The sequence below is a fragment of the Cellulomonas sp. NPDC055163 genome, assembly GCF_053607065.1.
Window position 1 is genome coordinate 56,297 of sequence record NZ_JBSGSU010000002.1, and the last position, 115,343, is coordinate 171,639.

The following is a 115,343-nucleotide window of genomic DNA, read 5'->3' on the forward strand; positions in this document are numbered from 1 at the left end:
TCGGTATAGCTCGCGAACCACTCGCTCCACTTCGGCTCGCACGGCACGTCGTGGTCGAAGAAGTTGATGTGCGCGCGCCACGTGCCGTCGGCGCAGTTCACGACCGGCTTCAGCACGACGGCGAGGCCGCGCTCGTGCGCCGCGCGGATCGCCGCGCGCACCTCCTCGTCGCTCACGGTCGGCTCGTCGCGGAAGCGGATCTCGGTGGACTGCGGGGTGTCCTGCAGCGTGAAGAACGTGATCGCCGTCCACGTCACGCCGAGCCGCTCGACCATCAGGGACATCGAGCGCTCCGCCTCGGGCCCGGTCCACTCCCCGCGCCGGGAGCCCCAGCCCCACGTCATCCCCGCGATCCAGCCGTCGAGCTGCGTCATCCGTGCACTCCCCGTCGAGTCGTCGCCGCCGCGCCGACGTCGCGGACCCCCGCTCCCTCGCGCGCGAGGACCACGGTACGTCGAATCGATTCGCCGGGCCCCGGCACGGGTGCATCACGCGCGCCGCCGTCGACTCCTCCTCTCCGGGGACCTTCGAAGAGGCCCGGCGTGGCGCCGCGGTCGTGTCGGAGGTCGGGGAGACGCTGGGAGCTCACGAGGAGGGGTGGGAGATGGCCGGAGCCGACGACGACCTCGGGGCCGGCGACCTCGGTGCCGACGAGGTCGCGGACGAGGTCCGCGCCGCATATGCGGGCGCCACGTGGTTCGAGCTCGCCCGTGCGACGTCCGAGGCGCACCACGCGGCCGAGCGCCACGGTGCCCGCGAGCCGGGAGCGGACGCGCGTCGCGCCCGCTACGCCGCGCTGCGCGCGCTGCTCGACGAGGCGACGGACAACGTGAGCACGCACTGCCTGCACGCGAGGCTCTGAGCAGCGCACTGCTTGCACGGGAGGCGAGCCGCGCACGTCCTGCACGCAAGGTGAGCCCCACGCGTCCTGCACGCGATGCTCCGAGCCGGGCGCGTCCTGCACGCGCGCGGCACGGAGCCCAGCGCACGTCCCGCAGAACGCCAGGGCCCCCTGGGCCCGCACGGGCGCTCCCCCGGTGCGAGGGCGGCGCGCGCCCGCGCCGCCCTCAGCGCACGGCGCCCACCGGCGCCGCGACCGCCCGCTCGTGCGGGTGCGCGGCATCCCGGCCCTGGAACGCGAGGACCGCCGGGTTCAGGACGCGGCCGTCGCGCACCTCGATCGCACGCCGCAGGGTCTCGTCGCCCGCCCAGGCGTCCGGCCCGCCCATGACCCCCGCGAGGAACGGCAGCACCGCCTCGCTGATCTCCCACGACGCCGAGCTCCACAGGTAGGACGGGCTGTGGTCGACGGCGTAGTAGGTCACGTGGTCGCCGACCTCGACGACCGGGTCGCGGAACGAGGTCGGCCGGGCCCACTCGAAGCCCATCCCCGCGTCGCACGAGACGTCGACCACGAGGCTGCCCCGCCGGAACGCCGCGAGGTCCTCGGTGCGCAGGTACACCACGGGGCGCTGCGGGTCCTGCAGCGTGCAGTTGACGACGACGTCGTGCCCGGTGAGGAACTCGGCGACGGCCACACGCGTCCCTCCGGCGTCCACGTGGCCGTCCGGCTCGAGGTGCACCATCCGTGTCTCGTGGATCGGCGCCCCGACGGCGGCGACGCCCCGGTGGGTGACGACCTCGACGTCGTGCACCCCGTGCGCGAGGAGGGCGGTCACGGCGCCGCGGGCCGTGGCCCCGAAGCCCAGGACAGCCGCGGAGAGCCGCCGCCCGTAGTCGCCGGTCAGCCCGACGAGCTGGAGCGCGTGCAGGACGGAGCAGTAGCCGGCGATCTCGTTGTTCTTGTGGAAGACGTGCAGGCCGAACCCGCCGTCGTCGGCCCAGTGGTTCATCGCCTCGAACGCGAGGAGCGTCAGCCCGTGGTCGATCGCGACCTGCGTGAGGGCGACGTCCTGGACGCAGTGCGGCCAGCCCCAGAGGACCTGGCCGGCGTGCATCGCCTCGAGGTCCTCGACCTGCGGCTTGGGCAGGAGCACGACGTCGGACCCGGAGATCACCTGCGCGCGGGGCGCGAGCCCGCCGACGAGCCCGGCGAGCTCCGCGTCGGGCACCCCGAGCCGCTCCCCGTAGCCCTCCTCGAGGGTGATCCTCGCCCGCAGCCCGGGGTCGATGCGCTCGAGGTGCGCGGGGTGGACCGCGAGCCGCCGCTCGTCCTCCTTGCGCGACGTCGAGACGATGCCCAGGCTCAGCAGACCCATCACGTGCCCCCTCGCAGGGATGACGACGACCCCGTTCCGCGAGCGTACGCCCGGGCCGCGCGAGTGAGGCGCTCGTCACACCCGGAGGGACGCCGACCGGGCGGCCGTGCCGGATTCACGCGGGGATCTCCCGTTCTTCGCGTGACCTACGTCATCCCTTCGGGTGATCGTGCAACCTGGACACGCGTTCACCCGTGACCTTGCCGTGACATATCGCGGACGCCGTGCCTAACATCGACGCGCCCCACCCTCCTGGGGCGGCCTGAGGTGGATCGCCGAGTCCTGCCACCACCCGCGGTCAGTTCGAGTCTCGCTGGCAGGAGCGGGGGACCCACTTGTGGGCATCCGTGCGGTGTCCTTGGGGTGAAGCCGGTCGAACGCGACCGGCCGGGCGTTCTCCAGCCCGAACCCGACAGCTCACCTCGTAGGCGTATGGAGAGGTTCTGCATGCCCTCGAGCACGTCTCACGGACGCCGCCGGTCACCCGGCCGGCCGACGACCCCCCTCAACGACCTCGCCACGGCCACCAGCGCCGGCATCGCCACGGCGGGTCGCCGCTCGGCGGTCGTCGCAGCCGGCTCCGGTCTCATGATCGGCATCGTGGCGGTCCCCGCCTCGGCCGAGGGCAGCAGCGCCAGCGGCGCCTCCCTCGCCGCGGTCGACAGCACCGTCCTCACGGCCTCGGCCCGCGCGATCCTCGAGACCTCCCCGGTCGTCGCTGCCGCGCCTGACGCGGTGTGGGGCTTCGACGCCCCGACGCTGACCGCCGTCACGCCGCCGCCCCCGCCGGAGCCCGAGCCCGTCGTCGAGACGCGCGCCGCGACGACGTCCCGGAGCCAGGCCCGCGCCGCGGCCGCCCCGACCGCCGCCGTGGCCGAGGAGGAGGCCCCCGCGGTCTCCGTCCCCGCCTCGGCCGTGGGCAACGCGATCGTCGAGGTCGCGTCGCGCTACGTCGGTGTGCCGTACGTCTCGGGCGGCACGACGCCCGACGGCTTCGACTGCTCCGGCTTCACCTCGTACGTGTTCGCGCAGGTCGGGATCGACCTGCCCCGCACGTCGGCCGAGCAGAAGGGCGCCGGCACCGTCGTCTCGCGTGCGGACGCCCAGGCCGGCGACCTGATCTGGTCCCCGGGCCACATCTCGATCTACGCGGGCGACGGCATGCAGATCGACGCCCCGCGCCCGGGCAAGACGATCCAGTTCCGCTCGATCTGGCAGTCCAGCCCGGTCTTCATCCGGGTCGGCTGAGCCCAGGCACCGCACTGCTCCGCACTGCACGAGAGCGCCCGCCCCTCCGGGGGTCGGGCGCTCTCGTCGTTCCCGGCGCGGCGCCTCAGCGCACGCGGTACGTCTCGACGAGCCGGTCCATGAGCGCGTCGAGGCGCGGGTCGACGACCTTGCGGGCCGGGTCGGCGTCGAACCAGTCGACGATCTCGCGGGCACCCCGCTCGAACGGCACGGTCGCGCGGTAGCCGGGCACGACGCTGCGCACCTTCGTGTTGTCGAAGACCATCGAGTGCGCCTTGTCGCCGAGGAGGCCGGCGCCCCACTCGGGGTCGTGGGACGCGATGACGTCGGAGGGCACGTGCACGATGCGGGCCTCGACCCCGGCCGCCGCGGCGAGCGCGTGCGTGATCTGGTCCCACGTGAGCACGTCGTCCGACGTCAGGTGGAACGCCTCCCCGAGCGTGCGCGGGTGGCCGAGCAGCGGCACGAACCCCTGGGCGAAGTCGGTGTGGTGCGTGAGGGTCCACAACGACGTCCCGTCCCCGTGCACCACGACCTCCTTGCCCTGGCGCATGCGCTCGAGGGCCGTCCAGCCGCCGTCGAGGGGGACGAGCGTGCGGTCGTACGTGTGCGAGGGCCGCACGATCGTCGCGGGGAAGCCGTCCTCGCGGTACGCGCGCACGAGCAGGTCCTCGCACGCGATCTTGTCGCGCGAGTACTGCCAGTCCGGGTTGCGCAGCGGGGTCGACTCGGTCACGGGCAGCCGGGCGGGCGGCGTCTGGTACGCCGACGCGGAGCTGATGAACACGTACTGCCCGGTGCGCCCGGTGAACAGCTCGACGTCCGCGCGCACGTGCTCCGGGGTGAAGGCGACCCAGTCGACGACGGCGTCGAACTCCCGGTCGCCGAGCGCCTCGCGGACCGACGCCGGGTCGCGGACGTCGGCGCGGAGGGTCCGGACGCCGTCGGGCAGCGGACGCGTCGCGCTCTCGCCGCGGTTGAGCACCGTGAGGTCGAGGCCCCGCTCGACGGCGAGACGGGTGGAGGCGGAGCTGATGACGCCGCTGCCGCCGAGGAAGAGGACCGAGAGAGGGCTCATCCCCGCACGCTAGCCCGTGCTCCCGGGAGAGTGACGGAGATCACGGCGGCATAACGATGTGCGCCGTTCCACCACCAAGTACCTAGTACCGACTGTTCGCCGTATCCGCGGCGCTGCTAGACAGTGGTCGCTCCGCTCCGGTGGGGCGGACCGGCAACGACGCCGGCCGCCCCGCCGGACGGCTGCGCTCCCCGTCCGCTCGCGGCCCACCCCGCGACCCACGCACAGCACGCAGCGCACCATCCCCACGCGCGGCCGCTCCCGCTCCACGAGCACGCGGTCGCACGGTCCCGCACGCCCTCGTGCGCCCCCGGGCGCACGCACCACACCGAGGTGGTCATGACACGTCCCCTGCTCGCCGGGCCCGTCCTCGCGGTCCTCGCCGCCGTCCTCGTGCTGCTCACCGGGGTGCTGGGCCCCGAGACGCAGGCCGTCGCGCTGCTCGGCACCGCGCTGGGCGGTGCCCTCGGGCTCGTGCCCGACCGCTCCCACGCACAGCGGGCCGGCGCCTTCGCCGCGGGCCTCGCGGCAGCGTGGGCCGGGTATCTGCTGCGCGCCGCCGTGCTGCCCGACGCCCCGAGCGGGCGCGCCGTGGCGGTGCTGCTCGTGGTGCTCACGTGCACGCTGCTCGCGGCCGGGACGCGCGGGGCGCTGCCGCTCTGGGCCACGCTGCTCGGCGCCGCCGCCCTCGCCGGCGCGTACGAGGCGGCGTACACCGCCGACCCGTCGGGCGTCCTCGCGACCTCGCCCGGAGCCGCGACCACCGTGCTCCTCGCCGCCGGGACGGGATTCGTGGCGACCGCGCTGCTCGACGCCCTGGGCGCCGGCCGGGAGCGCGTCGCGTCCGCACCGCCGGAGCCCGAGGCACCGGACGGGCCCGACGACGACGCGCCCGCAGCCCCGCACTGGTCCGCCCCGCGCCCCCTCCAGCACACCCAGGAGTCCTGACGTGCGTCCTTCCCTCCCCCGCCCGGCCCTCGCCTCCCGCGCCACGACCCGGCGCGCCGCGACAGCTGCCGTCGCCGTCCCGCTCGCGCTGCTCGTCGCCGCGCCCTCGCTCGCCGCCGCTCGCGTGCCCACCGCGACCGACGGCGACGTCCAGGTCACCAACACCGAGACCGTGCAGGCCCGACTCGACGCCTCCGGCATGGTCCGCGAGGCGCGCGTCTACGAGCAGCTCACCTTCACCGGGACCGGCACGGCGAGCGTGGAGAACCCGGTGTCCGAGCGCGGCCTGCGCAACCTCGACGGGTTCGGCGGGTTCAGCGTGGAGGACGGCGCGCTGCGCACGTCCGTGGACGTCGACGGCGCGCAGCGGCTGCGCACCGTGAGCGACTTCGCGGGCGACCTCCCTCTCGGCGTCGACGTGACCTACCGGTTGGACGGCGAGGTCGTGACCCCGCGCGAGGTGCTCGGGCGCTCGGGCCTGCTCGAGGTCCGGTACACCGTGACGAACCTGACGGCGCGCGACGACGAGGTCGAGTTCGCCGACGGAGCGGGCGGCACGGGGTCGGGCACCGCGGAGACGGTCGTGCCGATGGTCGGGCAGCTCGTCACGACGCTGCCCTCGTCGTTCACCGCCGTCGCGTCGGAGCAGGCGAACATCTCCGGCGACGGCCGGGGCGGCACCCGCCTCACCTACCAGATGACCCTGTTCCCCCCGATCGGGTCGTCGAGCCTCGAGCTCGGCTACTCGGCCCGCATCTCGCTCGGCGTCGTCCCGCCGGCGACGATCACGGCGCTCCCGGTCTCGCCCCTGACGAGCGCGTCGTTCAAGGGCGGATCGGCGAGCTACGCGAGCGGCGCGCAGAGCGGCGTCGACCTGACGGCGGGCGCGCTCGAGATCGACGCGAACCTGCTGCGCCTGCACGACGGCGCCGCCGAGCTGCTCGCCGGGCTCGTGCAGCTGCGCGACGGGGCCGCCGAGCTGTCCGCCGGCCTGGTCGACGAGGCCGCGCCGGGCGCCGACACGCTCGCGGCCGGCCTCGACACGGCGCACGACGGCGCGGCCGAGCTCGCGGACGGCGCCCGCCGGCTCGACACCGGGGCGGAGCAGCTCGCCGACGGCGGCGCACGGCTCGACGCCGGGCTCGCGTCGGCGGGGGCCGCGGTCCCGCAGCTGCTCGGCGGGCTCACGCAGCTCGACGCAGGGCTCGTGAAGGTCGATGCCGGGCTCGCGCAGCTGTCGGGGTCGATCGGGCTGCTCCCCGAGAGCATGAAGCCGCTGCACGAGGGGGTCGCGAGCATCCGCGCGGCGGTCGGCGCCCCGGGAGCGACCGGCACGCTGGTCGACGGGGTCGACCAGGTGCGGGTCGGTCTCGGCGGCGCGGTGACCGGCCTGGGCAGCGTCCGCGCGGGAGCGGTCGGGGTGTCCGGCCTCGTCGGCACGGGCGCGGACCTGACGGCGACGGCCACGACCCTGCGGAGCACCGCGGCGGCGGTGCGGTCCGCGCACCCCGCAGAGGCGGACCGGCTCGTGGTCGAGGCGAGCGCGCTCGAGGACCGCGCCGTGAGCCTGGCGCGAGCAGCGGGCACCACCACCGCCGTGATCGCGGGCGTCGACGACCTGACGGCGCGCCTGCAGGCGGCGATCCCCGGCGTCGTCCGCGTCGAGTGCGGCCTCAGCGGCTCGTCGCTGCCCGGCACGTGCCCCGCGGGCGCCGCGAGCGTGACCGCCGGGCTCGCTCAGCTCGACGGCGGCATCGACCTGGTCGCCGCCGGGGTCGTCGGCAAGGTCCAGGGCGCGGTCGGCTCCCCGGCCGACGGCGCGACGACGCTGCGCGGCGGTGTCGGCGCGGCCCGCGCCGGCGTGGGGCAGCTCACGACCGGCGGGCGCACGCTCGCCGGCGGTCTCGGAGAGCTCGCGACGGGCGCCTCGACGCTGCACGGTGGCGCGACGACCCTCGCGCAGGGCACGGACCGCCTGTCCGGCGGCGCGGCAGCGCTCGCCGGAGGCACCGAGCGCCTCGCGTCCGGGGCCGACGAGCTCGCCGCGGGGATCGGTCGCGCCGCGGACGGCTCGGCCGAGCTCGCGGACGGGCTCGTCACCGCGGCGAACGGCGCACCCGCACTGGTCGACGGTGCGCAGCGCCTCTCGACCGACGGCACGTCTCTGCTCGTGGAGCGAGGCAAGGACACCGCGAGCGACTACGGCGTGAAGTACGCCGTCATCGAGGCGGGCGCCGAGCGGGCCGCGACCGAGGGCATGGCGTTCGGCGCGCCCGAGGGCGCCGCGGGCGCGACGGCGTACTCGCTCGAGATCGCGGGCGTCGACGGCGCGGGCGCGCGGAGCCTCGGCCGGGGCATCGCCGCGGTCGCGCTGTTCGCGATCGGGGCGGTCGTCGCCGGCCTGCTCGGGAGGCGCACCACCGGAGCCGCCTGAGCGGCCTGAGCCGCCCGGGTGCGCCCGGGCCCGAGACGCGCCCGGCACCGGGATCCCCCCTCCTCGTGCCGGGCGCTCGGCTGTTCGGACGTCGCTGCGCCGGGATCGGCGGGCCGGCTGCTGTGGCGCGGCGGTCCGGGCGCGGGGCACGCACCGGCGCCCGGGCGCGAGAGCGCCGGAGCGCCGGAGCGCCGGAGCAGCCTTCCCAGCCGGGCCGACGGCCCCTCGCACTCCTCACTCGCTGACAACGTTGTCTGCCGACGCTCGCGGCCAGTACGCTCGGACCATGACATCGATGTCAGACCCGCCCGACGAGACACTGCACCGGCGGACCCGCGCGACGATGCGCGACGTCGCCGCGCTCGCCGGGGTCGGCATCAAGACCGTCTCGCGGTGGGCCAACGGCGAGACCGGCGTCTCCGCCGCGACCGCGACACGCGTCGCCCGGGCCGCCACCGCGCTGCGGTTCCAGCCGGACCTCGTCGCGGGCAACCTGCGGCGGACCGGCGGGCGGTCGATGAGCCTGGGGCTGATCCTCGCGAGCGTCGACAACCCGTTCTGCGCCGCGATCCACCGCGCGGTCGAGGACGTCGCCGGCAGCCGCGGCGTCGCGGTGTTCTCGGCCAGCACCGACGAGGACCCCCGCCGGGAGCGCGCACTCGTCGCGGCCTTCACGTCGCGCCGCGTCGACGGCCTGATCCTCACCGCGACGGCGAGCGACCACCGCCACCTGCACGCCGCGATCGAGACGGGCACACCGGTCGTGCTCGTCGACCGGGCGCCGGGCGGGCTCGGCGCTGACGTCGTGGTCGTCGACAACGTCGAGGGCGCAGCAACCGCGACCGGGCACCTCGTCCGGCACGGGCACCGGCGCATCGCGCACCTCGGCGACCTCTCGGTCATCGTCACCGCACGCGAGCGGCACGACGGGCACCTGCGCGCCCTGCACGCCGCGGGCATCCCGCTCGACGACCGGCTCGTCGTCCCCGGGCTGCGCGGCGTCGAGGCGGCGCACGCCGCGACGCGTGCGCTGCTGACGTCCCCCGAGCCCCCGACCGCGCTGTTCACGAGCCAGAACCTCGTCACCATCGGCGCCATCCGGGCCCTGCGCGAGCTCGCCGCCCAGCACACCGTCGCCCTCGTCGGCTTCGACGACTTCGCCCTCGCCGACCTCGTCGACCCCGGCATCACCGTCGTCGCCCAGAACCCCGCCGACATCGGCCGCGCCGCCGCCGAACGCGTCTTCGCCCGACTCACCGACCCCGACCTCCCCCCCGAACGCATCGTCCTGCCCACCCGCCTCGTCGAACGCGGCTCCGGCGAGATCCCCCCACCCGAGGGCACGGGCACCGCCTGAACTCCCGTCGCGCGCGCCGACCCGTGGGCCTCGACGGAGGACGCGGGGCGCGGGATCGGTCAGCCCCACGACGCCTGCCTGCCGCGCCGCCCGCATGCGACGACTCCTGCGTGCGACGCCGCCCGCGGCACGGAGCACCGGTGACACCCGCCCGGGCGCCGCCGCCGGACCCCAGCGGCCCGGCGACGGCGCGGCGCGACGCGTCAGTCCAGCGGCTGCACCGTCAGGCTGCGGACCCGCGCCTGCCCTCCCTCGGCGAACAGGGCGACCCCGTCGCTCGTGAGCGCCGGGTAGACGAGGTCGGTGAGCGCGACCTCGCCGCCACCGCCGAGCACCTCGACCGACGACCGGTCGACGAGCACCCGGATCCGCACGCGCCCCTCGGGGGCGGGCAGCGGCGCGGCGTGCACGCCGGCGAAGGCCTCGTGGAAGCCGACGTCGCCCGACGCGGTGCGGTCGACGAACAGCCGCTCGCGGTGCACGTCGTACCCGATCACGGTCCGCTCGCCGGTCCCGGTCCGGACGTGCAGGCCGACGCGGTCGGCGCTGCCCACCTCGAGCTCCGCGTCGATCGCGAGGACGGTCCCACGCGCCTGCCGCGGGAGCGCCGTGACGCCCTCGCGGACCACCCTGTCGCGCAGCCGGTACGGCGCGACGCCCGAGGACGCGACCACGTCGGCGAGCTCACGGACGGGGGCCTGACTGAGCCGGAGCTCGCCACCGACGTCGCGCAGCGTGAGCTCGCGCGGGAACGTCATGGACCCGCGCCAGGTCCCGGTGGGCGTCGCGGAGGCGTACTCCCAGTTGTTCATCCACGCGACGGCGAGGCGGCGCCCGTCGGGCACGTTCTCGAAGGTCAGCGCCGCGTAGAAGTCCGTGCCGTGGTCGAGCCAGCGGTAGCGCTCGAGCATGCTGCGCGCCGGCACGTCCGAGAGCGTGACCTGGTCGGCGAGCACGTGGCCCCACCCGCCGCTCACGCTGTCGACGACGTGGAGCCGCGCCTGCCGCCCGGCGAGCTCGCGCACGTCCCACGCGACCCAGTCGAGCGCCTCGCTGTCCTGACCGGTCGCGCTGCGCACGACCTCGCCGTCCACGACGAGGTTCACGGTCGCCTCGGCCGCACGCGGACGCACGGGCGCGGCGGACGCGACGAAGGTGTCGGCCAGGATGTGGCCCCAGCCGCCGGTGGCCGCGTCGCGCACCTCGATGCGTGCCGTGCGTCCCTGGAGGTCGGCGAGGTCCCAGCTGACCCAGTCGAGGGTCCCGCTCTCGGAGCCGGAGGCGGTGCGCACCACGGCGCCGTCGACGAGCAGCCGCACCGCCGTCTCGGGCTGGGCGCCCCCGCCGACGAGGAAGCCGAGGTAGCGCTCGGTCACCGTGAGCTCGGGCGACGTCAGGGTGCCGGTGCCGGTGTCGGGCGGCACCGTGCAGTCGTCGGGCGTGGCGCTGCGGTACGAGCTCGCGAGCCCGCCGCCGAGGAACCCCGTCACGCCCGTCTGGCACGGCGCGTCGCCGGGTGTCGGGCCGGCGCCGAACGCGTCACCGGTCACCGTCCAGTCCCCGAAGCCGCCGCCCTCGAAGTCGGCCAGCACCGTCCCCTCGGGCGCGGAGCCGTCGCCGGTGCCGGGCCGGCGCGGGTGGTCGCCGCCGCCGACGAGCACGTTCACGTAGTCCTGGGTGAGCGTGAACGGCGGCGAGGTGAGCGTGCCCTGGGCGCGGTCGTGGTCGTGGTCGACGAAGCTGTTGACGAGCCCACCGCCGCGGAACCCGGTCACGGCCTGCTGGCCGGGCAGCGTCCCGGTCGCGGGCGCCGTGCCGAACGCCGCCCCCGTCGTGGACCAGCCCTCCCCGTACGCGCCGCCGTCGAAGCCGGCGAGCACGTCGCCGGGCGGGTCCTCGTCGCCGGTGACGACGGACTCGGACGTGAACCGCGTGCCGTCGAAGTCGCCGAGGAAGTACTGCGCGCCCGAGCCGCCCGCGATGGCCCCCGGGTTGAGGTTCACGACGAGGACCCAGCGCGACTCCCCCGGCCGACCCTCGACGGGGAGCTCGAACAGGTCGGGCATCTCCCAGACGCCGCCGACGGCGTTGGCCGGTCCGAAGTCGCTCAGGTGGCTCCACGAGAGCAGGTCGTCGGACCGGTAGAAGGCGATCGTCCGGTCGACCGCCATCGCGACGGCCATGACCCAGTACCCGCCCTCCTCGAACCAGAGGACGCGGGGGTCGCGGAACTCGCGCGACCCGAGGTCGAGCACGGGGTTGCCGGGGTGCCGGCTCCACGTCTCCCCGCGGTCGGTGCTGTACGCGACGGACTGTGCCTGGATGCCGGTCACGGGGTCCCAGCTCGTGTAGACGGCGACCACCGCGGGCTGCTCGGGCGTCCCGTAGCCGCTGGTGCCCCGCTCGTCGACCACGACCGAGCCCGAGAAGATGTGCTCGCGCTCGGTCCACGGGATCGCGACGGGTCGCTCCTCCCAGTGCACGAGGTCGGTGCTCACCGCGTGCCCCCAGGACATGTGGCCCCACTGGGTGCCCTCGGGGTTGTGCTGGAAGAACAGGTGGTACTCCCCGTCGTACCAGACGGGTCCGTTGGGGTCGTTGACCCAGTTCTCCTGCGGCGCGAAGTGCAGCTGCGGGCGGTAGGGGTCGACCGTCGCGGAGTACGGCGAGGCACCTGCTCGCCCGGGGAGCGGCGAGTCGGGCGCGGGCGAGGCGACGGCAGCGGCGGCGAGCGGTACGGACGACGTCAGGGCGAGCACCCCGCAGAGCAGGGCGTGCGTGCGTCTTCCCATGAGATCTCCTCGTCGAGACAGGGGGCGCGGCTCCGCGCGACGTGGTGGTCGTCCGGGCGCTGCGCAGTCTGACAACGTTGTCAGACCGTGGTCGATTCTCGATCGGCAGGACAACGTTGTCAACGCGACGCGGTGGCGGGCGCAGACGAGCCCCGCCCCCACGGGTGGGGACGGGGCTCGTCGACCTGGTGCGCGTTACTTCAGCAGTGCGAGGCGCGCCGGGTCGTCCGCGAAGACCTCCTGCGCGTTCTCCTTCGTCACGACGACCGGGTCGAGCTGGTACACGGCGACATCGGTCTTGCCGTTGTCGACCATCTCGTCGGCGTCGGGCAGGTCGTCGCCGGCCTGGAGGGCCTGGACGAGCTCGACCGTCTTGCCGACCAGGTCGGTCGTCGGCTTGGCGACCGTCGACCACTGCTCGTCGTTCCAGATCGAGACGATCGACTCGTTCTCGGCGTCGAGCCCCGTCACCACGGGAACCTTCTGGCCGGCCTGCTGCGCCGACGTGAGGATGGCGCGCGCGATGCCGTCGTTGGGCGAGAGCACGCCGTCGACCTCGGAACCGCTGTAGAAGCCGGAGAGCAGCGAGTCCATGCGGGCCTGGGCCTTCGCGTTGTCCCAGTCGGGCGTCGCAGCCTGCGTGAAGTCCGTCTGCCCGGAGGTGACGACGAGCGTGCCGTCGTCGATCTTCGGCTGCAGCACCGACATCGCGCCCTCGAAGAAGTTCGGGGCGTTCGGGTCGGCCGGGCCGCCGCCGAACAGCTCGATCGCGTACGGGGGCTCCCCGGCGCGGGCGGCGAGCCCGTCGAGCAGCGACTGGCCCTGCAGCTCGCCGGTGCGGATGCTGCCGAACTGGACGACGCCGTCGACGGCCTCGGTGTTCTCGATCAGGCGGTCGTAGCCGATCACCGCGATGCCGGCGTCGGCGGCGCGCTCGAGCACGCTGCCGAGCTGGGTGCCGTCCACGGGGCCGACGACGATGACCTCGGCGCCGCGCTCGATCATCGCCTCGATCTGCTGCTGCTGCTGGGTGACCTTGTTGTCGGCGGCCTGGACGAGCGGCTCGAAGCCGGCCTCGGCGAGCTGGTCGGTGAACATCGTCTCGGCCTCCTTCCAGTTCTGGGTGCCGAGCCACGGCAGCGAGACGCCGACGACGGCGTCCTCGGCGAAGCCCGCGCCCTCCTCGCCGCCCGCGGCCGTGCCCTCGCGGCCGCCGCCGCACGCGCTGAGGACGAGCGCGGAGGCCGTGGCCAGCGCCAGCACGTTCAGGGATGTCTTCTTCATCGGAGAGCTCCTTCTACGAGACGCCCCTCGTCGGGGTGCCGGGGGTGCCGGCGGGCATGACGGCCCGCAGGCCGGGGTGGGTGAGGCCTGGGTGTCGTGCGGGGTGGTGCCGTGCGCGTGGTGCCGTGCGGGGTGGTGCCGGTCAGGCCGACCCGCGTGGGCGGGTCCGGACGGGAGCGACCGGCTCGGCGTCCACCTCGGCCGCCACCGGCTCGACCGCACCGAGGTCCGGCATGACCGGACCGACGTCGGCGGGCCCGGCCGGGCCGCTCGGCGACTCCGGGATCGCCGGCGCGGGCGCGTTCTTGCGCCCGAACAGCAGGCCGGTGATGGAGGGCCGGCCCTGCTCCTTGTTGTAGACGTCGAACGCGACGGCGGCGAGGAGCACGAGACCCTTGATGACCTGCGTGCGGTCGGCCCCGACGCCCATGAGCATGAGGCCGCTGTTGAGGACCGCCATCACGAGGCCCCCGACGATCGACGCGAGCACCGTGCCGATGCCGCCCGAGACAGCGGCGCCGCCGATGAAGACCGCCGCGATCGCGTCGAGCTCCCACGCGGTGCCGTCGGAGGGGCCGGCGGACGTCGCACGACCGACGAACATGATCCCGGCGAGCGCCGCGAGGAAGGACATGTTGGTCATCACGAGGAAGTAGGTGCGCCTCGTGTTCACCCCGGAGAGGGCCGCCGCCGCGCGGTTGCCGCCGACCGCGTAGATGTGGCGGCCGAACGTCGTGCGCTGCGTGATGGTGTGGTAGATGATCACGAGCGCCACGAGGATGAGCCCGGGGACCGGGAACGACGTGCCGGGACGCCCGCTGCCGAACAGCCACGTCACGTAGGCGATGACGGCCGAGACGAGCACGATCCGGATGACCACGGGCCACAGCGGGACCGGGCCCTCCTCGTCCGAGGCGACGAGCCGGCGGTGCTTGCGCAGCTCGCCCCACGCGAAGGCGCCAATGCCGACGAGGCCGAGCAGCAGGGTCGAGTTGTTCATCTGCGTGACCGCCGGGCCCCACTCGGGCAGGTACCCCGAGCCGAGCACGCGCAGCTCGTCGGGCACGGGGACGCTGATGGACTGGCTCATCCAGATCAGGGCGCCGCGGAAGATCATCATGCCCGCGAGGGTCGTGATGAACCCGGGGATGCCGATCTTCGCGAGCCAGAACCCGTGCCACATGCCGATCAGCACGCCGACCGCGAGGCCGAGCAGGGTCGCGACCCACCACGACAGCCCCCAGTCCCGGGACGTCAGCGCGACCACCATGCCCACGAGCCCCGCGACCGACCCGACCGACAGGTCGATCTGGCCGATCACGATGACCATGACCATCCCGATCGCGAGGATCAGGACGTAGGCGTTCCCCGCGAGGAGGTTCTGGAAGTTGGACGGGGTGAGCATGCGCCCGCCCGACGCGATGTCGAACCCGACGAGCAGCGCGACGAGCGCGAACACCATCGTGAACTGGCGGTAGTCGCCGCCGAGGACCAGCTTGAGCTTCGTCATCGAGGTTTCTCTCTCTGGGCCGTCAGCGCGCGGGCGCCGAGGACGTGGTGGTCATCATCCGCATGAGCTGCTCCTGGTCGGCCTCGCGCGCGTCGACCACGCCCGTGACCCGGCCCTCGCAGATGGTGTAGATCCGGTCGCTGAGCCCGAGGAGCTCGGGCAGCTCGGAGGAGATCAGGACGACGGCCTTGCCCTCGTCGGCGAGCTGCTGGACCAGCCGGTAGATCTCGTACTTGGCGCCGACGTCGATGCCGCGCGTGGGCTCGTCGAGGATGAGGACGTCGGGGTCGGGGAACATCCACTTGGCCAGCACGACCTTCTGCTGGTTGCCCCCGGACAGGGTCGTGACGCCGGCGTCGACCGTCGCGGTCTTGATCCGCAGCGACTTCCGGTAGCGCTCGGCGACGGCGCGCTCCTTGTCGAAGTCGAGCAGCCCGCGCCGGACGATGGCCCGCAGGTTCGCGGAGATGGTCGTGCGCTTGATCGTGTCGAGCAGGTTGAGCCCGAGGTTCTTGCGGTCCTCGGGCACGTAGGCCAGGCCCTGCCGGATCGCCGAGGCGACGGTCGGCGTCTGCACCTCCCGGCCGCGCAGCAGGAGCTGCCCGGACAGGTACGTGCCGTAGCTGCGGCCGAAGATCGAGCGCGCGAGCTCGGTGCGGCCGGCGCCCATGAGCCCGGCGAACCCGACGATCTCCCCGGCCCGGACGTGGAACGCCGAGTCCTTGCAGATGAGCCGCCCAGGGACGACGGGGTGCTCGACGTTCCAGCCGCGGACCTCGAGCACGGTCTCCCCGATGGTCGGGGTGTGCTCGGGGTAGCGGTTCTCGATCGAGCGCCCGACCATCGCGCGGATGATGCGGTCCTCGTCGACGTGACCCGCCTCGACCTCGTAGGTCTCGACGGTCCGCCCGTCGCGGATCACGGTGACGGCGTCGGCGACCGCTGCGATCTCGTTGAGCTTGTGGGAGATCATGATCGACGTGATGCCGCGCGCCTTGAGGCCGCGCATGAGCCCGAGCAGGTTCTCCGAGTCGTCCTCGTTGAGCGCCGACGTGGGCTCGTCGAGGATCAGCAGCCGGACGTCCTTGGACAGCGCCTTGGCGATCTCGACGAGCTGCTGCTGGCCGACGCCCAGGTTCTTGATCGCGGTCCTGGGGTCGACCTGGAGGCCGACCCGTGCGAGCAGGTCGAGCGTGCGCCGGCGGGCGGCGTCCCAGTCGATGAGCCCGCGGCTGACGATCTCGTTGCCGAGGAAGATGTTCTCGACGATCGACAGCTCGGGGATGAGCGCGAGCTCCTGGTGGATGATGACGATGCCCGCGTGCTCGGAGGACTTGATGCCCGTGAAGGCGACCTCCTCGCCCTGGAAGACGACCTCGCCGCCGTAGGTCCCGTGCGGGTACACCCCGGACAGGATCTTCATGAGGGTCGACTTGCCGGCGCCGTTCTCCCCGCAGATCGCGTGGATGTCGCCGGCGCGGACCTGCATGGTCACGTCGTCGAGCGCCCGGACACCGGGGAACTCCTTGGTGATGTGCCGCATCTCGAGGATGACGCGTGCGTCGTCGTCCATCGTGGCCTCCCGGGCGCCGTGCGGTCGGGCGGCGGGGTGGTCCCACCCTGCCTCTGGTGTGGTCGGCGCCGCGGCGCTGACAACGTTGTCTAGGCCTTTGTACCCGCCGCTTCTCGTGCGGGTCAAGGCGCTCTGCCCCTTGGGGTGGTCACGACTTGACAACGTTGTCTCCGCCGACGTGCACGGCGACGGCGCGCCGCGGGCGACGGACCGGGCGTCCGTCCAGGTCAGCCCGGGGTCGCCCGACCGGCCGCACCGCCCCGGGCCGCCCGGAGGCGAAGCGCTAAGGTCACGTGCCATGACACGGACGTCCGGGAGCGCGAGCGGTCCGGTCGCGCACCGCCCGCGCGCCACGATGAAGGACGTCGCCGCGCTCGCCGGCGTGGGCATCAAGACCGTCTCACGGGTCGTCAACGGCGAGCCCGGCGTCTCCGCCGCGATGGCCGAGCGCGTCGCCCGCGCCGCCGAGGCCCTGAGCTTCCAGCCCGACCTCATCGCGGGCAACCTGCGGCGCTCGGGCCGGCGGTCCATGAGCCTCGGGCTCCTGCTCGCGAGCGTCGACAACCCGTTCTGCGCCGCGATCCACCGGGCCGTCGAGGACGTCGCCGAGGAGCGCCACGTCGCCGTCTTCTCCGCGAGCACCGACGAGGACCCGCGCCGCGAGCGTGCGCTCGTCGCCGCCTTCACCTCCCGCCGCGTCGACGGGCTCATCATCACCGCGACCGCGGGCGACCAGACGTACCTGCGCGCCGAGCTCGAGACCGGGACGCCCGTCGTCATGGTCGACCGGCCGCCCGTCGGCATCGACGTCGACAGCGTCGTGGTCGACAACGTCGCGGGTGCCGAGCTCGCCACCGCCCACCTCCTCGCGCAGGGGCACCACCGGATCGCGTTCCTCGGCGACCTCGGCCAGATCGCCACGGCGCGCCAGCGGCACGAGGGCTACCGCCGGGCGCTGCACGCCGCGGGCGTCCCGGCCGACGCGCGGCTCGAGGTCGGCGACCTGCACGACGCGGACGCCGCGCTCACCGCGACGCGTGCGCTGCTGACGTCCCCCGAGCCCCCGACCGCGCTGTTCACGAGCCAGAACCTCGTCACCATCGGCGCCATCCGCGCCCTGCGCGAGCTCGCCGCCCAGCACACCGTCGCCCTCGTCGGCTTCGACGACTTCGCCCTCGCCGACCTCGTCGACCCCGGCATCACCGTCGTCGCCCAGAGCCCCGCCGACATCGGCCGCGCCGCCGCCGAACGCGTCTTCGCCCGACTCACCGACCCCGACCTCCCCCCCGAACGCATCGTCCTGCCCACCCGCCTCGTCGAACGCGGCTCCGGCGAGATCCCCCCACCCCAGGGCACGGGCACCGCCCGCCGCCCCACCCGCACGCTCGAGACGGCCGACACGGGGAGCTGAGCATGAGCGCGACCGAGGTCCTGCACGCGGGAGACGCGGAGCTGCACGTCGCCCTGCTCGGCGCGACGCCGTTGCGGTGGCTCGTCCCGCACCACGGCGCGCCGTGGGACCTGCTCGACGGCTACCGCGACGACGCGGAGCTCGCGGCGCAGAACGGGGTCCGGAACGGGATCATGGCGCCGTTCTGCAACCGGGTCGCGGACGCGCGCTACACGTTCGACGGCGTCGAGCACGACCTCGCGCCGGGCGCCACGGACCGCGTCGTCTACCACGGGCTCGTCCGGACCCTGCCGTTCACGGTCGTCGAGCGCACCGACGTCGCGCAGGCCGGTGACGAGTCGCACGCCTCGCTGCGGCTGCGCTGCACGGCGCTCGCCGACTCCCCCGCCGTCGGCTACCCGTTCCCGGTGGTCGTCGAGGTGACGTACACGCTCGGTCCGCGCACGCTCACCGTCGAGATCACCGGGCACAACGTGGGGGACGTCGCGGCGCCGTACGCGAGCGGCTGGCACCCGTACTTCCGGCTGCCCGGCACGGCGGGGGTCGACGGCCTCGACCTGGACCTCCCGGCGTCGGTCGCGGTGCGGACCGACGCCGCGCTCCTCCCGCTGCCCGGCCCGGACGCGTTCGCGCAGGTCGGCGCGCCGTCGTGGCACCCGCTGGGCGACGCCGTGCTCGACGCGGCGTTCGACGGGCTCGACCCCGCGCTCCCCGCCGCCGTGCACGACCCCGCGACGGGTGCACGCCTCCTCGTCCGGCAGGACCGCGGGCTCGTGCACGTGTTCACGGGCGACACGCTCGCGCGCGACCGGCGCGCGTCGCTCGCGGTCGAGCCGGTCGAGGTCATGACCGACGCGTTCAACCGGCCCGACCAGGCCGCGGCGGTCCGCCTCGAGCCGGGCGAGCGGCGGTCCTTCGGGTTCACCGTCGAGCTGGTGCCGGGCCCCCGCTAGGAGCTCGCGACCGGGCCTGGTGACCGCGCGCGGCACACCGGGTCGCCGGTCCAGGACAGGCGTGCAGGTCAGCCGCGGGGCGCGCGCCCGACGTCCGCGAGGCGCCCGGACGCTGGTTCATGAGAACTCGATGAGAGTCCCTCCGCACCCTTGTCGAGCCTTCGGGTCCGGTGTTAGGTGGGTCACATCCGGTCGCTCGCGACCGCCTGACAGGGGGACGAGGACACCGCGCCTCCACCGCGCCGAGACGTCCGGCGCCGACCATCCGCATCATGCCTGCCGACACCGTCGTCGGCCGGCGCGATCGTCACGGCACGCACACCCGCGCGGGCAGCAGCCCGTGCCCCTGCGCGCGCCGCCACGGTCCTTTCCCACGGGAGACCACATGAACCGCACGATCCGGCGCGCCCTCTACGGGGCGCTCGCGGGTGCACTCGTCCTGACCGCGCAGCTACCCGCAGGCGCGCTCGACAGGCCACGGCCCTCCGGCGGCGCCACCATCGATGCCGTCTACGACCCGGCAGCGCCCTACACCGCGAACTGGACGCGGGCACAGGCGCTCAAGATCGCGTCGAACCCGTCGAACACCACCCCGCGCATACCCCAGGAGTTCCCGATCATCACCGACCAGGTGTGGATCTGGGACACCTGGCCGCTGAGCGACCTCGACATGAACCCCGTCTCCTACGGCGGCTGGAACGTCATCTTCGCGCTGACCGCGCCGCGGGACATCTTCTTCGGTGACCGGCACTGGCAGGCGAAGATCGGGTACTTCTACTCCGACGACGCGCAGACCTGGACCTACGGCGGCGACCTGTTCCCCGCCGGCTCGTCCCGTGGCTCGCGCGAGTGGGCGGGCTCGACGGTCGTCGACGACGACGGCACGGTCGACGCGTTCTACACCGCGTCCGGCATCGACAACCCCACGGAGATCGACCCGACCGACGCGCTGCAGCGCCTCGCGCACGCGCAGGGCCGCATCCACGCGGACGACGAGGGCGTGTGGTTCACCGGCTTCGAGGACCACGAGATCATCGCCGAGGCCGACGGCTACCTGTACCAGACCATGGAGCAGTCGCAGGCCGTGCCCGACGCGATCATCTACGCGTTCCGCGACCCGTTCGTGTTCCGCGACCCCACCGACCACCAGCTCTACATCCTGTTCGAGGGCAACAACCCCGGGCCTGCGGGCAGCCACACGTGCGACCGCAAGGAGATCGGACGAGTGCCCGCCGGGCACGTGGTCCCACCCAGGTCGAACCTGTACACGGGCAACATCGGGCTCATGCGGTCGACCGGTGACGGTGACAGCTGGGCGTCGAGCTGGGAGCTCCTGCCGCCGCTGCTGTCGGCCGAGTGCACCAACCAGCAGACCGAGCGCCCGCACCTCGTCGTGAACGACGGCGACTACTACCTGTGGACGATCAGCCACCAGTTCACGTTCGCCCCGGGGCTGACCGGCCCCGACGGCCTCTACGGCTTCGTCGGCCCCGGCCTGCGCAGCAACTACCGCCCGCTCAACGAGAGCGGCCTCGTGCTCGGCAACCCGGCCGACGCACCGCTGCAGAACTACTCGCACTTCGTGATGCCGAACTTCCTCGTCGAGAGCTTCATCGACACGATCCCGCGCGACGGCGGCGGCCCCGACATCTACGGCGGCACGCTCGCCCCGACGCTCCAGCTCGACGTCGAGGGCACGCACACCGAGCTCACGGGGGTCCTCCCCTACGGCTACATCCCGGCACTGCGCGACGCGGGCGGGCTCTGGTGACCCGTCCCTCCTGACCGCAGCACCCGCACACGGAACCCCCCGGTCGACGACCGGGGGGTTCCGTCCCGGTGCGAGGGCGACGCGCGGCTGCGGCGCGTCCCTCCGCGGGACGGTCCGCGCGCCCGCGTGCCGACCGCGCGCTGCTGGGACACGATGAAGCGCATGGCTCACGGACCCGCGCCGACCGTCCCGACCGACGTGCAGCACCCCCGCCCCCAGCTGACCCGACCCGGCTGGGAGGACCTCAGCGGGCCGTGGGGGTTCGCGTTCGACGACCGCACGGTCGGCATGCACGACGGCTGGCACGAGGGCGACCCCGTGCACTTCGACCGGCAGATCCAGGTCCCGTTCCCGTTCGAGTCGCCCGCGAGCGGCATCGGCGACACGGGGTTCCACCCGGTCGTCTGGTACCGGCGCACGCTCACCGCGCAGGCACGGGAGGGCCACCGGCTGCTCCTGCACTTCGGCGCCGTGGACTACCGCGCGCACGTGTGGGTCAACGGCCAGTCCGTCGCCTACCACGAGGGTGGCAACACGCCCTTCACCGCGGACATCACCTCCGCGCTGGTGCCCGAGGGCGAGCAGGTCGTCGTGGTCCGGGCCGAGGACCTGCCGGGCGACCTGCGCCAGCCGCGCGGCAAGCAGGACTGGCAGCCCGAGTCGCACGCCATCTGGTACGACCGCACGTCCGGGATCTGGCAGACCGTGTGGCTCGAGCAGGTCCCGGCGGCCCGGATCCGCGCGCTGCGCTGGAAGCCCGACGCGGACGGGCGCGGCGTCGACATGGACGTGCGCGTGCGGACCGACGGACGCGAGGGTGCGCGGCTGCGCGTCGTGCTGCGGCAGGGCGACCGCGTGCTCGCGGACGACGTCTACTCGGTGGACCGCGGCCAGGTCCAGCGCCGCATCACGCTCGCGGAGCACGACATGAGTCTCGGGAGCTCGGACCTGCTCTGGTCGCCCGAGCACCCCAACCTCATCGACGCGACGCTCGTGCTGCTGGACGGCGACGAGGTGCTCGACGTCGTGGGCAGCTACACCGCGGTCCGCAGCATCTCCGCGTCGCGCGACCGCCTGCTGCTCAACGGGCGCCCGTACTACCTGCGGCTCGTCCTCGCGCAGGGGTTCTGGCCCGAGTCGCACCTCGCCGCCCCGGACGACGACGCCCTGCGGCGCGAGGTGCAGCTCGTCAAGGACCTCGGCTTCAACGGCGTCCGGCTGCACCAGAAGGTCGAGGACCCGCGGTTCCTGGCCTGGTGCGACCGCCTGGGCCTGCTCGTGTGGGCCGAGATGCCCGCGGCGTACGAGTTCTCGGTCACGACCATCCAGCGGCTCACGCGCGAGTGGCTCGAGGTGCTCGACCGCGACGCGAGCCACCCGTGCATCATCGCCTGGGTCCCCGTGAACGAGAGCTGGGGCGTGCCCGCGCTCGAGCGCTCGGCCGAGCAGCAGAACCTCGTGCGGGCGCTCTACCACCTGACGAAGTCGCTCGACGGCGACCGCCTCGTGATCGGCAACGACGGCTGGGAGCAACCCGTGACCGACATCGTCACGGTGCACGACTACGCCTCGCGCGGGCAGGTCCTGCGCGACCGGTACGCCGACTGGGACCGGCTCGAGCACACCCTGGCGCGCACCCAGCCGGCGTACCGCGTCGTGCTGCTCGCGGGCGCGTCGCGCGAGGACCGGCCCGTGCTCATCAGCGAGTTCGGCGGCATCTCCTTCGACCCCGACCAGCGCGCCGGGTGGAGCGGGTACGGCTCGGTGCGCAGCAGCGACCAGCTGCTCGCCGGGTACCAGGACCTCGTGCACGCACTGCTCGACAGCGCCGCCGTCGTCGGCTTCTGCTGGACGCAGCTCACCGACACCCAGCAGGAGCGCAACGGGCTCCTGACCGCGGAGCGCGTCCCGAAGGCACCCGTCGAGCAGATCCGGCGCATCACGACCCGTGTCTCGGCTGCCGTCCCGGGGGACGCGGTCGACGAGTTCTCCTACGGCGACTACCCCCCGGGCGGCCCGCGCGAGCCTGCGCCAGACTTCCGGATCGCGGGCGCCGCGACGGAACCGGACCCGCACTGACCACCGCCGCAGGCCCCTGACCTGGACACTTGCCCGTCTCCCCGAGGACACTCGACGCGCCGAACCCGCACTTCCGGCTTAGGTTGTCTGGCAGAACGGTTGGGTACACAGCCCGATGCACGGGACGCGAGGACGCGTCCCCGACCTCGGAGGCACTGTGCGCCCGGACCACCCGCATCCTCTCCACCCCCTCCCCGACGTGGGCCGCACGTTCGTCGGAGGCTTCGAGAGCACCTACCACCCGGCCTCGGGGGTCGACGCGCTCGAGGTGACCGGGCACGTCGCCCGGTACGACGAGGACCTCGACCAGCTCCTCGCGGCCGGCGTGCGGCACCTGCGGTACCCGCTCCGGTGGCACCGCATCGAGGCCGAGCCCGGGGTGCACGACTGGGCCGAGACCGACCGCGTGCTCGGGACGCTGCGCGAGCGCGGCGCCGTCCCCGTCGTCGACCTCGTGCACCACACGTCCTACCCGGACTGGCTGACCGACGGGTTCCGGGACCCGCGGTTCGGACCCGCGCTCGTGCGCTACGCGAGCGCCGTCGCCGAGCGCTACCCGTGGCTACGCGCGTACACGCTGTTCAACGAGCCTTTCGCGACGCTGTTCCTGTCCGGGCACCAGGCGCTCTGGCCGCCGTACGACCACGGCGTCCCGGGCTTCCGGCGCCTGCTGCTGTCGGTGCTGCCGGCGCTGTCCGAGGCGGCGGCGGTCTGGCGCACCCTGCTCCCCGAGGCGCACCACGTCTGGGTGGACACCGCCGAGCACCACGTCGGGACCGGCCCGGGCAGCGCGTACGCCGGGCTGGCGAACGACCGGCGGCACGTGGTGCTCGACCTCGCCCTCGGCCACGACCTCGACCTCGGCCGCCCCTTCCTGCGCCAGCTCGTGGCGGACGGCGGGGACGCGCTCCTCACCCTGCGCCCGCTGCGCGTGGACGTGCTCGGGCTCGACTACTACGGCCACTCGGAGTGGTTCTACGACGAGCACGGCGGTCACGCGCCGTCGCCGCACCCGGTGGGCCTCGCCGAGGTCGTCCAGCAGTACGCGGACCGCTACGGCCTGCCGCTCATGCTGACGGAGACCAACGTGCGCGGCCTCCCGTCGGACCGCACGACGTGGATGCGGTACACGCTCGAGCAGTACGAGCTCGCGCTGTCCCGCGGCGTCCCGCTGCACGGGTACTGCTGGTTCCCGCAGGTCGACTCCGCCGACTGGGACTCGCTGCTCGCCCGGGCCGCCGGCCGCGTCGACCCCGTCGGCGTCGTGTCGCTCGCACCGGACGGCACCCGGCGGCGCACGGAGTTCACCGACGCCTGGGAGCGCGCCGCCGCCGGCACCCCGGTCGCGGACCTCCCCGCGGTGCGCTTCCAGCCGCCGTGCGACGACCAGCTCCAGGGTCTCCTGCCCGCGCTGGCGCACTGGCCGTGGCGTGAGCCCACCCCTGAGCAGACCGTGCCGGCGCTGAGCGCCGACCTCCCCCCGAGCCGCACCGGCTCCCCCGACCTCTCCGACCCGTCCGACCACGACCTCGACACCCGGGAGCACACCATGACCACGTTGCCGTCGTCCGCGGTACCCGCCACCACCGGCCCGACGCAGCCCGACCTCGTGGTGCTCTCCCACCTCCGGTGGCCGTGGGTCTGGCAGCGGCCGCAGCACATCGTGTCGCGGCTCGCGCGGCAGCGGGCCGAGGGCGGGGCCCGCACGTACGTCGTGGAGGAGCCCGTCGTCGCGGACGTCGACACCCCGCGCCTCGCGACGGAGGAGGTCGACGGCATCACCCGCCTCTGGCTGGTCCTGCCCGTGGCGCAGAGCCCTGCCGCCCGGTCCGAGGCCCACCCCGTGGACCGCGGGTTCGAGGACCCCGCGGCGGACTGCTACGGCGAGCTCCTCGCCGAGGCGCTCGGGGACCGGCCGCTGCCGCCCGACGTGTGGGTCTACACCCCGATGGCGATCGAGCTCGCTCAGCGCCTCGAGCCCGGACGGCTCGTGTACGACGTCATGGACGACCTCGCGTCGTTCAAGGACGCGCCCGAGGGCCTCGTCCTGCGCCAGCGCCGGCTGCTGGCGGAGGCCGACGTCGTCTTCACCGGCGGGCCGTCGCTCGACCGGTCCGTCCGCAGGCAGCGCACGACCGGCGTGCACCTGTTCCGCAGCGGCGTCGAGACGGAGCACTACGCGCAGAGCCGGCTGCTGCGCACCGAGCACGAGCGCCCCGTCGCGGGGTACGTCGGGGTCGTCGACGAGCGGCTGGACCTCGACCTCCTCGACGAGCTCGCGCAGCACCTGCCGGACTGGACGATCCGGGTCGTCGGTCCCGTCGCGAAGATCGACCCGGCCGACCTGCCGCGGCGACCGAACATCGAGTACCCCGGCATGGCCCGGTACGACGAGCTGCCCGCGGTCATGGCCGGCTTCGACGTCGCGCTCATGCCGTTCGCGCTCAACGAGGCGACCCGCTCGATCAGCCCCACCAAGACGCTCGAGTACCTCGCGGCCGGGCTGCCCGTCGTGTCGACCGCGGTGCCCGACGTGGTCGCCGACTACGCCGACGTGGTCTGCCTCGCGGACGACGGCCAGCAGCTCGCCGCGGCGTGCCGGCAGGTGCTGCTCGACGACCCCCGCGCGCGCGACCGCCGTGCGAGGCCGCTGCAGGCCCGGCAGGAGTGGGACCACATCGCGACGTCCATGGCGGGCCTGCTCGACGCGGCCCGGTCCACGGGCTCCGGCGCCCAGGCGGAGGAGACGGCATGACCGCGTGGCAGGCCCAGGTGCGGCGCACCCCGCTCGCCCGTGACCTCGAGGAGGCCCACCGGTACGCGGTCGGCGCCGCGTCGGCCGGCCTGCAGGACGCCGGCCTGGGACCGGTCCGCCTGACCGGCACCGCCGTCCCGGTGCTCGCCGACGCGGCCGTCACCTCCGCGACGCCGTTCGTCCGCGCCCCGCTCCTCGCCCGCCTGTCCCGGGTCCGGCAGCTGCACAGCCCGCACGCCGCGACCGACCCGGACCTCTGCCCGGCGTGCCGGGTCCCGGCACCGTGCCCGACGACGAAGGAGCTGGACCAGTGACGACCACCCACCCGACCGGCACCGCAGGCCTCACCGACCGGCTCGCGACCGCCGACCTCGTCGTCGTCGGCTCCGGGTTCTACGGCCTCACCGTCGCCGAGCGCGCCGCGAACGAGCTCGGCAAGCGGGTCGTCGTGCTCGAGCGACGCACCCACCTCGGCGGCAACGCGTGGTCCGAGACCGAGCCCGAGACCGGCATCGAGGTGCACCGCTACGGCGCGCACCTGTTCCACACGTCGAACCAGCGGGTGTGGGACTACGTCCGCCGGTTCACGGACTTCACCGCGTACCAGCACCGCGTGTTCACGGTGAGCAAGGGCCAGACGTTCCCGATGCCGATCAACCTCGGGACGATCTGCCAGTTCGTCGGGCAGCACCTCTCGCCCGCGGAGGCCCGGGCGCTCGTGCGCGAGCACGCCGCCGAGGTCGACCCCGCGCACGTCGGCAACCTCGAGGACAAGGCGATCTCGCTGATCGGGCGCCCGCTGTACGAGGCGTTCGTGCGCGGCTACACCGAGAAGCAGTGGCAGACCGACCCGCGCGAGCTGCCCGCCGAGATCATCAGCCGGCTGCCCGTCCGGTACACGTTCGACAACCGCTACTTCGACGACACGTACGAGGGCCTGCCCGTCGACGGGTACGCGGCGTGGCTCGAGCGCCTCGCCGACCACCCGCTCGTCGAGGTGGTCCTCGAGGTCGACCACCTCGACGTCCGCGGGCTCGTCCCCGCCGGCGTGCCGGTCGTCTACACCGGGCCGCTCGACGCGTACTTCGGGAACGCCGAGGGCCGGCTCGGGTGGCGCACGCTCGACTTCCAGCAGGCGGTGCTGCCCATCGGCGACTTCCAGGGGACGCCCGTCATGAACTACGCGGACTCCGACGTGCCGTGGACCCGGATCCACGAGTTCCGGCACTTCCACCCCGAGCGCGACTACCCGAAGGACAGGACCGTGGTCGTCCACGAGTACTCCCGGACCGCGGAGCCGGGCGACGAGCCGTACTACCCGATCAGCACGGCACGCGACCGTGAGGTGCTCGCGCGCTACCGCGAGCGCGCGGCGGCCGAGCGCGACGTGTTCTTCGGGGGGCGGCTGGGCACGTACCAGTACCTCGACATGCACATGGCGATCGCGTCGGCGATGTCCCTGTTCGACAACCGGCTCGCGGCGCGGCTCACGACGGGCTGAGGGGCGGAGGACCCGGTGCGCCGTGCTGCGCGACGCACCGGGTCCGCTCGCGCCGCGACCCGCCGGGGCGGTGCGCGCCACACCGGGGCGGTGCGCGCCACACCGCGTCAGGAGAGCGGCGGCGTGACCGCGAGCCGGGCGGCGAGCGCCATGGCGTCGAACGGCGCGCGGACCTTCACGTCGTTGTCGAAGTACACGTAGACGTCGCGCGGGCGGTCCGGCGCCGGCGGAGTCAGGCGCGGGCCGTCCGGGGGCGGCGTGCCCGCGGACCAGGCCCGGACCTTGGCCGCCCACGCGTCGAGGGCGGCGTCGTCGTACCCCGACACGTACAGCTCGCTGTCGCCGTGCAGCCGCACGTACACGTCGTCGCTCGTGAGGTCCTCGAGGTGCGGCCACGTCCCTGCGGTGTCCGCGACGACGAGGCCGATGTCGTGCGCACGCAGCAGCTCGGGGAACGCCGGGTCGAGGTACGTCGCGTGCCGCACCTCGAGGACGTGCCGCAACGGCCGGTCCTCGTCGACGGTGGTCAGCGCCCTCCCCTCGGGCACCTTGTCGTCGTGACCTGCCGCGAGCACGGCCGCCGCAGCCGTGGAGCGCGGCAGCAGGTCGAAGAACCGGGCGAGCCGGTCGGCGTCGAACCCGAGGTTCGGCGGCAGCTGCCACAGGACGGGCCCGGTCCGGTCGCCGAGCGCGAGCACCCCGGACGCGAAGAAGTTGGCGACGGCGGTCTCGACGCCCGCGAGCTTCTTCAGGTGCGTCACGAAGCGCGGGCCCTTGACCGAGAAGACGAAGCCGTCGGGCGTGTCCGCACGCCAGGCCCGGTAGCTGTCGGGGCGCTGCAGCGAGTAGAACGAGCCGTTGATCTCGATGGAGCCGAGACGCCGGGAGGCCCACTCGAGCTCGCGGCGCTGCGGCAGCCCCGGCGGGTAGAACTCGCCGCGCCACGGCGCGTACCGCCAGCCGGAGATACCGATCCGCACTCGCCCCGACCCGGTCATGCCTGCGACTCTAGGAGCGCCCGGCCGGATCCACCCGGCGTGCGTGCCGCGACCGGCGGGCGCGTGGTGGTGCGCCGTCACCCGCAGCTGCGGGGCAGATCTCTCGCCCGGGTCGCCCGGACGGCGTACGCTCTGCCCACTGCCCCCCGACGACGCTGCAGCACGCTCTGCGCGTCCTCCGCGCGAGGTGCACCCGGCGCCGTCCCACCGTCGACCACCTGGGAACCGCCATCACCACCTTGCCTGCGGACCTCGCCGCCTACGTTGCCCCTCCGACCACGAGCACGTCGCTCGCCCCGGCCCCCGGACCGGGAGCGCACCTGCTCCGACGCGACGACGTCCTGCTCGTCAAGGGCAGGTACACGCTCGAGAACCGCACGCTCACCCCGCACGAGGCGACGGTCGCGGACCTGCTGTTCGTGCGCGAGGTCCTCTCGGCCGCGGGCGTCGACCACCTCCTCGTGCGCGGCAACGGTGCGCGCCCCGTCGTCGCGGTCGACTGGGCGGACCGGTCCGCGCTGCGCGACGCGCTCACCCGGGCGTGCGCCGACGAGCCGTTCTACGTGCGGGCCGCCGACGCGACGAAGCCGAAGGCGCGCCTCGTGGCGACCGGTGGGCTGCACGCGACACCGAAGGCCCGGGTGCTGCGGCTGTTCCGGCCGCGCATCGAACCCGTCGGCGGGCTGCGGTACGGCGCGGACCAGGCCGTGCAGGTCGAGCTGTGGCAGCACGGTCCCGACGAGGTCGTGCTGCCCGTCGAGAACTCGCTCACGCGCCGGACCGTGCACGTCGACGAGGTCACGCGCGGCACGGTCGAGCGCTACGGACGCACGTGGTCGACCATCGAGCACATGTTCACCGACCACGCGTCGGACCTGCCGTTCGAGATCGACATGGTGTTCTCGTGGGTCGACGGGACGTCGACGGCGTTCCAGAAGGCTCGCGCGGCCCGCATGAAGAGCTACGTGGTCGGCGAGGGCGACGACGCCCCGGCGCGCTACCGGCACGTCGACGAGCTGCGCTACGCGCTGCGCTCGGTGCACATGTTCGCGCCGTGGGTCCGGCGGATCTTCGTCGCGACGGACTCCCCGAAGCCGGCGTGGCTCGCGGACCACCCGGGTGTGACGTTCGTGCGCAGCGAGGAGTTCTTCGTGGACCCCTCGGTGCTCCCGACCCACAACTCGCACGCGGTCGAGGCCCAGCTGCACCACATCCCGGGGCTCGCCGAGCACTTCCTGTACTCGAACGACGACATGTTCTTCGGCCGGCCGATCACCCCGGACGTGTTCTTCTCCCCCGGCGGCGTCACGAAGTTCGTCGAGGCGACGACGCGCATCGGCCTGGGCGGCAACGACGCCCGCCGCAGCGGCTTCGAGAACGCGGCGCGCGTCAACCGCACGCTGCTGCTCGAGCGGTTCGGGCGGCTCACGACCCGGCACCTCGAGCACTCCGCGGCACCGCTGCGGCGCAGCGTGCTCGACGAGATGGAGCGGGAGTTCGCCGACCAGTTCGCCGCGACCGCCGCGAGCCGGTTCCGCTCCGCGACGGACATCTCCGTGACCAACTCGCTCTACCACTACTACGCGCTGATGAGCGGGCGCGCGGTGCAGACCACGGCCCGCACGAAGTACGTCGACACGACGTCACGTGCGGGTCTCGAGGCGATGCAGTCGCTGCTCGCGCGGCGCTCGACGGACATGTTCTGCCTCAACGACGGGAGCTTCCCGGAGATCGACGAGGACGTCCGGGCTCGCGCGGTCCGCGACTTCCTCGACCGGTACTTCCCGGTCGTCGCGCCGTGGGAGCACCCCGACGCCTGACGCCGGTCCTGAGACGCCCGCCGGCCCGGTGCCGGCGCCTCAGGACCTCCGGCGGGTGACCGATCGGGATGGACAGCGGCGCGCCTCACCCCGGGTGCCGCCCGTTCGACCATCGTTCATGCTGGAACGGTCGGATGGAGCTGACCGTCCGACCGTCGTCCCCGGTGAGAAGAAGCGTCATGATCTCGAAGCAGGCGGGCCGCCCCCAGGCCCGGCACGTCATCGCCCACTTCAGCGACACCCACTTCGTCTCGCCGCGCGACCCGCTGCTGTACGGCGTCGCGGACTCGCGTGCGCACCTCGCGGACCTCCTCGCGGGCCTCGAGCACTCCGGCGCGGCGCCCGAGGCGCTCCTGTTCACCGGCGACCTCGCGGACGTCGGTGACGCCGAGGCGTACCGCAGCCTGCGCGAGGTCGTCGAGCCCGCCGCCCGCCGGATGGGCGCCCGTGTCGTGTGGGCCATGGGCAACCACGACGACCGGGCGACGCTGCGCCGGGAGCTGACCGACGAGGCCCCGTCCGACGCGCCGTACGACCACGTGCTGCACCTCGGCGGCCTGCGCGTCGTCGTGCTCGACTCCTCCGTGCCCGGCTTCCACCACGGCGAGGTCACGCCCGTGCAGCTGGCGTGGCTCCGGGACGTGCTCGCCGAGCCGGCACCCGAGGGCACGCTGCTCCTCATGCACCACCCGCCGGTCCCGTGCCTGCAGGACCTCGCGGTCGCGGTCGAGCTGCGCGACCAGGAGCCCTTCGCCGACGTGCTGCGCGGGACCGACGTCCGCGGCATCCTCGCCGGCCACCTGCACTACTCGACCTCGGCGACGTTCGCGGGGATCCCGGTCTCGGTCGCGTCGGCCACCTGCTACACCCAGGACCTGCGGACGCCCGACCGCGGGACGCGCGGCCGGGACGGCGCCCAGGCGTACAACCTGGTGCACGTCTACGACGAGACGGTCATGCACTCGGTCGTGCCGATCGGCGAGCACGTCACGGTCGGCCGGTCCACGGTCACCGGCGCGGCGCCCGCTGTGGTGCCGACGCAGCGCGAGCTCGTCCGCGCGCGCTGACCCGCGACGGGGCCGGTGGGCGACGCGGCCCGCGGACTCTGGGAGGATGGGGCGTCCACGTGTACCCGGGTGGCCGCGCGCTGCGCTCCCCCGCCCGCTCTCGCCCCCGGAGGCTCCCCTGTCCCGCGCACCCCGGCTCGTCGCGTTCGACCTGGACGACACCCTGGCCCCCTCGAAGTCCCCGCTCGACCCGCGCATGGCCGGGCTGCTCCTCGAGCTGCTCGACGTCGTCGAGGTCTGCATCATCTCGGGCGGCCAGTTCGGCCAGTTCCAGATGCAGGTCGTCGACCGGCTGACCGGCGCCGACCCCGCGGCGCTCGCACGCCTGCACCTCATGCCCACCTGCGGCACGCAGTACTACCGCCACACGGGCGCGGCGTGGGACCAGGTGTACGCCCAGAACCTCAGCGAGGACGAGAAGCAGCGTGCGCTCGCCGCTGTCGAGGGCCAGGCCAAGGAGCTCGGGCTCTGGGAGTCCGAGACGTGGGGCCCGATCCTCGAGGACCGCGGCAGCCAGATCACCTTCTCGGCGCTCGGCCAGGCCGCGCCCGTCGCCGCGAAGTCGGCGTGGGACCCCACCGGCGCCAAGAAGTCCTCGCTGCGCGAGGCCGTCGCGGCGCTGCTGCCCGACCTCGAGGTCCGCTCGGGTGGCTCCACGTCGGTCGACATCACACGCAAGGGCATCGACAAGGCGTACGGCATGACACGGCTGGCCGACCTGACGTCGATCGACCTGCAGGAGATGCTGTTCGTGGGTGACCGCCTCGACGAGGACGGCAACGACTACCCGGTCAAGGCGCTCGGCGTCCCCTGCCACGCCGTCGAGGGGTGGGAGGACACCGCCGAGTACCTCGACGTGCTCCTGCCCGAGCTGCGCGCCGCCGTCGCGACGAGCCCGCAGGACTGACGGGCGCGTCGCGCCGAGCCGCGGACCGGAGCGGGTGCGAGCACGGAGGTCGGGGACCGGGCTGCACGTCGGCCCGCTCCCCGACCTCGCTGCGTCAGCGGCCCGGGCGCGGCGGGGGCGGCGGGTGTCCTCCGGGCGGCGGGGGCGGCGGGCGACCGGTGCGCGGCCGGGGCGGCAGCGAGTCGAGGCCGGGTGCCGCGTCGGGCCAGAGGAGCTCGACCGTGCACGGCGCGTGGTCGACGACGAACCGGGCGTGCGGGCCCAGGGTGTGCGGGCCGAGCCTGCTGCGGTCGCCGTCGCGCGCGAGGACGAGCACGTCGGCCTCCGCCGCGGCCTCGGTGACCACCCGCTCCACGGGCCCGGTCAGGACCCGCGCCTCGCACGGCCGGGGCAGGGCCGCGACGGCCTGCACGAGGAGCGCGTGCGCGTGGGTCAGCGTGAGCGGCTCGACCTCGGACCGGTCGTGGCGGCGACCCCGGCCCAGCAGCGCGCCGCGCACGGCCGCCGGCACGCTCTCGGTCGGGTCCGCCGCGACGACCAGGACCACCTCGTCGGACCGGGGGCGCCGCGCGACGGCCTCGACGACCGCCGGCCACGTCGCCGGGGCGACCCACGCGAGCACCCGCACGTCACCCTCCTCCCACGAGGTCCGCGAGCCACAGCGCCGTGGTGCTCGCGACCAGCGTGACCGGCACGGTCAGGAGGCCCAGCCTCGTGAAGTCCGCGAGCTCGGCGTCATGGTCATGATCCGCCAGGACGCGGCGCCACAACAGGGTCGCGAGCGAGCCCACGTAGGTGAGGTTCGGCCCCACGTTGACGCCGATCAGGACCGCGAGGACCGCGACCGGACCCGCGTCGAGCGTCAGCGGGAGCATCACGAGGACAGCGGGCAGGTTGTTCACCGCGTTCGCGAGCACCGCGCTCAGCACCGCGATCACGAGCAGGCTGAGGAGCCCCGTGCCGCCCGGGACGAGCCCGCCCAGGGCCCGGCCCAGCCCGTGGTCCACGGCCCCCTCGACGACGATCCCGAGCGCGGGCACGAACACCAGGAACGCCGGGTTGGCCGCCCGGACCCAGCCCGCCACCTCGCCCCGCGCCTCCCGTGGGCGGGACGCGACGCGGCGCACCGCCAGCACCGCGACCCCCGCGAGCGCGACCCAGAACGGCTCCACGCCGAGCGGCGACGACAGCGCGAACCCCAGCAGCGTGAGGCCCACGACGACGAGCGCGGCGACGGGGACCCGCACGGGCCGTTCCTGCCCGAGCGGCGTCGCGCCCACGGACAGGTCGGCGGCGAAGTACCGGCGTGCGACGACGTGGTCGATCCCGACCGCGACGAGCCAGGGCGCCCACATGAGCCCGGCGAACTCGAGGAAGCCGAGGCCGGTGGCCTCCACGGCGAGCAGGTTCGTGAGGTTGGACACCGGGAGCAGCAACGACGCCGAGTTCGCGAGGTGCGCCGTCGCGAAGACGTGCGGTCGCGGGCGCACCCCGACGCGCGCCGCCGTCGCGAAGACCACCGGCGTGAGCAGGACGACGGTCGCGTCGAGGCTCAGCACCGCGGTGACCAGCGACGCCACCACGACGACGGCCCCGAGCAGGCGCACCGGCTGGCCCCGCGACGCCCGGGCCATGAGCGCGCCGGCCGCGTCGAACAGGCCCTCGGCGCGGCACAGGTCCGCGAGCACGAGGATCCCGGCGAGGAAGGCGACGGTGGGTCCGAGCTCGACGACCCGGGACCACGCGTCGTGCGGTGCGACAACGCCCAGCGCGACGAGCAGCGCCGCACCCGGTACGGCCGCGACCGCCTCGGGGTACCCACGGGGACGGACGACCGCGAACACGAGCACGGCCGCGAGGACGACGAGGGCCAGCCCCGTGGCTGCGGCGGCCGGCACGCCGTCACTGTAGGCCGCACGCCGCACGTCGGCACCCGGGCGAGCAGCGCGCGTCGGCACCGGGCGAGCAGCGCGCGTCGGCACCCGGGCGAGCGCCGCAGCGGCCCGCCGGGTGGCGGCGGGACGCCCTCCGCCGCGGGGGCTCGCCGCCCGGGCGTGTCGGCGCGGGCCGTGTCGGTGGGCACGTCTACCGTCGGAGCATGGCCAGCAACCGGACCCACGCGTGCACCTACTACGACGACGGCGAGCTCGTCTGCGGCTGCGGGCAGCGTGCCGTGTACGTCCTCGACGAGGAGACGCTGGAGCTCGTGCTCACCACGATGGACGACGACCTGACCCCGGGTCGGGACGAGCGCAGCCGCGGGGCGCGCACCGAGGAGCTCGCGGTCTCCGCCTGACGCCCTCCTCGCGCCGCACCGAGGGACCGCCGCGCTGCGGCCGGTGGCCCTGACGAGGCGTACGTCACCTTCCCGGAGGGGTCCACCTGCGCCGGAGCGCGCGCGGGCTCGCACGGGGAGTGCGACGATGGCGCAGGTCCGACCCGTAGGCGAACAGACGAACGCGAGGTGAGCTGTGAGCGGCAACGCGACCTCACGGCACCGCAACGCCGCTCTCCTCGCCCTCGCCTCGACGACGCCCGACCGCGTGACGACCTCCGCGGACATCGACCGGCGCCTGGCCCCTGCGCTCAAGCGGCTCCGGCTTCCCCGGGGCCTGCTCCAGCGTGTCGCGGGCGTGCACGAGCGACGCAACTGGGCCGACGGGCAGACGTTCGACGGCGCCGCGGTGGCCGCCGCCGAGAAGGCGCTCGCGGAGTCGGGGATCGACCGGCGCGAGGTCGGCCTCCTGGTCAACACCTCCGTCACCCGCAAGCACCTCGAGCCGTCCGTCGCGGTCCGCATCCACCACGGGCTCGGGCTGCCCTCCTCGGCCGTGAACTTCGACATCGCGAACGCGTGCCTCGGCTTCGTCAACGGGATGAACCTCGCGGCGCAGCTCATCGACGCCGGTCAGATCAAGTACGCCGTCGTCGTCGCGGGCGAGGACGCCGACGAGATCCAGGACAACACGATCCAGCGGCTGGTCGGCGACGACATCACGCGCGCGGACTTCATGCAGGAGTTCGCGAGCCTCACGCTCGGCTCCGGTGCGGCGGCCGCCGTCGTCGGGCCCGCGGACGCCCACCCCGAGGGGCACCGGATCCTCGGCGGGGTCACGCGCGCCGCCACGCAGTTCCACGACGTGTGCGTCGGCAGCGTCGAGGGCATGTACACGGACACGCGGGCGCTGCTCGAGGGCGGCATGGAGCTCGTCCTCGCGGCGTGGACCGAGGCCCGGCACGAGTGGGACTGGGCTGCGATGGACCGCTACATCCTCCACCAGGTCTCCGACGTGCACACCAAGGCGATCGTCAAGGCCGCCGGGCTGGACCGCTCGCGCATCCCGACGACGTACGGCCGGTTCGGCAACGTCGGCCCGGCGTCGATCCCGATCACGCTCGCGCACGAGGCGTCCTCGCTCGAGCCCGGTGACCGCCTGCTGCTCATGGGGGTCGGCTCGGGGCTGAACACGGCGATGATGGAGATCGCCTGGTGAGGTCCCCGGGTGTGCCGGGGCGGACCGCTCCGGCGTCCCTCCCCCCGCGCGGGCTTGCCGGCCTCGACGCCGGGTTCTCCCGCCTCGTGGACGCGGTGCAGACGCCGCCGTCGGCCGACGTCCCGGTGCGCACGTGGCACGTCCTCGACAACGGGCCCCGGCTCGACGAGCGTGGCATCGCACCGGTCGGCACGGTCCTCGCCGTGCACGGGAACCCCACCTGGTCCTACCTCTGGCGGCGGCTCGTCGCGGCGGCGACCGAGGCCGCGGAGGCGGGGCGGCCCGCGTGGCGCGTCGTCGCCGTCGACCAGCTCGACATGGGCTTCTCCGAGCGGACCGGCGAGCACCGCCCGCTCGCGCGCCGGGTCCGCGACCTGGGCGACCTCACCGACGCGCTCCGCCTCGCCGGCCCGGTGGTGACGCTCGGGCACGACTGGGGCGGCGTCGTCTCGCTCGGCTGGGCAGTCGACCACCCGGACCTGCTGGCGGGGGTCGCGGTCCTCAACACCGCGGTCCACCAACCCTCGGGGACGCCGGTCCCGGCCCCGCTGCGGCTCGCGCTGCGGCGCGGGGTGCTCGCGTCGTCGACCCGGCGCACGACCGCGTTCCTCGACACGACGCTCGCGCTCGCGCACCCGCCGCTCGACGCCGCCGTCCGCGCCGGCTACCGGTCGCCGTACCGGCGCGCGGACCGCCGGGGCGGGATCGAGGGCTTCGTCGCGGACATCCCCGTCGACGCGACGCACGAGAGCGCCGCGGAGCTCGACCGCGTCGCGGCGGGCGTCAGCGCGCTCGACGTGCCCGCGCTCGTGCTGTGGGGCGCGAGGGACCCCGTGTTCCGCGACCGCTACCTCGACGACCTGCAGGAACGGCTGCCGCACGCCGACGTGCACCGCTTCGAGCGCGCGGGCCACCTCGTCGCCGAGGACGTCGACCATGCGAGCGCCGTGCTCGACTGGCTCGACGACCGCGTCGGGGCGAACGCCCCAGCCGGGCCGCACCGGACGGGTGCGGCGTCGGGAGGCCTCGCGGACACTCACGGTCGGCACGCCGCCGCAGGTCGCACCGAGGGCACACACCCGAGCCGCCTCCCGCACGCCGGACCCGACCACGTCGAGGAAGCCCCTCCGGACCGGCCCGCGCACGTCGCCTCCGAGCACGTCGCCTCCGCCGGGACCGAGGACGCACGTCCCGGCAGCCCCTCGCACGCCGCCGCCGCGCGCGGTCCGGCAACCAGGGACTGGGGCGACGCGAACCCGCTCTGGCACCACCTCGAGGCTCTGGCCGGCAGCCCGGACACCGCCCTCGTCGAGCTCGCTCCCGCCGCCGGGCCGGCGCCCCGCGTGGTGACCTGGCGGCTCCTCGCGCGACGGGTCCGGGAGATCGCTGCGGGTCTCGACGCCCTGGGGGTGCGGCGCGGCGACCGGGTCTCGCTCGTCGTCCCGCCCGGCGCGGACCTGACGGCCGTCCTGTACGCGTGCCTGCGCATCGGCGCGGTGGTCGTCGTCGCGGACGCGGGGCTCGGGGTGCGCGGACTGACCCGCGCCGTGCGGGGCGCGCGTCCGGACGTCGTCGTCGGCGCCGTCCCCGGGCTGTCCGCGGCGCGGGCACTCGGCTGGCCGGGCCGCCGGATCTCCGTCGCACCGCTGCCACCGGCTCTCGCGCGTGCGCTCGGCGTCCGGCACTCGCTCGTGGACGTCGCCGAGCTCGGTGCCTCGCACGCGCTCCCGCCCGCGCCCGGTCCCGACGACACGGCGGCCGTGCTCTTCACCTCCGGGTCGACCGGACCCGCGAAGGGCGTCGTGTACACCCACGCCCAGCTCGCGGCGGCGTGCACGGCGCTCGCCACCCAGTACGACCTCGGGCCCGGCACGGGGCTCGTCGCCGGCTTCGCGCCGTTCGCGCTGCTCGCCCCGGGCCTCGGCGCCCGCACCGCGATCCCCGCGATGGACGTGACGTCGCCGCGCACCCTCACGGCGTCGGCGGTCGCCGACGCGGCCGCCGCGGTCGACGCGACGGTGCTGTTCCTGTCCCCCGCGGCCCTCGCCAACGTCGTCGCGACGGCCGGCGGGCTCACCGCGGAGCAGCGCACCGGCCTGGGGTCGGTGCGCACGTTCCTGTCCGCGGGCGCCCCGGTGCCGGTCGACCTGCTCGCGCAGGCCGGCGCCCTCCTGCCGCACGCCACCCCGCACACCCCGTACGGGATGACCGAGTGCCTGGTCGTCACCGACATCACGCTCGACGAGATCCGTGCGGCGAGCGGCGGGGCCGAGCGCTCCGGCTCGGCCCCCGGCGACGGCGACGCGATCCGCTTCGGCGCCCGGGTCGGCGCGAGCGCCCCTAGCCGGTCCGGCGCCCGGGTCGGCGCGAGCGCCCCTAGCCGGTCCGGCGCCCGGGTCGGCGCGAGCGACCCCGACCCGTCGGGCGGCCCGGGTGGCTCGAACCGACCGGCCGGCTCGGACGACACCCCGGACTCGGGCGCCCGCCACGCGTCCGGCGCACCCGGCCCCGGAGGCGTGTGCGTCGGCCGTCCCGCGGCGGGGGCGCTCGTGCGCATCGCGCCCCTCGACGCGAACGGTGCCGCGTCCGGCACACCGTCGACCGAGCCGGACGTCACCGGGGAGGTCGTCGTCTCCGCACCGCACCTCAAGCAGCGCTACGACCGGCTGCACCTCACGGACCGGGCGAGCCTGCTCGGCGCGGACACCGCGCCGGGGCCGGACGACGCGGCCGGGCGTTGGCACCGCACCGGGGACGTCGGGCACCTGGACCGCGCGGGCCGGCTGTGGATCGAGGGCCGGCTCGCGCACGTCGTGGTGACCGCCGACGGCGTCGTGACGCCGGTCGGTGTCGAGCAGCGCGTCGACGCGGTGCCGGGGGTCGCCCGGTCCGCGCTCGTCGGGGTCGGGCCGCACGGCGCCCAGGTGCTCGTCGCGGTGCTCGAGCTCGACGGCTCGGCGCGGCGCCGGCCCGTTCTCGCCGAGCCCGGCCTCGCCGCGCAGGTGCGCGCCGCCGCGGGCCGGCCCCTCGCCGCCGTCCTCGTGGTCCCGCGCCTGCCGACCGACGTCCGGCACAACTCGAAGACGGACCGGACCCGGCTCGCCTCGTGGGCCGGGGACGTGCTCGCGGGCCGGCGGGCCGGGCGCCCGTGAGGGTGCTCGTGACGGGTGCGAGCGGCCTGCTCGGGCGGGCGGTCGCGGCCCACCTCCAGGGCGCCGGGCACGACGTGCGCACGTTCCAGCGCCGGCCGAGCCGCGTCCCGGGAGCGGCGGACGTGCTGGGCTCGGTCACGGTCCGGGCGGACGTCGCACGCGCGGTCGCCGGGGTCGACGCGGTCGTGCACCTCGCGGCGAAGGTCTCGCTCGCGGGCGACCCGGCGCAGTTCCACGAGGTCAACGTCGGCGGGACGCGGCACGTCCTCGCGGCGCTCGCCCACCACGGCGTCGAGCGCCTCGTGCACGTCTCGTCCCCGTCGGTCGCGCACACCGGCGCCTCGATCGTCGGTGACGACGCGCTGCCCGCGGACCCGGCCCGCGCCCGCGGCGACTACGCCCGGACCAAGGCCGAGGCCGAGCTCCTGGCGCTCGCCGCCGACCGGCCGGGCCTGCGCGTCGTCGCCGTCCGCCCGCACCTCGTGTGGGGTCCCGGCGACACCCAGCTCGTCGCGCGCCTCGCCGAGCGCGCCCGCGCCGGGCGGCTCCCCGTGCTCGACCGCGGGACCGTGCTGGTCGACACCACGTACGTCGACAACGCGGCGTCCGCGACGGTCGCCGCGCTCGCGCGACTCGACGACCCCGACGGCGCCGTGCGCGGCCGGGCGTACGTGGTGACCAACGGTGAGCCGCGGCCGATCGCGGAGATCCTGGGCGGCATCTGCACCGCGATGGGCGCTCCGGCTCCGCGCCGGCACGTGCCGTCCGCGCTCGCGCGCGCCGCCGGGTCCGTCGTGGAGGCCGTGTGGCGTGTGCGGCCCGGCGCGGACGAGCCGCCGATGACCCGGTTCCTCGCCGAGCAGCTCTCGACCGCGCACTGGTTCGACCAGCGCCGGACGCGCGCCGACCTCGCGTGGACGCCCGCGGTGTCGCTCGACGAAGGCCTGCGCCGGCTGCGGGCGGCGCACGAGGCGGGCCCGGCCGGGGCTCCCCCGGGCTAGCAGCGCGGCCGCCGGCCCGGCCCCGGCCGTCCGCCACAGCCCCGGCTGACCCGCCCCCGCGGTCCGCCACGCCTGAGCATGCAGGCCGGGCGTCACCGCCCTGCGCGCGCCCCGATCGTCGCCGCGAGCGCCGTCAGGTCGCCGCACGTCGCGTCGGCGCCGGCGGCCAGGAGCACGTCGTCCGGCTGGCTCGTGCGGACCCCGAGCACGAGCCCGACGCCGGCGTCGCGGGCCGACGCGATCCCGGCCGGCGAGTCCTCGAGCGCGACGAGCGCGGCGGGCGCGAGCCCGAGGGCCTGCGCGCCGCGGCGGAACGGCTCCGGGGCCGGCTTGCCGTGCGTGCAGTCCTCCGCGGACACGAGCCGCAGCGCCCCGGGCGCCACGCCGAGCAGGTCGAGCGCGGGCAGCGCCCACGAGAGCCGCGCGGACGTCACGACGCACACGGGGACCTCGGTGCGCACGCACGCCGCGAGCAGCTCGGCGGCGCCGGCGACGACCTCGGGCCGGCCGGCCGCCAGCGCGAGCACGTCGAGCACCCCCTCGGTGAGCGCCTCAGGGTCCTCACCCGCCCACGGGCCGTCCAGCACCGGGAACACCTCGACCGCGCGCCGCCCGGCGAACTGGTGCACGACGTCGTCGGGCACGTCCCAGCCGCGCGCGGCGAAGTAGTCGCGGTACGCCTGGCGGTGCAGCGGCTCGCTGTCGACGAGCGTCCCGTCGAGGTCGACGAGCAGCCCGGCGGCGTCGGCGAGGCGCGCGGCCGCGCGGGGGCTCAGCTCCACTCGAACAGCGCGTCGCCCGGGCTGACCTGGGCACCGATCGCGACGAGCGGCGTCAGGCTCCCCGGCGCGCCCTCGAGCGCGACGACCGGGCAGATCGGCGAGCGCCCACCGGCCTCGACCGCGCCCGGATCCCAGCTGACGACCACGTCCCCGGCCTCGACGGCGTCACCCTCGGCCGCGTGCAGCTCGAAACCCTGACCCTGCAGCTGGACGGTGTCGAGCCCGAGGTGCACGAGCGCGGCGCGCCCGTCGTCGCCGACGACCACGAAGGCGTGCGCGTGCAGCTTCGCGATCGTGCCGCTGACCGGGGCGATCGCGTTGACGACGCCGTCGCGGGGCGGGTCGATCGCGAGCCCGGGGCCGACGATCTCGCCGCCGAACACCGGGTCGGGCACGTCGGCCATCGCGTGCACGACGCCCGCGACCGGGGCCAGCACCGTGAGGCCCATCAGCGGAGGTCCTCGATGTCGGAGGCGATCGTGTCGGCCTCGGGGCCCACGACGACCTGGACCGCGGTGCCCGAGCGCATGACGCCGAACGCGCCGGTGGCCTTGAGGACCGCCTCGTCGACGAGCGAGGGGTCGACGACCTCGACGCGCAGGCGCGTGATGCACGCCTCGAGGTCGACGACGTTCGCGTCGCCGCCGAGGCCCGCGAGGATCTGCTCTGCCTTGCTCATGAGTTCTCCCTTGATGTCGGGCGGGGGCTCCTCGGCCCCCACGCCTGTCGAGCGGACCTGCGGTTCACAGGAGCTCCTCGAGGTCCGCCGCGATCGTGTCGACGTGCGGGCCGACCACGACCTGCACGACCCGCCCGGCGATCATCACGCCGTGCGCGCCGGCGACGCGCAGGGCCTTGACGTCGACGAGCGCGGTGTCGCGCACCTCGGACCGCAGCCGTGTGGTGCAGGGCTCGATGTCGACGATGTTGGCGACCCCTCCGAGCGCCGCCAGAATGCTCTGGGCCTGAGCCGTCACCCGTTCCACCCTTCGTTCATGTCGCGACCCCGCTCATCGCCGGGTCGGCCGTCGTCCCGTCGCCGTGCCCCTGCTCCTGCCCAGGCGGCTGTGCCTGCGCCTCGGGGGCGGTCCCGGACCTCGGTGTCAGTGCGCGCCTCGGTGCGCGCAGCGGGACCCACAGGACGTAGCGGTCGGCCCGGTAGACCGACCGCGAGTACACGCACGCGGTCTCGCCGGCGAACGTGCGCCGGGAGAGCCGCAGGACCGCGCGCCCGACGGGGACGCGCAGCAGCTCGGCGTCGGCGGCGTGCACCTCGGTCGCGGCGACGACGTCCTCGCCCCAGTCGGGCTCGAGCCCGCGGCGCCGGAGCTCGCCGTAGACGCTCTGGGGGACGTCGCCGTCGAACAGCCCGGGCACGAGCCGGCAGGGCAGCCAGGACTGCTCGATCGCCATGGGCTCGCCGTCGGCGAACCGCACCCGGTGCAGGTAGAACGTCATCTCGCCGGGGAGGATGTCGAGCGCGTCGGCGATGTCGGGGGTGGCCTCGACGACCTCGGCGGACAGCACCTCGGAGGACGGGGTCATGCCGCGGCGCGCCATCTCCTCGCCGAACGACGCGAGGCGCACCTCGAGGTCGACCTTGCCGGGGGCGACGAACGTGCCGCGGCCCTGCTCGCGGGCCAGCAGCCCCTCGACGACGAGGGCGTCGACGGCCTGGCGCACGGTCATCCGCGAGACGCCGAACCGCTCGCACAGCGCGCGCTCGGACGGGATGGTGTCCCCCACGGCGAGCTCGTGCGTGACGAGCGAGCGCAGGTAGTCCCTGACCCGGACGTGCTTGAGAACCGAGCGACCCACCCTCATCCCCTCGTCGGGCCGCGGCGGGATCGCCGGACTCTTGACACCTTCTGCGGCATTCCATCATGGTTGCCGCAACTGGTCCAGACATCTAGTGCAGCGCGTTCGGCCAACGAAGTCCCGTCGCCCCACCCCCGCCCCACCCTCCACCCGATCGGTCCTGCGCCCCACTCGCACGGCCGCCCACCACGAGGAGTGACCCCCGTCATGACCACCACCACCGCACCCGCCACACGCGAGAAGCGGAGCATCCCCGGGCTGCCGCAGCTCCAGCGCGTCGGCCGCTCGCTCATGCTCCCGATCGCGTCCCTCCCCGCGGCCGCGCTCCTCCTGCGCCTCGGCCAGCCCGACATGCTCGGCGCCGACGGCCTCGCCGCCTCGTGGGGCGACTGGATGCTGCCCGTCGCCGCCGTGCTCGCCGCCGCGGGCAACGCGCTCTTCGCGAACCTGCCGCTCCTCTTCGCGCTCGGCGTCGCCGTCGGGTACGCGCGCAAGTCCGACGGCTCGACCGGGCTCGCCGCGCTCGTCGGCTACCTCGTCTTCAAGGGCGTGTCCGACGCGCTGTCGCCGTACGTCCTCGGCGAGCCCGAGGGCGACGCCGCACAGGAGCTCATCAACTACGGCGTGCTCGGCGGCATCGTCATGGGTCTCGTCGCGGCGCTGCTGTACCAGAAGTACTCGCGGATCAAGCTGCCGCCCTACCTCGCGTTCTTCGGCGGCCGGCGCTTCGTGCCCATCGTCACCGCGGGCATGGCGATCGTCGTCGCCGTGATCGGTGCGCTGGTCTACCCGTGGTTCGACGCGGTTCTCACCGCCGTCGGCGACTGGGTCACCGGCTCGACGATCCTCGGCGCGTTCGTCTACGGCACCGCGAACCGCCTGCTCGTCCCCATCGGCCTGCACCACCTGCTGAACTCGCTGCCCTGGTTCCAGTTCGGGGAGTACACCGACGCGAACGGCGACGTGTGGAGCGGCGACATCAACCGCTTCCTGCACGGCGACCCGACCGCGGGGACGTTCATGACCGGCTTCTTCCCGATCATGATGTTCGCGCTGCCCGCCGCCGCCCTCGCGTTCGTGCACACCGCGAAGCCCAGCAAGCGCAAGGTCATCGCCGGGATCATGGGCTCGGCCGCGCTCGTCTCGTTCGTCACGGGCGTCACCGAGCCCCTCGAGTTCTCGTTCCTGTTCCTCGCGTACCCGCTCTACGTCATCCACGCCGTGCTCACGGGCACGTCCCTCGCGCTGACGAACTGGCTGGACATCCACCAGGGCTTCGGGTTCTCCGCCGGGGTCATCGACTACCTGCTCAACTTCAACATCGCGCAGAAGCCGCTCCTGATCATCCCGATCGGGCTCGCGTACGGCGTCCTGTACTACGTGCTCTTCCGCTTCGTCATCACGCGGTGGAACCTGCGCACCCCGGGCCGCGAGGACGACGAGGCGACGGCCGACCCGAACAACGTGCTGGTCGACCAGCCCGCCGACGCGGCGCCTGCCGACGCCGTGCCCGCCGACGCCGTGCCCGCCACCGTCGGGGCACGCACCGCCGCGCAGCCCGGTGAGGGTTCCCGGAGGGGACAGATCCTGGCAAGGCGGGACCAGGGAACTGGGGTTGGTTCGCTGGCGGGACGGGAAACCAACCCACCGGGGCCTGTTAGACGACACCCCCGCCGACCGGCCCCGGGCCTCAGCCACGGAACCCGCACCCGCCCGTCGACACGTCGCCCGACAGGTCGACCGAGAGCACGAGGACCCCATGACCGACGTCCAGGACCAGCACCTCGTCACCGGCATCGGCGTGAGCCCCGGCCGCGTCGCCGGCCGCGTCACGCGCATGCCCGACGGCGTGCCCGAGCCGCCGGTCGCGCACCTGCCCGAGGGCGCGGACGCCGACGAGGCCGCCGCCCGGGTCTCCCGCGTCTCGGCCGACGTCCAGCACGCGCTCGAGGCCGCCGCCGAGCACGCGACCGGCGAGGGCCGCGAGGTCCTCGAGGCGACCGCCCTCATGGCCGCCGACCAGACGCTCGTGACGACCGCGGCAGAGCTCGTGCGCACGCAGCGCCTCGACCCCGCGCGCGCCGTGTGGGACGCCGCCGCGACCGTCATCGACCAGCTCCGCGCGATCGGCGGGTACCTCGGCGAGCGCGCCCGCGACGTCGCCGACGTGCGCGACCGGCTCGTGTGCGCGCTCGCGGGCCGCCCCGCGCCGGGCGTCCCGCACCTCGGGCACCCCATCGTGCTGCTCGCCGAGGACCTCTCCCCCGCCGACACCGCGACGCTCGACCCCGACGAGGTCCTCGCGATCGTCACGCGCGAGGGCGGACCCACGTCGCACACCGCGATCCTCGCGCGCTCGCTCGGCATCCCCGCGGTGGTGGGCGCCGCGGACGCGGCGTCGGTGCCCGAGGGCGCGCTCGTGCTCGTCGACGGCGCGGCCGGCACGGTGCTCGTGCACCCGACGGACGACGAGGTCGAGCGCGCCGCCGCCGCCGCCCGGCGGGTCCGGACGTTCGACGGCCACGGGCGAACCCGCGACGGGCACGACGTGCCGCTGCTCGCGAACATCGGGCACCCCGGCGGGGCCGCGGCCGCCGCGGCGGCGGGTGCCGAGGGCGTCGGGCTGTTCCGCACCGAGTTCTGCTTCCTCGACCGCCCCGACGCGCCCGGCGTCGAGGAGCAGGTCGCGCAGTACCGGGCCGTGCTCTCGGCGTTCCCGGGCAAGAAGGTCGTCGTGCGCACGCTCGACGCCGGTGCCGACAAGCCGCTGCCGTTCCTGACCGCCCCCGGCGAGCCGAACCCGGCGCTCGGCGTCCGCGGCCTGCGCACCGCGACGCGCGACCCCCAGGTGCTCGACGACCAGCTGGCCGCGATCGCGCTGGCCGCCACGGCGGAGAGCGCCGAGGTGTGGGTCATGGCCCCCATGGTCTCGACCGTCGCCGAGACCGCGGAGTTCGTGGAGCGCTGCGCCGCGCACGGGCTGACCACCGCGGGCGTCATGGTCGAGGTGCCCAGCGCGGCGCTCACCGCCGGGCCGATCCTCGCGCGCGCGGACTTCGCGAGCATCGGCACCAACGACCTCACGCAGTACACGATGGCCGCGGACCGGCTGCTCGGCGAGCTCGCACCGCTGTCGACGGCGTGGCAGCCCGCGGTGCTCGAGCTCGTCGCCGCGACGTGCCGGGGCGGCGCGCGCCACGACCGGCCTGTCGGCGTGTGCGGCGAGGCGGCCGCCGACCCGGCGCTCGCCGTCGTCCTCGTCGGGCTCGGCGTCACGACCCTCTCGATGACGGCGCGCGCGCTGGCCGACGTGGCCGCGGTGCTGGCGAGCGTCACGCACGCGGAGTGCGTCGATCTCGGGCAGCTCGCGCTCGGCGCGGACTCCGCCGAGGACGCGCGCGCGGCGGTGCGCGCGCGCCTCGGGGTGCTGGAGGAGCTGGGGCTGTGAGGCGCCGGCTGCTCGGGTGGTCAGCCGGCGCTGACCAGGTACGTCTCGAGGGCGTCGAGCGAGGCCTCGGCGGCGGCGCCGTCGGACTCGAGCACGACCTCCTCGCCGGCGTGCACGCCGAGCGTCATGATGCTGAGGATGCTCGACGCGGGCACCGGCTCACCGTCGGGGCGGCGCAGCGTCACCGGTGACGGCTGCTCGCCCGCGAGCTTGACGAAGAGCGCCGCGGGGCGCGCGTGCAGCCCCTCGGGGATCGCGACGGTGACGCGACGTGCGGGCATGCTGGCCTCCGGGCTCGGCGACAGTGGTCTAGACCACAGTAGCCCGTCCGGCCGTCCCCGGCCACCGACCTTCGGCCCAGGGCCCGGCTCGGGGTGACCGCGCGTCGGGCCGGGGCGATACTCGACGGGATGACCCCTCGATCCGGCACAGCCCTCGCTGCGGCGCTCCTCGCGGTGGTCCTCACGGGCTGCGGCACGGGCGGCACACCGACCACCGACCCCGGGCCGACGCAGACCGTGCGCGCCCCGGTCGCGGCCGAGCGCACCCACCCGCCGGCACCCACGGCGTCGACCCCCGCCTGGACGCCGCCGCAGCTCGACCTCACGAGCCTCCCGGTCGCGGACCCGTGGGCCGTCCTGCCGCGCGCCGTCCCGGACCCCGAGCCGAGCGCCGTGCCGAGCGGGCTGCTCGTCGCCCCGAGCACGCCCGCTGGCGCCCCGCTCTACGACGCCCCGCGCGGCGAGCCGTTCGCGCTCCTGCCCGTCGCGGCGTACCAGGGCAGCACGTCCTACCCCGTCGTCGCGCAGGACGGCGACTGGTACCAGGTCATGCTCGTGGTCCGGCGGGGGCTGCCCAGCGAGGTCGGGCCCGCGGGCGTCAACGAGGCGACCGGGTGGGTGTGGGCGGGTGACGTGACGACGAGCGCGACCGACCTGCGCATCACCGCGACGCTGAGCACCGGCGAGCTCACGCTGTGGCGCGGCGAGGAGGTGCTCGCGCGCACGGTCGCGGGCATCGGCACGCCCGCGACCCCGACGCCGGTGACGCGCACCTTCGTGATGTCCATCTACCCGGACGCCAACGCGACGTACTCGAGGCTCTTCGTGACCTTCGGCGCGCACTCCCCGACGCTCGACCAGTTCAGCGGCGGGCCCGCGCCGATCGCCATCCACGCCTACCCCAGCCACAGCGGCGCGATCTCGAACGGGTGCCTGCGCATCCCCGCGGACATGCTCGACGCGTTCGCGGGCGTCCCGCTCGGGACCCCGGTGCTCATCACGGCGTGACGTGGCCGTGTCTCACGCGGCCGCGTGCGGGGCCCAGCACGCGGGTCCGCAGCGCACAGGTCCACGGCACGCGGCGGCTCGGCGCGCGGTTGCTCGGCACGCGGTGGCTCGGCGCGCGGTGGTCCAGCACGCCGCGGCTCGGCACGCGGTGGCTCAGCGGGCGCGGCGCAGCAGGAGCCGGTTGACCCCGTAGAGCGCGACGCCGATGCCGAGCAGCACCGCCGCCCGCACGTACACGTCGCCCTCGCGCCCGGTGAGCGGGCTCGCGAGCACGAGGCTCACGACGGCGCCGAGCACGGGCGCCCAGGTCGGTGTGCGGAACCCGCGCTGCCCGCCGCCGCGCGCACCGCCTCCCGAGCGCGTCGTCCCCGGCGCGTCCGTCCCCGCGACCCCGTCCGCCCTCGCGTCGCCCGTCGTCTCTCCCGGGTCCCGCCGCAGCACGAGCACGGCGACGTTCACGACCGCGAACACCAGCAGGAGCAGCAGCACCGTCGTGTCCGCGAGCCCCGCGAGGTCACCGGTGCTCACGAGGGTCAGGGCGATCGCGATCGTGAACGCGATGGCGACCGACGGCGTCCGCCGCCGGCTCACCCGCCCGAGCACCGGCGGCACGATGCCCTCACGCGCCATCCCGTAGACGAGGCGCGAGGCCATGATCATGTTGATCAGCGCCGTGTTGCCCACCGCGAAGAGCGCGATGACCGCGAAGAGCGTCGGCGGGAACGCCAGTCCCGCGACCTTGACCACCTCGAGCAGCGGGCCGGTCGAGTCCTGGAGCGTCGCGGTGTCGACGAGCAGCGTCGAGGTGAACGCGACCGCGAGGTACACGACACCGGTGATCGCGAGCCCGCCGAACAGCGCGCGGCCGAAGTCGCGCCGCGGCTCCTGGCACTCCTCCGCCAGGTTCACCGAGTCCTCGAAGCCGAGCAGCGCGTAGAACGCGAGCGCGGTCCCGCCGAGCACCGCCGTCCAGGCGCTCGCGTCGCCGGGGTCGAGGTCGAGGGCGCGCGACGGCTCCCCGTCGCCGGTCACGACGGCCCACACGCCGATCGCGAGCACGACGAGCAGCCCCGACGCCTCGATCAGCGTGAGCACCACGTTGACCCGCATCGACTCGGAGATGCCGATGAAGTTCACGACGGCGACGAGCGCGAGGAACGCGTACGCGGCGACGAGCGTCGGCACGCTCACGAGCTCGGCGAGGTAGTCGCCCCCGAAGGCCCGCGCCGCGGCGGCGGCCGACGTGACGCCCGACATCATCACCGTGAACGCGACCATGAACGTGACGAACGGGTTGTCGAACGCCTTGTGCGCGTACAGCGCCGCACCGGCCGCACGGGGGAACTTGCCGACGAGCTCGACGTAGGACGCGGCGGTCAGCGCCGCGAGCCCGAACGCGACGAGGAACGGCACCCAGATCGCACCGCCGACCTCGCCCGCGACCTTGCCGGTCAGCGAGTAGATGCCCGCGCCGAGGATGTCGCCGACCACGAACAGCAGCAGGACCTTGCGCCCGACCGTGCGGGCCAGCGGGGCGTCCTCGCCGGCGGCGCGCCCGGAGGCGGGAGGGGCTGAGGGTGCTGACGACATGCGCGACCTCCCGGGTGCCTGACGTGCGACGATGTCCGTCCCGGGCAGTCTCGTCCTGTGCCGGGCCGCGCGCGCGCCGAGCGCGGATGCTCGGCTCGCGCACCTTGCGGCGGTGTCGCGACGCGCGCGGAGCGCACCGTGCCGGCGCCGGCGGGGGCGCGCCGTCCGCGGCGTATCTGCTGCGCCGGCCCGGGCTCCTCACCCCCATGACGCAGATGACGGGGTCCGGCGTCGGCGCGCGGCTGCGCGCCCACGTGCGGGGGCAGGTCTGGCAGCGCGAGGACGACGGGTACGACGCCGCGCGCGCGGTGTGGAACGGCGCGGTCGACCGCCGCCCCGCGGTCGTCGTGCGGTGCGCCGACGCGGAGGACGTCCGCACGGCGCTGCTCGTGGCGCGCGAGCACGGCACACCCCTGTCGGTGCGCGGCGGCGGGCACGACTGGGCCGGGCGCGCGGTCGGCGACGGCGGGGTCGTGCTCGACCTGTCGGCAATGCGCGGGGTCCGGGTCGACCCGGACGCACGCGTCGCCCACGCGCAGGGCGGCGCGCTCGTCGCGGACGTCGTCGACCCCGCGGCGGCCTGGGGGCTCGGCACCGCGACCGCCGTCGTGCGCGGCGTCGGCATGGCCGGCATGACGATGGCGGGCGGGTACGGCGGCCTCGTCGGGCGGTTCGGGCTCGCGCTCGACAACCTGCTCTCGGCGGACGTCGTCCTCCCCGACGGCACGCACGTCACCGCGGCGCCCGACGGCGACCCGGAGCTGCTGTGGGCGCTGCGCGGCGGGGGCGGCAACTTCGGGGTCGTGACCGCGGCGCGGTACCGGCTGCACCCGCTCGGCCCGGTGCTCGGCGGCATGCTGCTGTTCCCCCTGCACGAGGCCGTCGACGTGCTGCGCGGCTACCGCGACGCCATCGCCTCGGCCCCCGACGAGCTCACCGTCATGGCCGGCCTCCTGACCGGGCCCCCCGGGCAGGCCGCGGTGTTCGTCGCCCCGACGTGGAGCGGCGACCTCGCGGCGGGCGAGGCGGCCGTCGCGCCGCTGACCCGGCTCGGGACGCCCGTGGGCGGGGGCGTCGGCCCGACGCCCTACCCGGAGCTCATCCGGATGTTCGAGGCGGGCTCGCCGCCCGGGCGCTCCTACGCGCTCGGCACCCGCTGGCTCCCGGAGCTCACCGACGACGCCGTCCGCACGCTCGCGGACGCCGCCGCGAGCTGCCCCTCGCCGTCCTCGCTGCTCGCCCTGCACCACTTCCACGGCGCCGCCGCGCGGGTCGCCCCGGACGCGACCGCGTTCGCGCTGCGCCGCGACCACCTGCTCGCCGAGGTCATCGCCGGGTGGGTGCCGCCCGGCGCCGACGCGGAGGGCGCCGCGGCGGAGCAGCACGGGTGGGTCGACGAGGTCTCCACGGCGCTCGCCCCGGGTGCCCTGCCCGGCGGCTACCCGAACATCCTGGGACCCGACGACGCCGCCCGGACACGTCTCGGCTTCGGCGCGAACGCCGACCGGCTGCTCGCCGCGAAGCACCGCTACGACCCGGACGGCACGCTCTCGGCGATCGGCGCGCTCGTCCCCTGATCGGCGCCGCCCGGCGTGTCGTCCCGGCCCGCCGGACGCCGCCACCGCGTGGGCCCTCGTCGCGAGCGCGGGCCCGGCGCCGACGGCACACTGGTCGCGTCCGGCCCGCGGACGGGCGCCGGCCCGTCGCGTCCGGCGCGACGAGCGAGGAGCACGCGACGTGGACGGAGCCGACGAGGACGCCTGGTCGGCGGTCGCCGAGGGCTGGGCGGAGCTGTGGGGCCCGTTCGCCGACCCGGTGCGGCGCACGCTGCTCACGGCAGCCGGGGTCGGCCCCGGGACACGGGTCCTGGACGTCGGGTGCGGGAGCGGCGAGCTCCTCGCGCAGGCGCGCCGTCTCGGCGCGCACGCCTCGGGCGCCGACCCCGCGCCCGGGATGGTCGCCCTCGCACGGGCGCTCGCCCCCGACGCCGACGTCCGGGTCGCCGCGGCGGAGGCGCTCCCGTGGGACGACGCCCGCTTCGACGTCGTGACCGCGGTCAACTCGCTGCAGCTCGCGGCGAGCACCGCGGACGCCCTCGCGGAGGCCGTGCGGGTCACCGTGCCCGGCGGCCGGGTCGCGCTCGCGTCCTGGGCGGAGGGCGCGCTCAACGACCTCGACGTCGTCGAGCGCGCCGTCGCCACGGCGGCCGGCGAGGACGTCCCGCCGGACGGCCCGCTGCGCGAGGCCGGCGGGTTCGAGGCGCTGCTCGCCGGGAGCGGCCTGACGGTCGTCGCGGCCGGGCTCGTCGAGGTCCCGTGGGAGGTGCCGGACGACACGACGCTCGTGCGCGGGGTGCTGCTCGGCGAGGACGCCGAGGGCACCGAGTCCGGGCACCGGACCGTCGTGGACGCCGCGCGCCCGTTCCGCACCGCGCAGGGCGGCTACCGGCTCGTCAACGCCTTCCGGTACGCGGTCGCGGTGGCGCCGGCCTGAGCCTGCGGGCGCGGTCCCAGCCCGGAGCGGCGGCGCGGCGCCCGGCCCGGCTCACCCGCGCGCGATGAGCTCGGGCGGGGAGGAGCTGCGCGCGACGACGAGCAGGTCGCCCTGCACGAGGCCGAACGAGCCGTCCGGGCTCGTCGCGTCGAGCGTCCGCGCACCGAGCCGGTCGCGGCGGACCACGAGCACCGAGAACCGCACGGTGCCCTCGCTGTCGACCTGGGCCGGCCCCGGGTCGACCGTGATGCCCTGCGACCAGACGAGCTGCACGTCCGTGCCGGGCGGGAAGTTCTCGCCGTACGCGAGGACGACGGTCCCCGGCTTGCTCACCGCGGGAAGCAGCCGCAGCGTCGGGCGCTGCAGCGCGAGGTCGGCGGCGTCGGTGTCGTTCACCGGGACGGGGTCGGGGGTCGAGGACGTCACGCTCGCGCGAACCTGACCGGTCTGCGTCGACGGCGTCTCGGGCTGGTCGAGCGTCTCGGGGACCTCGGGCGCGGGGACCGGGAACGTGAGCGTCGCGGTGAGCACGCGGGTGTCTCCCGGGCCCAGCGTGCCGAGAGCGCACGTCGTGCCGGGCGGCGGGCACGCGGGGTCGGGGGTCACGGTCGCGAACGGCGGGTACGCGAGAGTCACGACCGTGCCGGACGCCGGAGCCCCCGGCGGGTCGCCGTTGCGCACGACGACCGTCGCGACCACCGGTCGCCCGCCCAGCCACGTCTCCGCCACGTCGAGCGTCACGTCCACCGCGAGGTCGGCGGTCGACGGGACGACGTCCTCGAACGGCTGGTACGCCGGCTGGGTCTCGGGCCCGGGTGCCTGCGCGACCGTGCGCAGCACGGCACCATCGAGCCCGAGCGCGTAGACGCCGCGCTGGTCGGCGTGCCCGGCGGGCTGCCCGGTGACCGCGAGCTCGGCACCGTCGGGCGACCACGCCGGGTCCTCCGTCACCGAGAGCCGCCCGCGGGACGGGGTTGCGGTCCCGTCGGGGAGGATGCCGGTGAGCTGCACGACCGCGGTCACGACCTCGGGCACGTCGGGTCCGTCGCCGCCCGCGTCGGCGAGCGTCACGAGGTGGACCGCGCCGAGGTGCTCGACCGCGAGCCGCGACCCGTCGGGCGACCACGCCGGGGCCTCGCCGAGCAGCGGGACGGTGCACGGCTCCGGGAGCGGGTTCGAGCAGGGTGCCTCCTGGGTGAGCGCCACGTCGCCCGAGCCGTCCGCCGCGTCCATCACGTGCACGCGCGGGGAGGACGGGAACGGGGTGGTCACCCGGCTCGCGAGCGCGGCGACCGCGCGGGTCCCGTCGCCGGGCACGGGCGCGCGCACCACGGCGGCCGCGGCCGGGACGACCCGGTGGACCGTCGCCGTCCGCGCGGCGGCGAGCCTGACCACCGGGCCGTCGTCGGGGTCGGCCGTCACCGTCAGGTCGTCGCTGTCGCTCGCCCGCTGCCCGTCGCTCGTCACGAGGTTCATGACCAGCGTGAGTGTCTCGTTCACCTCGACCTCGTCGCTGTCCATGCCGAGACGGAACACGGGGAGCACGACCGTCCCGGGGAACCCTCCGGGCGGCACCACGCAGGTCACGACCGCACGCCCACCGTCGAACGAGCACGCCGTGATGCCGGCCTCCGGCACGAACACCACGGTCGGCGGCAGCGCCATGCTCACCTCGACGCTGGTCGGGGCCGTGAGCACCGTGGCCTGCGCGAGGACCCGGGAGGTCTCGCCGCTCTCGATCGTCGACGTCTCGATGTCGATCGCCAGGGCCGGCGGGCCGGCCACCGTCACCTCCGCGGCGGCGGAGTCGTTCGACGGGTCGGGGTCCTCGCCCAGCCCGCGCACCGAGGCGGTGACCGGGTAGGTGTCCGGCTGCGTGCCCCTCAGGTAGAACGTCAGGGCCCGGCCGTCCACCGGCCCCGTGAGCCGGCACACCGCACCGCCGGGCTCGGGCGCGCACTCGGGCGGCGGGGTCCCGACGGCCGCGTCCACGAGTCCGCCAAAGTCGACGTGCACCTCCACGGGCGTCGTCGCGCCGGTCGCCGTGAGCGTGACCGTGACCGTCGCGACGCCGCCGGCCGGCACGAGGCTCGTGGCGGGCGTGATCCGCACCCCGAGGTCGGTCCGCGGGGTGACCTGCGCGTACGCGAGGCGCGTGCCGTCCGGCGACCAGGCCGGGTCCACGTCCGCGACGGGGTCGCCCTCGGGGTGGGCACCGACCTGCACGGTGTCGCCCGTCGCGAGGGTCACGACCCAGATCCGGGCAGCCAGGTAGCCAGCGCCGGGCAGGGGGCGGTGACGCACGAACGCGATGCGTGTCCCGTCCGGCGACCACGCCGGGTCGAGGTCGACATCCCCGGGCAGCCGGTCGTAGTCGAGCGGGGCCGCCCCGGTGCCGTCGGTCGCGGCCCGCACGAGGTGGTAGCCCTCGACCGGTGCCGACGGCGCCCACGGGTCGAGGTCCCCGGCGGCGTGCACGAGCTCGGTGCCGTCGGGCGAGTAGGTGGGCCCGACGTCGTCGAGCGGGACGTCGACGCCGTCGCGGCTGACACTCGTGCGGCCCACGGTGCGGCGGTCGGAGCCGTCGGCCCCCACGACGTCCTCGACGTCCGCGTCATGGCTCCGGCGCGTGTACACGACGTCGGACGCGACGTCGTCCCCCTCCTCGACCAGCGGGAAGCCCGGCACGAACGCGCCGTGGGACTCCGCGACGCCCCGCTCGGCGGCGACCGGCGTCGTCGGCCCGTCCTGGGCGCGCACGGGCCCGGTGCCCGTCTCGGGGCCACCGAGGACCGCGACGCGCACGACGTGCACGTCGCCGGCCGGGTCGTCGCGCGTGGTCGTGAGGAGGAGCTCGCGCGTGCCGACCGACCAGGCGGCCTCGCTGCTCTGCTGCTGCGGGACCGCCTCGCCCTCCGGCCCCGCCCAGAGCGGGACCACGGGCAGGTCGGACTGCCCCGCGAACAGGTCCGGCACGGTCACCGTCGCGAGCGAGCCGTCGGTGCGGTACCGCGTCGTGGTGAACACGACGTGCGCCTCGCCGCGGGTGTCGGTGCCGGGCATGACCGCGGGCTGGGTGTCGGCGCTCGGGCCGGTCGTGAGCTGGACGAGCCCGGCCTCGCCGCCGGCCGCCAGGTCCACCTGGACCGCGTAGAGGTCGCCGAGCGTCGGCGCCGCGGCGGCTTCCGGCGGCGTCGCCGGGTCGGGCCGGTCGCTGCTGAAGACCAGGACCTCGCTGCCCAGGGCCCAGGCCGGCCACGTGTCGTCGGCCGCGTCCGTGGTGACCCGCACGGCGGCGAGCGGTGCGTCGTCGGTGCAGCTCGCGGGTGCCTCGCCGAGGGGCACGACCCAGATGTCCCAGCCGCCCGCGCGGTCCGACGCGAACGCGACCGCGTCGCCCGACGGGGACAGCACGGGGTGGCTCTCACGGGCGTCGTTGGCGCAGGTGACGCGCAGCGGCGGCTCGGAGTCGGGCGGGTCGACCCACACCTCCCCGTCGGCGTCGCCGCCGGAGGTGCTGACGAACGCGAAGGTCTGCTCCGCTGCGGAGCCCTCGCCGGTGTGCACCGCGCGGGCGTCGACCGCGGGCGGCGGGATCGTCCCCGGGCCGATCTGGTACGTGGCGGGCGGCTCGTCGCCGCCGCCCTCACCGTCGTCGTCGACGAACCGGAAGACGCGAGCGGTGCGGAGCTCGTCGCGGTCCGCCGTGAACCCCAGGCGCGCGTCGGCACGGGCCGGCAGCACGGTCGCGACGCCGGCCGCCCGCACCGAGGACGCGGGCACGGCCGACAGGCCCACGGCCGCGGGCAGCGCGCACGCGAGGGCCAGGACCAGCACCGGGGAGGAGTGCCGCACGTCGGACCGCCCGTCTCGTCGACCGGGACGCCGCACCCGGGCACCGGGCAGCGGCGTCGTCGTCCTCCACCCTGCCGAGCGGTGCGCCCGCGACCGCACCGGCGCGGGGCAGACGATGGGGTGAGGCGACCGGCCCCAAAGGGCAGAGCGCCGGGTGGCGCCGCCCGGACCGGGTGCGGGGTCGAGGCGGCCTGGGTCCGCGCGCCGCCTCGACCCCGTGGCACGACGAGGCGCACGACCCGGCGCGCACGACCGGGCGCACGACCCGGCGCACACTGGGGTGATGGTGGTGCGCCGCAGGGTCGTCGTCCGCGGGGAGGTCCAGGGCGTCGGTTTCCGCTGGGCGTGCGCCCGCGAGGCGCAGGCCCTGGGGGTGCACGGCTGGGTGCGCAACCGGCCCGACGGCGCGGTCGAGGCGGTCGCGGAGGGCGACCCCGCGGCGGTCGAGCAGCTCGTGGCCTGGGCGCGACGTGGTCCGTCGCACGCGCACGTGGCCGCCGCCGAGGTCACGTCCGAGGAGCCCGAGGGGCTGCCGGGCTTCCGGATCGTCGCCTGACGTGCCACGGCCGCCCGGCCGTCACGTGTCCGCGCCGTCCTCACGCTGCTCGGGCAGGGCCGGCAGCTCGCCCCGCGGGACCCCGCCCGGCCGGCCGTCGAGCCCCGGTCCGCGACCGTCGTGCTCGTCCCACGTGCGCGCGAGCCCGCTGCGGTGGTCGCCCGCGGCGTGGCCGAGCGCGAAGCCGCCGGCACCGGCGACACCCGCCGCGAGCAGCGCCGCGAGCGCGAGCGCGAGGAGCGGACGGGCCGAGACCCGCTCCCGGAGCCGGGAGGTCACATGCCCGAGACGCCCCGGCGGCGGGGTGGCGTCCGTCGGGACGGCGTGCACGACGGCCGGCGCGGGCTGGTGCACGGAAGTCGGCGCGGCGGCCGTCGGTGCGGCGAGCGTCGGTGCGGCGGCCGTCGGTGCGGCGACCGTCGGTGTGGCGGCCGTCGGTGCGGCGACCGTCGGTGCGGCGGCTGCGGGCGAGGTCGCCGTCGGCCCGTCGACCGTCGGCGCGACGGCCGCTGGCGCGGCGACCGTCGGTGTGGCCGCCGTCGGCGCAGCGGCTGCGGGCGCGGTGGCCGTCGGCCGGGGCGGTGCCGTGTCGGCCGGGTCGGGCGTGGTTCCGGGACGGGGCTCCGGCGCGGCGTTCGTGGTCATGGGGGCCTCCTGGCTCGGTCGTGCGGGCGCACCGTGCGCCGAGGTCCAGGCAACGACGGGCACCTGGGCGGGTGGCAGACGCCGCCTGTGCGCCCGCCGTGAGACGGGTGTGCGCGCTGCCCGTGGGCACGCGTCCTGGCGTGCCGCGCACGCGTGCACGTCACCCCAGGAGCCGGACCGTCCCTGCCGTCCCGTCGACCTCCACGGGGTCGCCGTCGCGCACCGCCGCGAGGACACCGGGAACCGCGAGCACCGCGGGGATGCCGTGCTCGCGGGCGACGACGGCGGCGTGCGAGAGGACCCCGCCCGTCTGCGTGACGACCGCCGCCACCACGCCGAACAGCCGCGTCCACGCCGGGTCGGTGAAGCGGCACACGAGCACGTCCCCCGCCCGGACGGCGTCGAAGCCCTCGGGTCCGGTGACCACGCGCACCGGCCCTCGTCGCACGCCGCGGCTCCCGGGCACCCCGCGGAGCACCAGCGCCTCGGGCGGCGCGGCGGCGGAGGGCTCGGCGGCGGAGGGTTCCGGCGACCCGCGCCCCGGGAGACCCGCGGTCACCGGCCGCGCCTGCAGCACGTGCACGACGCCGCCGGCGACCGCCCACTCGACGTCCTGCGGGCCGCCGAGCAGCGTCGCGAGGTCACGGCCGAGGTCCGCGAGCCCGCGCACCGCGGCGTCGTCGAGGCAGCGCGCGGCCGCGAGCGCACCGGCGACCGCCGCGGTGCGGACGACCGTCCCGGCCCGGTCGACGCGCGTCGTCTTGGCGCCCACCCGCGTCTCGACCGCCCCCGAGGCGTGCACCACGTGCCGGTCGGGCGTCACGAGACCGCCGACGACCGACTCGCCGAGCCCCCAGGACGCCTCGACGACGACGGGGTCGCCTGGCGCGTCACCGGTGAACAGCACCCCCGCGACGTAAGCGTCGACGTGCCGCTGGACGAGCACCGCGGTCGCCGGGGTGGCGGTGTCGTCGTCGAGCCGCCGGTAGGCGACCGCCTCGGGTGACCAGAGCGACGCCCAGCACGCGCGCACGGCGTCGACGACCGCACCGGCGCCGCGGACCCCGAGCCGCGTGAGGTGCTGCCCCGCGGCGGTGCGTGTCGTGCCGTCCTCGCCGGTGGCGGACGAGCGGACGGCGACCGGACCGCCGCCGAGCCGCACGAGCACCCGCTCGACCTCGCGGAGGAGCGCCGGCGGGAGGTCGGCCTGCGCGAGGGCGCGCTGCGCCGCCTCCGGCCCGCCCCGGCGCACGAGTCCTGCGACGTCGAGCCGCTGCGCCGCCGCACGGTACGCGGCGAGCGGCACGACCGCGCCCGGCGGCACGGGGAGGCCGGCGCGCACGAGCCGCCCGAGGGTCCCGGCCTTGCCGCCCGCGACGGCGGTGGTCGCTTCCTCGAGTGTCAGCAGCACGAGACCCTCGTCCTCTCCCGCCCGAGTCCCGGACGACGTGCGTCATCAACGAATTGTTGACAACATCTCGTTGATGATGCACGGTCGGCCCATGGAGCACAACGACCCGGCGCCGACCGAGGCAGCGGCGGGCACCGCGCAGGCCGACCAGACGCAGGCCGGCGACGAGCACCGCGCACGCACCCTGCTGCTCGACCTGGGCGCGGCCGGCCTCGACGCGCGCCCCTGGGAGCCCGGCGGCACGCCGCCCTCCGCGGTCGACCTCGTCCGTTTCTTCCTCTGGCGGTCCGGCCGCGACCACCCGGGCGGCACGCGCTCGGACGGCACGCGTACGGACGGCACGCGCTCGGGCGGCACGCGCCCGGACAGCCCGGAGGCGGCCCGCGCCGCCCTCACCCTCCTGCCCGCCGCGCGCGCCGAGCTCGACGGGGTCGAGACCGCGCTGCTGTTCACCGCGCGCGGCGCGGGCCTGACCTGGGCGCAGATGGCGGACGCGCTGGGCATGAACTCGCCGCAGGCGTGCCAGCAGCGCCTCGACCGCCTGCTGACCCGACGTGCGCGCGACGACCGCGGGCGGCCCGCGTGACGCGCACGTCGCCGGACGCGCTGCTCACGCTGCATGCCGTCCGCCTGCGCGGCTTCACGGGCGCCGAGGCTGCCGCACGCCGCTTCGCGCTCGACCCGGACGCCGTCGAGGAGCTGCTGCTGGACCACCAGGCGCTCGGTCTCGTCGCGTGGTCGGAGTTCGCCGGGCTCGGCGGCTGGTCGCTGACCGACCGCGGGCGCGCGCACGGCGAGCAGCTCCTCACCGCGGAGCTCGCCGCCGTCCCGGGCGGGCGCGAGGCCGTGGCCGCGACCCACACGGCGTTCCTGCCCCTCAACGACCGGCTGCAGAGCGCGTGCACGAGCTGGCAGCTGCGCCCCCGGCCCGGGGACCCGCTCGCGGAGAACGACCACACCGACCCCGCGTGGGACGGCCTGGTCGTCGCGGAGCTCGACGCGCTCGCCCGGGCGCTCGTCGCGCTCGTGGCCCGGCTGACAGGGGTGCTGGACCGCTTCGGCGGGTACGACCGGCGGTTCTCCACAGCGCTCGACCGCGTCCTCGCGGGCGACGGGAGCTGGGTCAACCGGACCGGCGAGGACTCGTGCCATACGGTGTGGTTCGAGCTGCACGAGGACCTGATCGCGACGCTCGGGCTGTCGCGCGGCGCCTGAGCCGCACCGGCTGCCGTCGCACCACCCCGACGGCCCGGGTCACGTGAGCGTCGGCAGCACCTGGTCGCGGGCGAGCACCGTCCGGAACGGGTCCCCGCGCTCCGCGACCCGGTCGAGCACCGTGCGCAGCGTGAACGCGTCGGGCCGCAGCCAGTCCTCGTCGAGCTCCTCCCACGTGATCGGCGCCGACACCGGTCCCCCGGGCGCCGCGCGCGGGCTGTACGGCGCCACGAGCGTCTTGTTGACCGCGTTCTGCGTGTAGTCGAGCCGCGCGAGCCCCCCGCGCTCGTGCACGCCCCAGCGCCAGCTCACGAGCTCGGGCACGACAGCGCCGACCGTGCGCGAGACACGCTCGACCCACGCGCGCGTGTCGTCGAACCCCGGGCCGGGAGCGATCGGGACCCAGATCTGGATGCCGCGCCGGCCGGTGAGCTTCGGCTGGGCGCGCACGCCGAGGTGCTCGAACGCGTCGCGGTGCAGGCGCGCGAGCAGCACGACGTCCTCCCACGCGGTCGACGTGCCCGGGTCGAGGTCGACGAGCGCGTAGCTCGGGCGCTGCGGCTCGGCGGTCGGCGAGGTCCACGCGTGCCACTCGAGGGCCCCGAAGTTCGCGGCCCACACGAGCGCGGCGGGCTCGTCGACCACGAGGTACGTGCGCGTGTCCCCCGGCTCGACGTCGGGCCGGTCCCACCGCGGCAGCCAGTCGGGCGCGTGCCCCGGGAGCTCCTTGTGCCAGAACCCGGAGCCGCCCGCACCCTGCGGGAACCGGTGCATGTTGAGCGCGCGGCCCCGCAGGTACGGCAGCGCCACGGGGGCGATCCGCGCGGCGTAGCGGACGAGCTCGCGCTTGGTCACGGGCTCCTCGCCGGGCCGGGCGGGGAACAGCACCTTGTCGAGGTTCGTGACCTTGAGCCTGCGCCCGTGCACCTCCCACGTCCCGCCGGGGCCGAGGTCGTCGAGCGCGGCGAGCTCGTCGTCGGTCGGGGCGGCGACGTCCGGGGGCACCGCGACCGACGCCTGCGCCGCCGGGAGGTCGGAGCGCCAGAGCCGGTCGGGGTCGGCCTTGACCTCGTCGTTCGTCCGCCCGCTCAGCACCGAGTGCGGGTGGTCCTCGGCGTCCCAGCCCTCGACGGCGTGCTCGTCGCGCTTGTGCAGCAGGAGCCACTGCTCCTTGCCGTGCGCGCCGGGCCCGCCGCTGCGCACGAGGACGAACCGGCCGCGCAGCTTCGACCCGTGCAGCTCGACGTGCAGCTCGCCCGCCGCGACCTCGGCGCCGGGGTCGTCGCTCTTGTACGGCTCCCACGTCCCCCGGTCCCACACGATGACGTCGCCGCCGCCGTACTCGCCGGACGGGATGACACCCTCGAAGTCCTCGTACTCGAGCGGGTGGTCCTCGACGTGCACCGCCATGCGCCGCACCTGGGGGTCGAGCGTCGGCCCGCGCGGCACCGCCCAGCTCACGAGCACCCCGTCGATCTCGAAGCGCACGTCGTAGTGCAGGCGGCGGGCGCGGTGGCGCTGCACGACGAAGCGCCGCTGCCCCTCGACGGCGCCGGGCGCGGGCGTGCCCGACGGCTCGGGGGTCCGCGCGAAGTCGCGCATCGCCCGGTACGTCTCGAGCTCGCCGGTCTGCCGCTCCCGCGCTGCCACCACCCGGCCCCCTGACCTCGGCCCGCGGACCGTGCCCACGGGCGGCGCGCGGTGCTGCGCCGTGCTCACGCTAGGACGCCGGAGAGCGGGCCGCACGTGTGCGCCGCGCGACCGGCCGGCGCCCGCCGCTCACTCCCGCGTGAGCGGCGGGTGCAGGGCGGTCGCGTCGCCGCGGCGGTACACCGTGGCGGGCCGGCCGCGTCCCTCGGTCCGGGTGCGCCCGGTGTCGACGAGGAACCCCGGGGCGCCCGTGACCTTGCGGTGGAAGTTGCGGGGGTCGAGGTGCTGGCCCCACACGGTCTCGTAGACCTGGCGGAGCTGCGCGACGGTGAACTCGGGCGGGCAGAAGGCGGTCGCGAGCGGGCTGTACTCGAGCTTCGCGCGGGCCCGTTCGAGCCCGTCGGCCAGCACGCGCGCGTGGTCGAAGGCGAGGGCGTCGCCGAGCGCCGCGTCGACCGGGACCCAGTCGGCGGCGGCCGCGTCGGTCCCGGCGCGGGGTTCGGGGAGGTCGGGGGCGAGCGCGAGGTACGCGACGGACACGACGCGCATCCGCGGGTCGCGCTCGGGCTCCCCGTACGAGCCGAGCTGTTCGAGGTGCCCGGGGACGTCCCGGAGCCCGGTCTCCTCGGCGAGCTCGCGCTCCGCGGCGGCGTCGAGCCCCTCGTCCGGGCGCACGAACCCGCCGGGGAGCGCGCGCTGCCCGCGGAACGGCTCCGCGCCACGCTCGACGAGCAGGACCTGCAGCGTCGCGCCCCGGAGCGTGAGCACGACGAGGTCCACGGTCACCGCGAACCGCGGGTAGGCGGAGGGCGTGTAGGTGCGGGGTCCCATGCGGGCCACTCTATATCGTCAAGTTGACGATTAACCACGTACTGTTTTATCGTCATCGCGACGACAAACAGAGGAGAACCTCGTGGCCACGATCAGCCGCTACCCCTTCGTCCGGCACCTCCGGACTGCCCCCACCTCGCACGTCGTGCAGCTGCGCGGCGGCGCCGTCCGCCGGTCCGGCACCGGGCTGTCGTTCTGGTTCCGCCCCCTCACCGCGGTCCTGTCGGAGATCCCCGTCGACGACCGCGAGCTGCCTCTCGTCGCCCGCGCCCGTACCGCCGACCTCCAGGAGGTCACCGCCCAGGTCACCGTCAGCTACCGCTTCGAGGACCCCGAGCTCGTCGCCCGGCGGCTCGACTTCGGCATCGACCCGGGCACCGGCGCGTGGACCGCGAGCCCGCTCGACCAGGTCGCGCACCTGCTCGGCGAGCTCGCCTCGGGGCACGTCATGGACGCGCTCGCCGGCAGCACGCTGCGCGAGGCGATCTCCTCGGGCACCGGGCCGCTGCGTGCGCGGGTCACCGCCGCACTGCTCGCCGACGACCGGGTGGCCGCGACCGGGCTGCGCGTGCTCGGCGCCCGCATCGGCTCGGTCCGGGCCGACGCCGACCTCGAGCGCGCGCTGCAGACGCCGGCCCGCGAGCAGGCGCAGTCGGAGGCCGAGCGGTCGACGTTCGAGCGGCGCGCGCTGGCCGTCGAGCGCGAGCGCGCGATCGCGGAGAACGAGATGACCAACCGCATCGAGCTCGCGGGCCGCGAGCAGCAGCTCGTCGCGCAGGAGGGCACGAACGCCCGCGCCCGCGCGGACGAGGCCGCCGCCGCCGCGCTCATCGAGGCCCGGGCCCACGCGGACCGTCAGCGCGTGCTCGCCGCCGCGGCGGCCGAGGCGGCGCGGCTGCAGGGCGAGGCCGAGGGGGCCGCCGAGGGCGCCCGCATGGCCGCCTACGCCGACGTGCCGCGCGAGGTCCTGCTCGCCGTGGCGCTGCGTGAGCTCGCCGGGAACCTGCCCGCGATCGGCCAGCTCACGCTGACCCCGGACGCGCTCACCGGGGCGCTCACCGCGCTGACCGCCGGGCGGGGTGAGTGACGTGACGCTCGCCCCCCGCGCCGTCGTCGTGCACCGGCGCAGCGCGCTCGACGAGCTCGTCGACCGTCACGGCACCCGCGGCCAGGCCGAGTTCTTCCTGCGCACGCGCGGCCGCGACCTCGCCGAGGTGCAGGCCGGTCACGACGCCCTCGTCGACGCGCTCGCCCGGACCCGGGCCGCCATCCCGGCGCACTGGCGCCGCGGGGACGTCGACCGCGACGACCTGCACCGCTTCGCCTTCGAGCCGCAGGACGTGTGCGTCGTCGTCGGGCAGGACGGCCTCGTCGCGAACACCGCCAGGTACGTCGGCTCCCAGCCGGTCGTGGGCGTCGACCCCGAGCCCGGGCGCAACGCCGGCGTCCTCGTGCGGCACCGCCCGGCGTCGGTCGCGCGGGTGCTCGACGCGGTCGTGCGCGGCACGGCGCGCGTCGAGCCCCGGGCCCTCGTGCGCGCGTCGCTCGACGACGGCCCGTCCCTCGAGGCGCTCAACGACGTCTACATCGGGGACGTGGGCCACCAGTCCGCCCGGTACGCGCTGCACGTGCCGGGCGGGGCGAGCGAGGCGCAGTCGTCCTCGGGCGTCGTGGTGACGACCGGGACGGGCGCCACCGGGTGGGCCGCGTCGCTCGCCCGGGGCCGGGCCGACGCTCCCCCGCTCCCCGGACCCGCGGCGTCCACGCTGGCCTGGTTCGTGCGCGAGGCGTGGCCCTCGCCGAGCACCGGGACGGCCCTCACCGCGGGGACGCTGGCCACGGGCGCCGAGCTCGCCGTCGTCGTGGGATCGGAGTCGCTCGTGGTGTTCGGTGACGGCCTCGAGGCGGACCGGCTGACCGCGACGTGGGGCCAGACGGTGCGCGTGGGGCTCGCCACGCGCCGGCTCCAGCTCGTGGTGTGACGGGCCGCCCCGCGGTGCACCACCGCAGCGTCAGCCCTGGCGGGACCAGTCCGGGAGCTGCTGGACCGACCACTGGTTGCCGTCCGGGTCGGCGAACCCCGTGAACCGACCCCACGGCAAGTCCTCGACCGGCGGCGCCTCGACCCCCCGCGCGAGCAGGTGCTCGCGCGCGGCGTCCGCGTCGTCGACGACGACCTGCAGGCCACGCAGAGACCCGGGCTCGGCGTCCGAGAGCCCCAGCCCGAACGCGATGGAGCACGCCGAGCCCGGTGGGGTCAGCTGCACGAACCGCAGGTCCTCGCGGACCACGTTGTCCTGGTCGGCGACGAAGCCGACCTTGTCCACGTAGAACTCCTTGGCCCGGTCCACGTCGCTGACCGGGACGATCACGAGCTCGAGCCTGAAGTCCACCGGGGCCTCCACCGACCGGGCCGCCGACCCGACGCCGGCGACGGTTCCCCATCGTCCCGCCGACCACCGGCACGACGACAGGCCCCGACACCGCCGGCGCGCTGCCCCTTCGGCCCTTTCCTCGGCACCGGCGCCCCGCGGAACGCGGGGATTCCCCTCGTCCCGGACGGGAACCCGACGGGCTGCCCCCCGCCCCGCGCCCGAGCGGTTGCGGCACCAGGGCCGGCACGCGAGCATCGCGCGATGACGAGCCCCGAGCGTGAGCACGACCTGGTCCTGCACGGTGCCACGGGCTTCGTCGGGCGGCTCGTGGCCGCGCACCTCGCGGAGCACGCGCCCCCGACAGCCCGCATCGCGCTCGCCGGGCGGTCGCGCGCCCGCCTGGCCGAGGTCCGCGCCGGCCTCCCCGCCCGGGCGCGCGACTGGCCGCTGCTCGTCGCCGACGCGCACGACGACGCGTCGCTCGCCGCCCTCGCCGCAGCCACCCGCGCGGTCGTCACCACGGTCGGCCCGTACGCCCGGCACGGGCTGCCGCTCGTCGGGGCGTGCGCCCGGGCGGGCACCCACTACGCCGACCTCACCGGCGAGGTGCTGTTCGTGCGGGAGGCAGCGGACCGGTTCGACGCGGTCGCCCACCGGACGGGCGCGCGCCTCGTGCACGCGTGCGGCTACGACTCGGTGCCGTCGGACCTGAGCGTCCTGCTGCTGCACCGCCGCTGCGCCGCCGACGACGCCGGGGCGCTGAGCGACGTCCGCCTCGTGGCGACCGCGCGGGGCGGCCTCAGCGGCGGGACCGTCGAGTCGATGCGCGGCGTGGTCGCGGAGGCGCTGCGCTCGCCAGACGCCCGGCGCGTCCTCGCCGACCCGTTCTCGCTCAGCCCCGACCGGGCCGCCGAGACGTCCGTGGCGCAGCCGTCGGACGCGCCCGCGCCGCACCGCGGTCCCGGTGCGCGGTGGACCGCGCCGTTCCTCATGGCGTCGTTCAACAGCCGCGTCGTGCGGCGCAGCAACGCGCTGCAGGGCTGGGCGTACGGGCGCTCGCTGCGCTACGGCGAGGTCATGGGGGTGGGCCGCGGGGTGCGCGGGGCCGTGGCCGCGGCGGGCGTGACCGCGGCGCGCGGGGTGCTCCCGGCGGCGATGGCGTTCCCACCGACGCGGGCGCTGCTCGACCGCGCCCTCCCGGCGCCCGGGTCGGGACCGTCCGAGGAGACGCGGGCCCGGGGCTGGTTCCGGATGCGGACGGACGCGATCACGACGTCGGGCCGGCGCTACCGGGCCGTCGCGGCGGCACAGGGCGACCCCGGCTACGCCGCGACGGCGGTCATGATCGGCGAGGCGGGTCTCGCGCTCGCGCTCGACGCCGACCGGCTCCCCGACCGCGCGGGCTCGCTGACCCCGGCGACCGCCCTCGGTGACGTGCTCGTCGAGCGCCTGCGCGCCGCGGGCCACACCTACGACGTCGTGGAGCTCCGTCCGGTGTCCGCGACCCGGCGCGCGTGAGCGGCGCGCCCGTCCGGTGAACGAGGTCCACCGGTACGACGTCGAGGTCGTGCACCTGCTCGTCTCGCCGCGGCACGCCTACGCGGGCCGCCCGCGCGACGGCGCCGCCGACGTCCCGTCGACCGACGCCGCGCTCGTCGAGGTGGTCGCGGGCAAGGGGATCGTCGGGGACCGCTTCTTCGGACACGCCGCGCACGCCGACGCGGCGGTGACCCTCCTCGCGGTCGAGGCGCTCGAGGCGATGGCCGCCGAGCTCGGCGCCCCACCGTTCGACCCCCTGCGCGCACGCCGCAACGTCGTCCTGCGGGGTGCCGAGCTGGGCCCGCTGCTCGGCGAGGAGCTCGTCCTGGAGCAGCCGGGCGGAGCGGTCCGCCTCCGCGCCGCGTCGGTCGCCGCACCCTGCTCGTGGATGGACCACGTGCTCGCGCCCGGCGCGCTCACGGCGATGCGCGGCCGGGGCGGGCTGCGCTGCCGGCCGCTGACGACGGGGACCCTGCGGCGCGGCCCGGCGACGCTCGTGAGCCCCGTGCCGCTCGACCCCGGCCGGGCGGGTGCACCAGGGCCGGCGCGCCGCCCGCGCCGGACGGCCTGACCGTCGCGGCCCTGTGCCACCCACCCGCCGCCCACCTGGCCTCGACGTGCACGCCGCGCGCACGAGATCTCCGCACGGACCCGGCACGACGCATACCTAGCACCGCTAGGGTCGATACCCTGCAGATCTAGGTATGGAGGCGATGTGCGCATCGACAAGGACCTCGTGGCCGCCTCGGCCACACCGCTCGTCCTCGGGATCCTCTCGGACGGCGAGCAGTACGGCTACGCGATCCTCAAGCGCGTCGGCGAGCTCTCGGGCGGGCGCATGCAGTGGACCGACGGCATGCTCTACCCGCTCCTGCACCGGCTCGAGCGCGTCGGCTACGTGTCGTCCTCGTGGAGCACGTCCGAGGCAGGGCGCCGGCGCAAGCACTACGCGCTGACCGAGGCGGGCCGCGCGGCGCTCGCCGAGCGTCAGGAGCAGTGGACGGTCGTGGCCGACGCGCTGCGGCAGGTCTGGCAGCAGGCCCAGCGACCCGCCGGGCTCGTGGAGGGGTGGGCGTGATGGCGCAGGACGCCGAGCTCGAGGCGCAGATCGACCGGTGGCGCGGGTACGTGCAGCGACGCCGGGCGATCTCCACCGCGGACGTCGAGGAGCTCGAGGACCACCTGCGCGGCCAGGTCGCCGACCTGCAGGCGACCGGGCTCGACGACGAGGAGTCGTTCCTCATCGCCATCAAGCGCCTCGGCAACCTCGACGCCGTCTCGCGCGAGTACGCCCGCGAGCACTCCGAGCGGCTGTGGAAGCAGCTCGCGCTCGTGCCCGACGCCGACGACGGGACCGGCGCACCGTCCCGGCGCGAGCTCGCCGTCGTGCTGGCCCTCGCCGTCGGGGCGGGCCTCGCCGTCAAGGCCGGGGCGACGTGGATCGCCGACGAGAACGCGCTCGCCCGGAACGTCGCCGTGCTCGTCGTGCCGCTCCTCGCCGCGTACTTCGCGTGGAAGCGACGGCTCACCGTCCCCGTGGCGGCGACGCTCGTCGCTTCGTTCGCCGCGGTCGCCGTCGTCGTCAACGTCTACCCGTTCGAGCGCGGCGGCTCGACCGAGGTGCTCACCGTCGTGCACACCCCGGTCGTCCTGTGGCTGCTGCTCGGGCTCGCCTACGTCGGCGGCCGGTGGCGCTCCGACCGCGGCCGGATGGACTTCGCGCGGTTCACCGGCGAGCTCGCGATCTACCTCACGCTGCTCGCGCTCGGCGGCGGCGTGCTGGTCGGCCTGACGTTCGCGGTCCTCTCGGCCGTCGGCGTCGACGTCGAACCGGTCATGGAGGACTGGATCCTGCCGTTCGCGGTCCCGGGCGCCCTCGTCGTCGCCGCGTGGCTCGTCGAGGCGAAGAAGAACGTCGTCGAGAACATCGCCCCGGTCCTCACGCGGGTCTTCACGCCGCTGACGATCGTCATGCTGCTCGCGGTGCTCGTCGTGCTGCTGTCCTCGGGCGGCCTCGCGGACGTCGACCGCGACCTGCTCATCCTCATGGACGCGATCCTCGTGCTCGTGCTGTGCCTGCTGCTGTACTCGCTCTCGGCGCGCGACCCGCTGGCCCCGCCCGGGCTGTTCGACGGGCTCCAGCTCGTGCTCGTCGTCGCGGCGCTCGCGGTCGACGCCGTGATGCTCACGGCGATGCTGACCCGCATCGCCGAGCTCGGGTCGAGCCCCAACCGGGTCGCCGCGCTGGGCCTCAACGTCCTGCTGCTGGTCCACCTCACCGGCTCCGCGTGGCTCACCGCGCGCTTCCTGCGCCGCCGGGTCGGGCTCACGACGCTCGAGCGCTGGCAGACGCGGTACCTGCCGGTCTACGGCGCGTGGGCGGCCGTGGTCGTCGTGGCGTTCCCGCCGGTGTTCGGGTTCGCCTGACCGCCGGCGGCGCCTGGGCCGCTCCCGACGCGACGGAGGCGCGAGGACCCAGGTCCCCGCGCCTCCGTCGCCGTGCCTGCCGGCCCGCTCAGTCCTGCGGCGGCGCCGCCGAGATGTCCGCGAGCGCGGAGTCGGAGTCGAGCGCGACCGCGAGGTCGCCGATCGTCACGATGCCGACGGCCTGGTCCCCCTCGACCACCGGGACGCGGCGCAGGGCGCGCTCGCGCATGAGGTGGACGACCTCGGCGACGTCGTCGTCCGGACCGACGGTGACGAGCTCCTCGGTCGCGAGCTGACCCACCGGCGCATCCAGGCCGATCCCGGCGGCCAGGCCGCGCACGACGAGGTCACGGTCCGTGACGATGCCGACGACAGCGCCGTTCTCCGCCACGATGAGCGCCCCGACGTCCTGCGTGGCCATCGTCTGCGCGACGGCGTGCAGCGTGTCGGTCACCTCGACGACGGTCGGGTGCGGGGTCATGAGGCTCGAGACGGTGCGTGCCATGGGTACCTCCCGGTGCGCGGTGCGGTTCGAGCGTGCGCTCGACGTCGCACCCACTGTTCAGCACGCCGCTGGGACCCGCATCCGCAGACCTCAGCGCCCGATGCGCCGGTGACGGCACCGCCGGAGCGGGCGGGCGGGCGGCGCGGTCGGCCGGCCCTCGACCCGAGCCCCGGGTGCCTACGCCGGGACCGCGCTGCGCCCGGTGGACCGCGCGGGGGACGTCGACCGGCGGACCACGAGCTCGGGCTCGAACAGGAGCTCGTCCCGCGCGACGTCGGCCCCCGCGATCATGCTCGCGAGGAGCTCGACGGCCGCGCGGCCCATGGGCTCGATCGGCTGCCGGACGGTCGTGAGCGCCGGGTCCGTGGAGTTCATCAGGTTCGAGTCGTCGTAGCCCACGACGGAGACGTCGCCCGGCACGTCGAGGCCGGCGCGCCGCACCGCGCGGATCGCGCCGAGGGCCAGCGGGTCGCTCGCGCACACGACCGCCGTCGCGCCGGCGGCCAGCAGCCTCGTCGTCGCGGCCTGACCGCTCTCGAGCGAGTACTGGCTGTGCACCACGAGCTCCGGGTCGAACGACGACGAGCTGCGGGCCGCGAACGCCTGCGCCGCCGCGAGCTTGCGCTCGGAGGGGACGTGGTCCGGCGGTCCGAGCAGCAGCCCGACGCGCTCGTGCCCGAGCGAGTGGACGTGCCCGAGCGCCTGGTTCATCGCGACGAGGTCGTCGCTGGACACCCGGGGGAAGTCGAGCTCCTCGATCGACGCGTTCATGAGCACGACGGGCAGGCCGAGCGACGAGAGCCGGTGCAGGTGGGAGTGGTCGGCCCGCCGCTCGGCGTGGAAGCCACCGGCGAAGATCACGCCCGAGACGTGCTGCCCGAGGAGGAGGTCGATGTACTCGGCCTCCGTCACCCCTCCGGCGGTCCGGGTGCAGAGCACCGGGGTGAAGCCCTGCTGCGCGAGCGCCCCGCCGATGACCTCGGCCAGGGCCGGGAAGATCGGGTTGCCGAGCTCCGGAAGCACGAGCCCGACGAGCCTGCCGCGCTCCCCGCGGAGCTTCGTCGGCCGTTCGTAGCCGAGGACGTCGAGGGCGGTGAGCACCGCGTCGCGGGTCGCACGCGAGACGCCGGGCTTCCCGTTGAGCACCCGGCTCACGGTGGCCTCGCTGACCCCGACCTTCGTGGCGACCTCGGCCAGGCGTCTCGACATGCGCCGAGCATACGCAGCGACGCAAGCGGCTTGCTCTCGTTCGCCGCGTCACCGACACGCGCTCGGGGCGGGCCAGGAGCACCAGCCGGGCCTGCGACACGACACCGGCACTGACGTCGCAAGCCCCTGTGCCACCATCATCACGTTTGAATAACCCCGATGTTCAGATCTTGCGTCGATCTTGTCAGTTCCTTTAGCGTCTGCGGGACCAGCGCAGCCTCGTCGGTCATCACCGGGGCCTCGCGCCCACCGGTCGCAACGAGGCGAAGGGGCACCCTGTGGCAGAGCACGGCACGTCCGGGCCCGCGGCGCCCGACCCGCTGTGGTGGCGCCGGGCGGTGATCTACCAGGTGTACCCGCGCAGCTTCGCCGACGGCGACGGCGACGGGACCGGCGACCTCGCGGGCGTCCGAGCACGGCTCCCCTACCTCCGGGACCTCGGCGTCGACGCGATCTGGTGCACGCCCTGGTACCGCTCGCCGCTGGCGGACGGAGGGTACGACGTCGCCGACTACCGGGCGATCGACCCGCGCTTCGGGACCCTGACCGAGGCGGAGCAGCTGGTTGCCGAGGCGCTCACGCTCGGCATCCGCACGATCATCGACGTCGTCCCGAACCACGTGTCCCACGAGCACCCCTGGTTCACCGCCGCGCTCGCCGCCGGGCCGGGCTCGCCCGAGCGCCGCCGGTTCTGGTTCCGCCCGGGTCGCGGGCCGGGCGGCGACCAGGAGCCGACCGGCTGGGTCTCGAACTTCGGTGGCGCCACGTGGACGCGGACCACCGACCCGGACGGCACCCCGGGCGAGTGGTACCTCCACCTCTTCTCCCCCGAGCAGCCGGACCTCGACTGGGACCACCCCGACGTCCGCGCCGAGCACGAGGACGTGCTGCGCTTCTGGTTCGACCGCGGCGTCGCCGGCATCCGGATCGACTCCGCCGCGCTGCTCGTCAAGGACCCGGCCCTGCCGGAGGTGCCGGCCGCGCCGGGTCCCGGCGGGCACCCGTACACGGACCGCGACGAGCTCCACGACATCTACCGCTCGTGGCGTGGCGTCGCCGACGGCTACGACCCACCGCGCGTCCTGGTCGGCGAGGTCTGGCTCCCGGAGCGCGAGCGGTTCGCGCGCTACCTGCGGCCCGACGAGATGCACACCGCCTTCAACTTCGACTTCATGACCCGGCCGTGGGACGCGGCGCAGCTGCGCGAGTCGGTCGAGGAGACCCTCGCCGCGCACCGCCTCGTCGGGGCCCCCGCGACCTGGGTCCTGTCCAACCACGACGTGACCCGGCCGGTGACCCGGTACGGGCGGGCGGACACCTCCTTCGCGTTCGCGACCAAGAGGTTCGGCACCCCGACGGACCTCGCGGTGGGGCGGCGCCGGGCCCGCGCCGCCGCGCTGGTGACGGCCGCGCTGCCGGGCACGCTCTACGTGTACCAGGGTGACGAGCTCGGGCTGCCCGAGGTCGAGGACCTGCCGCGCGAGCTCCTCGAGGACCCCATGCACGCCCGGTCCGGCGGCGTGGACCCCGGACGGGACGGCTGCCGGGTGCCGCTGCCGTGGAGCGGTGACGCGCCGCCGTTCGGTTTCTCGGCCGGGGGCACGTCGTGGTTGCCGCAACCCCCCGACTGGGCTGCGCTCACGGTCGAGCGGCAGGCCGCGGACCCGGCCTCGATGCTCTCGCTCTACAGGGCGGCGCTCGCCCTGCGGCGCGAGGAGCCGGCGTTCGCCGACGGCGACCTGCGCTGGCTCGACGACACGCAGCTCGGTCCGCACGTGCTCGCCTTCGCCCGCGGCGACGACGTCGCCTGCGTCGCGAACCTCGGGCAGCACCCCGTCCCGCTCCCGGAGGGCAGCACCGTGCTGCTCGCCAGCGAGCCCGGCGTCGCGCGCGAGGGGCTGCTGCCGCGCGACTCGGCGGCATGGCTGCGCCTCCCCCCGCCCTGAACGCTCGCCCCGACCCGCAGTCCGGCCCACCCCAGAAGGAGTCGACGATGAAGTTCTCCGGTCCCACCACGACGAGGGCGCTCACGGGCGTCCTGACCCTCGGGCTGCTGGCCGCCTGCGCCCCGGGCGGTGACGACGCCGAGCCGGCTGACGGCACGCTGACGCTCTCCGTCGTCAGCCTGGCGCCCGGCTCCGAGGCCGAGGCCTTCGCGGCGTTCGACGAGCGGGTCGCGGCCTTCGAGGCGGCGAACCCCGACATCGACGTCGAGGCCGAGGAGTACGAGTGGGAGGCCGCCACCTTCGCCTCGCAGCTCGCCGGCGGGACGCTGCCCGACGTCTTCGAGATCCCGCTCACGGACGCCAAGACGCTCGTCGCGAACGGGCAGCTCGCGAACCTCCAGGACGAGTTCGCGACGCTGCCGTACGCGGACGAGTTCAACGAGGAGCTCCTCGAGGCAGGGAAGGGCGAGAACGGCGACGTGTACGCCATCCCGGCCAAGTCGATCTACGGCGTGGCCCTGCACTACAACCGTGCGCTGTTCGCGCAGGCCGGCCTCGACCCGGACAGCCCACCGACCACGTGGGACGAGGTGCGCGAGCAGGCGAAGGAGATCAAGGACGCCACCGGCGTGCCCGGCTACGCCACGATCTCGGCGAGCAACGCCGCCGGGTGGCAGCTCGCGGCCGCCACGTACGCCCGCGGCGGACGGCTCCAGGAGGTCGACGGCGACACCGTGACGGCCACGCTCGACAACGACGCCACCCGCGAGCACCTGGAGTTCCTCCAGGCGATGCGCTGGGAGGACGACTCGGTCCTCTCCGACACCACGCTGAGCTGGGAGACGACCAACCAGGCGTTCGCCGCCGGGCAGATCGCGATGTACACGTCCGGCTCGGACATCTACAACACCCTCGTCGAGAACTACGCCACGACCGGCGAGGACTACGGGCTCACCGCGATCCCGCTCGAGGGCGCCGACGCGGGCGTCCTCGCCGGCGGGACCATGGCGGCCGTCGGGGCCGAGGTCGACGAGGAGACCCAGGCCGCCGCAGTCAGGTGGATCGACTTCTTCTACCTCTCCAACCTCCTCGACGAGGAGCAGGCGGTCGAGAACGCCCGGGTCCGCGCGGAGAACGACCAGACGGTCGGCACGCCGGTGCTGCCGATCTTCAGCCGCGAGCAGTACGAGACGGCGAACGCGTGGGTCGCCGAGTACGTGAACGTCCCGCTCGACCAGATGACCGGCTACACCTCCGTGATGTTCGACCAGCCCGTCGTCGGCGAGCCGTCCGTCCAGGGCCAGGGCACGTACGCGGCGCTCGAGGTGCCCATCCAGTCCGTGCTCACCGACCCCGACGCCGACGTCGACGCCCTGCTGGACGCCGCGAACCGCGAGGTCCAGGCCCTGATCGACGAGGGCTGACCCCGCCCCGGTGCCTGCCGGAGACCCCGTGGGCCCGGCAGGCACCGCCACGACCAGGAGAGGGACCACCATGACGACCCCGGAACTCGCCGACCGCCGGCGAGCCCGTGCCACACCGAGCACCTGGCTCCGCAGCGGCGGCCTCAGCACGCTCGTCTTCGCCCTGCCCGTGCTGCTGGTGTTCGGGGTGTTCTCCTGGTTGCCGATCGGCCGGGCCGTGGTGATGAGCTTCCAGGAGACGAACCTCCTCGTGTCCACCTGGGTGGGACTGGACAACTTCCGTGCCGTCCTCGCCGACCCGGCCCTGCCCCTCGCGGTACGGAACACCGCGTGGTTCGCGCTGCTGGCGCTCGTCCTCGGCTACCCGGTGCCGATCGTCGCCGCCGTCCTGATGAGCAGCGTCCGCCGTGCCAAGGGGGTGTACTCCGCCCTGGCCTACCTGCCCGTCGTCGTCCCCCCGGTGGTCGCCGTGCTGCTGTGGCGGTTCTTCTACGACGCGCGGCCGGAGGGGGTGTTCAACGAGCTGCTGTCGACGGTGGGGCTCGGCCCGTACCCGTGGTTGCAGAGCAGCACGTGGGCGATGCCGTCGCTCGTCCTCGAGGCCACGTGGGCGGCCGCGGGCGGCACCGTCATCATCTACCTCGCGGCCCTCGCGAGCGTGCCCGCCGAGCTGTACGACGCCGCCGAGGTCGACGGCGCGTCGATCTGGCGCAAGGTCGTGCACGTCACGCTGCCGCACCTGCGGGGTGTCCTCTTCCTCACCCTGATCCTCCAGGTCATCGGGACCGCGCAGGTCTTCCTCGAGCCGTTCCTGTTCACCGGCGGCGGACCGGCGAACTCGACGCTGACCATCCTGCTGCTCATCTACAGGAAGGCCTTCGGCCAGAACCTCGGGGCCGACTACGGCGAGGCGACCGCTCTCAGCCTGCTCCTGGCGCTCGTCCTCGCTGTGATGTCCCTGCTCTACTTCCGCCTCACCCGCAGCTGGAGCACGACATGACCACGACCACGCCGACCGCCGTGCCCGGACCCACCGCCGGCGGCTCGCTCCCGCCGGTCCCGGCACGGCGCCGGTCCGACGCGCCGGTGGCACCGCGCCGCCTCTTCCGCGCTCGACGCCCGCAGGGCCCGGCCGACGACGACGCGCGGGACTACGTCTCGACGGCGGACTGGCGCCGGCCGCTCGTCCGGCGAGGGCTGACGACCGGCCACGTCACGCTGCTCGTGCTGCTCGTCGTCTGGGGGGTCGGGCCGGTCCTGCTGCTCGCGAAGTTCGCGGTCACCCCGACCCAGGACATCCTGCGCACGCCGCTCGCCGTCTTCCCCCACGGCCTCGCGCTGCAGAACCTCGACGAGGCGTGGAGCGGGATCGGCGTCAGCCGCTACTTCCTCAACACCGTCGTCGTCGCCGCCGGCTCGTGGGCGTGCCAGGTGATCGTGGCGACGACGGGCGGGTACGTCCTGTCGGTGCTCCGGCCCCGGTACGCGGGCGTGCTGCACGGGGCGGTGCTGGCGACGCTGTTCGTGCCGGCGGTCGTCCTGCTCGTCCCGCTCTACCTGACGGTCCTGCACCCGCCGGTCGGCGGCTCGCTGGTCAACACCTTCTGGGCGGTCTGGCTGCCGGCCGGGGCCAGCGCCTTCAACGTCGTGCTCGTGCAGCGCTTCTTCGACTCGCTGCCGCGCGAGGTCTTCGAGGCTGCACGGGTCGACGGCGCCGGCGCGTTCCGCCTCTTCTGGTCGGTCGTGCTCCCGATGAGCCGGCCCATCCTGGGCGTCGTCTCCGTCTTCGCCGTCATCGCGTCGTGGAAGGACTTCCTGTGGCCGTTCCTCGTCCTGCGTGACCCGGACCTGCAACCGCTCTCGGTGCGGCTGCCCTCGCTGTTCGGCACCACCGACCTCGGCGCGATGATGGCCGCGCTCGCGATCTCGACGATCATCCCGATCGCCGTGTTCCTGGTGTTCCAGCGCCTGTTCCTGCGCGGCGCCGGGCTCGGCGGCGCCGTCAAGGGCTGACGGGACACCCTCGCCCGGGGCGGCGCGCTCGCGGTCGTCGTCGCGCACCCCGGGCGACCCGGCGAGCGCGGCAGCGCGTGCTCCCGCGCTTCGTCGGCCTCCCCCGCGGCTCACCTCGCCCCGACGGGACGAGGTGACGGCGGCGCGGCGGGGAGTGGGATGACTGCACCCCGTCGGCACGGGTCGGCACACGAGGTCGACGCGCTACGCCGTGGGGGCGGCGACGCGCGGGCGCGGCTCACGTGCGCGGACCCGGCTCGGGCTCGGGCTCCGGAGGTGCGTCGCGGTGGAACGGGATCGCGCGGGCCCGTCCGGGCTCGCGGGGGTCGTCGACGATCTCCCGGCCGTCGAGCCACGCGGAGATCACGCTCGCCAGCTCCCCGGGGTGACTGAAGTTGATCGAGTGCGCCGCGCCCTCGATGAGCACGAGGTCGACGTGCTCGGGCGAGATCATCCGGACCTCCCGCACGCGCTGCGGGCCGGGCATGAGGGGGTCACGGTCGCCGAGCACCGCGAGCGTGGGGACCGGCGCGGTGAGCAGGCGCTCGAGCGCGGGGAACCGCGTGAGCTGGCTGAACAGGCTGAAGGCGTTGACCGGGCCGAAGCGCACGTAGTCGGGGACGGCCACGCGCGCCATGCGCGGGCTCTCGCGGACCGCGTCGACGGCGAGCTGGCCGATCGCCCGGCCCAGCGGCTGGTTCTGCCGCCCACCGGCGGGCGAGACCAGGACGAGGCGGTGCACGCGCTCCGGCGCCTCGTGGGCGATCTCGAGCGCGATGACGCTCCCCATGGAGTTGCCGATCAGCACGGCCCGGTCGAGCTCGAGCGCGTCGAGGATCCCGGTCATGGCGTGCGCGAGGCCGGGGATCGGCAGGGCGCGCGCCGGGCGGTCGCTCCGACCGTACCCGGGCAGGTCCGGCACGATCGTCGTGCCTCGGGAGGCGAGCAGGCGGGCCGTCGGCATCAGGTAGGTCCCGGAGATGCCGAAGCCGTGGATGTGCACGATCGGCACCCCGGGCACCTCGGGTCCGCGCCGGTAGAAGACGCGCCCGCCGCCGACCGTGACCCAGCCCTCGCTCCAGCCGTCGTCCACGCGCGCCCCGGCGCCCGACCCGGTGCGCGCGTGCCCGAGCGAGGGCCGGTGAGGTCGACGTCGGGGCGCGTCCCCGGAGCCGCGCCCGGTCTGCGCCGTCACGAGCGGACCTCCCCGGCGGCGTCCGGACCCGGCTCGGCGCTCCCGGCAGCGCCCCGGGAACCCGGGTCGCCGGCGCGGAGGTCGGTCCACGCCCGTCGCACAGGCGTGCAGGCGGTCCCGGTGCGCGCTCCGGCTGGTCTCGTCACGCCCGCGCGGCCGGTCATCCCCCCACTCTCGCCGGGAGGGACGGACCGCACCTCACACCCTGGGGGTGACGTGCGCCGGCCCCCGGGGACGACGCTACGCGGACCGGCACCCCCCGTGCGCCGGTCCGGACGCGGCCGCCGGCCGACCGACAACATGTGGCAACTCGTTGCCGACCCCGGCCCCGACGACTGTGATGACCGGGCCGCACATCCATCGACGGGGAGCATCCGATGACCACAGCAATCACCGAGCAGCAGGAGGCGGCGCGCCGTCCGCTGACGTGGAAGGCGCTGGTCGGCTACAGCCTCGGCGACTTCGGCTGCAACCTCGCCTTCTCGCTCGGTTCCACGTTCCTGCTCTACTACTACACCGACGTGGCCGGCCTGACGGCTGCCACCGTCGGGACGATGTTCTTCGTCGTGCGGCTGTGGGACGCCTTCGCCGACGTCATCGCCGGTCGCGCGGTCGACCGGACGATGACGCGCTTCGGCAAGTTCCGCCCGTTCATCCTGTTCTTCGCCGTGCCGCTGCTGTTCATGAGCTTCTTGACGTTCCGCGTGCCGACCGGCCTGGACGACGTCGGGACGCTGCTCTACGTCTACCTCACCTACGCCGTCCTCGGTCTGCTGTACTCGCTGGTGAACATCCCGTACGGCTCGCTCGCCTCCGCGATGACCCAGTCGGTCCACCAGCGAGCCAAGCTGGTGGCGGCACGCACCCTCGGCGCGGCGGCCGGTGGCGTCCTGATCAGCTACATCATCGCGCCGCAGATCGCGGCACTGCGCGCGCAGAAGGACGTCCTGTCCCCCGAGGTCTACCTCGAGCGAGCCCAGGCGATCTTCACCAACATCACCCTGCTCTTCCTGGTGCTGGGCACGATCGCCTTCGGCCTGACGTTCCTGTGGTGCCACGAGACGGTGGTCCGCCGCTCGCCCAGCGTGACCGTCAAGGAGACCTTCGGCACGCTGCGCCAGAACCGCCCGCTCGCCATCCTGTGCGGCGCCAGCTTCTTCTACCTGATGGGCTACTACACCGTCACGGGCGCCACGCTCTACTACGCGACCTACATTCTCGGAGACGCCGCACTCGCTTTCCAGGTGGCGCTGCTCAGCACCGGTGTGCAGATCCTCATCACGCCGTTCTGCCCGAAGCTGATCCGTCGGTTCGGCAAGAAGACCCTGTTCCAGTACGCAGGCATCCTGACCGTCATCGGCGGTGTGGGCCTGTTTCTCACGCCGAACGGCACGATCTGGTTGGCACTGGTCTGCCTCGGCATCAAGGGTGTGGGGTTCTCCCTGATCAACACCATGATGTTCGCCCTGGAGCCCGACACCGTCGAGTACGGCGAGTGGAAGACCGGGGTGCGGTCGGAGGGCGCGACCTACGCGATCTTCTCGTTCACCCGCAAGGTCACCCAGTCCATCGGCGGCGCTGCGACGGCGTGGGCGCTCGCGCTGGGCGGGTACGTCTCCGCGACGGCCGAGGTCGCCACCCCGGACCAGCCGGAGTCGGCGCTCCTGGCGATCAAGGTGGTCTTCGGTCTGGTCCCGGCGATCGCGGCGGTGCTCGCCATGATCGTCTTCATCACCTACCCGCTCACCGACCAGCGGTTCCGCGAGGTCCGCGACGAGTCCGAGGCACGCAAGGCCGCGCTGGACCACGCCGTGCTCGGCGACCGCGGCACGGTGTGACCACGTCACCCGAGGGAGACACCGCCATGTGGACGCTGTCCGGCTTCGCCGACGGCTACGCCCGCTCGCCGGGAGAACGACAGCACGTGGGCCGACCTCGTCAACGCCTACGAGAAGATCGACCCCCACGCGGTCCTTCCGATCCACCGGCGGCTCGTCGAGCACGACCTCGTCGACGCCGACGCACAGCGCTACCGACGAGCCGCACTGCGGCTGGCAAGGATGCGCAGGCTCGCTGCCGGGACCGACGCGTCGGTAGAGATCGACGACCTGGTCGCCGAGCTGCGCGAGACCCACCGCCGCCGACCGCGCCTGCAGCAGGAACTCGACCGCGCAGGGCTGCGCTGAGGCCCGACAGCCGCACAGCCGTCCGCAGGCGCCGGTATGGCCCGCTCAGGCGCAGCTGATTGCGCGAACGACGAAGGCCCGGACCATCAGGTCCGGGCCTTCGTCTTCTTGTAGCGGGGGCAGGATTTGAACCTGCGACCTCTGGGTTATGAGCCCAGCGAGCTACCGAGCTGCTCCACCCCGCGTCGGTGTCTCTACAGTACGTCACCGGCGCGGAGGGACCAAATCGGTCCTGGTCACGTGCCCGAGTACGCCGCCTCGAGCGCCGCGACGTCGATCTTGGTCATGCTCATGAGCGCGGCGGTCGCGCGCTGGACGCCCGCAGCGTCGGGCCGCTGCATGACGTCGTCGAGCTGGCGCGGTACGACCTGCCACGAGACGCCGAAGCGGTCCCGCAGCCACCCGCACTGGCTGGTCTGCCCGCCGTCCGCGGCGAGCTCGTCCCAGTAGCGGTCGACCTCGGCCTGGTCCTCGCAGGTGAGGTAGAACGAGAACGCCTCGTCGAGCGTGAAGGCGGAGCCGGCGTTGAGGAACGTCGCCGGCATCCCGTCGATCACGAGCTCGACGATGAACGTGGCGCCCTCGGGGACGTCGGGGATCCCGGCCGGGGCCGTCACGACGCTCGTGATCGTCGTGTTCGGGATCGTCTTCGCGTAGAACTCCGCGGCCTCCTCGGCGCGGTCGTGGAACCACAGGTGCGGTCGAACGGCGCCCATCAGGGGTACCTCCTCGTCGGTGAACGGTCTCCCCTGGGCAGACCCTCGCCCGGTCGCGGACTCATCGGTCGTGGTGGGCGCGACGCGGACCGGCAGCACGGCGGAGGGCCCGGACCGCAAACCGGTCCGGACCCTCCGTCATCACCGCGTCACCGCGTCACCGCGTCACTCGATCTCGGCCTCCGCCGCGATCGCCGCCGCGATGGCCGCGTCGAGCGCGTCCTGCGCCTCGCCGTACGCCGCGAAGTCGCCGGCCGCCAGGGCCGCCTCGCCGGCTTCGATGGCCGCGCGCGCCTCGTTCAGCGCCGTGTCGAGCCGGGTGCGCGCGTCACCCGCCGGCGCCTCGCCCGTGTCACCACCCGCGTCGCTGCCGGCCCCGCCGTCCGCGCCCGGGTCGGCACCCGGGTCGCCGCCCGCGCCGACCACCTCGGTGTCGAACACCTGGCCGAGGGCCTCCTCGAGCGTGTTGGCGAAGCCGATCTCGTCGCCGAACGCCACGAGCACCTTCTGCAGCAGCGGGAACCGCGTGCCGGCGGCCGACTGGACGTACACCGGCTGGACGTAGAGCAGCCCGCCGCCGACGGGGAGCGTCAGGAGGTTGCCGCGCACCACCGTCGAGTTCTGCTGCGACAGGATGTTCAGCTCTCTCGACACGTCGGGGTCGGAGTCGAAGTTGTTGTTCACCTGACCCGGCCCGGGGACGGTCGAGTCGCGGGGCAGCTCGAGGAGGCGCAGCTTGCCGTAGCCCTCCGCGGGCTCGCCCTCCTGGTTGCCCGCTTCCGCGTCGACCGCGAGGAACCCGCTCAGGACGTTGCGCTGGTTCGTCGTCCCGCCCGAGGCCGGGATGAACGTCGACATGAGCGAGAACGTCGCCTCGTCCTGGTCGGGCATCTTGAGCGTCAGGTAGTACGGCGGCTGCGGCACCTGCGTGTCGCCGAGCGTCGGGTCGTTCGGGTTGGCCCAGAAGTCACCACCCGAGAAGAACTCCTCGGCCTCGGTCACGTGGTAGCGCGTGAGCAGGTTCCGCTGGACCTTGAACAGGTCCTCCGGGTACCGCAGGTGGCTCATGAGCCCGCCGCTGATCTCGGAGATCGGCTCGAGGCTCGACGGGAACACCTTCTGCCACGCCTGGAGCACCGGGTCCTCGGTGTCCCACGCGTAGAGCTTGACGCTGCCGTCGTACGCGTCGACCGTGGCCTTGACCGAGTTCCGGATGTAGTTGACGGTCTGCGGGAGCAGCGCGTCGATGCTCTCGGAGCGCTGCGTGACCGAGTCGATCGTCGCGTCGTCGAGCGCACGCGACGCCGCGTACGGGTAGCCGTCGCTCGTCGTGTACCCGTCGATGACCCACACCACGCGCCCGTCGACGACCGCGGGGTACTGCCGGCCGTCGATCGTCAGGTACGGCGCGACCTTCTCGACGCGCGTACGCGGGTCACGGTCGTAGAGGATCTGCGACTCGGACGTCACGCGCTCCGAGAACAGGATCTCCTGCGAGCCGAACTTCAGCGCGTAGAGCAGCTTCGTGACCGGGTCGCCGATCTCGGGACCGGCCGAGACCTCGTCGGTCGGGAACGACGTGTTGACCTGCCCGCCGGACTCGTCGTCCGGGTAGTCGAGCTCCCACTCACGGGAGCCCTCCGGGGCCCCGACGACGGAGTACAGCGGCGAACGCGGGCTGAAGTAGATGCGCTCCTCGTACTCGCCGAGCTGGCCGGACGACGGGATGCCGCCCTCCCAGAACGCCGGCCGACCGCCCGCCGCCGTCGTGTTGCCGTACGCCGCCACGACGCCGAAGCCGTGCGTGTACACCGTGTGGTCGTTGGTCCAGTTCCGCTGACCCTCGCTGAGCCCGTCGAGCTCGAGCTCCCGCACCGCGATCACCGTGTCGCGGCTCTCGCCGTCGATCTCGTACCGGTCCACCGAGAGGGTGTCCGCGAAGCTGTAGTAGCCCTTGTTCTGCTGGAGCTGGCGGAACGACGGGCTGACGATCTGCGGGTCGAGCAGGCGGATCGACGTGGTGGTGTCGGTGTCCGCGGGCAGCGCCGCCGCCTCGGCCGTGACCTTCGCCTCGTACGGCTGCACGTCGACGTCCTCGAGGTCGAACGCCTTGAGGGTCGCGTCGATGTTGCGCTGGATGTACGGCGCCTCGGCGTCCTGCTGGTTCGGGGTCACCTGGAAGCGCTGGACGACAGCCGGGTAGATGCCGCCGACCGCGACCGCGGCGACGACCATGAGCCCGAGGCCGATCGCGGGGAGCCGCCAGTTGCCGCGCACCGCCGTGATGACGAACAGGATCGCGACGAAGACCGCGACGCCCGCGAGGATCGCCTTGGACGGGATGACCGCGTTGATGTCGGTGTAGCTCGCGCCCTCGAACCGGCTGCCCTCGCGGGTCAGCACCGAGTAGCGGTCGAGCCAGTAGTTCGCGCCGATGAGCAGCATGAGCGCCGCGCCGAGGACCGAGAGGTGGATCCGTGCGGAGGGCGTCGTGCGGGGCGCGCCCGCGGGGCCGCCGATGCGGATGCCGCCGTACAGGTACTGGGTCGCGACACCGCCGATGGCCGCGAGCACGACGACCGCCATGAGGAACGACACGACGAACCGCAGGCCGGGCAGCGTGAACACGTAGAACCCGACGTCGATCCCGTACTCGGGGTCCACCTCACCGAACGCGACCGAGTTCATCCACAGCTGGACGGTGCTCCACTGCTGCGACGCCGCACCGCCCGCGAACAGGCCGAGGACCGCCGGACCGGCGACCATGACGAGGCGGCGCAGCGGCTCGATGGCCTCCCGGTACTGGTCGAGGCTCGCCTGCTCCTGCGTGGACGGCGCGTAGATCGGCCGCGAGCGGTACCCGAAGCTCAGGCTCGCGGCGACACCGCCCGCCATGAGCAGGAAGCCGAGCACGAAGAGCACGGCACGCGTGCCCCACTCGGTGCGCAGCACCTCGACGTAGCCGAGCTGGTCGAACCAGAGCACCTCGGTCCACACCTGCGCGAGGATCAGGACGAGCACGACGATCACGCCGAGCACGACGAGGGTCGGCCCGAGCGGGCCGCGGCGTCGACCCGGTGGCCGTGGGCTGGGTCGGCGGGCGTTGGGGTTCGTGAAGGTCACGGGGTCAGGGTCCTCGTCATCGGCGACAGCTGGGGCACAGTCCGTGAACGTCCCGCCGCCGCCCGGGGTTCCCGTGGGAGCAGGTACGGATGGGACGATGTCGGACGTGGACGAGCCCATCCTGCCCCTGTCACCCCCGTCGGCGCGCGCGAGCCTGGCCGAGGCCGTCCGCGAGATCGAGCGGCACGTCGCGACGGGCGGCTGGGACGGTCCGGTGCGGGTCTTCGCGCTGGTGCGCACGGGCGCCGCGCTCGCGGCCGAGCCCGGCCTCGCCGCACAGCTGCCGCCCGAGGTGGTCGCCCTCGCGCGGCACGACGAGCACCACCTCACGTCGGTCGAGCAGGAGGACCTGCCCGCCGCGGCGGACCTCGAGCAGCTCCTCGCCGGGATCGAGTGGCCCGCGGGGGTCGACGGCGCAGCGGTCACCGTCGAGCGCGTCGTGCTGCCGCCGGCCGCCGAGGAGGGCGTCCCCGCCGACCCCGACGACGCGCTGGCCTACCTCATGGCGCACCCCGACCGGCAGGACGTGCGGATCGCGGTCGGCGCGCTGCGTGACGGGACGAGCTGGTGCGCGGTGCGCACCCGCAACAACGACAGCGACGACTCCGTCGGTCAGGGACCGGACCTCGTGCCCGGGCTCGTCGAGGCCGTGGTCGCGACGCTGCACTGAGCGCCGACGCTGCACCGGCCGCGTCGCAGCCCGATCGTGGCGCAGCCGGGTACGGGTGCGGCGCGGACCGGGAGCGGCGCCGTCAGGAGCAGGTCGGCAGGTCGTCCGTCTCGCCGGCACCGATCGCCACGACGGCCTCCCGGGCGTCGTGCAGCGTCGCCACGGACACGACCCGCAGCCCGTCGGGCACGTGCCCGACGACCTCGTCGCAGTTGCCCGCGGGGGCCAGGAACCAGCTCGCGCCGTCCCGCACCGCGCCGCCGAGCTTCTGCTGGATGCCGCCGATCGGCCCGACCTCGCCCGACGCGTCCATCGTCCCGGTCCCCGCGATGACGGCACCCTGCGCCTCGTCCTCCGGGGTCAGCCGGTCGATGATCCCGAGCGCGAACATCGTGCCGGCGCTCGGCCCGCCGATGTCCTCGATCTGGATCGTCACCTCGACGGGCTCGCCGAGCTCGGAGTCGATCACGGGCAGCTCGAACTGCGGGTCGACCAGCACGCCGAGCCGGCTGCCGCCGCCCTCACGCTCACCGGTCACGATCTCGAGCTCGAGGTCCTCGCCGGAGCGCTCGACGCCGAGCCGCACGGTCGTGCCGGGGTCGATCTCCCGGAGCAGGTCCGTGAGCTGCGTGAACGAGGTCAGCTCGGTCCCGTCGAGCGAGGCCAGCACGTCGCCCTCCTCGACGACGCCGTCCGACCCGCTGCCCTCCTCGGCACCGGCCACGACCATCGTCGCGGGGACCTCGTGCCCGAGCTCCTCGAGCGCCGCGACCGTCGCGTTCTCCTGCGAGGAGACCATCGCCGCCTGGTTCTGCTCGTCGAGGCTGTCCTGCGAGACGTCCGGGGGGAAGACCTCCTCGACCGGGCGCACGGCGGTGAGCGGCGCCCACCAGCCGCGCAGCACGTCCAGGACGTTCGACGGGTACCCGGGGCCGCCCGTCGTGGAGACGGTCGTGAGCAGCAGCTCACCCGTCGCGGGGAACGTCTCGGCGCCCTCGATCGAGATGAGGGGCGTGCCGGACTGCTCGCCGAGGGTGTCCCGCGTCGGGCCGGGCGAGCTCACCGCGTAGGGCGCCGGCAGCACGACCAGCCCGCCGAGCAGCACCGCGGTCGCGAGCATCGCGACGGACAGGGTGACGTTCCGCGGCGAGGCGGGTGCCGGCGCGACCTCCACGGGAGTGTCGGACGTGACCGGTCCGCCGGGCACACCGTCGCCCGAGGGCCCGTCCGGCGCCGCCGGCCCGCCGTGCACCCCGCCGGCGCCGGGCGTCAGGCCGTCGCCGGCCCCGTCGTCGCGGGGCACGGCTCCGTCGCCCGCGGCGCGGTGGCTCGGGACCCCGGAGGTCCGGGCGGAGGTGGTGGGGTTCTCGTCGGGCACCCCCCGATCATCCCCTACGGCGACCGCGCGCCTGCTTCAGGACGGCGGCGGTGCCGATGAGCGCGACGGCCGCACCCGCCGCACCGAGGGCCGCCGCGTCGCGCGCCCCGAACCGCCGCCCGGCGAGCGCGATGCGCCCCTGCACGGCGACGAGCAGCACGTCGAGGCACTCCGCGGTGGACCGGCGGGCCTCCCAGCCGGCCGCCCGCAGCCCGTCGCTCGCGACCGACCACGGGTACACCGCGTACGCGAGCTCGGCGCCCGGCGCGGGCAGCACGCCGACGCGGTGCAGGCGCTCCGCGGTGCCGAACGCGGTGGCGGCGGCGAGCTCGACGCGGCGCATCCCGGCGGCGGCCTCGACCTCCCGCGCCGTCAGCTCGTCGGCGGCTCCCACGGTCAGCGGCCCCGTGAGCCGCTCGTCGACCGCGGTCGCGACCGCCGACGCGAGGTCGTCGACGTGCACGAGCTGCCAGCGCCGCTCGACGCCCCGCACCGTGAGCAGGCGCGGGGCCTCGAAGTGCCGGGTCAGGAGCGTGTCCAGCCCCGGCCCGACGAGCCCGGCCGGGCGCAGCACCGTCACGAGCGGCGACCGGCGCCGGGACGCGCGCGCGAGCACCGCCTCGACCGCGAGCAGGTCCCCGACGACCCCGTCGCGCAGGCCGTCGTCCGGCGCCTCGCCCGTCCGCCGCAGCGAGCGCCCCGGCCCGCTGCCGTGACCGAGGATCGGGTCGCCGTCGTGGATCGTCGGGCGGTCCGGCGCGGCCCCGTGCACCATCGCCGACGTGACCGCGACGAGGTGCCGGACGCCCGCCTCGCGCGCCGCCGAGACCGTCCGTGCCGCGTGCGCCACCGCCTCGGTCCGGCGCTGCTCGACGGGCACGGCCCAGTCCGCCTGGAGGTCACCCCCGTGCGCGACGAGCACGACCACCTCGGCGCCCGCGAGCGCGACGTGCGGCTCGGACTCGGGCACCGCGTCGAGCCGGTGCACCGCGCGCGGGCCGTTCGTGGACAGCCAGGCGGCGAGCGCCGACGCGACCGGCCCGACGCCGACGACGACGAGCCCGCCCGGAACCGCGTCGCCGCCCCGCGCACGACTGCGCCCTGAGCGAACCTCGCGCTGCACCATCTCGTGGCCTCTGCTCTGTGGTTACCGTGGGACACCGCCTGCCCCCCGCCGGCACATCGTCCCAGGAGCACGCCGATGAGCACCGACCGCCCCGCCGGATCGTCCCCCGACGGCGAGGACACCCCTGCGCCGTGGGACGAGATCCTGCGCCAGATGTTCGGACCGGACGCCGAGGAGGCGCTCGCCCAGCTCCGCGCGCAGGGCATGGACCCGGCGGCGATGGCGGCGGCCTCAGGGCTGCCCGACGACCCGCGCCTGCTCGGTCAGGTGCTCGACCAGGTGCGCCGCCTGCTCGCGTCCTCCGGCGAGGGCCCGGTCAACTGGGACATCGCGCACGACGTGGCCCGCCAGGCCGCGGTCACCGAGGGCGACCCGTCACTGACCGCGCTCCAGGCCAAGCAGGTCAGCGAGGCCCTGTCCGTCGCCGAGCTGTGGCTCGACGCCGCGACCGACCTGCCCCCCGCGGGCGGCCCCGTCCGCGCATGGAGCCGTTCCGAGTGGGTCGAGCAGACCCTGCCGACGTGGCGCACCCTGACGGAGCCCGTCGCGTCGTCGCTCACGACGGCGCTCGCGGGCGCCCTCGCCGAGCAGCTGCCCGAGGACCTCGCGGCCGAGGGACTGCCGCCCGGGATGCTCGTGCCCGGCACGCCGAGCGACCCCGCCCAGCTCGTGCGCAGCCTCGGCGCCGCGGTGTTCGGCATGCAGGTCGGCCAGGCCGCCGGGACCCTCTCGCGCGAGGTCTTCGGCATCACCGACATCGGCCTGCCGCTCGTCCGTGAGCCCTCGACCGCGCTCGTGCCGTCGAACGTCGAGGCCTTCGCTGCGGGGCTCGACGCCCCGCTCGAGGAGGTCCGCCTCTACCTCGCGCTCCGCGAGGCCGCGCACGCCCGCCTGTTCACGCACGTCGCCTGGCTGCGCGCGCACCTGCTCGGCGCCGTCGAGGCGTACGCGCGCGGCATCACGGTCGACCTCGACCAGCTCGAGGAGGCCGTCGCGTCGATCGACCCGACCGACATGTCGGCGCTGCAGTCCGCGCTCTCGGGCGGCGTCTTCAACCCGCACACCACCGACGAGCAGAAGGCCGTCCTCGGCCGGCTCGAGACCGCGCTCGCGCTCGTCGAGGGCTGGGTCGACGAGGTCACGTCCGTCGCTGCCCTCCCCCACCTGCCGCACGCGGTCGCGCTCCGCGAGATGATCCGCCGCCGCCGCGCCGCGGGCGGGCCCGCCGAGCAGACGTTCGCCACGCTCGTCGGCCTCGAGCTCCGGCCCCGCCGGTCGCGCGACGCCGCAGCGCTGTGGGCGCGCATCACGGCCGACGGTGGCCCCGAGGCGCGCGACGCCGTGTGGGACCACCCCGACCTCCTGCCGACCGACCAGGACCTCGACGACCCGGACGGGTACGCCGCACGCCGCCAGACCGCGAGCGACGAGGCCGCCGACGTCGACCGGGCGCTCGCCGAGATCCTCGGCGAGGAGCCGGAGAAGCCGCAGGGCTGACCCGCCACGGGGAGGCTGCGCCGACTCCCCACGGAACGGCACGGCCGGGCGTTGGCAGGCAGCCGCAGGGCGGGCGTCCGCAGGGCGGGGCGTCCGCGAGGCAACGACCCGCGCCGGACGCTGGCCCGGCGCGCCCGTCACCCGTCGGCGGGGTCGGCCCCGATCTCGTCGACCACGTCGAGCCCGTCGTCCTCGCTGCCGGCGTCGTCGCCCGGCTCGTCGTCCACGTCCCCACCGAGCGTCGGAGGCTGGCCCGTGCGCGCGCGCTCGTGCCCGTACGCGACGCCCTCGAGGAAGCCGCGCGCCCGGTCCGTGCGGGGGTAGGCCTCGAGCTCGGCCCAGAAGTCGGCCCCGTGGCCGGCGTGCAGCAGGTGCGCGAGCTCGTGCAGCAGCACGTAGTCGAGGACCCACCCGGGCATGCCCTGCAACCGGTCGGAGATCCGGATCGTCCCGTCGAGCGGGGTGCACGAGCCCCACCGCCGGCCCTGGTTGCTGGACCACGTGACGCTCGCGGGGCGCGCCCGCCCGGCGAGGTAGCGCGCCGAGAGCCCCGAGGCGCGCTCGGCGAGCTGGACGTCCGACGGGCGCCGCCGACGCTCCTGCCGCTCGAGCCGGGCCACCATGCGCTGGACCCACTCGCGCTCCTGCGCACGGGTGAACCGCGCGGGGATCGCGATGATCGTGCGGTCGCCGTCGCGGTAGGCGGTCACCGTGCGCGTGCGGTTGCGCGAGCGGCGCACCTCGACGGCTCCCACGGGTGCGAGCTCGGTCGGCACGTCCACGGTGCGCGGGGTGGCCGGGCGTGCGTGCGAGGACGGCGTCCGGCTCGCACGCGACACCGGCTCGGCGGAGGTGCGCGGCGCCCGCCCCGCGGGCATGACGGAGGTGCCCTCGGCCGAGTGCCCGCGGCGCCGCTCCACGCCGTGCACGCTATCGGCTCGGGCCCCTGCGAGAGGCCCACCTCGCCGGAGCGGCGCCGAGCACTGCGCTCCGCCCGGCGACCAAGGCCCGTCAATCCGGCAGCCCGGTAGCCCGTGGGCCCGGCGACCCGGCAGTCCGGCAGCCCTCCAGCCCGGCAGTCCGGCAGGACACAGCCCTCGTCGGGCCGGGCGCGCCCGCACGACCGCCGCCTGCCGGGTGCCGGGTGCCGCCTGCCGGGTGCCGGGTGCCGGGTGCCGGGTGCCGGCGGACCCTCCCCCGCGTCCCCCGAACCGGCGAACGGGTTCCCTTCGGGGCGTCCGTTCCGGCGAGTCGAGCCCGTCGGAGCCCCCCGCCGCGCCGCCGCGATTACTGTGGGGCTCGCTCAGGTCGGGGCGGCTCCCCTCATCTCGACCGGGCCGCCGGGCCGACGGACGCGCCCGATGTCCGCAGACGCGAGGAGACCTGTCATGGCCGAGACCTACAAGGGCGAGTTCTACTGCGTGAAGTGCAAGGAGAAGCGCGAGGCCGAGGGCGACGTCGTCGTCTCCGAGTCCGGCCGCAAGATGGCCAAGGGCGTCTGCCCCGTGTGCGGCACCAAGCTCAACCGCATCCTCGGCAAGGCCTGAGCACCCCCAAGGCACCGCACGCCTCGAGGCGCCGTCCGCCGGACGGCGCCTCGCGCGCGTCCGGGCCCTGTGGACAGCGGTGGAGCGGCCCCGGCCGGTGCCAGGCTGTGCCCCGGGTCGCCGGCGTGGGGTCGGCGCACGGCACGGCCGAGAGGGGTCGCTCATGCGGTTGCGCCCACACCTGCGCGTCCTGCGGCGAGGCCCGGACGAGGTGCAGGTCGGGACCGACCCCCGGTGGGCGGTGCGCCTGACCGGCCTCGCGACCGGTGAGGCCGAGCTGCTGCAGGAGCTCGAGACGCTGCCCGAGCTCGACCGCTGGCTCGCGTGGGCCGTCGACCACGGCCTCGAGCGCGCCCGCGCGGAGCACCTCGTGGGCCTCCTCGTCGACGCGCACGTCACGACCGCCGCGAACCGCCGCAGCCCGACCGTCCGGGCCGGCGCGGGTGCCGAGGTCGCCGCCTGGACCCTCTTGCGGCCCGACGGCGACGGTGGTGCACAGGTCGACGCGCGCCGGTCCGCGGTGGTCGGCGTGTGCGGGCTCGGGCGCCTCGGCCTCGCCGTCGCGACGACGCTCGCTGTCGCGGGGGTCGGAACGGTCCTGCTCGACGACGACGGCGTCGTCCGCTCGTCCGACATCGGTCCGGGCGGGTACCGCATGGGGGACGTCGGCTCCGCGCGGCTCGGGACCGCGACGCGGGTGCTGCGCGACGTCGCACCCGAGGTCCGCTGCGACGTGGCGCCGGGGACCGCGCCGGACCTCGTGGTGCTGGTCGAGCACGGGGCTGCGAGCCCGGAGACGGCTCTGCGGCTCGTGACCGCGGGACTGCCGCACTTGTCGGTCGTCGTGCGGGAGGGCGACGCGCTCGTCGGCCCGCTCGTGGTGCCGGTCGGTGCGGGAGAACCCCGCACCGGTGGCCCCGTCGGGGGCGCCGGTACGTCCGCACGCCCGGGGCCACCGCTCGGCCGGGGGTCTGCGTGCCTGCGCTGCCTGGACCTGCACCGCGGCGACGTCGACCCGGCCTGGCCGCTCGTGGTGGCACAGCTCGTGTGCCGACCGCCGACGTCGAGCGGTCCTGCGGGGGAACCCGTCGCGCTCGCGGGCGTGGGCGCCGCCCTGGCTGCCGGCGAGGCGCTCACCTACCTCGACGCGGGTGTGCCACGCACCCGGGGCGCCACCTACGAGATCGCGATGCCCGATCTCCTGCCGCGCCTGCGGGCCTGGGCGGTGCACCCCGACTGCGGGTGCACCGCCCTGCCCCGGACGCCCGTCCCGGCACTCGCCCGCACGGGGCACTGACCGTCACGAGCCTCGCGGGCCGTCATGCCGCCGGAGCGGCGGACTTCCGGGGCCGTCCCCGGCCCCGCTTCGTGGCGACGACCACGCCGCCGACGAAGACCTCTCCACCCCAGACCCCCCACGGCTCGGCACGCTCGACCGCGCCCGCGAGGCACCCCTCGACGAGAGGGCACTCGCGGCACAGGGCCTTGGCGAGCTCGACCTGGGCGGTCTGCTCCGCGAACCAGAGCTCGGGGTCGTTCGAGCGGCACGGGATGAGGCCCGCGACCATCTGGTCGAACTGCTGGTTGTTCTCGTCCGTCGTGATGACCGGGCTCGGGGGCCACGGGCCGGATCCGCCCTGGTTCACCGTGTCGAGCAGCGTCGTGAGCCGCACGATGTCCTCCTGATGTCCTTGCTGGTGAGCGTCTGCTGGTGTCCGGATCACCGGTGCCTGCGCCGCTCCCCCGACATCGGGAGAAAAGACGAAGGCCGCGGATCCGAGTGGACTCCGCGGCCTGGAAGACGGTCGTCAGACCATCAGGTTCCTGGTGCGAAGTCGGGGTGGTTCAGCTGGCGACGGCGGTACGTGCGCTTGTGATCGCCGCCGATTCCCTGAGAGCCGGCCATGGGCACAGCTGTCCCCTCGAGCCATGCGGAGATGGGCGCGAGGGTGCGCGGGACGAAAGTGATCGCGAACGTCGACTGCCGCTTCACGACGGTTGTGCTCTCCATCAGATCTCCCACCACCTCTCATCACCGGCCGGGCCTCTTCGGCGCAGCCCTCCTACAAGGACGTGTCTCACCCTAGGGGCGGCCGTCAGACGCACACAACCGAATATACGACCCGACTTCGAGAAGTTTTTCCGGCCCCTCCGCAACGGTCGGGAGAACCGGGGCACGGCCGCACGAACCGGTGTCCGGGAAGCCCCGCCCACGCTCGACCGGACCGCCGGGTGCACCGTCCCGCCGCGCCCGTTCTCCCGTCGACCGGCGCCGGGTAGCGTGCCGCGCATGGCGCTCGACCCCGCGCTCCTCGACTGGCTGCTCGACTCCGACCCGGCACTGCGCTGGCAGGTCGAGCGGGACCTGGCCGGCGCACCGCCCGCGGTGTGGGAGGCGACCCGTGCACGCGTCGCGACCGAGGGCTTCGGGGCTCGCCTCCTCGCACTGCAGGACCCCGACGGGCAGTGGGCCGGCGGCGCCTACTTCCCCGCACCGGACCCGGACGCGCAGGCCCCCGACGAGGAGGGGCAACCGTGGGTCGCGACGACGTGGTCGCTCATGGCGCTGCGGGAGTGGGGGGTCGACGCTGCGGCGCTCGACGGCACGGCGGAGCTGCTCGCCCGCCACTGCCGGTGGGAGTACGACGACCTGCCGTACTGGGGCGGCGAGGTCGACTGCTGCATCAACGGCTACACCCTCGCGAACGGCGCGTGGCTGGGCGTCGACGTCTCCGGCCTCGCGGCGTGGTTCGCCGAGCACCGCCTGCCCGACGGGGGCTGGAACTGCGCATGGGTCGACGGCTCGACGCGGTCCTCGTTCCACTCGACGCTCAACGCAGTGCGCGGGCTGCTCGCGTGGGAGGTCGCGACCGGCGGGACCGACGAGCTGCGTGCCGCGCGCCGTGCGGGCGAGGAGTACCTGCTCGAGCGGCGGCTCCTCTACACCGCGTCGACCGGTGCGCTCGTGGGGCCGTGGGGCCGTGGGCGACGCGGTTCGTGTACCCGTTCCGGTGGGCGTACAGCGCGTTACGGGCGCTCGACCACCTGCGTGCGGCCGCGCTGCACGACGGGACACCGCCGGACCCCCGGCTCGCCGACGCGGTCGACGTCGTGCGCGGAGCCCGGCAGGCCGACGGGACGTGGCTCCAGGAGGCGGATCATCCCGGGCGCGTGTGGTTCGAGGTCGACGTGCCGCCCGGCGAGCCCTCGCGGTGGCTCACGTTCTACGGCGAGCGCGTGCTCGCGTGGTGGGACGAGCACGCCCCGCGCGACGGGTCCGGCCGGACCGGCTGACCGCCGCTCTCCGCACGCGACGCCACGCGGCCCCGGTCGCCGTCGCACGACGCGCCTGGCCGCGCGGGTGCGGGCGCTGGTGCCGGCGTGGGCGGGTGCTCGCGCGGGTGCGGGTGCGGGTGGGAGTGCCGGCGCGGGCGGGTGCTCGCGCGGGTGCGGGGCTGAGTGCCGGTGCGGACCGGGTGCTCACACGGGTGTGCGTGCCGGCGCGGACGGTGTGAGTGGCGGCGCCGGTGCCGGTGCCGGTGCCGGTGCGGGTCTACGCGCTCGTCGCGCGGGACGAGCCCGACGCGACGATCGACAGGAGCGTCGCACCGTAGCGGTCGATCTTCGCGGGGCCGATCCCGTTGATCCGGGCGAGCTCGGCGATCGACGCCGGGCGCAGCTCCGCGATGGACTCGAGCGTCGTGTCGACGAGGACGGTGTACGCGGGGCGGGACGTCTCGAGGGCCACCGACGCGCGCCACTCGCGCAGGCGTGCGTAGATCTCGCCGTCGACGTCCCCGGAGAGTGCCCGACGCGGACCGGGCTCGGGTGCGCGGTACCGCTCGGGCGTCCGGCCGCCCCCGCGCCGCTCCTCCTGCGGCCACAGGCCGTCGAGGAACCGGGTCCGGCGCCGTGACGCCCGGCCGCCGGGGTTGCGCGCCCGCGCGTACGACAGCGCGAGGTGCTCGCGCGCACGCGTGATGCCGACGTAGAGCAGCCGGCGCTCCTCGGCGATCGACGCGTCCGTCTCCGCGAGGGAGATCGGCATGAGGCCCTCGCTGAGTCCCGCGAGGAAGACCGCATCCCACTCGAGCCCCTTGGCCGCGTGCAGCGACGCGAGCGTGACGCCCTCGACGGTCGGGGCGTGCTGGGCGGCGGCGCGCTCGTCGAGCTCGGCGACGAGGTCCGCGAGGCTCGCGTGGCCGCCGGTCTCCTGGGCCGCCGACTCGAGGGTGTCCGCGAGCGCGACGAGCGCCTGCATCGACTCCCAGCGCTCGCGTGCGGCGCCGCGCGTCGCGGGGGGCTCCGGCGCCCAGCCCGCGGAGAGCAGCACGTCGCGCACCACGTCGGGCATCGCCGCGTCGGCGTCGACCGCGCGCCCCGCGCCGCGCAGCAGCACGAGCGCGTCGCGGACCTCACGGCGGGCGAAGAACCGCTCGCCGCCGCGCACGAGGTAGCCGATGTCCGCGGCCGCGAACGCCTGCTCGAACGCCTCCGACTGCGCGTTCGTCCGGTACAGCACCGCGATCTCGCTCGGGCGCGTCCCCGCGGCGACGAGGCGTGCGGCGCGCTCGGCGATGCCCGCCGCCTCCGCCTCGTCGTCGTCGTACGCGGTGTAGGTGACCGGCGGACCGGACGGGCGCTGCGCGACGAGCTCGAGCGGTGCCGCCGGGCCACGGCGACGGGCCGCCGAGCCGGGCGCGTGCTTGGGCGCGAGCAGGCGGTTCGCGAGGCTGACGACCTGGGGCGTCGAGCGGTAGTCGCGCACGAGCCGGACCACCTGCGCCTTGGGGTGCGCCGTGGTGAACGTCAGCAGGTGGTGCGGGGTCGCCCCCGTGAACGAGTAGATCGTCTGGCTCGGGTCGCCGACGACGCACAGCTCCTGGCGACCCCCGAGCCACTGGTCGAGGAGGAACTGCTGCAGCGGCGAGACGTCCTGGTACTCGTCGACCACGAAGTGCCGGTACTGCATGCGCACCTGCTCGGCGACGTCGTCGCGGCCCGCGAGCATGTCCGCGAGCATGAGCAGCACGTCCTCGAAGTCGATGACCCCGCGCTCGGTCTTCGCGTCCTCGTAGGCGGCGATGAGGCGGGCGACGGCCTGCCGGTCGTACCCGGCGGGTGCCGGGCGGTCGATCGCCGCGGTGGCGCGCACGTAGTCGTCGGCCGTGACGAGCGAGACCTTCGCCCACTCGACCTCCGAGGACAGGTCACGGATCGCCACCCGGTCCACCGACAGGCCCAGGCGGTGCGCCGCGTCCGCGACCGCCGGGGCCTTGTGCTCGAGGATCCGCGGGGGCGCTCCCCCGACGACCTTGGGCCAGAAGTAGCCGAGCTGGCGCAGCGCCGCCGCGTGGAAGGTACGGGCCTGGACGCCCGCGACACCGAGCTCGCGCAGCCGCGTGCGCATCTCGCCCGCCGCACGCGCGGTGAACGTGACCGCGAGGACGGTCGTCGGCCGGTACACGCCGGTCCGCACGCCGTACGCGATGCGGTGCGTGATCGCGCGCGTCTTGCCCGTGCCGGCGCCTGCGAGCACGCACACCGGTCCGGTGAGGGCGAGCGCGACCGCACGCTGGTCGGGGTCGAGGGCATCGAGGAGGGCGTCGGCGGACATCGTGGTCGATTGTCTCAGCCCGCGCCGACAGGGCCGTCGCCAGTGCGTCGCGGGATGCGACCCGCGCGGCGCGCGGCGCGCCGCATACAGCACGCGACGTGCGGCGTGCCACCGCGCTCCCGGTGGGCCCGCCAGGCACGGCCCGCGAGCGCCCCGGCCGGCTGCGGGGCGCGGGCTTGCGAGGGGCGCACGCGCCAGGAAGAGTTCCGGCGTCGCCGGCGTTGGACCCGGCGACGACGCACGCCGACCTCGCCGAGGCCCACGGGTCACGGCGACACCCGCAGGAAAGAAGGACGCATGAGCACCCAGACGCTGCCCGACGCCGGTTCGATCACGATGTACTCGACGACGTGGTGCGGTTACTGCCGCCGGCTGAAGACGCAGCTGGACTCCGCGGGCATCGGCTACACCGAGGTCAACATCGAGGAGCACCCCGATGCGGCGGCGTTCGTCGAGCAGGTCAACGGCGGCAACCAGACCGTCCCGACCGTCGTGTTCCCCGACGGCTCCGCGGCGACGAACCCGTCCCTCGCGGACGTCAAGGCCCGCCTGGACTCCTGACCGGCGCGGGCATCCGCGGCCCGCGCGGTCCCTCGTGCGACCGCGTCAGATCGCGTTCGGCAGCTCCGAGCCGTACCACTCCTCGATCAGCATCCGCGCGATCGACGTGCTGCTCGGCAGCAGCACCGACCCGGAGCGCACCGCGGCCCGCAGCTCGGTGCGCTCGAACCAGCGCGCGTCCGTGACCTCCTCGCCGTCGACCGTGATGTCCTCGCTCAGCGCGCGCGCCCGGAAGCCGAGCATGAGCGACGCCGGGAACGGCCAGGGCTGGCTGCCGCGGTAGTCGACCGCACCGACCGTGACGCCGACCTCCTCGAGCACCTCGCGGCGGATCGCCGACTCGACCGACTCCCCGGGCTCCACGAAGCCGGCGAGCGTCGAGAAGCGGTTCTCGGGCCAGTGCGCCGAGTGCCCGAGGAGCAGGCGGTCCCGCCCGTCGACGACGGCCATGATCACCGCGGGGTCCGTGCGCGGGTAGTGGTCGGAGCCGTCGGCGGTGCACCGACGCACCCAGCCGGCGCTGTGCGAGACCGTCACCTCGCCGCAGCGCGGGCACCGCGGGTGGCGCACGTGCCACGCCTCGAGCGCGACCGCGGCCGTCGCGAGGCCCGCGTCGCGCGCGGACAGCTCCCCTCCGACCTCGCGCAGCGGCGACCAGCGGTCGCCCGGGACGAGGACGGCGGACGCCACGTCGGGCACGAGCCGCGCCAGGTAGGCGGTCCCCCGGCCCCCGCCCGGCGCGTCGTCGTACCCGAGGAAGGCCCACCCCTCGGGCAGCCTCCCGCCCGGCGACAGCAGCGCGGCCTCGCCCGGGTCGAGCAGCGCGAGCTGCTGCGCGCCCTGCCCGCCGTCGCGGGTCACCACCGTGCCCGCGTGGACGAGGAGCACCCGCGTCGCGGGGTCGGTCAGCAGGGACGGGACCAGGTCCGGCCGCACACGGGCGTCGGCGGCACGGTCGGTCCGCGTGCGGGACAGCGGCGGCTCGGCGATCACGCCCGCCACCGTACGCGGGGAAACCCGACATCGCAGACACGCGCGGACGCACCGACGACCGGGCGGGCGACGCGCTTAGGCTGAGCGGGTGTCACGTTCACCTCTCGCGCTCGCTGCCCTGGCGACCGTCGCCGTGCCCGGGCTCGACGCGTACGACGTCCGCCGCCCCGAGGTCTCGGGCGGCGACTTCGACATCGCGGTCGTGATCGACGCCGTGCGCCGGCGGTGGGTCGTCCGGTCCCCCACCAGTGCGCGTTCCGGTGCGCTGCTCGAGGCCGAGGTCGAGCTCGTCGAGGCGCTCGCCGGCCAGGTCGACGCGGGACGGCTCCCGTTCGACGTCCCGCGCACCGCGGGGTTCGCGCACCTGCCCGAGGGCGGCCGGGCCGTCGTCTACCCGCAGGTGCCGGGTCGACCGCTGCGGCTGGAGTCGCTGCGCCCGGGTCCGGGCCTCGCGGCGTCGCTGGGCCGCGCGCTGGGCGCGCTGCACGAGCTGCCGACGGCACTCGTCGAGAACGCCGGGCTGCCCGTCTACGACGCGACGACGTACCGCGACCGGCGCCAGGCCGAGGTCGACGAGGCAGCCCGGACCGGCAAGGTCCCGACGACGCTGCTGCGGCGCTGGGAGGAGCGTCTCGAGGACGTCGCGCTGTGGCGGTTCCAGCCGACCGTCGTGCACGGCGGGCTCACGACCGAGCACGTGCTCGTCGACGACCGCACCGTGACCGGGATCCTCGACTGGGGCGACGCGATGGTTGCGGACCCCGCCGACGACCTGTCGTGGCTGCTCGTGGCCGCACCGCAGGACGCCGTCGACTCGATCATGGAGGCGTACCAGCTGCGCCGGACCGAGCTCACCGACAGCCACCTCACCGAGCGCGCCCTGCTCGCCGGCGAGCTCGCGCTCGCCCGCTGGCTGCTCTACGGCGTGCGGACCGGGAGCGCGGACGTGGTCGACGACGCGGTGCAGATGCTGCACGAGCTCGACGAGAGCACGCGCGAGGCCGACGCGGTCGCGGGTCGCTCGATCGGCTGACCCGCTCTGCACGTCTGACCCGCTCCGATCGGCTGAATCGCTGGCGGGACCGCCGGCGCCACTGCGGCGCGCGGACGCGCGGGGCTCACCCGGTCGAGCGCGGCGACTGCGCTGCCGCGGCGTGCAGCAGCGCCGTGATCTCGGCCTCGTCGAGCAGCCGCGCGGGCCGCACGGTGCGCCCCCCGCCGACGTAGCAGAACGCCGCGCTGACGTGCTCGAGCGGCGTGCCCTTCCAGCGCGACCACGCGAGCCGGTACACCGCGAGCTGCAGCTCTCGGGCCTGCACCGCAGCGGGGTCGGTCGGTGGGGCTCCCGTCTTCCAGTCGACGACGACGACCGCGCCGGGCACGTCCGGGCGGTCGGGGTCGGCGAAGACGGCGTCGATGCGTGAGCGCAGGACGTACCCCGCGACCGGGGTCTCGATGTCGACCTCGACGGCGAGCGGCACGCGGTGCGCCCACGGGGTCGCGAGGAACGCCTCGCGCAGCGCGACGAGGTCGGCGTCGACACGCACGGAGTCGTCGTCAGCGCCGGGGAGGTCGTCGACGTCGACGAGCGAGGCGGACCCGAACCAACCCTCGACCCACGCGTGGAACGCCGTGCCGCGCCGGGCCTGGGGCGACGGCTCGAGCGGCACGGGTCGGCGCAGCGCACGGGCGAACTCCTGCGGGTCGGACGCGAGCCGGACGACCGCGGACGCCGACAGGTGCGGCGGAAGCTCGACGTCGTTCGACGGGGACGCGGCGAGCGCGCGCTCCGCGAGCAGGAGGTCGGCGGTGCGGTCCCACGGGGTGGGCACGGCGGCGCCGGGCGGCGGGCGGTCGCCCTCGCGGGGTGCGTCGGCCGTGCGGGGAGGGCTCGACGTGCCGGCGACGTCGGCACGCGCGCGGCTCGACGACGCGGCGACGTCGGCACGCGCGCGGCTCGACGACCCGGCGACGTCGGCTGGGGCGGTGCGCGCAGCGCCGGCGTGGACCGGACCGCCCGACGGCGCGCCGGTGGTCGCGTCACCGGAGGAGGCCGCAGCGATCGCCTCACGCACGGCCTGCGCCGACGCCTCGACCGCGGCACGACGCGTACCCGACGACCGCCCGCCGGGACCGGTGAACGGGTCGGCCGGCCAGACCGGTGCGACGTCGTCCCCGCCGCGCGGGCTCGTCGCACCGTCCTCCGGCTCCGCAGCCCACGCCTCGGGGTCGACGAGGCCCGCCTCCGCCAGCTCGGTGAGGAACAGCGACGGCGGGCGGGGCTGCGACGCGTCGCCCCACCACGCGCCCGTGAGCAGCAGCGCCGACCGCGCCCGCGTGAGCGCGACGTACGCGAGGCGGCGCTCCTCGGCGACCGCGTGCTGCCCGGCGTCCTCCACGAACCGCCGCCGCCGCTCCTCGAGGTCCTTGGGGTCGGCGGCACCGGCGTAGGCGAGCTGCGGCAGGTCGTGCCGGTCGCCGCGCAGCGGGTACGGCAGCGTGCCGAGCCCGCTCAGCCAGGCCTTGTCCGTCGGACCGTCCTTGCCGGTCGTGCGGATCGCGGGGAGCCCGCCGTCGACCATCCCGGCGACCGCGACGACGTCCCACTCGAGTCCCTTCGCGGCGTGGATCGTGACGATCTGCACGGCGTCCGGGTCCGGCTCCGCGACGGGCATGTCGAGGCCGCGCTCGCGTGTGTCGGCCGCGGCGAGCCAGGCGAGGAACGCCCCCAGCGTGGGACTGTCCGCGCCGTCGGAGAACTGCACGGCCACGTCGCGGAACGCGTCGAGGTGCGCCCGCGCACGGCCGGCCGAGACGCCCGCGCGTGCCGCGACCTCGATGTCGAGCCCGAGCAGGCGCTCCGCCTCCCCGACGAGCTCGGGCAGCGAGAGGTAGGTGTGCGAGCGCAGCACGCGCAGGAGCTGCGCCAGGTCGGTCAGGCGCCCACGAGCGGTGTCGCTCAGCGTGCGCCCGGTGCGGCTGCGCCAGCCGGGGGGCGGCAGCTCGTCGATCGCGTCCACGATGCTGCGCTCGTCGACGACGTCCGCCGCGACGGGGTTCGGCGCCGGGGAGGCAGGGTCGTGCGCCGGGCCGACGGAGCCTGACCCCGCGTCCCTCGAGCCCGACGGGACGCCCCCGGAGCCCGACGACGCGCCCGCGAGGCCCGACGGCGCGGCGCCCGCGGAGCCCGACGACGCAGCGCCCCCGCCGGCCAGGCCGGTCCCGTCCCGCTCGTCCGCCCGCCGCTCCGCCCCCCGGCGCGCGTGCCCGAGCCCCGCAGCGAGCTCGGCGGACCAGGCGGCCAGGGCGTGCAGGTCCGCTGCCCCGAGCCGCGTGCGCGCGCCCGTGAGGAGACGCATCAGCGCGTCACCGCGGGACGGGTCGTGCGCGGCCTGGAGCATCGCCACGAGGTCGACGACCTCCGGCGTCGCGAGCAGACCGCCGAGACCCACCACCTCGACGGGGAGCCCCGCGTCGCGCAGCGCCCGACGCAGCACGGTGAACTGGGCGCGCTTGCGGCACAGCACCGCGGCGGTGACCCGTGCGACCCCAGGCCCCGCGGGCCGCCAGCGCTCCGCGACGAACCGGGCGACGGCAGCCGCCTCCTCCTCGAGCGTCGCGGCGACGTGGGCCTGCACGAGCCCGGTCCCGGCGCCCGGGCGGGCGGCGAGCTCGGGGACCGCGACGCGCGTGCTCGCCCGGCGCAGCGGCAGCGCCACGTGGTTCGCCGCCTCGAGGATCGCCTCGTCGTTGCGCCACGACGTCGAGAGCAGGTGCACGTCCGCCGGGCGCCGCGTCGCGCCGTCCTCATCGAGCTCGACGACCGGGAACGTCGACGGGAAGCGCTCGAGGCCGCCCGCGCTGGCACCCCGCCAGCCGTAGATCGACTGGTGCGGGTCACCGACGGCGGTCACGGGGTGGCCGTCGCCGAAGAGCGCCCCGAGCAGTGCGAGCTGCGCGTAGGACGTGTCCTGGTACTCGTCGAGCAGCACGACCCGGTAGCGGGCGCGCTCGCCGGACCCCACCTCGGGGACCTCGCGCGCGAGCCGGGCCGCGAGCGCGACCTGGTCGCCGAAGTCGAGCGCGTCGGCGGCGCGCTTGCGCGCGCGGTAGTCGGCGACGAGCTCGAGCAGGCGCGTGCGCTCGCCGAGCAGCCCGAGCAGCTTCGTGATCGGCGCGTACGGCGCGCGCGGCGGGTTGCCCGGGGGCGTCGCCTCGATCGCCTCGATGATGCCCTCCATGCCCGCGCGCGCCTCGTCGGGCGTGAGCAGGTGCTCGTCGAGCGCGCCCGAGAGCTCGAGCAGGGCCTCGACGACCGTCGAGACGGCGGCCTCGGTGTCGAGGTCCCCCGTCCACGACTCGACGACCTGGCTCGCGAGCTGCCACTGCGCGGCCTCGCCCAGGAGCCGGGACGTCGGCTCGACCCCGAGGCGCATCGCGTGGTCCGTCACGAGCGACGCCGCGTAGGCGTTGTACGTCGCGATCGTCGGGCGCGCGAGGTCGAGCAGGCCGGGGTCCAGGCCGGCCGCGGCGAGCGGGAGGCCGGGCAGCACGAGTCCCTGCGCGGTCGCCGCGCGGGCGACGTGCCGCAGCCGCTGGCGCACGCGGTCGCCGAGCTCGCCCGCGGCCTTGCGGGTAAACGTCAGACCGAGGACCTGCTCGGGGGCGACGAGCCCGTTCGCGAGCAGCCACACGACCCGCGCCGCCATCGTCTCGGTCTTGCCGGACCCGGCGCCGGCGACGACGAGCGAGGGGCGCAGCGGCGACTCGATGACCTCGACCTGCTCGGGTGTCGGCGAGGGGCGCTCGAGCAGCTCGGCGATCCGGGCGGCCGAGAGCACGGGCCGCCGGGCGGCGGGCGCCGCGGCGTCCGGTGTCACTCGACCACCTGGGCGCCCTCGTCGCGGCCGGGGCAGCTGCGCCGCACCGGGCAGCGCGAGCACATGTCGTTCTCGGTCGCCGCGAACGTCGCCGCCGACATGTGGCCCGCGACCTCCTCGACGCGGCGCCGTGCCCAGCTCGTGCCGTCGCCGTCCTCCTCGAGCGGTGCCTGGCTGCGCAGCGCGGCGGCGCTCTTGTTCACGTCCGAGACGAAGACGAGCTGTGCGCCGGCGCTGCGGGCATTGGGCGGGAGGCCCTCGACGGCGCCCGCGTCGACCGCGAGCTGGTAGGCGCCGAGCTGCGGGTTCTCGAGCGCCTGCGCGGCGGTCGGGGCCGTGCGCCCGGTCTTGAGGTCGCTCACCGTCACACGCTCGGTGCCGGCGTCGTCCGCGTCGCCGGCCGGCCGCGCCCGCTCGATCCGGTCGATCGACCCGCGCACCACCGCACGGTCGAGCTCCAGCGTGAAGGGTGCCTCGACGAGCAGAGGCTCACCGGCGCTGCGCACGTACTGCGCGAGGCGGCGCACCATCGACTCGGCGCGGCGCCGCTGCACGGTCGTCGGCCACCCGTCGGGCAGGCCGAGCTCGGGCCAGCGCCGGTCGAGCTCCGCGAGCAGCTCGTCGTGGGTGCCGGTCGGGTACGTCTGGGCGATCGCGTGCACGAGCGTGCCGAGCGACTGCCCCGAGCTCTCGGCCGCCGTGCCGCCCGCCGCCTCGAGCGCCCAGCGCAGCGCGCACGTCGCGGCGGTCTCGATCTTGGACGGCGAGACGGTGACCTTCTCGCCCTCGGGCCACAGCGGCTCCTCGCTCGACGGCTCCGCGAGGCCGTGCCACTCGTCGGGATCGGCGCCCTCGACCCCCGCTCGGGCGAGCCGGGCCAGCATCGCCGCGGCCGCCGGATCGGGCCGCCCACGCAGCACGCTCGACTCGAGCCGCGAGCGCACCTGGGCGACGAGGCCGCGCAGGTCGAGCGGTGACGGCGTCGTGACCTTGCGCGGGTCGACGTCGTCGTCGCAGGGCTCGACCAGCTCCAGGAACGGCGAGGGCTGGGAGTCGGTGTCCGCGACGGCGGTGACGAGCAGCCGCTCGCGCGCCCGGGACACGGCCACGTGGAACGACCGGAGCTCGTCGGACAGCACCGCCGCCCGGGCCCCCGCACCGAGCTGGCCGGCGTCGGGCTCGCGCCCCGCGAGCAGCTCGACGAGGGTCTGCGCGCCGAGCAGCGAGTCGCGCAGCCGCAGGTCGGGCCAGACGCCCTCCTGGACCCCCGCGACCACGACGACGTCCCACTCGCGCCCGGCGGCACCGGCGGGCGTGAGCACGGCGACCGCGTCCCGGTCGGCCCGGGCCGCGATCGTGTCGGCCGGCAGGTCCTGACCCAGCACCCAGTCGACGAACGCGCCCGCGGGCGCCTGGGGCATCCGGTCGACGAACGTCTCCGCAGCACGGAACAGCGCGAGGACCGCATCGAGGTCGCGGTCGGCCCGTGCGCCGGCCGCCCCGCCCGTGAGCGACGCGCGCCGCCACGGCTCGGCGAGACCGGCGGCGTCCCACAGGGCCCACAGCACCGTCTGCGGGTCGGCGGTCGGGGCGAGCGCCGCCGTGCGGCCCGTCGCCAGGACGCGCACGAGCCGCTCGACCTGCCGGCGGGCACCGGGCGGCAGCCCCGCGGTGCGGCCGGGCTCGGCGAGCGCCTCGACGAGCAGGACGTCGCTGCCCCGCCCTCCCCCGCCGGCGAGCTCCTCGGCGCGCAGCGCGCGGCGCACGCGGCGCAGCCCCACGGTGTCCAGGCCGCCGAGCGGCGAGCACAGCAGCCGCGCCGCGGTCTCCGCGTCGAGCTCCGCGGCCCCGACCGTCCCCGCGGGCAGCACGCAGCGCACCGCGTCGAGGAGCGGGCGGACCGCGGGCTCCTCGCGCAGCGGGACGTCGCTGCCCAGCACGGCCACCGGGACGCTCGCGCTCGCGAGCGCCCGGCGCAGCGCCGTGACCTGGGCGCCCGAGCGGGCCACGACCGCCATCCGCTCCCACGGCGTGCCGTGCTCGAGGTGCGCGAACCGCAGCGCGTGGGCCACGTACGCCGCCTCCTGCGCGGCGCTCGGCAGGATCGCGACGCGCACGTTCCCCGCCCCGCCGTCGCGCGCCGCGGCCCGGCGGTGCACGACGGCGCCCTGGGCGCCGACCCGGGCCGCGACCCCGGACGCCACCTCGCGCAGGCGCGTGCCGTGCCGCCAGACCGTCCCGAGCACGAGGCGCCGCGCGCCGAGCTCACCGGGGCCGTCGCCCTCGACCGTCGCGCGTGCGACGAGCGCGGGGCTCGCGCCGCGGAACGTCTGCACCGCGCTGTCGGGGTCGGCGAACAGCGCGAGGCGCGCGCCGCCGTCCGCGAGCACGCGCAGCAGGCGGGCGGTCGCCGCGGTGCTCTCGTGGTGGTCGTCGACGACGACGAGCCGCCAGCCCGGGCGCGGTGCCGCGGCGACCTCGTCGTCCCACGCGAGCAGCGCCTCGGCCGCCTCCTCGACGACGACCGCCGGGTCGTAGCGCGAGCCGAGGTCCGGGGTGGCGGTCCGCAGCAGGGTGACGTCGAGGTACTCCTGGTAGACGGCTGCGGCCGCGACCCACGCAGGGCGGGCATGGCGCTCGCCGAGCTCGGCGAGGTCGACCGGTGCCAGCCCGCGCTCGGCGGCCCGCATGAGCAGGTCCCGCAGCTCGTCGCGGAACGCACGCAGGCCGAGCGCCTCGGGCGGGACGGACGCCGGCCAGTCGAGCGGGACGCCGTCACCCGCGGCGTGCCCGGCGAGCAGCTCGCTCAGCAGCATGTCCTGCTCGGGGCCGGAGATCAGGGTCGGCGGCGGCTCGCCGAGCAGCGAGGCGCGCGCCCGGAGCACCGCGAACGCCGCCGACGCGGCCGTGCGGACCATCGCCTGCCCGGACGTCCGCTGGAGCCGGGCCGAGAGCCGGTCGCGGAGCTCCCCGGCGGCGCGCCGGCTCGCCGCCACGACCAGCACGTCCTCGGGGGCGAGGTCGCCGTCCGCGAGCGCCGCGACGACCGACTCGACCACGACGCTCGTCCTGCCGCTCCCGGGTGCGCCGAGCACGAGCAGCGCCCGGTCCGTGCCCGCGGCGACGCGCTCGACGACCTCGCGCTGCTGCGGGTCGAGCGCGAGCCCGCCCCCGGGAGCGAGGAACCCGGCCGCACCGGGGACGCCCGCACCTCCGCGTGTGAGCACCGCGCCGTGCTGCTCGACGATCGCCGGGCGCACGAGCCGCAGGGGCGTGGCGCGCGACGGTCCGGGGTTCACGGGCAGATCACACCACACGCCACCGACAGTCCCGTGGTGCCCACGCGAGGCGCCCGCGCACCCTCAGGAGCCGGGGAACGGCCAGGGGTTGGGGGTGCACGGCGCCATCGGGCCCGTCTGCTGCTGCATGAGCGGCGCGACCTGCCCGGCCCCGCCGCAGTACTCGTGCCGGTGGCCCAGGATGTGCCCCACCTCGTGGTTCACGAGGTAGTGCCGGTAGGCGACCTTGTCCCCGTCCCACGAGGTCGAGCCGTCCACCCAGCGCAGGTAGTTGAGCACCGCGTGACCCTGGATGCCGCACGACACCTTGCCCACCGTCTCGAGCGGCGCGCACATGCGGTCGACGAGCGCCGGGGACGCCAGCACGACGCGCAGCTCGGCGTCGCCGTCGGTGCGCGCGAACACCATCGACCCGTCGGCGCCCCAGCCGCGCGGGTCGTTGAGCGTCGCCATGACCGTGTACGCGAACAGCCCGGCGTCGACTTCGAGCCCCTCCTCGACCTCGACGCGGACGGTCCGGACCGCGGGTGCCGTGCCGGCGGCGGGCGACGGCGCCGCCTGCGACCCGGGCACGACCACGAGGTCGCCCGACGCGGACCGCGGCACGTCGAGCGAGCGCAGCCCGGCGGCGAGGTCGGACGTGCTCGGTCCGCCCCCGCGCTCGAGGCTCGTGGACCCGCCGCCGAGCTGCGGCACGAGCACGGGGTCGGACACCTCGGTCACGTCGGTCGCGACGGGCTCCTCCTCGGGCAGCGAGTCGAGCTCCCCGACGGGCTCCGGCGTCGGCGTCGGCCAGACCTCGTCGCGGGTCGCGCGCTCGTCCCCGCGCTCGCCGGTCACCGAGCCCCACGCCTGCACGACGGCACCCCGCGCCGCCGAGCCGGGCAGCGCACCGACCGCCGTCGCTCCACCCGCGCAGAAGGCCGCGACCGCGACCGCGAGCGCCGTGAGCCGCACCCGGGTGCGCCGCCGGCGCCGCCCGAACGAGGACGCGCCGGGCCCCGCGCTGGACCGTCCGGGGGACGGGAGGGGGGCCGACATCCGAATATCGTCGCATCCCGGACACATGCCGTGGCTACCATCGCCGGGTGAGCGAGGTGGGGGCGGGACGCGCGAGGAGCCCGCGCATGGCGAAGCAGGCGCGGCGCGCGCAGGTGCTCCGCGTCGCCCAGGAGCTGTTCGCGGGCGACGGCTTCCACCACGTCTCGATGGACGACATCGCGGACCGGGCCGAGGTCAGCAAGCCCGTCCTGTACCGCCACTTCCCCTCGAAGCTCGACCTCTACCTCGCGGTGATCGACCAGCGCGGGCAGGCCCTCGTGGACGCGATCGAGACGGCCGTGGAGCCGATCGAGCGCGGGCCCGTGCAGCCGGGCGACGGGCGCGACGTGGTCATGGCGATCGTGCGCGCGTACGTCGAGTTCGTCGACGGCGCCGGGGAGTCCTCGACGCTGCTGTTCGAGTCCGACGTCACGCACGACGCCGACGTCCGCACACGCGTCGAGCACGCCACCACCGAGGCCGCGCGGCGCATCGCCGTCGTCCTCGAGGACGTCACCGGCCTGCCGCCGGGGAGCACCGCGATGCTCGCGACGTCCCTGACCGCGATGGCGCAGGTCGCCGCGACGCACCGGCTCCGGGTCGCGGGGGCGCCGTCCGCCGACGAGACAGCGGAGCTGGTCGGACGCCTCGCGTGGGGCGGGGTCGCCGGGCTCATCCGACCGGACTTCGAGTACGACGGATCTGCCTAGGATGACGGAGCGGTCCGCGCGACGAGCGCTGGCCGTACGACCCGCGCTCGTCGGTGCGGGGCGAGGAGAGCTGCGAGGAGACGGTTTCAGTGGACATCACGATCGGCGTGCAGAACCTCCCGCGCGAGCTGGTGGTCGAGTCCGACCAGACGGCGGAGCAGGTCGCCGCAGCCGTCGCTGCCGCGCTCGAGAGCAAGACGGTGCTCGAGCTCGTCGACACCAAGGGCCGGCGCGTCATCGTCCCGGTCGCGACGCTCGGCTATGTCGAGATCGGCGCGGAGTCGAAGGGTCGCGTGGGCTTCGGCACCCTCTGACCCGGCACGGACCAGGGCCCGGCGCGGCCGACCGCGCCGGGTCTCGTGCTGTCCGGGTCCCGTGCAACCCGCCAGGGGCGCGCCGGGGAACGGCGCACCCGGCCGCGCTGTGGCCGGGTGGATCCCGTGTCAGGCGGTGAGGCCCAGGCGCCCCATCCGGCGCGTGTGCTGTGCGGTGAGCTCGCCGAAGAGCCGGGCCGAGCCGTCGCCGCTCTGCGCGCCGTCGGACGCGGCGGCGGCGAGCCGGGCGAGCCCGGGGCGCGTCGCGAGCAGGTTCTGCACGACGCCGAGGGCCTCCCCCACGAGCCGGCGGCCCCACAGCGCGAGCCGCGAGACGAGCACCTCGTCGTCGGCGCGCGCCACGTCGAGCTCGGCGACCGCGAGCTCGGTGTGCCCGACGTCGCCGAGCACGTCGAGCACCAGCGCCCGCGACTCCTCGTCGAGCGACGCCGCGGCGTGCCGGCAGAAGTCGTCGGCGACGCCGTACCCGACGTACGCGGTGAGCAGCCGCTCCCACCACGTGCTCGGGGCGGTGCGGGCGTCGAAGTCGTCGAGCACGTGCGCGAACGAGCCGAGGACCGCCTCGGGGTCGCCCCCGAGCTCGGCGACGCGCGCGAGGACCCGGTCCCGCCGCTCGACGCTCGTCGCCGCGAAGCGTGTGAGCTGGAGGCGCTGGGCGAGCGTCGGGGCGAGCGCGGCGTCGGCCGCGAGGCGCGCGAACGCGACCAGCTCGAGCTGGGCGACGAGGCCCAGCAGCTCGAGGGTGTCGGCGCTCTGGGCGGCCTGCGTGCCGGTCGGAAGCGTCTCGGTCATCCGCAGATCGTAACGCCGCGACGCTCCCGGGTGACCGGCCTCACAGCCGCCCGGACGGGCGTCCGGTAGCATCGAGCGCGTACATCGGTTGCCCGGTCGTCTCGACCGCCTCGTGCCTCCACCGCCCTCGCCGCTCGCGAGCGCCGCGTCGTCACGAACTGACATTCACGATCGGCTGCCGGCCAACCACGTGGCGATGCCCGTCTCCTGACCCGGCCCGTGCGCCGGAGGGACTCGTGCGGCTCGCCACCACACGAGTGAAGAGTCGCCTGTGACCACCATCGATCCCGCTCTCCCCGCCGACGCCACCACCGTCGAGGGCCTGCCCCTGCTGGACGAGGCCACCTCCACCTCCAGCAGCGTGCAGGCGAGCAACCCGTCGTTCGCGGACTTCGACGTCCGCCCGGAGATCGTCGCGGCGCTCGCCGCGGCCGGCATCACGCACCCCTTCCCGATCCAGGCGATGACGCTGCCGGTCGCGCTCTCGGGCCACGACATCATCGGCCAGGCCAAGACGGGTACCGGCAAGACCCTGGGCTTCGGCGTCCCGCTGCTGCACCGCGTCGTCGCGCCGGGCGAGCCCGGGTTCGACGAGCTGCCGGCGCCCGGCAAGCCGCAGGCGCTCGTCGTCGTCCCGACCCGCGAGCTCGCGGTCCAGGTCGCCGGCGACCTCATGACCGCGTCGGCGAAGCGCTCGGTCCGCATCGTGCAGCTCTACGGCGGCCGCGCGTACGAGCCGCAGGTCGACGCGCTCACGACCGGCGTCGAGGTCGTCGTCGGGACCCCGGGCCGCATGATCGACCTGCTCAACCAGGGCTACCTCGACCTGTCGCGCGTGCGGTGCGTCGTGCTCGACGAGGCCGACGAGATGCTCGACCTGGGCTTCCTGCCCGACGTCGAGAGGCTCCTCTCGCGCACGCCCGCGTCGCGCCACACCATGCTGTTCTCGGCGACGATGCCGGGTGCGGTCGTCGCGATGGCGCGCCGCTACATGACGCAGCCGACGCACATCCGCGCGAACGACCCCGACGACGGCGGCCAGACCGTCAAGAACATCAAGCAGGTCGTCTACCGTGCGCACGCGCTCGACAAGGTCGAGGTGCTCGCGCGCCTGCTGCAGTCGGAGGGCCGCGGCCTGACGATCGTCTTCGCCCGCACCAAGCGCACCGCCGCGAAGGTCGCGGACGACCTCATCGAGCGCGGGTTCGCCGCGGGCGCGATCCACGGCGACCTGGGCCAGGGCGCGCGCGAGCAGGCGCTGCGCGCGTTCCGCAACGGCAAGGTCGACGTGCTGGTCGCCACGGACGTCGCGGCGCGCGGGATCGACGTCGACGACGTCACGCACGTCGTGAACTACCAGTGCCCCGAGGACGAGAAGACCTACCTGCACCGCACCGGCCGCACCGGCCGCGCGGGCAACAAGGGCACCGCGGTCACGTTCGTCGACTGGGACGACGTCCCGCGCTGGGGCCTGATCAACAAGGCGCTCGAGCTGGGCATCCCGGAGCCCGTCGAGACGTACTCGAGCTCGCCGCACCTGTTCACGGACCTCAACATCCCGGCCGGGACGAAGGGGCGGCTGCCGAAGTCGGCGCAGACGCGCGCGGGGCTCGACGCCGAGAAGCTCGAGGACCTGGGCGAGACCGGCAAGCGGCACACGTCTGCGGGCGGGCGCTCGGCCGGGCGCGACGGTGGCCGCGACAGCGGTGGGCGCGACAGCGGCGGGCGCGACAGCGGCGGGCGTGGCCGGGGTGCGCGTGACGGCGCTCCGCGCGAGAGCGGCACACGTGACGCCGGCGCACGCGAGGGTGCTCCCCGTGAGGGTGGCCGCTCGCGCAGCCGCGGTCGTGGCGGACGCGACGCCGTCGAGACGACCGAGGGCGCGACGACCGCGCCGACCAACCCGCAGGAGCCCGTGACGACGCCGGACTCCGGTGACGCCCCGGCAGCCGACCGCCCTCGCCGCAACCGCAACCGCCGCCGCACGCGCGGTGGCGGCTCGGGTGCGACGGGCGCGCCGGGCCAGGAGTCGTCGGCTCCCGCGCAGGAGTCGCCCGCCCAGGGCTGACCCACCCCGCACGTCGACGGGCCGTCCGCTCACCGAGCGGGCGGCCCGTCGTGCTGCGCGGCCGGCGAGCGACGCCGGGGCGCGCACGCCAGGATGTCCCGCGTGGCCCTCTACGCGCAGACCCCGTGGCGTCGTGCACGCCAGCTCGTCGGTGACCTGCTCGTGGTCGCATGGGTCGTCGCGTGGGTGCGCGCGGGCCTGTGGGTGCACGAGTCGGTCAGCCGGCTCGGCGCCCCGGGGCGCACGCTCGAGGACGCCGGGTCCTCGCTCTCCGACAGCCTCGGGTCGGCGGGCGAGACCGTCGCCCGGGTCCCGCTCGTCGGCGACGACGCCCGCGCCCCGTTCGACGCGGCGGGCGGCGCCGCCGACTCCATCGCCCGCGCGGGGGTCGAGGTCCAGGAGGGTGCGGCGCACCTCGCGCTGCTGCTCGGCATCGTCGTCGTGGCCGTCCCGGTGCTGCTCGTGCTCGGCGCCTGGCTGCGCGCACGCGTGCGGTTCGTCAGCCGGTCCCGGGCCGCGTCGCGCATCCTCGACTCCGCCGCCGACCTCGACCTGTTCGCGCTGCGCGCGCTCGCGACCCAGCCCGTCCGGGCGCTCGCCGGGGTGAGCGACGACCCGGCCGACGCGTGGCGACGGCGCGACCCCGAGGTGCTGCGTGCGCTCGCGGCGCTCGAGCTCCGGTCCCTCGGGCTGCGGCCACCGGCGCCGCCGCGCGGCTGAGCCGGCAGGCCCCGGGTCGGCGGCTCCCGACGAGCCGACAGACCCCCAGGTCGCCGGCTCCCGACGAGCGCCGGGCGGCCCGGCCGACCGAGCCGCCGGACGGCAGGCCGGTCAGCCCTCCAGCACGAACGCCCGCACCGCGTCCGCCACGAGCTGCACCGCGATCGCCGCGAGCAGGAGCCCGGCGATGCGCGTGACGAGGATGACGCCGGAGTCCCCGAGCACCCGGTGGATCACGTTGGCGAACCGCATCGCGAGGTAGAGGCACAGGTGCACCGCCAGCACGCCGAGCCCGATCGCGACCCAGTCGGCCGTCGACCCGTCGGTCGCCTGCACGAAGACCATCGTCGCGACGATCGCGCCCGGCCCCGCGAGCAGCGGCGTGCCGAGCGGCACGAGCGCCACGTTGACGTTCCCGTTCCCCGACGGCTCGGGCTCCTCCATCTTCCCGGTCAGCAGCTCCATGGCCACGAGCAGCAGCAGGAGCCCACCGGACGCCTGGAGCGCCGGCAGGGAGATGTGCATGTAGGCGAGCAGCTGCTGGCCGAACACCGCGAACGACACGATGACGCCGAACGCCACGAGGATCGCCTGGCGCGCCGCGCGGTTGCGCTGCTGCCGGGTCATCGTGCTGGTCAGGCCCAGGAAGATCGGCACCGTGCCAGGCGGGTCCATGATGACGAACAGGGTGATGAAGACCTCGCTGAGGAGGCGCAGGTCGACGACGTCGTTCACGGGCGCACCACTGGCACGGCCCCTTCCTTCTCGATGTCCGCGAGTACGGACGGCTGGGTCAGGTTCTCGCCGAGGCGGTTGGTCTTGCCGGTGCCGTGGTAGTCGCTGGACCCGGTCACCAGCAGCCCGAGCCGCTCGGCGACGCCGGTCAGGCGCTCGCGCTGCGCGGGCCCGTGGTCGCGGTGGTGCACCTCGAGCCCGGCGAGCCCGACGGCGGCGAGCTCGTCGAACACCGCGTCGGGCACGATGCGACCGCGGCCGTCCGCGCCGGGGTGGGCGAAGACCGGCACTCCCCCGGCGGCCCGCACCGCCCGCACCGCGTCGACCGCCGACGGGGCGTAGTGCGGCACGTGGTACGGCCCGTCGCTGCGCAGGAGCTCGGCGAAGGCGGCGTCCCGGCTCGTGACGACCCCGAGACGCACGAGCGCGTCGGCGATGTGCGGGCGGCCGACGACCGTGCCGGGGCTCGTGTGCTCGAGCACGTCCTCCCAGGTGATCGGGTGGTCGGCGGCGATGAGGTCGACCATCGCGCGGGCCCGCCCGTCGCGCGCGACGCGGGTGCGCTCGAGCTCGGCGACCAGCGCGGGGTGCGTCGGGTCCTGCAGGTAGGCGAGCAGGTGCACGCTGACGCCGCGCGCCCGCGCCGAGACCTCCGTCCCGCGGACCAGCGCCACCCCGTGCTCGCGCGCCGCCCGCTCGGCCTCGGCCCAGCCCGCGGTCGTGTCGTGGTCCGTGAGGGCGACGACGTCGAGGCCCGCGCGGGCGGCGGACGCGACGACCTCGGCGGGCGGCTCGGTCCCGTCCGAGGCGGTCGAGTGGGTGTGGAGGTCGATGCGCACGGGCTCAACCCTAGGGGCGCACGTCCACGTGCTGAGACCGCGGGTGCGGTGCGGCGGCGGGTTCACCTCCTCGGGGCCCGCCGGCACGCCCGCGCCCGCGTCCGCGCCCGCCCACGGCGCCCCTCGCGCAAGCATCGTCCCGGAGGGTCGCGGTGGGTGCGCGGTGGGAGGATGGACGTCATGACCGACGGCCAGACCCCCGAGACGTCCGCGCCCGCGCAGCCCACCCCGCAGCCCGGCGACCAGCCCCTCGAGGCGCGCGGCTCCAACCGCTCGCAGCGCCCGGACTCGCGCGCCTTCACCGAGTTCATCACCTCCGGCTGGGGCCCGCGCGCGGCGACGACCGCGACCCCGTCGCCGGCCGCGCCGTACACCGCGGTCCGCCGCGCCCGGCTCGGCGCGCAGTTCCCCGGGGCGCGCGTCGTCGTCCCCGCGGGCTCGTTCAAGGTCCGCTCGAACGACACCGACTACCGTTTCCGGCCGCACTCCGCGTTCACGCACCTCACGGGGCTCGGCGCGGAGCAGGAGCCCGACGCCGTCCTCGTGCTGCACCCGGTGGACAGCGCGCACCGCGCGGCTCCGGGCGGGTCCGCTGCCGACGACGCCGCTCCCGACGGCGCGGCGGTCACGTCCGCGACGCACCGCGCGGTCCTGTACGTGCGCCCGCTCGCCGGCCGGGACACCGAGGAGTTCTTCTCCGACTCGCGCTACGGCGAGTTCTGGGTCGGCGCGCGCCCGACCCTCGACGACCTGGCGACGGTCACCGGGATCGAGACCGCGCACCTCGACGACCTGCGCGACGCGCTCGCGAAGGACGTCGGCGAGGGCGGCGTGCAGCTGCTCGTCGTCCCGGACGCCGACGAGGCGGTCGAGGCGGTCGTCGAGGAGATCCGGGCGACCGAGGACGCCGGCCTGACCGACGCCCGGCTCGCGGAGGCGCTGTCCGAGCTGCGCCTGCTCAAGGACGAGCACGAGGTCGCCCAGATGCGCGGGGCCGTCGACGCGACGATCGCGGGCTTCGCCGAGGTGGTGCGCGCGCTCCCCCGCGCGACGGCGCACCGGCGGGGCGAGCGCGTCCTCGAGGGCACGTTCGGCGCGCACGCCCGCGAGGAGGGCAACGCGGTCGGCTACGAGACCATCGCCGCCGCGGGCGAGCACGCGACGACGCTGCACTGGACGGACAACGACGGCCGGGTCCGCGCGGGCGAGCTCGTGCTCGTCGACGCGGGCGTCGAGGTCGACTCGCTCTACACGGCCGACGTGACGCGCACGCTGCCGGTCGACGGGACGTTCACGGAGGTGCAGCGCCGCGTGTACGAGGCGGTGCTCGACGCTGCCGACGCCGCGTTCGCCGTCGCGGTGCCCGGCAACCGCTTCCGCGACGTGCACGCCGCGGCCATGGACGTCATCGCCGAGCGGCTCGGCGCGTGGGGGCTGCTGCCCGTCTCCGTCGAGGAGTCGCTCAGCCCCGAGGGCCAGCAGCACCGCCGCTGGATGGTGCACGGGACGAGCCACCACCTGGGCCTCGACGTGCACGACTGCGCGCTCGCCCGGCGCGAGCTGTACCTCGACGCCGTGATCGAGCCGGGCATGGTGTTCACGATCGAGCCGGGGCTGTACTTCAAGTCCGACGACCTGCTCGTGCCCGAGGAGTACCGCGGCATCGGCGTCCGCATCGAGGACGACGTGCTGATCACGGCCGACGGGAACGAGAACCTCTCGGCCGCGCTCCCCCGGCGGCCCGAGGACGTCGAGGCGTGGATGGCCGGGCTGCTGGGCTGAGCCTCAGGCCCGGGCGGCCGGCGCCGGCAGCGCGGGCCGCCCGGGTCCCGGTCGCTCGGGGCGGGACGGCCGACGCGCGGACGGCTCGCGCTCGGACCGCTGGCGCCCGGACCGCTCGGGGCGCGACGGCGTCGGGCCGGACAGCTCACGCTCGGACGGCTCCGGCTCGGGCGGCTCCGTCGCGTGCGCCGCGGGGAGCGTGAGGGCGAGCGGATCCTCCCGGACGAGACCGAGCGCCCGGCGCACAGCGCCGAGGTGCACCCCGTCCGCCCCGAGCGTCGACGCCACGACCTCGGGCACGGGCAGGTGCATGTACGCCGCGAGGCTCGCGGTCGTGCGCTCGAGCACGGGTCCGGCGCTGGCCGCGACCGCGCCGCCGACGATCACGCGCTCGACGTCGAGCAGCCCGCCGAGCACCGCGCACACCCGCGCGAGCCGGTCGCCGAGACGGTCGACGACACGCTGGGCGTCCCGGTCCCCCGCGAGCGCGGCGGCGGCGACGTCGGCGAACTCCGGCTCGGCGGGCAGCCGCCGGCGCAGCCGTGCGAGCCCGGCGTCCTCGGCGAGCCACTGCCGCACGGTGGCCGCGAGCCCGGACGCGGAGCCGACGCCGTCGACGAGGTCGAGCACGTGCAGCTCGCCCGCGCCGCCGTGCCGCCCGCGCAGCAGCACACCGTCGACCATGAGCCCGGCCCCGAAGCGCTCGCCCGAGAGCAGGGTCACGAACGAGCGGGCACCGACGCCGGCACCGACCGCGCCCTCGGCGACGGCCGCGAGGTTGGCGTCGTTGTCGACGACGACCCGGCGGCCGGGGCGGGCGAGCGCCGCGGCGAGGTCGGGGTTCATCCGGGCCCAGAACCCGTCCTCGGTCGACGGCGAGCGACCGAGGGCGTCGGTCGGGGCCGGCACGCCGACGACAGTCACGAGCACCGACCCCGCATCCGCGCCGGCCTCGCGGAGCGCGTCGTCGACCGCGTGCCGCACGCCGCCGACGCGTGTCACCCGGTCCTCCCCGCCGACGTCGAGGACGCGCGTCGCCTGCGCGAGGACCGTGCCGGCGAGGTCGGCGACGGACGCGGTCACGCGGTGCTGCCCGGCGTCGACGCCGACGATGTGCCCGGCGCGGGGGTCGAACGCGTAGCGGCGGGCGGGCCGGCCCTTGGCCGGGTCGCCGGGGAGCCGCTCGGGGGTGAGCTCGCGCAGCCAGCGGTGCTCCACGAGGTCGTCGCACAGCCCGAGGACGGTGGTGCGGGTCAGGCCGGTCGCGTCGATCGCGTCGGTCGCGGTGAAGGGCCCGGCGTCCCAGGCGAAGTCGAGCACCGCCGCGAGGTTGGCGCGGCGGAGCTGCTGCGGGGACCCCGAGATCACGGACACCTCTTGACCTTACGGGCGGTGTGGGCTCATGCTCGTTATATCCAGTACTTAGATTTACTGTCTGGATCAAGCAAGGGCCGCGCTCGCACCCGGCACCGCCGGGGCACCGACGAGGAGACGACGACGTGCCTTCCCTGCCCTCACCACCGCCCGCAGACCCCGGCGGTCGCCCGCGGGACCTGTCCCGGCGGACCTTCCTGCGCGGCCTCGGCGCCGCTGCCACCGGCCTCGCACTGACCGGCTGCGCCCGCGGCTCGGGCGCCGGCTCCGGCGTCACCGAGATCACCTTCTTCCAGTCGAAGCCCGAGGTCATCGGGTACTTCGACGGGCTCATCGAGCAGTTCCACGAGTCCCAGTCCCGCGTGCGCGTCCGGCACGACGCGACGTCGAACCTCGCCGGCTCGTTCGTCCGCGAGTCGCCGCCGGACATCGGGCTGCTCAACTACAACTTCGAGATCTCCCGGTACGTCGAGCGCGGCGTGCTGAGCGACCTCGGCGACCTGCCCGAGGCCGCGCGGGTCAAGGCGGACCTGCTGCCGCTGATCGACGTCACCGCGAGCTACCCCGGCCGCACGAGCGTGCTCCCGTACTCGCTCATGGCCGCGGCAGTCCTCTACAACCGCGAGATCTTCGCGCAGCAGGGGCTCACCCCGCCCACCACCTGGAGCGAGTTCACCGCCGTCTGCGAGGCGCTCGTGTCGGCCGGCATCACGCCGCTGTACAGCACCTACCGGGACCCGTGGACCGTCGCGCAGGGCCACTTCGACTACGCCGTCGGCGGGATGGTCGACACCACCGAGTTCTTCACCGACCTCGAGGCGCAGGGCGCCGACGTCGGGTCCTCCTCGCCCGTGTCGTTCGAGAAGCAGCTCCGCGAGCCCGTCGAGCGCATGGTCCGGCTCGCGGGCTGGACCAACGACGACGCCCCGAGCCGCGGGTACGGCGACGGCAACCTCGCGTTCGCCCGCGGCGAGGCCGCGATGTACCTGCAGGGCCCCTGGGCGCTCACCGAGATCGCGAAGACCAACCCCGACCTCGACGTCGGCGCGTTCCCGCTCCCGATGACCGAGGACCCCGCCGACCGGCGGGTGCGCGTCAACGTCGACCTCGCGCTGTGGATCCCCGAGGCCTCGCCTCGCAAGGCGGCGGCGCGCGAGTTCCTGCAGTTCCTCATGCAGCCCGAGGTCATCGACCGGTACAACGCCGACAACCTGGGCTTCGGCGTCACCGAGGACGCCGCGCCGGTCACGAACGCGACGCTCGTCGAGCTCCAGGAGTACTACGACCGCGCGGACTTCTACGTCGGCGCCTCGCAGCTCGTGCCGCAGTCGATCCCGCTGCAGAACTACACGCAGTCCCTCATCACCGGCGCCGACCCCGGCTCGGTCCTGCGACGGGTCGACGCCGACTGGTCGCGCCTGGCCTTCCGCTCCTGACCCGAACCCCGGCTCGACCCGCACAGAACCGGAGACCCCGCATGGCGACCACCACAGCGCCGCAGGCCGCACGCCGCGACCTCGCGGCACCGGCCCGCCCGCACCGCAGGCGCCCCGGCGCCGGACGCACGCACTACCTCTTCCTCGTGCCCGCGCTCGTCCTGTTCACGCTCGCGATCACCCTCCCCGCGGTCATGGGCGTCACGCTGAGCTTCACGAACTCCGTCGGCTTCGGCGAGTTCCAGTTCACCGGCCTGACGAACTACGTCGCGCTGTTCTCCGACCCGGCGATCCTGGCCTCGTACGCGTTCACCGTCGGGTTCGCGCTCGTGACCGTGCTCGTGGTGAAC

Annotated in this window: 93 protein-coding genes, 1 tRNA gene, 2 pseudogenes and 1 riboswitch (2 of these 97 running past the window's edge); of the genes and pseudogenes, 53 read left to right on the forward strand and 43 right to left on the reverse strand. The window is 75.3% G+C overall.

From position 1 onward, the window contains the following. Positions 1 to 374 carry the start of a glycoside hydrolase family 113 gene (locus ACWFNE_RS04030; protein WP_452121181.1) on the reverse strand. The gene continues 586 nt to the left of window position 1, outside the view, so the window shows 374 of its 960 coding nt (coding positions 1–374); its start codon is at positions 372 to 374; its stop codon lies off the left edge, out of view. 230 nt (positions 375 to 604) lie between these two features. Here ACWFNE_RS04030 and ACWFNE_RS04035 point away from each other — a divergent pair, with 230 nt between their 5' ends. Next, positions 605 to 862, forward strand: coding sequence for a hypothetical protein (locus tag ACWFNE_RS04035; protein ID WP_452121182.1), 258 nt, complete (start codon positions 605 to 607; stop codon positions 860 to 862). 205 nt (positions 863 to 1,067) lie between these two features. Here ACWFNE_RS04035 and ACWFNE_RS04040 read toward each other — a convergent pair whose 3' ends face one another. After that, positions 1,068 to 2,219: a N(5)-(carboxyethyl)ornithine synthase gene (locus ACWFNE_RS04040; RefSeq protein ID WP_452121183.1), complete on the reverse strand. Its 1,152-nt coding sequence runs from the start codon at positions 2,217 to 2,219 to the stop codon at positions 1,068 to 1,070. A gap of 263 nt (positions 2,220 to 2,482) precedes the next feature. Further along, a riboswitch (cyclic di-AMP (ydaO/yuaA leader) is annotated at positions 2,483 to 2,664 on the forward strand. Positions 2,665 to 2,666: 2 nt separating this feature from the next. On the opposite strand from ACWFNE_RS04040, the gene ACWFNE_RS04045 reads away from it, so the two are divergent. After that, entirely contained in the window at positions 2,667 to 3,467 is an 801-nt protein-coding gene (locus tag ACWFNE_RS04045; protein WP_452121184.1) for a C40 family peptidase, read from the forward strand. A gap of 85 nt (positions 3,468 to 3,552) precedes the next feature. Here the strand turns inward: ACWFNE_RS04045 and ACWFNE_RS04050 are convergent, their stop codons facing one another. Next, positions 3,553 to 4,545, reverse strand: coding sequence for an NAD-dependent epimerase/dehydratase family protein (locus tag ACWFNE_RS04050; RefSeq protein ID WP_452121185.1), 993 nt, complete (start codon positions 4,543 to 4,545; stop codon positions 3,553 to 3,555). Between the two features lie 339 nt (positions 4,546 to 4,884). Between ACWFNE_RS04050 and ACWFNE_RS04055 the strand changes: the two genes are divergently transcribed. The 3 genes from ACWFNE_RS04055 to ACWFNE_RS04065 all read left to right on the forward strand — a co-directional run bounded on the left by ACWFNE_RS04055 (position 4,885) and on the right by ACWFNE_RS04065 (position 9,284). Continuing rightward, positions 4,885 to 5,493: a hypothetical protein gene (locus ACWFNE_RS04055; RefSeq protein ID WP_452121186.1), complete on the forward strand. Its 609-nt coding sequence runs from the start codon at positions 4,885 to 4,887 to the stop codon at positions 5,491 to 5,493. 1 nt (position 5,494) lies between these two features. Then, entirely contained in the window at positions 5,495 to 7,927 is a 2,433-nt protein-coding gene (locus ACWFNE_RS04060) for a hypothetical protein (protein ID WP_452121187.1), read from the forward strand. Between the two features lie 286 nt (positions 7,928 to 8,213). Next, positions 8,214 to 9,284, forward strand: coding sequence for a LacI family DNA-binding transcriptional regulator (locus ACWFNE_RS04065; protein WP_452121188.1), 1,071 nt, complete (start codon positions 8,214 to 8,216; stop codon positions 9,282 to 9,284). Between the two features lie 203 nt (positions 9,285 to 9,487). Here ACWFNE_RS04065 and ACWFNE_RS04070 read toward each other — a convergent pair whose 3' ends face one another. From ACWFNE_RS04070 to mmsA, 4 genes are all read right to left on the reverse strand, one after another. Continuing rightward, complete coding sequence (locus tag ACWFNE_RS04070) at positions 9,488 to 12,076, reverse strand: GH32 C-terminal domain-containing protein (RefSeq protein ID WP_452121189.1); 2,589 nt, start codon at positions 12,074 to 12,076, stop codon at positions 9,488 to 9,490. A 195-nt stretch (positions 12,077 to 12,271) separates the two neighbouring features. Next, a complete protein-coding gene (locus ACWFNE_RS04075) occupies positions 12,272 to 13,360 on the reverse strand; it encodes a substrate-binding domain-containing protein (RefSeq protein ID WP_452121190.1) in 1,089 nt (362 codons plus the stop codon). A 142-nt stretch (positions 13,361 to 13,502) separates the two neighbouring features. Further along, a complete protein-coding gene (locus ACWFNE_RS04080; protein ID WP_452121191.1) occupies positions 13,503 to 14,870 on the reverse strand; it encodes a sugar ABC transporter permease in 1,368 nt (455 codons plus the stop codon). Positions 14,871 to 14,892: 22 nt separating this feature from the next. Next, on the reverse strand, positions 14,893 to 16,443 hold the full coding sequence (gene mmsA / locus ACWFNE_RS04085; protein ID WP_452121192.1) for a multiple monosaccharide ABC transporter ATP-binding protein: 1,551 nt from the start codon (positions 16,441 to 16,443) through the stop codon (positions 14,893 to 14,895). A gap of 298 nt (positions 16,444 to 16,741) precedes the next feature. On the opposite strand from mmsA, the gene ACWFNE_RS04090 reads away from it, so the two are divergent. The 7 genes from ACWFNE_RS04090 (at position 16,742) to glf (ending at position 26,913) form a co-directional block, all read left to right on the forward strand. After that, positions 16,742 to 17,854, forward strand: a complete 1,113-nt coding sequence (locus ACWFNE_RS04090) for a LacI family DNA-binding transcriptional regulator (protein WP_452121193.1) — start codon at positions 16,742 to 16,744, stop codon at positions 17,852 to 17,854. 2 nt (positions 17,855 to 17,856) lie between these two features. Beyond that, positions 17,857 to 18,807, forward strand: coding sequence for an aldose epimerase family protein (locus ACWFNE_RS04095; protein WP_452121194.1), 951 nt, complete (start codon positions 17,857 to 17,859; stop codon positions 18,805 to 18,807). Positions 18,808 to 19,192: 385 nt separating this feature from the next. Beyond that, a complete protein-coding gene (locus tag ACWFNE_RS04100) occupies positions 19,193 to 20,578 on the forward strand; it encodes a glycoside hydrolase family 68 protein (protein WP_452121195.1) in 1,386 nt (461 codons plus the stop codon). A 162-nt stretch (positions 20,579 to 20,740) separates the two neighbouring features. Beyond that, positions 20,741 to 22,657: a sugar-binding domain-containing protein gene (locus ACWFNE_RS04105; protein ID WP_452121196.1), complete on the forward strand. Its 1,917-nt coding sequence runs from the start codon at positions 20,741 to 20,743 to the stop codon at positions 22,655 to 22,657. 199 nt (positions 22,658 to 22,856) lie between these two features. Next, on the forward strand, positions 22,857 to 25,412 hold the full coding sequence (locus ACWFNE_RS04110) for a family 1 glycosylhydrolase (protein WP_452121197.1): 2,556 nt from the start codon (positions 22,857 to 22,859) through the stop codon (positions 25,410 to 25,412). Continuing rightward, a complete protein-coding gene (locus tag ACWFNE_RS04115; RefSeq protein ID WP_452121198.1) occupies positions 25,409 to 25,726 on the forward strand; it encodes a hypothetical protein in 318 nt (105 codons plus the stop codon). The genes ACWFNE_RS04110 and ACWFNE_RS04115 overlap by 4 nt, the downstream gene beginning before the upstream one ends. After that, a complete protein-coding gene (glf, locus tag ACWFNE_RS04120; protein ID WP_452121199.1) occupies positions 25,723 to 26,913 on the forward strand; it encodes a UDP-galactopyranose mutase in 1,191 nt (396 codons plus the stop codon). The genes ACWFNE_RS04115 and glf overlap by 4 nt, the downstream gene beginning before the upstream one ends. A gap of 107 nt (positions 26,914 to 27,020) precedes the next feature. Here the strand turns inward: glf and ACWFNE_RS04125 are convergent, their stop codons facing one another. Next, the gene (locus ACWFNE_RS04125) at positions 27,021 to 27,911 is read right to left on the reverse strand and encodes a DUF72 domain-containing protein (RefSeq protein WP_452121200.1); all 891 of its coding nucleotides are present in this window, start codon (positions 27,909 to 27,911) and stop codon (positions 27,021 to 27,023) included. Positions 27,912 to 28,150: 239 nt separating this feature from the next. Between ACWFNE_RS04125 and ACWFNE_RS04130 the strand changes: the two genes are divergently transcribed. The 3 genes from ACWFNE_RS04130 (at position 28,151) to ACWFNE_RS04140 (ending at position 31,705) form a co-directional block, all read left to right on the forward strand. Further along, positions 28,151 to 29,731, forward strand: coding sequence for a stealth conserved region 3 domain-containing protein (locus ACWFNE_RS04130; RefSeq protein ID WP_452121201.1), 1,581 nt, complete (start codon positions 28,151 to 28,153; stop codon positions 29,729 to 29,731). Between the two features lie 179 nt (positions 29,732 to 29,910). After that, positions 29,911 to 30,798 carry a phosphodiesterase gene (locus ACWFNE_RS04135; RefSeq protein WP_452121202.1) on the forward strand — a complete coding sequence of 296 codons (888 nt, stop codon included), beginning with the start codon at positions 29,911 to 29,913 and terminating at the stop codon, positions 30,796 to 30,798. 46 nt (positions 30,799 to 30,844) lie between these two features. After that, the gene (locus ACWFNE_RS04140; RefSeq protein ID WP_452121203.1) at positions 30,845 to 31,705 is read left to right on the forward strand and encodes an HAD-IIB family hydrolase; all 861 of its coding nucleotides are present in this window, start codon (positions 30,845 to 30,847) and stop codon (positions 31,703 to 31,705) included. Positions 31,706 to 31,799: 94 nt separating this feature from the next. Here ACWFNE_RS04140 and ACWFNE_RS04145 read toward each other — a convergent pair whose 3' ends face one another. Both ACWFNE_RS04145 and ACWFNE_RS04150 read right to left on the reverse strand, forming a co-directional pair. After that, complete coding sequence (locus ACWFNE_RS04145; RefSeq protein ID WP_452121204.1) at positions 31,800 to 32,333, reverse strand: hypothetical protein; 534 nt, start codon at positions 32,331 to 32,333, stop codon at positions 31,800 to 31,802. 1 nt (position 32,334) lies between these two features. Then, the gene (locus tag ACWFNE_RS04150; RefSeq protein WP_452121205.1) at positions 32,335 to 33,603 is read right to left on the reverse strand and encodes an SLC13 family permease; all 1,269 of its coding nucleotides are present in this window, start codon (positions 33,601 to 33,603) and stop codon (positions 32,335 to 32,337) included. 200 nt (positions 33,604 to 33,803) lie between these two features. On the opposite strand from ACWFNE_RS04150, the gene ACWFNE_RS04155 reads away from it, so the two are divergent. The 4 genes from ACWFNE_RS04155 (at position 33,804) to ACWFNE_RS04170 (ending at position 39,352) form a co-directional block, all read left to right on the forward strand. Then, positions 33,804 to 34,001, forward strand: coding sequence for a hypothetical protein (locus tag ACWFNE_RS04155; protein WP_452121206.1), 198 nt, complete (start codon positions 33,804 to 33,806; stop codon positions 33,999 to 34,001). 175 nt (positions 34,002 to 34,176) lie between these two features. Continuing rightward, positions 34,177 to 35,199 carry a 3-oxoacyl-ACP synthase III gene (locus tag ACWFNE_RS04160; protein ID WP_452121207.1) on the forward strand — a complete coding sequence of 341 codons (1,023 nt, stop codon included), beginning with the start codon at positions 34,177 to 34,179 and terminating at the stop codon, positions 35,197 to 35,199. Further along, complete coding sequence (locus ACWFNE_RS04165; RefSeq protein WP_452121208.1) at positions 35,196 to 38,351, forward strand: alpha/beta fold hydrolase; 3,156 nt, start codon at positions 35,196 to 35,198, stop codon at positions 38,349 to 38,351. The genes ACWFNE_RS04160 and ACWFNE_RS04165 overlap by 4 nt, the downstream gene beginning before the upstream one ends. After that, positions 38,348 to 39,352 carry an NAD-dependent epimerase/dehydratase family protein gene (locus tag ACWFNE_RS04170; RefSeq protein ID WP_452121209.1) on the forward strand — a complete coding sequence of 335 codons (1,005 nt, stop codon included), beginning with the start codon at positions 38,348 to 38,350 and terminating at the stop codon, positions 39,350 to 39,352. Before ACWFNE_RS04165 ends, ACWFNE_RS04170 begins: the two co-directional genes overlap by 4 nt. 92 nt (positions 39,353 to 39,444) lie before the next feature. Here the strand turns inward: ACWFNE_RS04170 and ACWFNE_RS04175 are convergent, their stop codons facing one another. The 5 genes from ACWFNE_RS04175 to ACWFNE_RS04195 all read right to left on the reverse strand — a co-directional run bounded on the left by ACWFNE_RS04175 (position 39,445) and on the right by ACWFNE_RS04195 (position 41,952). After that, positions 39,445 to 40,134 (reverse strand): HAD family hydrolase, encoded by a 690-nt coding sequence (locus tag ACWFNE_RS04175; RefSeq protein WP_452121210.1) that lies wholly within the window; start codon positions 40,132 to 40,134, stop codon positions 39,445 to 39,447. After that, a complete protein-coding gene (locus ACWFNE_RS04180; RefSeq protein WP_452121211.1) occupies positions 40,125 to 40,583 on the reverse strand; it encodes a PTS sugar transporter subunit IIA in 459 nt (152 codons plus the stop codon). Before ACWFNE_RS04180 ends, ACWFNE_RS04175 begins: the two co-directional genes overlap by 10 nt. After that, positions 40,583 to 40,813 carry a PTS transporter subunit EIIB gene (locus tag ACWFNE_RS04185; protein ID WP_034630937.1) on the reverse strand — a complete coding sequence of 77 codons (231 nt, stop codon included), beginning with the start codon at positions 40,811 to 40,813 and terminating at the stop codon, positions 40,583 to 40,585. Before ACWFNE_RS04185 ends, ACWFNE_RS04180 begins: the two co-directional genes overlap by 1 nt. A 64-nt stretch (positions 40,814 to 40,877) precedes the next feature. Then, positions 40,878 to 41,111: a glucose PTS transporter subunit EIIB gene (locus tag ACWFNE_RS04190; RefSeq protein ID WP_183295614.1), complete on the reverse strand. Its 234-nt coding sequence runs from the start codon at positions 41,109 to 41,111 to the stop codon at positions 40,878 to 40,880. A 16-nt stretch (positions 41,112 to 41,127) separates the two neighbouring features. Beyond that, complete coding sequence (locus ACWFNE_RS04195) at positions 41,128 to 41,952, reverse strand: GntR family transcriptional regulator (RefSeq protein WP_452121212.1); 825 nt, start codon at positions 41,950 to 41,952, stop codon at positions 41,128 to 41,130. A gap of 207 nt (positions 41,953 to 42,159) precedes the next feature. Between ACWFNE_RS04195 and ACWFNE_RS04200 the strand changes: the two are divergent. Continuing rightward, positions 42,160 to 43,407: pseudogene (locus ACWFNE_RS04200) on the forward strand (PTS transporter subunit EIIC); the annotation flags it as partial. A gap of 304 nt (positions 43,408 to 43,711) precedes the next feature. After that, on the forward strand, positions 43,712 to 45,400 hold the full coding sequence (gene ptsP / locus ACWFNE_RS04205; RefSeq protein WP_452121213.1) for a phosphoenolpyruvate--protein phosphotransferase: 1,689 nt from the start codon (positions 43,712 to 43,714) through the stop codon (positions 45,398 to 45,400). A gap of 20 nt (positions 45,401 to 45,420) precedes the next feature. On the opposite strand, the gene ACWFNE_RS04210 is transcribed toward ptsP, so the two are convergent. Further along, positions 45,421 to 45,681 (reverse strand): HPr family phosphocarrier protein, encoded by a 261-nt coding sequence (locus tag ACWFNE_RS04210; RefSeq protein ID WP_452121214.1) that lies wholly within the window; start codon positions 45,679 to 45,681, stop codon positions 45,421 to 45,423. 129 nt (positions 45,682 to 45,810) lie between these two features. Between ACWFNE_RS04210 and ACWFNE_RS04215 the strand changes: the two genes are divergently transcribed. Further along, on the forward strand, positions 45,811 to 46,689 hold the full coding sequence (locus ACWFNE_RS04215) for a L,D-transpeptidase family protein (protein ID WP_452121215.1): 879 nt from the start codon (positions 45,811 to 45,813) through the stop codon (positions 46,687 to 46,689). Between the two features lie 153 nt (positions 46,690 to 46,842). Here ACWFNE_RS04215 and ACWFNE_RS04220 read toward each other — a convergent pair whose 3' ends face one another. Continuing rightward, a complete protein-coding gene (locus ACWFNE_RS04220; RefSeq protein ID WP_452121216.1) occupies positions 46,843 to 48,279 on the reverse strand; it encodes an APC family permease in 1,437 nt (478 codons plus the stop codon). A gap of 206 nt (positions 48,280 to 48,485) precedes the next feature. Between ACWFNE_RS04220 and ACWFNE_RS04225 the strand changes: the two genes are divergently transcribed. Continuing rightward, on the forward strand, positions 48,486 to 49,856 hold the full coding sequence (locus ACWFNE_RS04225; protein WP_452121217.1) for an FAD-binding oxidoreductase: 1,371 nt from the start codon (positions 48,486 to 48,488) through the stop codon (positions 49,854 to 49,856). Positions 49,857 to 50,016: 160 nt separating this feature from the next. Further along, positions 50,017 to 50,772, forward strand: coding sequence for a class I SAM-dependent methyltransferase (locus tag ACWFNE_RS04230; protein WP_452121218.1), 756 nt, complete (start codon positions 50,017 to 50,019; stop codon positions 50,770 to 50,772). A gap of 51 nt (positions 50,773 to 50,823) precedes the next feature. On the opposite strand, the gene ACWFNE_RS04235 is transcribed toward ACWFNE_RS04230, so the two are convergent. Beyond that, positions 50,824 to 54,627 (reverse strand): hypothetical protein, encoded by a 3,804-nt coding sequence (locus ACWFNE_RS04235; RefSeq protein WP_452121219.1) that lies wholly within the window; start codon positions 54,625 to 54,627, stop codon positions 50,824 to 50,826. A 283-nt stretch (positions 54,628 to 54,910) separates the two neighbouring features. Between ACWFNE_RS04235 and ACWFNE_RS04240 the strand changes: the two genes are divergently transcribed. After that, a complete protein-coding gene (locus ACWFNE_RS04240) occupies positions 54,911 to 55,183 on the forward strand; it encodes an acylphosphatase (protein WP_452121220.1) in 273 nt (90 codons plus the stop codon). Between the two features lie 21 nt (positions 55,184 to 55,204). On the opposite strand, the gene ACWFNE_RS04245 is transcribed toward ACWFNE_RS04240, so the two are convergent. Beyond that, entirely contained in the window at positions 55,205 to 55,828 is a 624-nt protein-coding gene (locus tag ACWFNE_RS04245) for a hypothetical protein (RefSeq protein WP_452121221.1), read from the reverse strand. A gap of 160 nt (positions 55,829 to 55,988) precedes the next feature. Further along, positions 55,989 to 57,239 (reverse strand): PEP/pyruvate-binding domain-containing protein, encoded by a 1,251-nt coding sequence (locus ACWFNE_RS04250; protein WP_452121222.1) that lies wholly within the window; start codon positions 57,237 to 57,239, stop codon positions 55,989 to 55,991. Positions 57,240 to 57,330: 91 nt separating this feature from the next. On the opposite strand from ACWFNE_RS04250, the gene ACWFNE_RS04255 reads away from it, so the two are divergent. Together ACWFNE_RS04255 and ACWFNE_RS04260 are read left to right on the forward strand one after the other, a co-directional pair. Continuing rightward, entirely contained in the window at positions 57,331 to 57,825 is a 495-nt protein-coding gene (locus ACWFNE_RS04255) for a DNA-binding protein (protein ID WP_452121223.1), read from the forward strand. Next, positions 57,822 to 58,454, forward strand: a complete 633-nt coding sequence (locus tag ACWFNE_RS04260; protein WP_452121224.1) for a transcriptional regulator — start codon at positions 57,822 to 57,824, stop codon at positions 58,452 to 58,454. The genes ACWFNE_RS04255 and ACWFNE_RS04260 overlap by 4 nt, the downstream gene beginning before the upstream one ends. A gap of 39 nt (positions 58,455 to 58,493) precedes the next feature. Here ACWFNE_RS04260 and ligD read toward each other — a convergent pair whose 3' ends face one another. After that, positions 58,494 to 60,104: a non-homologous end-joining DNA ligase LigD gene (ligD, locus tag ACWFNE_RS04265; protein WP_452121225.1), complete on the reverse strand. Its 1,611-nt coding sequence runs from the start codon at positions 60,102 to 60,104 to the stop codon at positions 58,494 to 58,496. A gap of 129 nt (positions 60,105 to 60,233) precedes the next feature. Beyond that, positions 60,234 to 60,935, reverse strand: a complete 702-nt coding sequence (locus tag ACWFNE_RS04270) for an NUDIX hydrolase (protein WP_452121226.1) — start codon at positions 60,933 to 60,935, stop codon at positions 60,234 to 60,236. An 82-nt stretch (positions 60,936 to 61,017) separates the two neighbouring features. On the opposite strand from ACWFNE_RS04270, the gene ACWFNE_RS04275 reads away from it, so the two are divergent. Both ACWFNE_RS04275 and ACWFNE_RS04280 read left to right on the forward strand, forming a co-directional pair. Further along, positions 61,018 to 62,022 (forward strand): SPFH domain-containing protein, encoded by a 1,005-nt coding sequence (locus ACWFNE_RS04275; protein ID WP_452121227.1) that lies wholly within the window; start codon positions 61,018 to 61,020, stop codon positions 62,020 to 62,022. 1 nt (position 62,023) lies between these two features. After that, a complete protein-coding gene (locus tag ACWFNE_RS04280) occupies positions 62,024 to 62,917 on the forward strand; it encodes a hypothetical protein (protein ID WP_452121228.1) in 894 nt (297 codons plus the stop codon). A 30-nt stretch (positions 62,918 to 62,947) separates the two neighbouring features. Here the strand turns inward: ACWFNE_RS04280 and ACWFNE_RS04285 are convergent, their stop codons facing one another. Then, positions 62,948 to 63,328, reverse strand: coding sequence for a glyoxalase superfamily protein (locus tag ACWFNE_RS04285; RefSeq protein WP_452121229.1), 381 nt, complete (start codon positions 63,326 to 63,328; stop codon positions 62,948 to 62,950). A gap of 243 nt (positions 63,329 to 63,571) precedes the next feature. Between ACWFNE_RS04285 and ACWFNE_RS04290 the strand changes: the two genes are divergently transcribed. From ACWFNE_RS04290 to ACWFNE_RS04305, 4 genes are all read left to right on the forward strand, one after another. Further along, positions 63,572 to 64,828 carry a saccharopine dehydrogenase family protein gene (locus tag ACWFNE_RS04290; RefSeq protein WP_452121230.1) on the forward strand — a complete coding sequence of 419 codons (1,257 nt, stop codon included), beginning with the start codon at positions 63,572 to 63,574 and terminating at the stop codon, positions 64,826 to 64,828. Positions 64,829 to 64,844: 16 nt separating this feature from the next. Next, positions 64,845 to 65,420, forward strand: coding sequence for an MOSC domain-containing protein (locus tag ACWFNE_RS04295; protein WP_452121231.1), 576 nt, complete (start codon positions 64,845 to 64,847; stop codon positions 65,418 to 65,420). Between the two features lie 144 nt (positions 65,421 to 65,564). After that, complete coding sequence (locus ACWFNE_RS04300; protein WP_452121232.1) at positions 65,565 to 65,927, forward strand: PadR family transcriptional regulator; 363 nt, start codon at positions 65,565 to 65,567, stop codon at positions 65,925 to 65,927. Beyond that, positions 65,927 to 67,276, forward strand: a complete 1,350-nt coding sequence (locus ACWFNE_RS04305) for a permease prefix domain 1-containing protein (RefSeq protein WP_452121233.1) — start codon at positions 65,927 to 65,929, stop codon at positions 67,274 to 67,276. The genes ACWFNE_RS04300 and ACWFNE_RS04305 overlap by 1 nt, the downstream gene beginning before the upstream one ends. Before the next feature lie 88 nt (positions 67,277 to 67,364). On the opposite strand, the gene ACWFNE_RS04310 is transcribed toward ACWFNE_RS04305, so the two are convergent. Then, positions 67,365 to 67,781, reverse strand: coding sequence for a CBS domain-containing protein (locus tag ACWFNE_RS04310; RefSeq protein ID WP_452121234.1), 417 nt, complete (start codon positions 67,779 to 67,781; stop codon positions 67,365 to 67,367). Between the two features lie 177 nt (positions 67,782 to 67,958). Next, positions 67,959 to 68,990 carry a LacI family DNA-binding transcriptional regulator gene (locus tag ACWFNE_RS04315; protein ID WP_452121235.1) on the reverse strand — a complete coding sequence of 344 codons (1,032 nt, stop codon included), beginning with the start codon at positions 68,988 to 68,990 and terminating at the stop codon, positions 67,959 to 67,961. 278 nt (positions 68,991 to 69,268) lie between these two features. Between ACWFNE_RS04315 and ACWFNE_RS04320 the strand changes: the two genes are divergently transcribed. The 4 genes from ACWFNE_RS04320 to ACWFNE_RS04335 all read left to right on the forward strand — a co-directional run bounded on the left by ACWFNE_RS04320 (position 69,269) and on the right by ACWFNE_RS04335 (position 74,373). Further along, positions 69,269 to 70,936 (forward strand): glycoside hydrolase family 13 protein, encoded by a 1,668-nt coding sequence (locus tag ACWFNE_RS04320; RefSeq protein ID WP_452121236.1) that lies wholly within the window; start codon positions 69,269 to 69,271, stop codon positions 70,934 to 70,936. Positions 70,937 to 70,983: 47 nt separating this feature from the next. Continuing rightward, complete coding sequence (locus tag ACWFNE_RS04325; RefSeq protein ID WP_452121237.1) at positions 70,984 to 72,360, forward strand: ABC transporter substrate-binding protein; 1,377 nt, start codon at positions 70,984 to 70,986, stop codon at positions 72,358 to 72,360. A gap of 70 nt (positions 72,361 to 72,430) precedes the next feature. Continuing rightward, positions 72,431 to 73,360 (forward strand): carbohydrate ABC transporter permease, encoded by a 930-nt coding sequence (locus ACWFNE_RS04330; protein ID WP_452121238.1) that lies wholly within the window; start codon positions 72,431 to 72,433, stop codon positions 73,358 to 73,360. Next, the gene (locus ACWFNE_RS04335; protein ID WP_452121239.1) at positions 73,357 to 74,373 is read left to right on the forward strand and encodes a carbohydrate ABC transporter permease; all 1,017 of its coding nucleotides are present in this window, start codon (positions 73,357 to 73,359) and stop codon (positions 74,371 to 74,373) included. Before ACWFNE_RS04330 ends, ACWFNE_RS04335 begins: the two co-directional genes overlap by 4 nt. 238 nt (positions 74,374 to 74,611) lie before the next feature. On the opposite strand, the gene ACWFNE_RS04340 is transcribed toward ACWFNE_RS04335, so the two are convergent. Further along, a complete protein-coding gene (locus tag ACWFNE_RS04340) occupies positions 74,612 to 75,568 on the reverse strand; it encodes an alpha/beta fold hydrolase (RefSeq protein ID WP_452121240.1) in 957 nt (318 codons plus the stop codon). Between the two features lie 377 nt (positions 75,569 to 75,945). On the opposite strand from ACWFNE_RS04340, the gene ACWFNE_RS04345 reads away from it, so the two are divergent. Continuing rightward, entirely contained in the window at positions 75,946 to 77,406 is a 1,461-nt protein-coding gene (locus ACWFNE_RS04345) for a glycoside-pentoside-hexuronide (GPH):cation symporter (protein ID WP_452121241.1), read from the forward strand. 222 nt (positions 77,407 to 77,628) lie between these two features. Beyond that, complete coding sequence (locus tag ACWFNE_RS04350; protein WP_452121242.1) at positions 77,629 to 77,754, forward strand: hypothetical protein; 126 nt, start codon at positions 77,629 to 77,631, stop codon at positions 77,752 to 77,754. Positions 77,755 to 77,865: 111 nt separating this feature from the next. On the opposite strand, the gene ACWFNE_RS04355 is transcribed toward ACWFNE_RS04350, so the two are convergent. From ACWFNE_RS04355 to ACWFNE_RS04365, 3 genes are all read right to left on the reverse strand, one after another. Then, positions 77,866 to 77,939: transfer RNA gene (locus ACWFNE_RS04355), tRNA-Met, on the reverse strand. A 51-nt stretch (positions 77,940 to 77,990) separates the two neighbouring features. Next, positions 77,991 to 78,470, reverse strand: a complete 480-nt coding sequence (locus ACWFNE_RS04360; protein ID WP_452121243.1) for a VOC family protein — start codon at positions 78,468 to 78,470, stop codon at positions 77,991 to 77,993. A 165-nt stretch (positions 78,471 to 78,635) separates the two neighbouring features. Next, positions 78,636 to 81,593 (reverse strand): UPF0182 family membrane protein, encoded by a 2,958-nt coding sequence (locus ACWFNE_RS04365; RefSeq protein WP_452121244.1) that lies wholly within the window; start codon positions 81,591 to 81,593, stop codon positions 78,636 to 78,638. Between the two features lie 97 nt (positions 81,594 to 81,690). On the opposite strand from ACWFNE_RS04365, the gene ACWFNE_RS04370 reads away from it, so the two are divergent. Continuing rightward, entirely contained in the window at positions 81,691 to 82,263 is a 573-nt protein-coding gene (locus ACWFNE_RS04370) for a PPA1309 family protein (protein ID WP_452121245.1), read from the forward strand. 82 nt (positions 82,264 to 82,345) lie between these two features. Here ACWFNE_RS04370 and ACWFNE_RS04375 read toward each other — a convergent pair whose 3' ends face one another. Together ACWFNE_RS04375 and ACWFNE_RS04380 are read right to left on the reverse strand one after the other, a co-directional pair. Then, positions 82,346 to 83,641 (reverse strand): S16 family serine protease, encoded by a 1,296-nt coding sequence (locus ACWFNE_RS04375; RefSeq protein ID WP_452121246.1) that lies wholly within the window; start codon positions 83,639 to 83,641, stop codon positions 82,346 to 82,348. A gap of 7 nt (positions 83,642 to 83,648) precedes the next feature. Further along, on the reverse strand, positions 83,649 to 84,767 hold the full coding sequence (locus ACWFNE_RS04380) for a nucleoside-diphosphate sugar epimerase (RefSeq protein WP_452121247.1): 1,119 nt from the start codon (positions 84,765 to 84,767) through the stop codon (positions 83,649 to 83,651). A gap of 75 nt (positions 84,768 to 84,842) precedes the next feature. On the opposite strand from ACWFNE_RS04380, the gene ACWFNE_RS04385 reads away from it, so the two are divergent. Then, complete coding sequence (locus ACWFNE_RS04385; RefSeq protein ID WP_452121248.1) at positions 84,843 to 86,264, forward strand: zinc-dependent metalloprotease; 1,422 nt, start codon at positions 84,843 to 84,845, stop codon at positions 86,262 to 86,264. A gap of 137 nt (positions 86,265 to 86,401) precedes the next feature. On the opposite strand, the gene ACWFNE_RS04390 is transcribed toward ACWFNE_RS04385, so the two are convergent. Beyond that, positions 86,402 to 87,142 carry a YgjP-like metallopeptidase domain-containing protein gene (locus tag ACWFNE_RS04390; protein ID WP_452121567.1) on the reverse strand — a complete coding sequence of 247 codons (741 nt, stop codon included), beginning with the start codon at positions 87,140 to 87,142 and terminating at the stop codon, positions 86,402 to 86,404. 510 nt (positions 87,143 to 87,652) lie between these two features. Here ACWFNE_RS04390 and ACWFNE_RS04395 point away from each other — a divergent pair. After that, positions 87,653 to 87,811, forward strand: a complete 159-nt coding sequence (locus ACWFNE_RS04395; protein WP_183295582.1) for a DUF5679 domain-containing protein — start codon at positions 87,653 to 87,655, stop codon at positions 87,809 to 87,811. Positions 87,812 to 87,974: 163 nt separating this feature from the next. Next, a complete protein-coding gene (locus ACWFNE_RS04400; protein ID WP_452121249.1) occupies positions 87,975 to 89,108 on the forward strand; it encodes a ThiF family adenylyltransferase in 1,134 nt (377 codons plus the stop codon). A gap of 22 nt (positions 89,109 to 89,130) precedes the next feature. Here the strand turns inward: ACWFNE_RS04400 and ACWFNE_RS04405 are convergent, their stop codons facing one another. Further along, positions 89,131 to 89,484 (reverse strand): WhiB family transcriptional regulator, encoded by a 354-nt coding sequence (locus ACWFNE_RS04405; protein WP_309485057.1) that lies wholly within the window; start codon positions 89,482 to 89,484, stop codon positions 89,131 to 89,133. A gap of 143 nt (positions 89,485 to 89,627) precedes the next feature. Then, positions 89,628 to 89,822: a hypothetical protein gene (locus tag ACWFNE_RS04410; RefSeq protein ID WP_452121250.1), complete on the reverse strand. Its 195-nt coding sequence runs from the start codon at positions 89,820 to 89,822 to the stop codon at positions 89,628 to 89,630. 279 nt (positions 89,823 to 90,101) lie between these two features. Here ACWFNE_RS04410 and ACWFNE_RS04415 point away from each other — a divergent pair. Beyond that, positions 90,102 to 91,105 (forward strand): annotated as a pseudogene (locus tag ACWFNE_RS04415) (squalene cyclase). Between the two features lie 259 nt (positions 91,106 to 91,364). On the opposite strand, the gene ACWFNE_RS04420 reads toward ACWFNE_RS04415, so the two are convergent. Next, positions 91,365 to 93,428 (reverse strand): ATP-dependent DNA helicase UvrD2, encoded by a 2,064-nt coding sequence (locus tag ACWFNE_RS04420; RefSeq protein ID WP_452121251.1) that lies wholly within the window; start codon positions 93,426 to 93,428, stop codon positions 91,365 to 91,367. Between the two features lie 297 nt (positions 93,429 to 93,725). Here ACWFNE_RS04420 and ACWFNE_RS04425 point away from each other — a divergent pair, with 297 nt between their 5' ends. Continuing rightward, positions 93,726 to 93,989 carry a mycoredoxin gene (locus tag ACWFNE_RS04425; protein WP_412869497.1) on the forward strand — a complete coding sequence of 88 codons (264 nt, stop codon included), beginning with the start codon at positions 93,726 to 93,728 and terminating at the stop codon, positions 93,987 to 93,989. Between the two features lie 45 nt (positions 93,990 to 94,034). On the opposite strand, the gene nudC is transcribed toward ACWFNE_RS04425, so the two are convergent. Beyond that, a complete protein-coding gene (nudC, locus tag ACWFNE_RS04430; protein WP_452121252.1) occupies positions 94,035 to 94,982 on the reverse strand; it encodes an NAD(+) diphosphatase in 948 nt (315 codons plus the stop codon). 88 nt (positions 94,983 to 95,070) lie between these two features. Here nudC and ACWFNE_RS04435 point away from each other — a divergent pair, with 88 nt between their 5' ends. Beyond that, on the forward strand, positions 95,071 to 96,015 hold the full coding sequence (locus tag ACWFNE_RS04435; RefSeq protein WP_452121253.1) for a phosphotransferase: 945 nt from the start codon (positions 95,071 to 95,073) through the stop codon (positions 96,013 to 96,015). A gap of 85 nt (positions 96,016 to 96,100) precedes the next feature. Here ACWFNE_RS04435 and ACWFNE_RS04440 read toward each other — a convergent pair whose 3' ends face one another. The 3 genes from ACWFNE_RS04440 to ACWFNE_RS04450 all read right to left on the reverse strand — a co-directional run bounded on the left by ACWFNE_RS04440 (position 96,101) and on the right by ACWFNE_RS04450 (position 104,202). Then, positions 96,101 to 99,862, reverse strand: coding sequence for a UvrD-helicase domain-containing protein (locus ACWFNE_RS04440; RefSeq protein ID WP_452121254.1), 3,762 nt, complete (start codon positions 99,860 to 99,862; stop codon positions 96,101 to 96,103). Continuing rightward, positions 99,859 to 103,161: an ATP-dependent helicase gene (locus tag ACWFNE_RS04445; protein WP_452121255.1), complete on the reverse strand. Its 3,303-nt coding sequence runs from the start codon at positions 103,159 to 103,161 to the stop codon at positions 99,859 to 99,861. The genes ACWFNE_RS04440 and ACWFNE_RS04445 overlap by 4 nt, the downstream gene beginning before the upstream one ends. 63 nt (positions 103,162 to 103,224) lie before the next feature. After that, a complete protein-coding gene (locus ACWFNE_RS04450) occupies positions 103,225 to 104,202 on the reverse strand; it encodes a DUF3152 domain-containing protein (RefSeq protein WP_452121256.1) in 978 nt (325 codons plus the stop codon). An 86-nt stretch (positions 104,203 to 104,288) separates the two neighbouring features. Here ACWFNE_RS04450 and ACWFNE_RS04455 point away from each other — a divergent pair, with 86 nt between their 5' ends. Both ACWFNE_RS04455 and ACWFNE_RS04460 read left to right on the forward strand, forming a co-directional pair. Next, a complete protein-coding gene (locus ACWFNE_RS04455) occupies positions 104,289 to 104,912 on the forward strand; it encodes a TetR/AcrR family transcriptional regulator (protein WP_452121257.1) in 624 nt (207 codons plus the stop codon). Positions 104,913 to 105,001: 89 nt separating this feature from the next. After that, complete coding sequence (locus tag ACWFNE_RS04460) at positions 105,002 to 105,226, forward strand: DUF3107 domain-containing protein (RefSeq protein WP_452121258.1); 225 nt, start codon at positions 105,002 to 105,004, stop codon at positions 105,224 to 105,226. Between the two features lie 129 nt (positions 105,227 to 105,355). On the opposite strand, the gene ACWFNE_RS04465 is transcribed toward ACWFNE_RS04460, so the two are convergent. Then, positions 105,356 to 106,039 (reverse strand): ferritin-like fold-containing protein, encoded by a 684-nt coding sequence (locus tag ACWFNE_RS04465; RefSeq protein ID WP_452121259.1) that lies wholly within the window; start codon positions 106,037 to 106,039, stop codon positions 105,356 to 105,358. A gap of 271 nt (positions 106,040 to 106,310) precedes the next feature. Here ACWFNE_RS04465 and ACWFNE_RS04470 point away from each other — a divergent pair, with 271 nt between their 5' ends. Together ACWFNE_RS04470 and ACWFNE_RS04475 are read left to right on the forward strand one after the other, a co-directional pair. Further along, positions 106,311 to 108,107: a DEAD/DEAH box helicase gene (locus tag ACWFNE_RS04470; RefSeq protein ID WP_452121260.1), complete on the forward strand. Its 1,797-nt coding sequence runs from the start codon at positions 106,311 to 106,313 to the stop codon at positions 108,105 to 108,107. 102 nt (positions 108,108 to 108,209) lie between these two features. Beyond that, the gene (locus ACWFNE_RS04475; protein ID WP_452121261.1) at positions 108,210 to 108,827 is read left to right on the forward strand and encodes a hypothetical protein; all 618 of its coding nucleotides are present in this window, start codon (positions 108,210 to 108,212) and stop codon (positions 108,825 to 108,827) included. Positions 108,828 to 108,938: 111 nt separating this feature from the next. Here ACWFNE_RS04475 and ACWFNE_RS04480 read toward each other — a convergent pair whose 3' ends face one another. Next, positions 108,939 to 109,562, reverse strand: coding sequence for a MarC family protein (locus ACWFNE_RS04480; RefSeq protein WP_452121262.1), 624 nt, complete (start codon positions 109,560 to 109,562; stop codon positions 108,939 to 108,941). Then, positions 109,559 to 110,401, reverse strand: a complete 843-nt coding sequence (locus ACWFNE_RS04485) for a PHP domain-containing protein (RefSeq protein WP_452121263.1) — start codon at positions 110,399 to 110,401, stop codon at positions 109,559 to 109,561. The genes ACWFNE_RS04480 and ACWFNE_RS04485 overlap by 4 nt, the downstream gene beginning before the upstream one ends. A 180-nt stretch (positions 110,402 to 110,581) precedes the next feature. Here ACWFNE_RS04485 and ACWFNE_RS04490 point away from each other — a divergent pair, with 180 nt between their 5' ends. Further along, positions 110,582 to 112,183, forward strand: coding sequence for an aminopeptidase P family protein (locus ACWFNE_RS04490; protein ID WP_452121264.1), 1,602 nt, complete (start codon positions 110,582 to 110,584; stop codon positions 112,181 to 112,183). 3 nt (positions 112,184 to 112,186) lie between these two features. On the opposite strand, the gene ACWFNE_RS04495 is transcribed toward ACWFNE_RS04490, so the two are convergent. Further along, positions 112,187 to 113,557: an ROK family protein gene (locus tag ACWFNE_RS04495; RefSeq protein WP_452121265.1), complete on the reverse strand. Its 1,371-nt coding sequence runs from the start codon at positions 113,555 to 113,557 to the stop codon at positions 112,187 to 112,189. Between the two features lie 125 nt (positions 113,558 to 113,682). On the opposite strand from ACWFNE_RS04495, the gene ACWFNE_RS04500 reads away from it, so the two are divergent. Together ACWFNE_RS04500 and ACWFNE_RS04505 are read left to right on the forward strand one after the other, a co-directional pair. After that, positions 113,683 to 114,993 (forward strand): ABC transporter substrate-binding protein, encoded by a 1,311-nt coding sequence (locus tag ACWFNE_RS04500; protein ID WP_452121266.1) that lies wholly within the window; start codon positions 113,683 to 113,685, stop codon positions 114,991 to 114,993. 41 nt (positions 114,994 to 115,034) lie between these two features. Beyond that, positions 115,035 to 115,343, forward strand: the 5' portion of a protein-coding gene (locus tag ACWFNE_RS04505; RefSeq protein WP_452121267.1) for a carbohydrate ABC transporter permease. It continues 618 nt past the right edge of the window; only the first 309 of its 927 coding nucleotides appear in the window; the start codon lies at positions 115,035 to 115,037; its stop codon lies beyond the right edge, outside the window.

Coding starts and splice junctions, on each gene's coding strand:
- ACWFNE_RS04325 (WP_452121237.1), top strand. CDS start 70,984: ATGAAGTTCTCCGGTCCCACCACGACGAGGGCGCTCACGGGCGTCCTG.
- ACWFNE_RS04245 (WP_452121221.1), bottom strand. CDS start 55,828: ATGACCACGAACGCCGCGCCGGAGCCCCGTCCCGGAACCACGCCCGAC.
- ACWFNE_RS04220 (WP_452121216.1), bottom strand. CDS start 48,279: ATGTCGTCAGCACCCTCAGCCCCTCCCGCCTCCGGGCGCGCCGCCGGC.
- ACWFNE_RS04270 (WP_452121226.1), bottom strand. CDS start 60,935: ATGGGACCCCGCACCTACACGCCCTCCGCCTACCCGCGGTTCGCGGTG.
- ACWFNE_RS04290 (WP_452121230.1), top strand. CDS start 63,572: ATGACGAGCCCCGAGCGTGAGCACGACCTGGTCCTGCACGGTGCCACG.
- ACWFNE_RS04215 (WP_452121215.1), top strand. CDS start 45,811: ATGACCCCTCGATCCGGCACAGCCCTCGCTGCGGCGCTCCTCGCGGTG.
- ACWFNE_RS04100 (WP_452121195.1), top strand. CDS start 19,193: ATGAACCGCACGATCCGGCGCGCCCTCTACGGGGCGCTCGCGGGTGCA.
- ACWFNE_RS04140 (WP_452121203.1), top strand. CDS start 30,845: ATGGGGCGTCCACGTGTACCCGGGTGGCCGCGCGCTGCGCTCCCCCGC.
- ACWFNE_RS04095 (WP_452121194.1), top strand. CDS start 17,857: ATGAGCGCGACCGAGGTCCTGCACGCGGGAGACGCGGAGCTGCACGTC.
- ACWFNE_RS04050 (WP_452121185.1), bottom strand. CDS start 4,545: ATGAGCCCTCTCTCGGTCCTCTTCCTCGGCGGCAGCGGCGTCATCAGC.
- ACWFNE_RS04185 (WP_034630937.1), bottom strand. CDS start 40,813: ATGAGCAAGGCAGAGCAGATCCTCGCGGGCCTCGGCGGCGACGCGAAC.
- ACWFNE_RS04395 (WP_183295582.1), top strand. CDS start 87,653: ATGGCCGAGACCTACAAGGGCGAGTTCTACTGCGTGAAGTGCAAGGAG.
- ACWFNE_RS04070 (WP_452121189.1), bottom strand. CDS start 12,076: ATGGGAAGACGCACGCACGCCCTGCTCTGCGGGGTGCTCGCCCTGACG.
- ACWFNE_RS04350 (WP_452121242.1), top strand. CDS start 77,629: ATGCGCAGGCTCGCTGCCGGGACCGACGCGTCGGTAGAGATCGACGAC.
- mmsA (WP_452121192.1), bottom strand. CDS start 16,443: ATGGACGACGACGCACGCGTCATCCTCGAGATGCGGCACATCACCAAG.
- ptsP (WP_452121213.1), top strand. CDS start 43,712: ATGACCGACGTCCAGGACCAGCACCTCGTCACCGGCATCGGCGTGAGC.
- ACWFNE_RS04210 (WP_452121214.1), bottom strand. CDS start 45,681: ATGCCCGCACGTCGCGTCACCGTCGCGATCCCCGAGGGGCTGCACGCG.
- ACWFNE_RS04450 (WP_452121256.1), bottom strand. CDS start 104,202: ATGTCGGCCCCCCTCCCGTCCCCCGGACGGTCCAGCGCGGGGCCCGGC.
- ACWFNE_RS04115 (WP_452121198.1), top strand. CDS start 25,409: ATGACCGCGTGGCAGGCCCAGGTGCGGCGCACCCCGCTCGCCCGTGAC.
- ACWFNE_RS04385 (WP_452121248.1), top strand. CDS start 84,843: ATGAGCACCGACCGCCCCGCCGGATCGTCCCCCGACGGCGAGGACACC.
- ACWFNE_RS04065 (WP_452121188.1), top strand. CDS start 8,214: ATGACATCGATGTCAGACCCGCCCGACGAGACACTGCACCGGCGGACC.
- ACWFNE_RS04345 (WP_452121241.1), top strand. CDS start 75,946: ATGACCACAGCAATCACCGAGCAGCAGGAGGCGGCGCGCCGTCCGCTG.
- ACWFNE_RS04055 (WP_452121186.1), top strand. CDS start 4,885: ATGACACGTCCCCTGCTCGCCGGGCCCGTCCTCGCGGTCCTCGCCGCC.
- ACWFNE_RS04330 (WP_452121238.1), top strand. CDS start 72,431: ATGACGACCCCGGAACTCGCCGACCGCCGGCGAGCCCGTGCCACACCG.
- ACWFNE_RS04255 (WP_452121223.1), top strand. CDS start 57,331: ATGGAGCACAACGACCCGGCGCCGACCGAGGCAGCGGCGGGCACCGCG.
- ACWFNE_RS04155 (WP_452121206.1), top strand. CDS start 33,804: ATGGCCAGCAACCGGACCCACGCGTGCACCTACTACGACGACGGCGAG.
- ACWFNE_RS04180 (WP_452121211.1), bottom strand. CDS start 40,583: ATGGGCCTCACGGTGCTGGCCCCGGTCGCGGGCGTCGTGCACGCGATG.
- ACWFNE_RS04425 (WP_412869497.1), top strand. CDS start 93,726: ATGAGCACCCAGACGCTGCCCGACGCCGGTTCGATCACGATGTACTCG.
- ACWFNE_RS04125 (WP_452121200.1), bottom strand. CDS start 27,911: ATGACCGGGTCGGGGCGAGTGCGGATCGGTATCTCCGGCTGGCGGTAC.
- ACWFNE_RS04105 (WP_452121196.1), top strand. CDS start 20,741: ATGGCTCACGGACCCGCGCCGACCGTCCCGACCGACGTGCAGCACCCC.
- ACWFNE_RS04370 (WP_452121245.1), top strand. CDS start 81,691: ATGTCGGACGTGGACGAGCCCATCCTGCCCCTGTCACCCCCGTCGGCG.
- ACWFNE_RS04455 (WP_452121257.1), top strand. CDS start 104,289: ATGGCGAAGCAGGCGCGGCGCGCGCAGGTGCTCCGCGTCGCCCAGGAG.
- ACWFNE_RS04240 (WP_452121220.1), top strand. CDS start 54,911: ATGGTGGTGCGCCGCAGGGTCGTCGTCCGCGGGGAGGTCCAGGGCGTC.
- ACWFNE_RS04400 (WP_452121249.1), top strand. CDS start 87,975: ATGCGGTTGCGCCCACACCTGCGCGTCCTGCGGCGAGGCCCGGACGAG.
- ACWFNE_RS04075 (WP_452121190.1), bottom strand. CDS start 13,360: ATGAAGAAGACATCCCTGAACGTGCTGGCGCTGGCCACGGCCTCCGCG.
- ACWFNE_RS04080 (WP_452121191.1), bottom strand. CDS start 14,870: ATGACGAAGCTCAAGCTGGTCCTCGGCGGCGACTACCGCCAGTTCACG.
- ACWFNE_RS04040 (WP_452121183.1), bottom strand. CDS start 2,219: ATGGGTCTGCTGAGCCTGGGCATCGTCTCGACGTCGCGCAAGGAGGAC.
- ACWFNE_RS04045 (WP_452121184.1), top strand. CDS start 2,667: ATGCCCTCGAGCACGTCTCACGGACGCCGCCGGTCACCCGGCCGGCCG.
- ACWFNE_RS04225 (WP_452121217.1), top strand. CDS start 48,486: ATGACGCAGATGACGGGGTCCGGCGTCGGCGCGCGGCTGCGCGCCCAC.
- ACWFNE_RS04360 (WP_452121243.1), bottom strand. CDS start 78,470: ATGGGCGCCGTTCGACCGCACCTGTGGTTCCACGACCGCGCCGAGGAG.
- ACWFNE_RS04490 (WP_452121264.1), top strand. CDS start 110,582: ATGACCGACGGCCAGACCCCCGAGACGTCCGCGCCCGCGCAGCCCACC.
- ACWFNE_RS04410 (WP_452121250.1), bottom strand. CDS start 89,822: ATGGAGAGCACAACCGTCGTGAAGCGGCAGTCGACGTTCGCGATCACT.
- ACWFNE_RS04315 (WP_452121235.1), bottom strand. CDS start 68,990: ATGTCGAGACGCCTGGCCGAGGTCGCCACGAAGGTCGGGGTCAGCGAG.
- ACWFNE_RS04390 (WP_452121567.1), bottom strand. CDS start 87,142: ATGCCCGCGGGGCGGGCGCCGCGCACCTCCGCCGAGCCGGTGTCGCGT.
- ACWFNE_RS04305 (WP_452121233.1), top strand. CDS start 65,927: ATGGCGCAGGACGCCGAGCTCGAGGCGCAGATCGACCGGTGGCGCGGG.
- ACWFNE_RS04310 (WP_452121234.1), bottom strand. CDS start 67,781: ATGGCACGCACCGTCTCGAGCCTCATGACCCCGCACCCGACCGTCGTC.
- ACWFNE_RS04035 (WP_452121182.1), top strand. CDS start 605: ATGGCCGGAGCCGACGACGACCTCGGGGCCGGCGACCTCGGTGCCGAC.
- ACWFNE_RS04380 (WP_452121247.1), bottom strand. CDS start 84,767: ATGGTGCAGCGCGAGGTTCGCTCAGGGCGCAGTCGTGCGCGGGGCGGC.
- ACWFNE_RS04135 (WP_452121202.1), top strand. CDS start 29,911: ATGATCTCGAAGCAGGCGGGCCGCCCCCAGGCCCGGCACGTCATCGCC.
- ACWFNE_RS04465 (WP_452121259.1), bottom strand. CDS start 106,039: ATGACCGAGACGCTTCCGACCGGCACGCAGGCCGCCCAGAGCGCCGAC.
- ACWFNE_RS04335 (WP_452121239.1), top strand. CDS start 73,357: ATGACCACGACCACGCCGACCGCCGTGCCCGGACCCACCGCCGGCGGC.
- ACWFNE_RS04420 (WP_452121251.1), bottom strand. CDS start 93,428: ATGTCCGCCGACGCCCTCCTCGATGCCCTCGACCCCGACCAGCGTGCG.
- ACWFNE_RS04090 (WP_452121193.1), top strand. CDS start 16,742: ATGACACGGACGTCCGGGAGCGCGAGCGGTCCGGTCGCGCACCGCCCG.